Source organism: Pseudomonas sp. LAMO17WK12:I5, assembly GCF_900215165.1.
Taxonomy (GTDB): domain Bacteria; phylum Pseudomonadota; class Gammaproteobacteria; order Pseudomonadales; family Pseudomonadaceae; genus Aquipseudomonas; species Aquipseudomonas putida_A.
In genome coordinates this window covers 454,911-568,068 of record NZ_OBDS01000001.1, presented here as the reverse complement: position 1 = coordinate 568,068, position 113,158 = coordinate 454,911, and the positions used below count along the sequence as shown (strand labels likewise).

Annotated in this window: 109 protein-coding genes, 1 tRNA gene, 1 other RNA gene, 2 pseudogenes and 1 riboswitch (2 of these 114 only partly in view); of the genes and pseudogenes, 63 read left to right on the top strand and 50 right to left on the bottom strand. The window is 60.4% G+C overall.

The window, feature by feature from the left end; translation table 11 throughout:
• The 7 genes from pth to CRO59_RS02590 form a co-directional block, all read right to left on the bottom strand.
• A protein-coding gene (gene pth, locus CRO59_RS02620; protein ID WP_003228164.1) for an aminoacyl-tRNA hydrolase crosses the window boundary here: on the bottom strand, nt 1–313 show its 5' portion. The gene continues 272 nt to the left of window position 1, outside the view; the window shows 313 of its 585 coding nt (coding positions 1–313); it begins with the start codon at nt 311–313; its stop codon lies off the left edge, out of view.
• Between the two features lie 169 nt (nt 314–482).
• Nucleotides 483–1,085, bottom strand: coding sequence for a 50S ribosomal protein L25/general stress protein Ctc (locus CRO59_RS02615; RefSeq protein ID WP_007967646.1), 603 nt, complete (start codon nt 1,083–1,085; stop codon nt 483–485).
• Between the two features lie 141 nt (nt 1,086–1,226).
• Nucleotides 1,227–2,168 carry a ribose-phosphate pyrophosphokinase gene (locus CRO59_RS02610; protein ID WP_003171603.1) on the bottom strand — a complete coding sequence of 314 codons (942 nt, stop codon included), beginning with the start codon at nt 2,166–2,168 and terminating at the stop codon, nt 1,227–1,229.
• 45 nt (nt 2,169–2,213) lie between these two features.
• Nucleotides 2,214–2,288 (bottom strand) — tRNA-Gln (locus CRO59_RS02605).
• Between the two features lie 37 nt (nt 2,289–2,325).
• Nucleotides 2,326–3,177, bottom strand: a complete 852-nt coding sequence (ispE, locus tag CRO59_RS02600) for a 4-(cytidine 5'-diphospho)-2-C-methyl-D-erythritol kinase (protein ID WP_097086251.1) — start codon at nt 3,175–3,177, stop codon at nt 2,326–2,328.
• 3 nt (nt 3,178–3,180) lie between these two features.
• Nucleotides 3,181–3,798: a lipoprotein insertase outer membrane protein LolB gene (gene lolB, locus CRO59_RS02595; RefSeq protein ID WP_095136807.1), complete on the bottom strand. Its 618-nt coding sequence runs from the start codon at nt 3,796–3,798 to the stop codon at nt 3,181–3,183.
• A gap of 3 nt (nt 3,799–3,801) precedes the next feature.
• Nucleotides 3,802–5,526, bottom strand: a complete 1,725-nt coding sequence (locus CRO59_RS02590) for a tetratricopeptide repeat protein (RefSeq protein ID WP_096797286.1) — start codon at nt 5,524–5,526, stop codon at nt 3,802–3,804.
• A 182-nt stretch (nt 5,527–5,708) separates the two neighbouring features.
• On the opposite strand from CRO59_RS02590, the gene hemA reads away from it, so the two are divergent.
• The 6 genes from hemA to CRO59_RS02560 all read left to right on the top strand — a co-directional run bounded on the left by hemA (nt 5,709) and on the right by CRO59_RS02560 (nt 11,069).
• The gene (gene hemA / locus CRO59_RS02585) at nt 5,709–6,995 is read left to right on the top strand and encodes a glutamyl-tRNA reductase (RefSeq protein WP_097086249.1); all 1,287 of its coding nucleotides are present in this window, start codon (nt 5,709–5,711) and stop codon (nt 6,993–6,995) included.
• A complete protein-coding gene (gene prfA, locus CRO59_RS02580) occupies nt 6,992–8,074 on the top strand; it encodes a peptide chain release factor 1 (RefSeq protein ID WP_027612234.1) in 1,083 nt (360 codons plus the stop codon). The genes hemA and prfA overlap by 4 nt, the downstream gene beginning before the upstream one ends.
• Entirely contained in the window at nt 8,075–8,905 is an 831-nt protein-coding gene (prmC, locus tag CRO59_RS02575) for a peptide chain release factor N(5)-glutamine methyltransferase (protein ID WP_097086247.1), read from the top strand.
• Nucleotides 8,899–9,654: a molybdopterin-synthase adenylyltransferase MoeB gene (locus CRO59_RS02570; protein WP_097086246.1), complete on the top strand. Its 756-nt coding sequence runs from the start codon at nt 8,899–8,901 to the stop codon at nt 9,652–9,654. The genes prmC and CRO59_RS02570 overlap by 7 nt, the downstream gene beginning before the upstream one ends.
• Nucleotides 9,647–10,438: a glutamate racemase gene (murI, locus tag CRO59_RS02565; protein ID WP_097086244.1), complete on the top strand. Its 792-nt coding sequence runs from the start codon at nt 9,647–9,649 to the stop codon at nt 10,436–10,438. The genes CRO59_RS02570 and murI overlap by 8 nt, the downstream gene beginning before the upstream one ends.
• A gap of 112 nt (nt 10,439–10,550) precedes the next feature.
• Nucleotides 10,551–11,069, top strand: a complete 519-nt coding sequence (locus tag CRO59_RS02560; protein WP_027612230.1) for an acyloxyacyl hydrolase — start codon at nt 10,551–10,553, stop codon at nt 11,067–11,069.
• 131 nt (nt 11,070–11,200) lie between these two features.
• Here the strand turns inward: CRO59_RS02560 and CRO59_RS02555 are convergent, their stop codons facing one another.
• From CRO59_RS02555 to CRO59_RS02500, 12 genes are all read right to left on the bottom strand, one after another.
• The gene (locus CRO59_RS02555) at nt 11,201–11,506 is read right to left on the bottom strand and encodes a YkgJ family cysteine cluster protein (protein ID WP_007967664.1); all 306 of its coding nucleotides are present in this window, start codon (nt 11,504–11,506) and stop codon (nt 11,201–11,203) included.
• 53 nt (nt 11,507–11,559) lie between these two features.
• Nucleotides 11,560–12,051: a DUF2878 domain-containing protein gene (locus CRO59_RS02550; protein WP_097086243.1), complete on the bottom strand. Its 492-nt coding sequence runs from the start codon at nt 12,049–12,051 to the stop codon at nt 11,560–11,562.
• A complete protein-coding gene (locus CRO59_RS02545; protein WP_096797281.1) occupies nt 12,044–13,309 on the bottom strand; it encodes a cyclopropane-fatty-acyl-phospholipid synthase family protein in 1,266 nt (421 codons plus the stop codon). The genes CRO59_RS02550 and CRO59_RS02545 overlap by 8 nt, the downstream gene beginning before the upstream one ends.
• A complete protein-coding gene (locus CRO59_RS02540) occupies nt 13,296–14,111 on the bottom strand; it encodes a DUF1365 domain-containing protein (RefSeq protein ID WP_097086241.1) in 816 nt (271 codons plus the stop codon). Before CRO59_RS02540 ends, CRO59_RS02545 begins: the two co-directional genes overlap by 14 nt.
• The gene (locus CRO59_RS02535; protein WP_097086239.1) at nt 14,108–15,355 is read right to left on the bottom strand and encodes an NAD(P)/FAD-dependent oxidoreductase; all 1,248 of its coding nucleotides are present in this window, start codon (nt 15,353–15,355) and stop codon (nt 14,108–14,110) included. Before CRO59_RS02535 ends, CRO59_RS02540 begins: the two co-directional genes overlap by 4 nt.
• Entirely contained in the window at nt 15,352–16,134 is a 783-nt protein-coding gene (locus tag CRO59_RS02530; protein ID WP_027612225.1) for an SDR family oxidoreductase, read from the bottom strand. Before CRO59_RS02530 ends, CRO59_RS02535 begins: the two co-directional genes overlap by 4 nt.
• Nucleotides 16,131–16,553: a nuclear transport factor 2 family protein gene (locus CRO59_RS02525; protein WP_027612224.1), complete on the bottom strand. Its 423-nt coding sequence runs from the start codon at nt 16,551–16,553 to the stop codon at nt 16,131–16,133. Before CRO59_RS02525 ends, CRO59_RS02530 begins: the two co-directional genes overlap by 4 nt.
• The gene (gene phrB / locus CRO59_RS02520) at nt 16,546–17,991 is read right to left on the bottom strand and encodes a deoxyribodipyrimidine photo-lyase (RefSeq protein WP_097086293.1); all 1,446 of its coding nucleotides are present in this window, start codon (nt 17,989–17,991) and stop codon (nt 16,546–16,548) included. The genes CRO59_RS02525 and phrB overlap by 8 nt, the downstream gene beginning before the upstream one ends.
• Nucleotides 17,992–18,002: 11 nt before the next feature.
• Complete coding sequence (locus CRO59_RS02515; RefSeq protein ID WP_096797277.1) at nt 18,003–18,944, bottom strand: MerR family transcriptional regulator; 942 nt, start codon at nt 18,942–18,944, stop codon at nt 18,003–18,005.
• The gene (locus tag CRO59_RS02510) at nt 18,944–19,906 is read right to left on the bottom strand and encodes a DUF523 and DUF1722 domain-containing protein (protein WP_027612221.1); all 963 of its coding nucleotides are present in this window, start codon (nt 19,904–19,906) and stop codon (nt 18,944–18,946) included. Before CRO59_RS02510 ends, CRO59_RS02515 begins: the two co-directional genes overlap by 1 nt.
• 188 nt (nt 19,907–20,094) lie before the next feature.
• Complete coding sequence (locus tag CRO59_RS02505) at nt 20,095–20,310, bottom strand: TIGR02450 family Trp-rich protein (protein WP_027612220.1); 216 nt, start codon at nt 20,308–20,310, stop codon at nt 20,095–20,097.
• Nucleotides 20,307–21,293: an NAD(P)/FAD-dependent oxidoreductase gene (locus CRO59_RS02500; protein ID WP_007967686.1), complete on the bottom strand. Its 987-nt coding sequence runs from the start codon at nt 21,291–21,293 to the stop codon at nt 20,307–20,309. The genes CRO59_RS02505 and CRO59_RS02500 overlap by 4 nt, the downstream gene beginning before the upstream one ends.
• Nucleotides 21,294–21,490: 197 nt before the next feature.
• Here CRO59_RS02500 and CRO59_RS02495 point away from each other — a divergent pair, with 197 nt between their 5' ends.
• Both CRO59_RS02495 and hemH read left to right on the top strand, forming a co-directional pair.
• Nucleotides 21,491–22,393, top strand: a complete 903-nt coding sequence (locus CRO59_RS02495) for a TIGR01777 family oxidoreductase (RefSeq protein WP_097086238.1) — start codon at nt 21,491–21,493, stop codon at nt 22,391–22,393.
• A 13-nt stretch (nt 22,394–22,406) separates the two neighbouring features.
• Nucleotides 22,407–23,432 (top strand): ferrochelatase, encoded by a 1,026-nt coding sequence (gene hemH, locus CRO59_RS02490; RefSeq protein WP_097086236.1) that lies wholly within the window; start codon nt 22,407–22,409, stop codon nt 23,430–23,432.
• A gap of 111 nt (nt 23,433–23,543) precedes the next feature.
• Here the strand turns inward: hemH and CRO59_RS02485 are convergent, their stop codons facing one another.
• A complete protein-coding gene (locus tag CRO59_RS02485) occupies nt 23,544–24,818 on the bottom strand; it encodes a uracil-xanthine permease family protein (RefSeq protein WP_003228120.1) in 1,275 nt (424 codons plus the stop codon).
• 2 nt (nt 24,819–24,820) lie between these two features.
• Nucleotides 24,821–25,459, bottom strand: coding sequence for a uracil phosphoribosyltransferase (gene upp / locus CRO59_RS02480; RefSeq protein ID WP_003228118.1), 639 nt, complete (start codon nt 25,457–25,459; stop codon nt 24,821–24,823).
• A 161-nt stretch (nt 25,460–25,620) separates the two neighbouring features.
• Between upp and CRO59_RS02475 the strand changes: the two genes are divergently transcribed.
• From CRO59_RS02475 to CRO59_RS02465, 3 genes are all read left to right on the top strand, one after another.
• Entirely contained in the window at nt 25,621–26,178 is a 558-nt protein-coding gene (locus tag CRO59_RS02475) for a hypoxanthine-guanine phosphoribosyltransferase (RefSeq protein WP_008086142.1), read from the top strand.
• Nucleotides 26,179–26,355: 177 nt separating this feature from the next.
• The gene (locus tag CRO59_RS02470; RefSeq protein WP_027612216.1) at nt 26,356–26,841 is read left to right on the top strand and encodes a hypothetical protein; all 486 of its coding nucleotides are present in this window, start codon (nt 26,356–26,358) and stop codon (nt 26,839–26,841) included.
• A 63-nt stretch (nt 26,842–26,904) separates the two neighbouring features.
• The gene (locus tag CRO59_RS02465; RefSeq protein ID WP_097086235.1) at nt 26,905–27,192 is read left to right on the top strand and encodes a PA4642 family protein; all 288 of its coding nucleotides are present in this window, start codon (nt 26,905–26,907) and stop codon (nt 27,190–27,192) included.
• A gap of 182 nt (nt 27,193–27,374) precedes the next feature.
• On the opposite strand, the gene mqo is transcribed toward CRO59_RS02465, so the two are convergent.
• Together mqo and CRO59_RS02455 are read right to left on the bottom strand one after the other, a co-directional pair.
• Nucleotides 27,375–28,883 carry a malate dehydrogenase (quinone) gene (gene mqo / locus CRO59_RS02460; protein ID WP_027612214.1) on the bottom strand — a complete coding sequence of 503 codons (1,509 nt, stop codon included), beginning with the start codon at nt 28,881–28,883 and terminating at the stop codon, nt 27,375–27,377.
• A gap of 709 nt (nt 28,884–29,592) precedes the next feature.
• Entirely contained in the window at nt 29,593–29,826 is a 234-nt protein-coding gene (locus tag CRO59_RS02455; RefSeq protein WP_007912834.1) for a hypothetical protein, read from the bottom strand.
• Nucleotides 29,827–30,031: 205 nt separating this feature from the next.
• On the opposite strand from CRO59_RS02455, the gene CRO59_RS02450 reads away from it, so the two are divergent.
• Entirely contained in the window at nt 30,032–30,616 is a 585-nt protein-coding gene (locus CRO59_RS02450; protein ID WP_096797161.1) for a YajG family lipoprotein, read from the top strand.
• Nucleotides 30,617–30,726: 110 nt separating this feature from the next.
• On the opposite strand, the gene CRO59_RS02445 is transcribed toward CRO59_RS02450, so the two are convergent.
• On the bottom strand, nt 30,727–30,933 hold the full coding sequence (locus CRO59_RS02445; RefSeq protein ID WP_027612213.1) for a hypothetical protein: 207 nt from the start codon (nt 30,931–30,933) through the stop codon (nt 30,727–30,729).
• Between the two features lie 194 nt (nt 30,934–31,127).
• On the opposite strand from CRO59_RS02445, the gene CRO59_RS02440 reads away from it, so the two are divergent.
• The gene (locus tag CRO59_RS02440) at nt 31,128–31,406 is read left to right on the top strand and encodes a hypothetical protein (protein ID WP_007967709.1); all 279 of its coding nucleotides are present in this window, start codon (nt 31,128–31,130) and stop codon (nt 31,404–31,406) included.
• A 143-nt stretch (nt 31,407–31,549) separates the two neighbouring features.
• Here the strand turns inward: CRO59_RS02440 and CRO59_RS02435 are convergent, their stop codons facing one another.
• Nucleotides 31,550–32,713 (bottom strand): 1-acyl-sn-glycerol-3-phosphate acyltransferase, encoded by a 1,164-nt coding sequence (locus CRO59_RS02435; protein WP_027612212.1) that lies wholly within the window; start codon nt 32,711–32,713, stop codon nt 31,550–31,552.
• A 142-nt stretch (nt 32,714–32,855) separates the two neighbouring features.
• Here CRO59_RS02435 and CRO59_RS02430 point away from each other — a divergent pair, with 142 nt between their 5' ends.
• The 3 genes from CRO59_RS02430 to CRO59_RS02420 are packed head-to-tail and all read left to right on the top strand — an operon-like array spanning nt 32,856 to nt 33,968.
• Entirely contained in the window at nt 32,856–33,038 is a 183-nt protein-coding gene (locus CRO59_RS02430; protein WP_096797159.1) for a CPXCG motif-containing cysteine-rich protein, read from the top strand.
• Nucleotides 33,039–33,047: 9 nt separating this feature from the next.
• Nucleotides 33,048–33,308 carry a putative signal transducing protein gene (locus CRO59_RS02425; protein ID WP_003228093.1) on the top strand — a complete coding sequence of 87 codons (261 nt, stop codon included), beginning with the start codon at nt 33,048–33,050 and terminating at the stop codon, nt 33,306–33,308.
• Between the two features lie 36 nt (nt 33,309–33,344).
• Nucleotides 33,345–33,968: an SOS response-associated peptidase gene (locus CRO59_RS02420; protein WP_045122631.1), complete on the top strand. Its 624-nt coding sequence runs from the start codon at nt 33,345–33,347 to the stop codon at nt 33,966–33,968.
• 105 nt (nt 33,969–34,073) lie between these two features.
• On the opposite strand, the gene CRO59_RS29175 is transcribed toward CRO59_RS02420, so the two are convergent.
• Both CRO59_RS29175 and CRO59_RS29170 read right to left on the bottom strand, forming a co-directional pair.
• The gene (locus CRO59_RS29175) at nt 34,074–34,817 is read right to left on the bottom strand and encodes a methyl-accepting chemotaxis protein (RefSeq protein ID WP_371917797.1); all 744 of its coding nucleotides are present in this window, start codon (nt 34,815–34,817) and stop codon (nt 34,074–34,076) included.
• A 111-nt stretch (nt 34,818–34,928) separates the two neighbouring features.
• Nucleotides 34,929–35,126 (bottom strand): annotated as a pseudogene (locus CRO59_RS29170) (HAMP domain-containing protein); the annotation flags it as partial.
• Between the two features lie 1,352 nt (nt 35,127–36,478).
• Here CRO59_RS29170 and CRO59_RS02410 point away from each other — a divergent pair.
• The gene (locus tag CRO59_RS02410) at nt 36,479–37,297 is read left to right on the top strand and encodes a M48 family metallopeptidase (RefSeq protein WP_027612207.1); all 819 of its coding nucleotides are present in this window, start codon (nt 36,479–36,481) and stop codon (nt 37,295–37,297) included.
• 207 nt (nt 37,298–37,504) lie between these two features.
• On the opposite strand, the gene CRO59_RS02405 is transcribed toward CRO59_RS02410, so the two are convergent.
• From CRO59_RS02405 to CRO59_RS02395, 3 genes are all read right to left on the bottom strand, one after another.
• Nucleotides 37,505–38,089, bottom strand: coding sequence for a TMEM165/GDT1 family protein (locus tag CRO59_RS02405; RefSeq protein ID WP_085745368.1), 585 nt, complete (start codon nt 38,087–38,089; stop codon nt 37,505–37,507).
• 89 nt (nt 38,090–38,178) lie between these two features.
• Nucleotides 38,179–38,301, bottom strand: a riboswitch (yybP-ykoY riboswitch).
• Between the two features lie 40 nt (nt 38,302–38,341).
• Nucleotides 38,342–39,340 (bottom strand): class I SAM-dependent methyltransferase, encoded by a 999-nt coding sequence (locus tag CRO59_RS02400; RefSeq protein WP_027612205.1) that lies wholly within the window; start codon nt 39,338–39,340, stop codon nt 38,342–38,344.
• Nucleotides 39,341–39,372: 32 nt separating this feature from the next.
• A complete protein-coding gene (locus CRO59_RS02395) occupies nt 39,373–40,338 on the bottom strand; it encodes a 2-hydroxyacid dehydrogenase (protein WP_097086232.1) in 966 nt (321 codons plus the stop codon).
• A 243-nt stretch (nt 40,339–40,581) separates the two neighbouring features.
• On the opposite strand from CRO59_RS02395, the gene CRO59_RS02390 reads away from it, so the two are divergent.
• Nucleotides 40,582–41,211 carry a LysE family translocator gene (locus tag CRO59_RS02390; protein WP_097086230.1) on the top strand — a complete coding sequence of 210 codons (630 nt, stop codon included), beginning with the start codon at nt 40,582–40,584 and terminating at the stop codon, nt 41,209–41,211.
• A gap of 117 nt (nt 41,212–41,328) precedes the next feature.
• On the opposite strand, the gene CRO59_RS02385 is transcribed toward CRO59_RS02390, so the two are convergent.
• Nucleotides 41,329–42,093 carry a helix-turn-helix domain-containing protein gene (locus CRO59_RS02385; RefSeq protein WP_097086291.1) on the bottom strand — a complete coding sequence of 255 codons (765 nt, stop codon included), beginning with the start codon at nt 42,091–42,093 and terminating at the stop codon, nt 41,329–41,331.
• 100 nt (nt 42,094–42,193) lie between these two features.
• On the opposite strand from CRO59_RS02385, the gene CRO59_RS02380 reads away from it, so the two are divergent.
• The 7 genes from CRO59_RS02380 to CRO59_RS02350 all read left to right on the top strand — a co-directional run bounded on the left by CRO59_RS02380 (nt 42,194) and on the right by CRO59_RS02350 (nt 53,322).
• On the top strand, nt 42,194–43,378 hold the full coding sequence (locus CRO59_RS02380) for an MFS transporter (protein WP_097086228.1): 1,185 nt from the start codon (nt 42,194–42,196) through the stop codon (nt 43,376–43,378).
• Nucleotides 43,379–43,525: 147 nt separating this feature from the next.
• Nucleotides 43,526–45,208 carry a fatty acid--CoA ligase gene (locus CRO59_RS02375; protein ID WP_097086226.1) on the top strand — a complete coding sequence of 561 codons (1,683 nt, stop codon included), beginning with the start codon at nt 43,526–43,528 and terminating at the stop codon, nt 45,206–45,208.
• 337 nt (nt 45,209–45,545) lie between these two features.
• Nucleotides 45,546–47,435 (top strand): DUF1302 domain-containing protein, encoded by a 1,890-nt coding sequence (locus CRO59_RS02370; protein WP_096797153.1) that lies wholly within the window; start codon nt 45,546–45,548, stop codon nt 47,433–47,435.
• 28 nt (nt 47,436–47,463) lie between these two features.
• Complete coding sequence (locus tag CRO59_RS02365; protein ID WP_096797152.1) at nt 47,464–48,828, top strand: DUF1329 domain-containing protein; 1,365 nt, start codon at nt 47,464–47,466, stop codon at nt 48,826–48,828.
• Nucleotides 48,829–49,029: 201 nt separating this feature from the next.
• Nucleotides 49,030–51,762, top strand: coding sequence for a LuxR C-terminal-related transcriptional regulator (locus tag CRO59_RS02360; protein WP_027612197.1), 2,733 nt, complete (start codon nt 49,030–49,032; stop codon nt 51,760–51,762).
• Nucleotides 51,763–51,825: 63 nt separating this feature from the next.
• A complete protein-coding gene (locus tag CRO59_RS02355) occupies nt 51,826–52,470 on the top strand; it encodes an MBL fold metallo-hydrolase (protein WP_027612196.1) in 645 nt (214 codons plus the stop codon).
• Between the two features lie 117 nt (nt 52,471–52,587).
• Nucleotides 52,588–53,322: an OmpA family protein gene (locus CRO59_RS02350; RefSeq protein WP_007961595.1), complete on the top strand. Its 735-nt coding sequence runs from the start codon at nt 52,588–52,590 to the stop codon at nt 53,320–53,322.
• 256 nt (nt 53,323–53,578) lie between these two features.
• Here CRO59_RS02350 and CRO59_RS02345 read toward each other — a convergent pair whose 3' ends face one another.
• On the bottom strand, nt 53,579–54,013 hold the full coding sequence (locus CRO59_RS02345) for a YhcB family protein (protein WP_007961596.1): 435 nt from the start codon (nt 54,011–54,013) through the stop codon (nt 53,579–53,581).
• Nucleotides 54,014–54,157: 144 nt separating this feature from the next.
• On the opposite strand from CRO59_RS02345, the gene CRO59_RS02340 reads away from it, so the two are divergent.
• The 3 genes from CRO59_RS02340 to zapE all read left to right on the top strand — a co-directional run bounded on the left by CRO59_RS02340 (nt 54,158) and on the right by zapE (nt 57,352).
• Complete coding sequence (locus CRO59_RS02340) at nt 54,158–54,787, top strand: alpha/beta hydrolase (RefSeq protein WP_097086289.1); 630 nt, start codon at nt 54,158–54,160, stop codon at nt 54,785–54,787.
• 24 nt (nt 54,788–54,811) lie between these two features.
• Complete coding sequence (locus tag CRO59_RS02335) at nt 54,812–56,167, top strand: tryptophan--tRNA ligase (protein WP_097086224.1); 1,356 nt, start codon at nt 54,812–54,814, stop codon at nt 56,165–56,167.
• A gap of 90 nt (nt 56,168–56,257) precedes the next feature.
• Complete coding sequence (zapE, locus tag CRO59_RS02330; protein WP_007961607.1) at nt 56,258–57,352, top strand: cell division protein ZapE; 1,095 nt, start codon at nt 56,258–56,260, stop codon at nt 57,350–57,352.
• 191 nt (nt 57,353–57,543) lie between these two features.
• Here zapE and CRO59_RS02320 read toward each other — a convergent pair whose 3' ends face one another.
• Nucleotides 57,544–58,440, bottom strand: a complete 897-nt coding sequence (locus CRO59_RS02320; protein ID WP_171061848.1) for a GlxA family transcriptional regulator — start codon at nt 58,438–58,440, stop codon at nt 57,544–57,546.
• A 250-nt stretch (nt 58,441–58,690) separates the two neighbouring features.
• On the opposite strand from CRO59_RS02320, the gene CRO59_RS02315 reads away from it, so the two are divergent.
• Entirely contained in the window at nt 58,691–59,827 is a 1,137-nt protein-coding gene (locus CRO59_RS02315) for an acyl-CoA dehydrogenase family protein (protein WP_003228064.1), read from the top strand.
• Between the two features lie 100 nt (nt 59,828–59,927).
• On the opposite strand, the gene CRO59_RS02310 is transcribed toward CRO59_RS02315, so the two are convergent.
• Nucleotides 59,928–60,968, bottom strand: coding sequence for an NADP(H)-dependent aldo-keto reductase (locus CRO59_RS02310; protein ID WP_097086220.1), 1,041 nt, complete (start codon nt 60,966–60,968; stop codon nt 59,928–59,930).
• Nucleotides 60,969–61,212: 244 nt separating this feature from the next.
• Here CRO59_RS02310 and rplM point away from each other — a divergent pair, with 244 nt between their 5' ends.
• From rplM to CRO59_RS02275, 7 genes are all read left to right on the top strand, one after another.
• Nucleotides 61,213–61,641 (top strand): 50S ribosomal protein L13, encoded by a 429-nt coding sequence (gene rplM / locus CRO59_RS02305; protein WP_003228062.1) that lies wholly within the window; start codon nt 61,213–61,215, stop codon nt 61,639–61,641.
• Nucleotides 61,642–61,655: 14 nt separating this feature from the next.
• Nucleotides 61,656–62,048: a 30S ribosomal protein S9 gene (rpsI, locus tag CRO59_RS02300; RefSeq protein WP_007961615.1), complete on the top strand. Its 393-nt coding sequence runs from the start codon at nt 61,656–61,658 to the stop codon at nt 62,046–62,048.
• 270 nt (nt 62,049–62,318) lie between these two features.
• Complete coding sequence (gene petA / locus CRO59_RS02295) at nt 62,319–62,912, top strand: ubiquinol-cytochrome c reductase iron-sulfur subunit (RefSeq protein WP_003228055.1); 594 nt, start codon at nt 62,319–62,321, stop codon at nt 62,910–62,912.
• Nucleotides 62,912–64,123 carry a cytochrome bc complex cytochrome b subunit gene (locus tag CRO59_RS02290; protein ID WP_027612190.1) on the top strand — a complete coding sequence of 404 codons (1,212 nt, stop codon included), beginning with the start codon at nt 62,912–62,914 and terminating at the stop codon, nt 64,121–64,123. The genes petA and CRO59_RS02290 overlap by 1 nt, the downstream gene beginning before the upstream one ends.
• Nucleotides 64,123–64,905 carry a cytochrome c1 gene (locus CRO59_RS02285; RefSeq protein WP_007917027.1) on the top strand — a complete coding sequence of 261 codons (783 nt, stop codon included), beginning with the start codon at nt 64,123–64,125 and terminating at the stop codon, nt 64,903–64,905. The genes CRO59_RS02290 and CRO59_RS02285 overlap by 1 nt, the downstream gene beginning before the upstream one ends.
• Before the next feature lie 146 nt (nt 64,906–65,051).
• Complete coding sequence (locus CRO59_RS02280) at nt 65,052–65,669, top strand: glutathione S-transferase N-terminal domain-containing protein (RefSeq protein WP_007961620.1); 618 nt, start codon at nt 65,052–65,054, stop codon at nt 65,667–65,669.
• A 16-nt stretch (nt 65,670–65,685) separates the two neighbouring features.
• Entirely contained in the window at nt 65,686–66,099 is a 414-nt protein-coding gene (locus CRO59_RS02275) for a ClpXP protease specificity-enhancing factor (RefSeq protein ID WP_027612189.1), read from the top strand.
• A 51-nt stretch (nt 66,100–66,150) separates the two neighbouring features.
• Here the strand turns inward: CRO59_RS02275 and CRO59_RS02270 are convergent, their stop codons facing one another.
• The 4 genes from CRO59_RS02270 to CRO59_RS02255 all read right to left on the bottom strand — a co-directional run bounded on the left by CRO59_RS02270 (nt 66,151) and on the right by CRO59_RS02255 (nt 69,597).
• Entirely contained in the window at nt 66,151–66,729 is a 579-nt protein-coding gene (locus CRO59_RS02270; RefSeq protein WP_007961621.1) for a BON domain-containing protein, read from the bottom strand.
• A complete protein-coding gene (locus CRO59_RS02265) occupies nt 66,726–67,319 on the bottom strand; it encodes a phosphoheptose isomerase (RefSeq protein WP_007961622.1) in 594 nt (197 codons plus the stop codon). Before CRO59_RS02265 ends, CRO59_RS02270 begins: the two co-directional genes overlap by 4 nt.
• Nucleotides 67,320–67,423: 104 nt before the next feature.
• Complete coding sequence (locus CRO59_RS02260) at nt 67,424–67,786, bottom strand: YraN family protein (protein WP_027612188.1); 363 nt, start codon at nt 67,784–67,786, stop codon at nt 67,424–67,426.
• Nucleotides 67,786–69,597 (bottom strand): penicillin-binding protein activator, encoded by a 1,812-nt coding sequence (locus CRO59_RS02255; protein ID WP_097086219.1) that lies wholly within the window; start codon nt 69,595–69,597, stop codon nt 67,786–67,788. Before CRO59_RS02255 ends, CRO59_RS02260 begins: the two co-directional genes overlap by 1 nt.
• Before the next feature lie 177 nt (nt 69,598–69,774).
• Between CRO59_RS02255 and rsmI the strand changes: the two genes are divergently transcribed.
• The 18 genes from rsmI to lpxC all read left to right on the top strand — a co-directional run bounded on the left by rsmI (nt 69,775) and on the right by lpxC (nt 89,327).
• Nucleotides 69,775–70,680 (top strand): 16S rRNA (cytidine(1402)-2'-O)-methyltransferase, encoded by a 906-nt coding sequence (gene rsmI, locus CRO59_RS02250; protein WP_097086217.1) that lies wholly within the window; start codon nt 69,775–69,777, stop codon nt 70,678–70,680.
• Nucleotides 70,681–70,753: 73 nt separating this feature from the next.
• Nucleotides 70,754–71,107, top strand: an RNA gene (gene rnpB, locus CRO59_RS02245) — RNase P RNA component class A.
• A gap of 401 nt (nt 71,108–71,508) precedes the next feature.
• Nucleotides 71,509–71,964: a division/cell wall cluster transcriptional repressor MraZ gene (mraZ, locus tag CRO59_RS02240; protein ID WP_003228026.1), complete on the top strand. Its 456-nt coding sequence runs from the start codon at nt 71,509–71,511 to the stop codon at nt 71,962–71,964.
• On the top strand, nt 71,961–72,908 hold the full coding sequence (gene rsmH, locus CRO59_RS02235; protein ID WP_027612185.1) for a 16S rRNA (cytosine(1402)-N(4))-methyltransferase RsmH: 948 nt from the start codon (nt 71,961–71,963) through the stop codon (nt 72,906–72,908). The genes mraZ and rsmH overlap by 4 nt, the downstream gene beginning before the upstream one ends.
• Nucleotides 72,905–73,198 (top strand): cell division protein FtsL, encoded by a 294-nt coding sequence (gene ftsL, locus CRO59_RS02230; RefSeq protein ID WP_007961627.1) that lies wholly within the window; start codon nt 72,905–72,907, stop codon nt 73,196–73,198. Before rsmH ends, ftsL begins: the two co-directional genes overlap by 4 nt.
• Nucleotides 73,198–74,937, top strand: a complete 1,740-nt coding sequence (locus tag CRO59_RS02225; protein ID WP_171061849.1) for a penicillin-binding protein 2 — start codon at nt 73,198–73,200, stop codon at nt 74,935–74,937. Before ftsL ends, CRO59_RS02225 begins: the two co-directional genes overlap by 1 nt.
• The gene (locus CRO59_RS02220; protein ID WP_097086212.1) at nt 74,937–76,400 is read left to right on the top strand and encodes a UDP-N-acetylmuramoyl-L-alanyl-D-glutamate--2,6-diaminopimelate ligase; all 1,464 of its coding nucleotides are present in this window, start codon (nt 74,937–74,939) and stop codon (nt 76,398–76,400) included. The genes CRO59_RS02225 and CRO59_RS02220 overlap by 1 nt, the downstream gene beginning before the upstream one ends.
• On the top strand, nt 76,393–77,760 hold the full coding sequence (gene murF / locus CRO59_RS02215) for a UDP-N-acetylmuramoyl-tripeptide--D-alanyl-D-alanine ligase (RefSeq protein WP_097086210.1): 1,368 nt from the start codon (nt 76,393–76,395) through the stop codon (nt 77,758–77,760). The genes CRO59_RS02220 and murF overlap by 8 nt, the downstream gene beginning before the upstream one ends.
• The gene (gene mraY, locus CRO59_RS02210) at nt 77,760–78,842 is read left to right on the top strand and encodes a phospho-N-acetylmuramoyl-pentapeptide-transferase (protein ID WP_025109289.1); all 1,083 of its coding nucleotides are present in this window, start codon (nt 77,760–77,762) and stop codon (nt 78,840–78,842) included. Before murF ends, mraY begins: the two co-directional genes overlap by 1 nt.
• A 5-nt stretch (nt 78,843–78,847) precedes the next feature.
• Complete coding sequence (gene murD / locus CRO59_RS02205) at nt 78,848–80,194, top strand: UDP-N-acetylmuramoyl-L-alanine--D-glutamate ligase (RefSeq protein ID WP_097086208.1); 1,347 nt, start codon at nt 78,848–78,850, stop codon at nt 80,192–80,194.
• Nucleotides 80,191–81,408, top strand: coding sequence for a putative lipid II flippase FtsW (gene ftsW / locus CRO59_RS02200; RefSeq protein WP_003228018.1), 1,218 nt, complete (start codon nt 80,191–80,193; stop codon nt 81,406–81,408). The genes murD and ftsW overlap by 4 nt, the downstream gene beginning before the upstream one ends.
• Complete coding sequence (gene murG, locus CRO59_RS02195) at nt 81,398–82,468, top strand: undecaprenyldiphospho-muramoylpentapeptide beta-N-acetylglucosaminyltransferase (protein WP_027612180.1); 1,071 nt, start codon at nt 81,398–81,400, stop codon at nt 82,466–82,468. Before ftsW ends, murG begins: the two co-directional genes overlap by 11 nt.
• A complete protein-coding gene (murC, locus tag CRO59_RS02190) occupies nt 82,461–83,921 on the top strand; it encodes a UDP-N-acetylmuramate--L-alanine ligase (protein WP_007961634.1) in 1,461 nt (486 codons plus the stop codon). Before murG ends, murC begins: the two co-directional genes overlap by 8 nt.
• On the top strand, nt 83,918–84,892 hold the full coding sequence (locus CRO59_RS02185) for a D-alanine--D-alanine ligase (protein WP_097086206.1): 975 nt from the start codon (nt 83,918–83,920) through the stop codon (nt 84,890–84,892). The genes murC and CRO59_RS02185 overlap by 4 nt, the downstream gene beginning before the upstream one ends.
• Nucleotides 84,893–84,896: 4 nt before the next feature.
• The gene (locus CRO59_RS02180) at nt 84,897–85,763 is read left to right on the top strand and encodes a cell division protein FtsQ/DivIB (RefSeq protein ID WP_007961636.1); all 867 of its coding nucleotides are present in this window, start codon (nt 84,897–84,899) and stop codon (nt 85,761–85,763) included.
• Nucleotides 85,764–85,778: 15 nt separating this feature from the next.
• Nucleotides 85,779–87,038, top strand: a complete 1,260-nt coding sequence (gene ftsA / locus CRO59_RS02175; protein WP_003228014.1) for a cell division protein FtsA — start codon at nt 85,779–85,781, stop codon at nt 87,036–87,038.
• Between the two features lie 68 nt (nt 87,039–87,106).
• The gene (gene ftsZ, locus CRO59_RS02170; protein WP_007961637.1) at nt 87,107–88,303 is read left to right on the top strand and encodes a cell division protein FtsZ; all 1,197 of its coding nucleotides are present in this window, start codon (nt 87,107–87,109) and stop codon (nt 88,301–88,303) included.
• Nucleotides 88,304–88,415: 112 nt separating this feature from the next.
• Entirely contained in the window at nt 88,416–89,327 is a 912-nt protein-coding gene (gene lpxC / locus CRO59_RS02165) for a UDP-3-O-acyl-N-acetylglucosamine deacetylase (protein ID WP_007961638.1), read from the top strand.
• Nucleotides 89,328–89,503: 176 nt separating this feature from the next.
• Here lpxC and CRO59_RS02160 read toward each other — a convergent pair whose 3' ends face one another.
• The 7 genes from CRO59_RS02160 to CRO59_RS02130 all read right to left on the bottom strand — a co-directional run bounded on the left by CRO59_RS02160 (nt 89,504) and on the right by CRO59_RS02130 (nt 99,547).
• Nucleotides 89,504–91,012 (bottom strand): sensor domain-containing diguanylate cyclase, encoded by a 1,509-nt coding sequence (locus CRO59_RS02160; RefSeq protein WP_097086204.1) that lies wholly within the window; start codon nt 91,010–91,012, stop codon nt 89,504–89,506.
• Between the two features lie 210 nt (nt 91,013–91,222).
• Nucleotides 91,223–92,539 carry an OprD family porin gene (locus CRO59_RS02155; RefSeq protein ID WP_097086202.1) on the bottom strand — a complete coding sequence of 439 codons (1,317 nt, stop codon included), beginning with the start codon at nt 92,537–92,539 and terminating at the stop codon, nt 91,223–91,225.
• Nucleotides 92,540–92,736: 197 nt separating this feature from the next.
• Nucleotides 92,737–92,958, bottom strand: a complete 222-nt coding sequence (locus tag CRO59_RS02150) for a hypothetical protein (RefSeq protein ID WP_027612176.1) — start codon at nt 92,956–92,958, stop codon at nt 92,737–92,739.
• Between the two features lie 289 nt (nt 92,959–93,247).
• A complete protein-coding gene (locus tag CRO59_RS02145; RefSeq protein WP_097086200.1) occupies nt 93,248–94,612 on the bottom strand; it encodes a heavy metal sensor histidine kinase in 1,365 nt (454 codons plus the stop codon).
• Entirely contained in the window at nt 94,602–95,279 is a 678-nt protein-coding gene (locus CRO59_RS02140; RefSeq protein ID WP_007916978.1) for a heavy metal response regulator transcription factor, read from the bottom strand. Before CRO59_RS02140 ends, CRO59_RS02145 begins: the two co-directional genes overlap by 11 nt.
• 9 nt (nt 95,280–95,288) lie before the next feature.
• Complete coding sequence (locus tag CRO59_RS02135; protein ID WP_097086198.1) at nt 95,289–98,390, bottom strand: multidrug efflux RND transporter permease subunit; 3,102 nt, start codon at nt 98,388–98,390, stop codon at nt 95,289–95,291.
• Nucleotides 98,387–99,547 (bottom strand): efflux RND transporter periplasmic adaptor subunit, encoded by a 1,161-nt coding sequence (locus CRO59_RS02130; protein ID WP_097086197.1) that lies wholly within the window; start codon nt 99,545–99,547, stop codon nt 98,387–98,389. Before CRO59_RS02130 ends, CRO59_RS02135 begins: the two co-directional genes overlap by 4 nt.
• Nucleotides 99,548–100,529: 982 nt before the next feature.
• Between CRO59_RS02130 and CRO59_RS02125 the strand changes: the two genes are divergently transcribed.
• The 4 genes and pseudogenes from CRO59_RS02125 to CRO59_RS02115 all read left to right on the top strand — a co-directional run bounded on the left by CRO59_RS02125 (nt 100,530) and on the right by CRO59_RS02115 (nt 103,181).
• Nucleotides 100,530–100,892, top strand: coding sequence for a DUF6124 family protein (locus CRO59_RS02125; RefSeq protein ID WP_097086196.1), 363 nt, complete (start codon nt 100,530–100,532; stop codon nt 100,890–100,892).
• 313 nt (nt 100,893–101,205) lie between these two features.
• Nucleotides 101,206–101,445: a hypothetical protein gene (locus tag CRO59_RS02120; RefSeq protein ID WP_041071739.1), complete on the top strand. Its 240-nt coding sequence runs from the start codon at nt 101,206–101,208 to the stop codon at nt 101,443–101,445.
• Nucleotides 101,446–101,594: 149 nt separating this feature from the next.
• A pseudogene (locus tag CRO59_RS29165) lies at nt 101,595–101,876 on the top strand (PAS domain-containing protein); the annotation flags it as partial.
• Nucleotides 101,877–102,080: 204 nt separating this feature from the next.
• Complete coding sequence (locus tag CRO59_RS02115; RefSeq protein WP_371917796.1) at nt 102,081–103,181, top strand: methyl-accepting chemotaxis protein; 1,101 nt, start codon at nt 102,081–102,083, stop codon at nt 103,179–103,181.
• A gap of 114 nt (nt 103,182–103,295) precedes the next feature.
• Here the strand turns inward: CRO59_RS02115 and CRO59_RS02110 are convergent, their stop codons facing one another.
• The 5 genes from CRO59_RS02110 to norR all read right to left on the bottom strand — a co-directional run bounded on the left by CRO59_RS02110 (nt 103,296) and on the right by norR (nt 107,788).
• Entirely contained in the window at nt 103,296–104,045 is a 750-nt protein-coding gene (locus CRO59_RS02110) for a YkgJ family cysteine cluster protein (RefSeq protein WP_097086194.1), read from the bottom strand.
• A gap of 86 nt (nt 104,046–104,131) precedes the next feature.
• Nucleotides 104,132–104,455 (bottom strand): hypothetical protein, encoded by a 324-nt coding sequence (locus CRO59_RS02105; RefSeq protein ID WP_097086192.1) that lies wholly within the window; start codon nt 104,453–104,455, stop codon nt 104,132–104,134.
• 147 nt (nt 104,456–104,602) lie between these two features.
• Nucleotides 104,603–105,061, bottom strand: a complete 459-nt coding sequence (locus tag CRO59_RS02100; protein WP_097086191.1) for a GNAT family N-acetyltransferase — start codon at nt 105,059–105,061, stop codon at nt 104,603–104,605.
• Between the two features lie 27 nt (nt 105,062–105,088).
• Complete coding sequence (locus tag CRO59_RS02095; RefSeq protein ID WP_027612166.1) at nt 105,089–105,991, bottom strand: chemotaxis protein CheV; 903 nt, start codon at nt 105,989–105,991, stop codon at nt 105,089–105,091.
• A gap of 243 nt (nt 105,992–106,234) precedes the next feature.
• Nucleotides 106,235–107,788, bottom strand: a complete 1,554-nt coding sequence (gene norR / locus CRO59_RS02090) for a nitric oxide reductase transcriptional regulator NorR (protein ID WP_097086189.1) — start codon at nt 107,786–107,788, stop codon at nt 106,235–106,237.
• 162 nt (nt 107,789–107,950) lie between these two features.
• On the opposite strand from norR, the gene hmpA reads away from it, so the two are divergent.
• The 5 genes from hmpA to cyoB form a co-directional block, all read left to right on the top strand.
• The gene (gene hmpA / locus CRO59_RS02085) at nt 107,951–109,132 is read left to right on the top strand and encodes an NO-inducible flavohemoprotein (RefSeq protein ID WP_097086187.1); all 1,182 of its coding nucleotides are present in this window, start codon (nt 107,951–107,953) and stop codon (nt 109,130–109,132) included.
• A gap of 237 nt (nt 109,133–109,369) precedes the next feature.
• The gene (locus CRO59_RS02080; protein ID WP_097086185.1) at nt 109,370–109,930 is read left to right on the top strand and encodes an ester cyclase; all 561 of its coding nucleotides are present in this window, start codon (nt 109,370–109,372) and stop codon (nt 109,928–109,930) included.
• 25 nt (nt 109,931–109,955) lie between these two features.
• Complete coding sequence (locus CRO59_RS02075) at nt 109,956–110,465, top strand: disulfide bond formation protein B (protein WP_025109264.1); 510 nt, start codon at nt 109,956–109,958, stop codon at nt 110,463–110,465.
• Nucleotides 110,466–111,290: 825 nt separating this feature from the next.
• On the top strand, nt 111,291–112,232 hold the full coding sequence (cyoA, locus tag CRO59_RS02065; RefSeq protein WP_027612162.1) for a ubiquinol oxidase subunit II: 942 nt from the start codon (nt 111,291–111,293) through the stop codon (nt 112,230–112,232).
• Nucleotides 112,233–112,235: 3 nt separating this feature from the next.
• Nucleotides 112,236–113,158: the 5' end (the start) of a cytochrome o ubiquinol oxidase subunit I gene (gene cyoB / locus CRO59_RS02060; RefSeq protein WP_007968380.1), read on the top strand. The gene runs 1,105 nt beyond the window's last position; only the first 923 of its 2,028 coding nucleotides appear in the window; the start codon lies at nt 112,236–112,238; the stop codon falls past the right edge of the window.

Sequence of the window (113,158 nt, the reverse complement as noted above, 5' to 3'; positions counted from 1 at the left end):
TGGCGACGCCCGGAGGCAGGTCGAGTTCGTCGTGCGCCACCAGGATTTCTTCAGGCTTGATGCGGAAGAAACCGGCGAGTGCCGCCACGGCCTGGCCGCTGCGGTTCATGTAGGTGGTGGGAATCAGCAGACGAACATCCTGACCCTGATGCGAGTAGCGCCCGGTCAGGCCGAAATATTTGCGATCGGCCACAAGGTTCACACCTTGCGCGGCGGCGATACGCTCAACAAAAAGGGCCCCTGCGTTATGCCGGGTCTGTTCGTATTCAGCGCCTGGATTACCCAGGCCAACGATCAGTTTGATGGCAGTCACGATAGGGGCCCTTCCTTGGAGTGGTGGTTAACATCGCCGCGATCAGTGAAGGCGGCGAAAGTGGACGAAAATTGCTCATTTACCATGAATGTAAACTCCGCGTTCTCGCCCGCTTTCTCGCTACGTTCCAGTCCGCGATGTTTCACTCACTCCGACGAACAGAGTGAAATTACTCTGCTGCGCCTTCTTCGGTAGCTTCTGGAGCAACACGTGGAGCGTGGACGTTGGCTACTGCCTTGTCATCGCCGTGTGCCAGAGCAACGAACTCGACACCTTTAGGAGCTTTGAGGTCCGACAGGTGAACGATGGTGCCGATTTCAGCGTTAGCCAGGTCGACTTCGATGAACTCAGGCAGGTCTTTTGGCAGGCAGGAAACTTCGATCTCGGCAACAACGTGCGAGATTTCGCCGCCTTTCTTCACTGGAGCAGCTTCGTTGATGAAGTGCACAGGAACGATAGCGGTCAGTTTCTGGCCAGCTACAACGCGTACGAAGTCAGCGTGCATCACGTGGCCTTTGGCCGGGTGACGTTGCAGGGCTTTGATGACGACGTTTTGTTTCTTGCCACCAACGTTCAGCTCGATGATGTGGCTGTAAGCCGCTTCGTTTTCGAGCAGTTTGGCAACTTCTTTGGCCAGCATGCTGATGGATTCAGGGGCTTTGTCGCCACCGTAAACAACAGCTGGAACCAGAGCGGCGAGACGACGCAGGCGGCGGCTCGCACCTTTCCCCAGGTCGGAACGCACTTCAGCATTCAGAGTAAAATCGTTCATTTTGTATCTCCAAAATAGCCATGACCGAGTGGCGTTTGCGACCAGCGCCAAACACGGTATGGGCAAAAAAGCCCCGCCCCGACAGGAATGCCGGGGCGGGGCGCTTTTCGTCAACGAGACATTTCGAGAAGGGCAGGGCCCTTAACGGAACATCGCGCTGATCGATTCTTCATTGCTGATGCGGCGAACCGCTTCGGCAACAACCGGTGCGATATCCAGTTGACGGATACGTGCACAGGCTTGTGCTGCAGCGGACAGCGGGATGGTGTTAGTCACCACCAGCTCGTCCAGCACGGAATTTTCGATATTCTCGATGGCCCGACCCGACAGCACAGGGTGTGTGCAGTAGGCAAAGACCTTGGCTGCGCCATGCTCTTTCAGGGCCTTGGCCGCGTGGCACAGAGTGCCGGCGGTATCGACCATGTCATCGACCAGAATGCAGGTACGCCCTTCGACATCACCGATGATATGCATCACTTCAGAGTGATTGGCTTTCTCACGGCGTTTGTCGATGATCCCGAGATCCACGCCCAGGGATTTGGCAACAGCCCGTGCACGCACGACGCCACCAATGTCCGGGGACACGATCATCAGGTTTTCGAAGCGCTGATCTTCAATGTCATCCACCAGAACCGGGGAGCCGTAGATGTTATCTACCGGAATATCGAAGAAACCCTGAATCTGGTCAGCATGCAGATCAACCGTGAGAACACGGTCGATGCCGACTACGGTAAGCATGTCAGCAACGACTTTCGCGCTGATAGCCACACGTGCGGAACGCGGACGGCGATCCTGACGGGCATAACCAAAATAAGGAATAACAGCAGTAATACGAGTAGCCGAGGAGCGGCGGAAGGCATCAGCCATCACTACCAGTTCCATCAGGTTATCGTTGGTCGGAGCGCAAGTCGGCTGAATAATGAAAACGTCTTTACCGCGAACGTTTTCATTGATCTCGGCAGTAATTTCGCCGTCGGAGAATTTACCGACAGAGATGTCACCGAGAGGGATATGCAGCTGACGTACAACACGCCGAGCCAGATCGGGGTTAGCGTTCCCCGTAAAGACCATCATCTTGGACACGCGCAGTACCTAGAGGCTGAGGGTAACCTGGATGAGTATAGAAAATGGCAGGGGCGGCTGGATTCGAACCAACGCATGGCAGGATCAAAACCTGCTGCCTTACCGCTTGGCGACGCCCCTGTATCTGTTGCTTCAAGTGCCTGGCACTTGATTCCTTTTAGAGCAGACTTTGCAGCTTGCGATGCAACATCGAAACGTTGCTTCCTTTCGCTACAAACCCTGTAAGGGTCTCTGTCAGAAGGGCCGAGACTTTATCAGCTTCAGCTTTGCTTGGGAAGCCCCCAAACACACAACTTCCAGTTCCGGTGAGTTTTGCTTCGGTAAATTTACCTAACAAATCCAATGCGTTACGTACTTCTGGATAACGCCTTGCAACCACCGGCAAGCAGTCATTTCGACTGTTTCCCTCGGGAACGGGGCGCACTTTAATGGGCGGCGTGTTACGTGTCAACAAAGGATCGGAAAAAATTTCTGCCGTACTTACAGAGACTTGCGGCACAAGCACCAGATACCACGGTTCTTCGGGGTCGACCGGGGTCAGTTTCTCGCCCACGCCTTCGGCAAATGCCGCGTGACCACGGACGAAAACCGGCACGTCGGCGCCGAGCGACAGGCCCAATGCCGCGAGGCGATCTTCATCCCAGCCCAATTGCCACAAGTGATTGAGGCCGAGCAGGGTGGTCGCGGCATTCGAGCTGCCGCCACCGATTCCGCCGCCCATGGGCAGCACCTTGTCGATCCAGATGTCGATGCCGAGTGTGCAGCCGGACTGTTGCTGCAGCATTTTCGCCGCGCGCACGATCAGGTTGCTGTCGTGGGGCACGCCAGCGAATTCGGTGTGCAGATGAATCAAACCGTCATCGCGCACGGCGAAGGTGATTTCGTCGCCGTAATCGACAAACTGAAACAGCGTCTGCAATTCGTGGTAGCCGTCCGCGCGGCGCCCGAGAATGTGCAGCATCAGGTTGAGCTTGGCCGGCGACGGCAGCGTCAGGCGTGGAGCGGTCATGCTTTATTGCCCCAATTTACGCGGTTGCCAGGTCTTGATCACCAGCGTCACGTCCAGATCGGTGCCATGCAGCTTGATCCGCTCGGGCAGCCAGTAACCGTTTTGCTCGGCGTAGCTGAGGTACTCGACCTTCCAGCCGTCCTGTTCCAGATTGGCCAGGCGACTGTCGTTATCGAGGGTCAGACGGCTTTTGCTGCTGGGGGCCGGCAGGCCACGGACCCACCAGGCCAGATTGGAGACCGGCAGCTTCCAGCCGAGTTGCTCTTCGAGCAGCGCTTCCGGCGACTCGGAGTCATAGCGGCCCTGATTGGCGACTTCCAGCGAAACCTTGCCCGGGCGCCCGGTCAGACGTGCCGCGCCACGACCCAGCGGGCCGGACAGGCGAATGTCGTAGTAGTCCTGGCGTTGCAGCCAGAACAGCGTGCCGCTGCCGGAATCTTTCGGTGCGCGAATGCCGATCTTGCCGTCGATCTGCCAGCCGTCGAGGCCGGTCAGCTGTTGTTTGTTCGCGGCCCACTGAGCCGGACTGCCGTGGCCCTCGACCGATTCGCGAGCGCCGAAGCCCGCGCAACCGGCGAGCAGGGCGATGAAGCTGAAAACAATAACGTGGCGCAAAAACATGAGTTAAAGAGTCTCGGATCCGGTCAGGCGCTTGATGGTGCTGCGCAGGATGGTGCTGTCGGGCTGATCTTTGAGGTACTTGCCCCAGACTTGCTTGGCCTCGCGCTGATTGCCCTTGACCCACAGAACTTCGCCCAGGTGCGCGGCGACTTCGTGGTCCGGGAAACGCTCGAGCGCCTGACGCAGATATTTCTCGGCGTCGTCCAGATTGCCCATGCGGAAATTCACCCAGCCGAGGCTGTCGAGTACCGCCGGGTCTTCCGGATTGATCTGGTGCGCCTGTTCGATCAGGGCCTTGGCTTCAGCGTAGCGGGTGGTGCGATCGGACAGGGTGTAGCCCAGCGCATTGAGCGCCATGGCGTTGTCCGGGTCGCGCTTGATGATCAGGCGCAGGTCTTTTTCCATCTGTGCCAGATCATTGCGTTTTTCCGCGAGCATGGCCCGGGTGTAGAGCAGATTCAGATCGTCCGGGTATTGCTGCAAGGCTTTATCCAGCGTTTTCCAGGCCTTGTCGTCCTGTTTGTTGGCCGACAGGGTTTCGGATTCGATCAGATACAGCTGGATCGCGTAATCCGGCTGGGCATCACGCTCAGCGGCCAGTTTGCTCTGGGCTTCAGCGGTCTTGCCGTTGTTCATCAGAATATCGGCCTGACGCAGTTGCGCCGGCAGATAGTCGTTGCCCGGGCCGACCTGCGCGTATTCGATCAGCGCGCCTTGCGGGTCATTGCGTTCTTCAGCGATGCGACCGAGGTTCAGGTGCGCCGAATCGACATGGCTTTCACGAGCGATCAGGTCTTCCAGATAACCCTTGGCCTCGTCCCAGGCCTTGGCTTCCAGGCACACCAGCGCCAGCGAGTAACGCAGTTCATCGTCTTCGGGGTATTGCTGAACCAGGGTGGAGAACTCGACCTTGGCGTCATCCATCCGGTCCTGTTCAACCAGCGTGCGCGCATAAGTCAGGCGCAGGCGTTTGTCGTCCGGGTATTTCTTGATGCTTTTCCGCAACAGCGGCAGGGCTTCGTCGCCACGATTCATGGTTTGCAGCAGACGCGCGCGCAGCAGGATCGGCGCAATCTCGCCTTCTTCCGGCGGGTTGTCTTCGAGCAGTGTCAGGGCGGCTTTATTGTCGCCGTCCTGTTGCAGCAGCAGGGCCTTGCCGAAAATCAGCTGGCTGTTCTTCGGGTGGCGCTGTAGCAGACGGTCGAAACTTTTCATCAGGCCGTTGCGGGTTTCCTGATCGGTATCGGCGGCCGACAGCGCGAGGAAGTCGAAATGGGTGTCGCCCTTGCCCTGCAGGACTTTCTCCATATAGACCATGGAGTCGTCATAACGCCCGGCGCGGGCCAGCTGTACAGCGGCGGCACGTTGCGCTTCGAGGTCGTCCGGGGCGTTTTTTGCCCAGATCAGTGCGGTGTCCAGCGCAGGCTGGTCGGCACCGAGATATTCGGCGATGCGGAACGCGCGCTCGGAAACCCCCGGGTCCTGAGTATTGATCGCCTGGGTTACGTAGTTGTCCAGGGCAATGTCGAACCGATTGCGCTGGCCGGCGAGTTCGGCGCTCAGCAGGCTGAAAACGGTTTCCTCGCTGAACGAGCTGTAAACCTTGGGTTTTTCAGGCGTGGACGCGGTGTCTTCGACCGGCGGGGTACCGTCCGGCGAAACGGGTGCCATGGCCTGGCAGCCGCTGAGGAAGACAAAAGCAAGGAGCAACGCGGAAGATCTATTCATATAGGAAGAGGACGACTAACCTGCGGTCGGATCATCATGACACAAGCCTTCGGCCAAACATAACCGAGTCTCGAATGTGGCCTTTATAGTGGCCGACAATTGGGACAATAGTCAGCGGTAGTTGTTCTGAATCTGACGAAGTAGGACAATTGCCGGCTTCACGTCACCATCAGCGACCTTGAATGGCCTTCCTTGCACTCGGTATTAACCACAAGACTGCTTCAGTAGACGTCCGCGAGCGCGTGGCCTTTACCCCTGAGCAGCTGGTGGAGGCCTTGCAGCAGCTCTGCCGACTCACCGACAGCCGCGAAGCTGCGATCCTCTCCACCTGCAATCGCAGTGAGCTGTATATAGAACAGGATCAGGTTTCGGCTGATCTGGTTCTGCGCTGGCTGGCCGATTATCACCATTTAAGCCTCGATGAGCTGCGCGCGAGTGCTTATGTGCATGAAGATGATGCGGCAGTTCGTCACATGATGCGCGTCGCCTCCGGGCTCGACTCGCTGGTGCTGGGCGAACCGCAGATTCTCGGCCAGATGAAATCGGCCTACGCCGTGGCGCGTGAGGCCGGGACCATCGGCCCGCTGCTGGGGCGGCTATTTCAAGCGACATTCAATGCCGCCAAGCAAGTGCGTACCGACACCGCCATCGGCGAAAACCCGGTGTCCGTGGCGTTTGCCGCGGTCAGCCTGGCCAAGCAGATTTTCAGCGACGTGCAACGCAGCCAGGCCCTGCTGATCGGTGCCGGCGAGACCATCACGCTGGTCGCCCGCCATTTGCATGAGCTGGGGGTCAAGCGCATCGTGGTCGCCAACCGTACGCTGGAGCGCGCCAGCCTTCTGGCCGAGCAGTTCGGCGCGCACGCGGTGCTGCTCTCGGACATTCCGGCGGAGCTGGTGCGTAGCGATATCGTGATCAGTTCGACCGCCAGCCAATTGCCCATCCTCGGCAAGGGCGCGGTGGAAAGCGCGCTGAAGCAGCGCAAGCACAAACCGATCTTCATGGTCGACATCGCCGTACCCCGCGACATCGAGCCGGAAGTCGGCGAACTCGACGACGTTTACCTGTACAGCGTCGATGATCTGCACGAAGTGGTCGCCGAGAACCTCAAAAGTCGTCAGGGTGCAGCCCAGGCGGCGGAAGAGATGGTCTCGGTCGGTGCCGACGATTTCATGGTGCGCCTGCGCGAGCTGGCGGCCGTCGATGTGCTCAAGGCCTATCGGCAACAGAGTGAACGTCTGCGCGACGAGGAGCTGCAAAAAGCCCTGCGCCTGCTGGCCAACGGCGGCAACGCCGAAGATGTGCTCGGGCAACTGGCCCGCGGCCTGACCAATAAACTGTTGCATGCGCCCAGCGTGCAATTGAAAAAGCTTTCTGCCGAAGGCCGCCTCGATGCGCTGGCCATGGCCCAGGAACTCTTTGCCCTCGAGGGCTCACCGGATAGTTTTTCGGATAAAAAACCGCAATGAAAGCGTCACTGCTCAACAAGCTGGACACCCTCCAGGACCGTTTCGAGGAACTGACCGCGCTGCTCGGCGACGGCGAAGTCATTGCCGATCAGGCCAAATTCCGCGCCTATTCCAAGGAATACGCCGAACTCGAGCCGGTGGTACAAGGCTACAAAAAGCTGCTCGGCGTACAAAGTGATCTTGAAGGCGCCCAGGCGCTGCTCAAGGACAGCGACCCGGACATGCGTGAAATGGCCGTGGAAGAAGTCCGCGAAGCCAAGGAATTGCTGATCAGGCTGGAAGATGATCTGCAGCGCATGTTGCTGCCCAAGGATCCCAATGACGGGCGTAACGTCTTTCTCGAAATTCGCGCCGGTACCGGTGGCGACGAGGCGGCGATCTTCTCCGGCGATCTGTTTCGCATGTACTCGCGTTACGCCGAACGACGTGGCTGGCGCGTGGAGATTCTTTCGGAAAACGAAGGCGAGCACGGTGGCTATAAAGAAGTCATCGCTCGCATTGAAGGCGACAACGTTTACGGCAAGCTGAAATTCGAGTCCGGCGCGCACCGCGTACAGCGTGTACCTGCCACCGAATCCCAGGGCCGTATCCACACCTCGGCCTGCACCGTGGCGGTGTTGCCCGAGCCGGACGAACGGGAAGCCATCGAGATCAACCCGGCGGATCTGCGTGTCGACACTTACCGCTCCTCCGGGGCCGGTGGTCAGCACGTCAACACCACCGACTCGGCGATCCGCATCACGCACATACCGACCGGCACCGTCGTCGAGTGTCAGGAAGAACGTTCCCAGCACAAGAACCGTGCCCGGGCGATGGCCTGGCTGTCGGCCAAGCTCAACGATCAGCAAACCGCAGCGGCGGCGAATGCGATTGCCAGCGAGCGTAAGTTGCTGGTGGGTTCCGGTGACCGTTCCGAGCGCATTCGCACGTACAACTTTGCCCAGGGCCGGGTCACTGACCATCGCGTCAACCTGACCCTGTACTCCCTCGATGAAATTCTCGCCGGTGGCGTTGAAGCGGTGATCGAGCCTTTACTGGCCGAATACCAGGCCGACCAACTTGCAGCGATAGGTGAATAAATGACCATCATTGCCAGTCTGTTGCGCGCTGCCGAATTGCCGGACTCGCCCACCGCGCGCCTGGATGCCGAATTGCTCCTAGCAGCGGCACTGGGCAAATCGCGAAGCTTCCTGCACACCTGGCCCGAGCGCATCGTACCCAGCGAAGCGGTGCTGATTTTTACCGAGTACCTGCAACGGCGTCGAAGTGGCGAGCCGGTGGCCTACATCCTTGGTCAGCAGGGGTTCTGGAAGCTCGATCTGGAAGTGGCGCCGCACACTCTGATCCCGCGCCCAGACACCGAGTTGCTGGTCGAGGCCGCACTGGAACTGCTGGCGGCAACGCCGGCGAAAGTCCTCGATCTGGGCACCGGCAGCGGCGCGATTGCCCTGGCCCTGGCCAGCGAACGCCCGGCGTGGAACGTCACGGCGGTGGATCGCGTGCTGGAAGCCGTGGCCCTTGCCGAACGCAACCGTCAGCGCTTGATCCTGAACAACGCCACGGTGCTGAGCAGCCACTGGTTCAGCGCCCTCGAAGGCCAGCGCTTCAATCTGATCATCAGCAACCCGCCGTACATCGCGGCTGCCGACCCGCATCTGGTCGAGGGCGACGTGCGCTTCGAACCGGCCAGCGCGCTGGTGGCCGGTGTCGACGGGCTCGACGATCTGCGCCTGATCGTCGCCCAGGCCCCGGATCATCTGGAAGCCGGCGGCTGGCTGATGCTCGAACACGGCTATGATCAAGCCGAAGCTGTGCGTGATCTGTTGCTCACTCGCGGTTTTGAACAAGTCCACAGCCGCACCGATCTGGGCGGCCATCAACGGATCAGCCTGGGGCGCCTGCCGTGCTGAATGATCAGGAATTGCTGCGCTACAGCCGGCAGATTCTGCTGCAACACATCGATATCGATGGGCAACTGAAGCTGAAAGACAGCCGTGTGCTGATTGTCGGCCTTGGCGGTCTCGGCGCCCCGGTCGCGCTGTATCTGGCGGCGGCAGGTGTCGGTGAGTTGCATCTGGCGGATTTCGACACGGTCGACCTGACCAACCTGCAACGCCAGATCATTCATGACACCGACAGCGTCGGCATGAGCAAGGTCGACTCGGCGCTCAAGCGCCTGAGCGCGATCAATCCCGAGATTAAACAGGTGCCTCATCGTCAGGCGCTGGACGAGGATTCCCTGGCCGCCGCCGTGTCGGCGGTGGATCTGGTGCTCGACTGCTCCGATAACTTCTCCACCCGCGAGGCGGTCAACGCCGCGTGTGTGGCAGCGCGCAAACCGCTGGTCAGCGGCGCGGCGATTCGTCTGGAAGGGCAGTTGTCGGTGTTCGACCCGCGTCGCCCGGAAAGTCCGTGCTACCACTGCCTGTACGGGCATGGCAGCGAAGCCGAATTGACCTGCAGCGAGGCCGGTGTGGTCGGGCCCCTGGTGGGGCTGGTCGGCAGCCTGCAGGCGCTTGAAGCGTTGAAAGTGCTGGTCGGTTTTGGTGAACCGTTGGTGGGGCGTTTGCTGTTGATCGATGCACTGGGTTCGCGCTTTCGTGAACTGCGGGTCAAGCGCGATCCGGGGTGCAGCGTCTGTGGTTCGCAGCATGCGTGAGGCGCCGATCGCGGTGTTCGATTCCGGTGTCGGCGGCTTGTCGGTACTGGCGGAAATCCAGCGTTTGCTGCCCCATGAATCCCTGCTGTATTTCGCCGATTGCGGGCATATTCCCTACGGCGAGAAAACCCCGGAGTTCATCCGCCAGCGCTGCAATGTGATGGCCGGATTTTTCCGTGAGCAGGGCGCCAAGGCCCTGGTGATCGCCTGCAACACGGCGACGGTGGCCGCGGTTGCTGATCTGCGCCGGGATTTCCCCGAATGGCCGATTGTCGGCATGGAGCCAGCGGTCAAACCCGCTGCTGCCGCCACCCGCAGTGGTGTGGTTGGCGTACTCGCCACCACCGGCACGTTGCAGAGTGCCAAGTTCGCCGCGTTGCTCGACCGCTTCGCCGCTGACGTTCGCGTCATCACCCAGCCGTGCCCCGGTCTGGTGGAACTGATTGAAAGCGGTGATCTGCACAGCGCCGAGTTGCGCACGTTGCTGCAGCATTACGTCGATCCGCTGCTGGCCAACGGTTGCGACACGATCATACTCGGTTGCACTCACTATCCGTTTCTCAAGCCGATGCTCAAGACGATGATCTCCGACAGCATCAGCCTGATCGATACCGGCGCGGCGGTAGCGCGGCAACTGCAACGGTTGCTGGCCGAACGTGATCTGCTGGCCGAAGGGCCGAACCGCCCGGTCAGATTCTGGACCAGCGCCGACCCCGAGTTCTTCCGCAAGACCCTGCCCCTGTTGGGTCAGGTTGCCGGCGACGTCGAAAAATTCAGCTTGTAAAAAAAATGTGAAATAACTAAAAAAAGAGCTGAACTTCTAATCAAGCGCTAGCTTCTATAGCGATGAGTTATCTAGAAAACCAAACGATCGTTCCGGAAAAGGAAGTTTCAACGTGAAGCGACTATTCTGCTTGGCCGCGATTGCGGCCGCACTGATGGGGCAAAGTATTACCGCACAAGCCGCAGGCGTTGAGTTTGCAGTGGGTGCGACCAGCGATTCGACCATGACCTATCGCCTGGGCATGAATTTCGATTGGGACAAAAGCTGGCTGCAAAGTGACGTCGGTCGCCTGACCGGTTACTGGAGCGGCGCTTACACTTACTGGGAGGGTGACAAGACTTCCAGCAACAACAGCCTGTCGTTCTCGCCGGTATTCGTTTACGAGTTTGCCGGTCAGTCGGTCAAACCGTATGTTGAGGCGGGCATTGGTGTCGCAGCGTTCTCGAACACCAAGTATGAAAGCAACAACATCGGCGGCTCTTTCCAGTTCGAAGACCGTATCGGTTTTGGCCTGCGCTTCAACGGTGGGCATGAAGTGGGGATTCGTGCGACGCACTACTCCAACGCCGGCCTGGCCAGCAGCAACGACGGTGTAGAAAGCTACGCGCTGCATTACACGATGCCGCTGTAAGCGCTACACATAACCTCTGTAGGAGTGAGCCTGCTCGCGATTGCGGAGTGTCAGCCAACATTTGTTTGACTGGTACTCCGCAATCGCGAGCAGGCTCACTCCTACATTTGTTTCAGTAGTGTTTTTCGGAATCAGCGGTAAGCAGTGGCAATGCCTTTGCGTTCTTCAATGCACTCCGGTGCACCCATCTCGAATTCGCGACAGATCAGCGGACGTTTCTCATAGATCGTGCACATCATGCTGTCGCGATCCAGCGCCGCGCACCAGCCGTCGTCCAGACGCAGCATCACTTCTCCACCCCACTCATCAGTATCGATAAAGCGCTCAGGCACGCCGGTGTCGGTGATCAGCATCACTTCGAGCTGGCAACAGCACGCTGCGCAGGTCGAACAGGTGACCGCTGGCTCGGTGATTTGCTGGTGGGGAATGGTTTTCATGCTGCGCAGTGTAAGGCAGCCACCGGTTGCTGTGTGAAAGGCCTGACAGACGCTCAGTGGGCCAGCCGCCGTGCCATGGCATGCAGCAGCGGAAACAGCAGCGCCCATAGCAGGCCGATGCCGATCAGGGTCGGCACTTCACCGTAAGGAAATTGCACGCCGGCCAAACGTCCACCGCCGTAATAGGACACCGCACCACCCACCGCGCCGAGCACACTGGCCAGCCACCACGGGCGGGCGCTCCATTGCAGGCAGTGCCGCAACGTGGTGGCGAGCAAGGCCCAGAGCAGCATCAGCCACAGCGGAATCAGCGGCGACAGATCCTGGAATTCGAACACCCCGGCAGCGCGCAACAGACTGTCTACGGCTGTACCGACAAGCACCACGCTGAGGATCAAACGGCCTTCCGCCGCCCAACTGCTGATCCAGCCAAAATGGACCACCAACACCGCCAGCGCCAGCAGCAGCCACAGACTGTCGCCGCCGATCACGCAGGCCAGCCAGCCGACCTGGAACAGCACGGCATTGATCAGCCGCTCAAGCATCGAAGCGTCCGAGTAACGGCGCCGGCATCGCGGCCGGTTTGGCCAGCAGCAGTTGCGCGGTGCCGATGGTGCGCTCCAGAAACCCGCCCTCGCAGTAGCACAGGTAAAACTCCCACAGTCGCAGGAAGTAATCGTCGTAACCCAACTCGCTCAAACGGCCATGGGCGCGGCGAAAGTTTTCGTGCCACAGGCGCAGGGTGCGGGCGTAGTGCAGGCCGAAATCTTCCATGTGCAGCAGGTTCATATCGGTCTCGCGGCTGACCACTTCGAGCATCTTCTGCACGCAGGGCAGGGCGCCGCCGGGGAAGATGTAGCGCTGGATGAAGTCGACGCCGCGCTTGGCCTGCTCGTAGCGCTGCTCGCGGATGGTGATCGCCTGCAACAGCATCAGGCCGTTGCTCTTGAGCAGGTGCGCGCATTGCTTGAAATAGGTGGGCAGGAAGCGGTGACCGACCGCTTCGATCATCTCGATCGACACCAGTTTGTCGTATTCGCCGGTGAGGTCGCGGTAGTCGGTGAGCAGCAGCGTCACCCGATCCTGCAACCCCAGTGCTTCAATGCGCCTGGCGGTAAACGCGTACTGCTCTTTCGACAGCGTCGTGGTGGTGACACGGCAGCCGTAGTGCTGCGCGGCGTAGAGCGCCATGCTGCCCCAACCGGTGCCGATCTCCAGCAGATGATCTTCGGGCTTGAGTGCGAGCTTCTGGCAGATCCGTTCCAGCTTGTTCAACTGAGCCTGTTCCAGGCTGTCGTCGGGGCTGAGGAACTGCGCCGCCGAATACATCATGGTCGGGTCGAGAAACTGTTCGAACAGATCGTTGCCGAGGTCATAGTGCGCCGCGATGTTTTTCTGCGAACCCTTGCGCGTGTTGCGGTTGAGCCAGTGCAGGCCTTGCACCAGCGGCCGGCTGAGGCGGGCCAGGCCGCGCTCCATGGCGTCGAGTACGTCGAGGTTGCTGACGAACACTCGCACCACGGCGGTCAGATCCGGCGAACTCCAGTAACCGTGGATAAACGCTTCGCCGGCACCGATCGATCCGTTGCCGGCGACCATGCCCCACACCGCCGCGTCCTGCACATGGATTTCGCCGAGCAGGTGGCTGCCCGGCGTGCCGAACATCAGGCGTTCGCCATCCTCGACCACCAGCAATTGCCCGTGTTTGAGCTGACTGAGTTGCCGCAAAACGCCGCGACGCAGCAGCGAACCGGTCAAACCGTTGGTGCTGAAGCGACTGACCGACAGGCTAGAGGATTTCATGGCGGTGCTCCTTGGGAGGCACAGTGGCGATCTGAAAGCTGCCGTCGGCAGCCTGATGAGCAAAAATCGGGGCACGCTTGAGCAACAGGCGCACGGCTTGCCAATAAATCGCCAGGCAGGTTTTCGCGGTCATCCACGGAAAACGTCGCAAGTAGCGGTGCAGGCTGTGGCGGTCGAGGGGTTCGCGCTGCAGATTGAGCGTGGCGTCGAACAGCTTGTGCTCACCCTGCCAGTCGGCCATGTGCACGCCGAGGTTTTGCGCAGCCGGGCTGAAGCTCATGCGGTACTCGAGATCGCGCGGCAAAAACGGCGAGACATGAAAGGCCTTGGCCACGGCGAAGTGCTGGTGAAAGTCTTGCAGGTCGGTCGGTGTGCGGGCCGGCAGCACGTAGTGATAACGCTCGCGCCACGGCGTGTTGGTGACTTCGCAGAGAATCGCCGCCAGTTGCCCGTCGGCCTCGTGGCAATAAAAGAAACTCACCGGATTGAACGCCAGACCCCAACTGCGCGGTTGGGTCAGCAGGCAGATCGAACCCTGCGGTTGATGGCCGATGGCGACGCCGACTTGCTGGCGCACCGCGTCGATCAGGCGCATGCCGCTGCCGGTGAAGGTTTTCAGGTAGTCGGTTTCGCGAAACGAAAACGGTGCAAAGCGGCTGCGACTGGCAAACGGTGACAGGCCGAACACGGCGTCCTGTTCCGCCAGATCGAGGTACAACAGACCGATCCGGTAACGGAATTCGTGGCGTCTGGGCGAAAAGCGTCGATGGCCGATCCAGCCGCTGTACAGGGCGCTGTTCATAAGCTTTCCCCGAACGCGGCGGCCACGCGCAACGCGCTGATCACGCCGTCCTCATGAAAGCCGTTGGCCCAGTAGGCGCCGCAATAATGGGTGTGCTGCTGACCGTCGATTTCTGCCCAGCGGTTCTGCGCCGCCACGGCCGCGAGGCTGAATTGCGGGTGGGCGTAGATGTATTTGGCGAGCACCTTGAACGGGCTGATCCCGGCGCTCTGATTGAGGCTGACGCAGAACGTGGTGTCACTCTGAATACCCTGCAGGATGTTCATGTCGTAAGTGACGGCCGCGTGGGTATGGCCGGCGCCGCTCAAGCGATAGTTCCAGCTGGCCCACGCCAGTTTGCGGGTCGGCAGCAGACGGGTATCGGTATGCAACACGACTTCGTTATCGGCATAGGGCAGGGCGCCGAGGATCGAGCGTTCCGCCTGGCTTGGCGTGCCAAGCAAGTGCAGGGCCTGGTCGCTGTGGCAGGCAAGCACGACTTTGTCGAAACGCTCGATGCCGGCCGGGCTGTGGATAACCACGCCGTGTTCATCGCGATCGATGCGCGTCACCGGGCAACTGAGGCGGATCTTGTCCTGGAACGCTGCGGTCAGTGGCGCGACATAGGCACTGGAGCCGCCCTCGATCACCTGCCATTGCGGGCGATCACTGACTGACAGCAGGCCATGATTCTTGAAGAAGCGCACAAAGAATTGCAGCGGGAAATTGAGCATCTCGGCCATCGGCATCGACCAGATCGCCGAGCCCATCGGCACGATGTAATGCAGGATGAAACGTTCGCCATAACCGCCAGCCTTGAGGTAATCGTCGAGCGTGGTATCGGCGGCAATGCGTTGTTCGGCGAGGTCGCGCTGGGCTTCTTTATTGAAGCGCAGAATGTCGCGCAACATGCCCCAAAACCCCGGGGACAGCAGGTTGCTGCGCTGGGCGAACAGGCTGTTGAGGTTGTTGCCGTTGTATTCCAGACCGGTGTCCGGGTCGGTGACCGAGAAGCTCATTTCCGTCGGTTTGAACGACACGCCGATCTGGCCGAGCAATCGAATGAAGTTCGGATAGGTCCAGTCGTTGAACACGATGAACCCAGTGTCCACCGCATATTCGCGGCCATCGACGGTCACCTGCACGGTGTGCGTGTGACCGCCGACCCAGTCGCTGGCCTCGAACACCGTGATGTCGTGTCGGCGATTGAGCAGGTGAGCGCAGGTCAGGCCGGCGATTCCGCTGCCGACAATGGCAATCTTCATATCGGGTCTCGCAGCGGTGGGTTGCTGCGCACCATGCGCTTGCCGATCGCCAGTTGCAGGCGCGCGGGCAGCTTCGACAGTGGCCACAGCGCCGCCATGAACAGTGCCGGAAAGGCGATCTCCAGTGGACGATCCTTGAGCTTGGCGAAGATGTGCCGCGCCGCTTTATCCACAGGCCAGCTCAACGGCATCGGGAAGTCGTTCTTGGCGGTCAGCGGGGTTTCGACAAAACCCGGGCTGATGATGGTGACATCGATGCCCTCGACGGCCAGGTCGATCCGCAGCGATTCGAACAGATAGCGCAGCCCGGCTTTCGACGCGCCGTAGGCTTCGGCTCGGGGCAGCGGCAGGTAGGTCACGGAGCTGGCCATGCCGATCAGATGCGGCGCGGTGCCTTTGCGCAGCAACGGCAGGGCCGCTTCGATGCAGTAACTGCTGGCGAGCAGGTTGGTGCGCACCACGTGTTCGATGATCGAGGCATCGAACTGGCGGGCGTCGACGTACTCGCAGGTGCCGGCATTGAGAATTACGCTGTCCAGTGAGCCCCAGGCCTGTTCGATCTGCTGGCCGATTTCGCGCACGGTCTGACTGTTGGTCAGATCGCCGGCCACCACCAGCACTTGCCCCGGATAACGTTGCGACAGCACTTTGAGCGGTGCCACCTGACGCGAGCTCACAGCCAGATGCGCGCCGCTTTTCAGAATCTCTTCAGCCAGTGCTGCGCCGATGCCACTGCTGGCACCGGTCAGCCAATAACGCCGTGGAGGTGTACGACTCATCCCATTCTCCTTTTCAACCAGGCGATCACCCGGCCCAATACGGGTAAATGTTCATACAGCATGGCCCCGGCATCGAAATAATCCCGGTGGCGATAAACCTTGTCCCGCCACAGCAGGTGCGAACACCCGGCGACGCGAATCAATTGACCACCGGCCAGACGCGGGTGGCGGTAACTCATGACCCAGCGCAGGTAACCTTCACCGTCAGCGATCTGGTCGAAGCCGTGGAAATCGAAGCGCAGTTCGCTGACGTTGGCGTACAGCTCGCTGAAGTAATGTCGCAGTTGCACCAGCCCCTGCACTTCATGCAGCGGGTCGGTGAAGTGAATGTCATCGCTGTACAGCTCGCCCAGACGTTGCAAGTTGTCTTTGTTCAACTCGGCGAACTGGCGGGCGAAGCGGCGCAGGAATTCACTCATGAACTTCTTCCATAGACGAGCGCGACGGCAGGTTCTTGAACGCCGCCAGCGCGCGTTCGCGCGAAGCCCCGAGATTGACGATCGGCGCCGGATAATCCGCCACGCCGAACAGTCCGCCGGCGCTGGCCGGGTTGTGTACTTCCTTCTTGTTCAGGCCGGCCAGTTCAGGCAGCCAGCGCTTGATGAACAGGCCTTCGCTGTCGAATTTTTCCGATTGGCTCAGCGGATTGAAGATGCGGAAGTACGGCGCCGAATCGGTGCCGGTCGAAGAACTCCATTGCCAGCCACCGTTGTTCGCCGCCAGATCGCCGTCGATCAGGTGGCGCATGAAAAAGCGCTCGCCTTCACGCCAGTCGATCAGCAGATTCTTGGTCAGGAACATCGCCACAATCATCCGCAGACGGTTGTGCATCCAGCCGGTTTCCAGCAGTTGGCGCATGGCCGCATCGATGATTGGCAAACCGGTGCGCGCCTCTTGCCAGGCCGCCAGATCGTCCGGCGCATCACGCCAGGCCAGGGCTTCGGTTTCCGGGCGAAATGCGCGGTGGCGCGAAACCCGTGGGTAGCCGACCAGAATGTGTTTGTAGAACTCGCGCCACAGCAGCTCGTTGATCCAGGTCACCGCGCCGACCTTGCCGCTGTCGAACTCGCCCTGATTGCTTTGCAGGGCCGCATGCAGGCATTGGCGCGGCGAGATCACCCCGGCGGCGAGGTACGCGGAAAGTTGACTGGTGCCGGGTTTGGCCGGGAAGTCGCGTTCGCTCTGGTAGTAGTCGATCTGCGCGTCGGCGAAGGTGTCGAGACGGCGCCGGGCTTCCTGTTCGCCGGCCGGCCACAGTGTGCGCAAAGACTCGCTCGGCGTTGCAAAACCGGCTACGGATGCCGGCACCGGATCGCTGTCGATGTTCAGCTTTGCCTGTTTGCCGGGCGTCTTGACCAGCGCCGGCATCGAGCGGTGCAGGCGTTCATAGCAGACCTTGCGGAACTGGCTGAACACCTGAAAGTAGGTTTCGGTTTTGGTCAGTACCGTGCCGGGCTTGAACAGCAGTTGGTCAAGGTAGCTGTGGAAAGCGATGCCTTTGGTCTTCAGGGCCACCGCCACCGCGGCGTCGCGCTGGCTTTCGTGGATGCCATATTCTTCGTTGACGTGCACAGCTTGAATATTCAATTGCACACAAAGTTCGAGCAGCACCGCCGGGGCCTGATCCCAATGATTGGCGGTGCGCAGCAGCAACGGGATGTTCAGCTCGCCGAGGCGACTGCTCAGCTCACGCAGGTTGCGCAGCCAGAAGTCGACCTTGCACGCGGCGTCGTCATGTTCCAGCCATTGCTGCGGGCTCAACAGATACACGGCAACCGTCGGGCCGCGCGCTGCGGCGGCCGCGAGGGCGGTGTTGTCATGTAGGCGCAGGTCGCTGCGCAGCCAGATCAATTGCATCGCGGTTTCCATCAAATCAGCCCACGCTGAACCAGTTCCTGATGTGCCGAGAGCGGGTCTTCGGCCAGGATCAGATCAGCGATCTCAGGGGTTCTTACGGACAACTCGGTCTGGTGGATGCATACCGTTGGTCCGACGAGCATTTTTGCAGTGCCGATGCCATTCAGCAGTTTTGGCAGCTGCGCCAGATTCATCGCCTTGCTGGAATACAGCAGCACTCCCCGCGCTTGCAGATGATCGACCGCCAGCGCCAGTTCTCCGGCCGGTAGCGGCCAGTCGAACACTTGCACCGGGCAGTCGGCGCTGCTGATCAGCCACGCGCATAGCCACAGGTGAGGTTCCAGTGCCAGGTCCGAGTGATTGATCAGCAGCAACGGCGCAGCGTGTAATTGCCGATTGTTATGGTAGATGCGCGCGCCGAATTTGCTGCGTAACCAGGAATAAAAGAACACCCGTTCCATCTGTGCGCCGAACTGGCCTTGCCAGCGCTGCTCGAGTTCGGCCAGCAGCGGCAGGAGCAATTGCTCGCACAGGGTGCGTGGCGGGTACAGGGCCATGGCCTGGTTGATGCTGTCGTCGAGGTTGCGCTCATTGAGCTGGATGACGGCGCCGAGCAAGGACTGGCGCTGCCGTTGCCAGTCGTTTTCCACCGTCTCGGTAAAGGCTTGCGGAGCATCAAGCAACGGTTTGACCTGACTGACAGCCACGCCTCGATTAAGCCAGGTCAGGATGGTCAGGATTCGTTGCACATGTTCGCTGGAATACAGGCGATGGCCCTTGGGCGTGCGCTGCGGCACGATCAACCCGTAACGGCGCTCCCAGGCGCGCAGGGTGATGGCGTTGACCCCGGTCTGCCGCGCCACTTCGCGGATCGGCAGCCAGCCCTCGTCGAGGGCTTTCTTGAAGTCGGCGCCGAGGTCTTCCTGGGCGCTGGTGTCGAGTTTGTCGTTCATCAAATGGCGTTTCGCAGGCTGAGGTTTTCCGGATGCGGCTGCAAGTAAACCTGCCGCGCAATGTACGGATCCGGGTGTTGGCGAAAGTGGTGTTTGAGCAGAGTCAATGGCACCACCAGCGGCACGATGCCGTGGCGGTACTGGCCGATGACATGCTGCATTTCCTGTTTGTCTTCCGGGCTGATCGCCTGTTTCAGGTAGCCGCTGATGTGTTGCAGCACGTTGCTGTGGGTGCGGCGGGTAGCGCATTTCTTCAACGCGCTCATCAACTCGCTGAAATAGCGCGGGCCGAGTTCGACCGGATCGGTCTTGGCCATGTTGCCCAGCAGTTTGCCCAAGGCTTTGTATTGCTCAGGGTTGTGTGCCATCAGCAGGTATTTGTAGCGTGAGTGGAATTCGGTCAGTGCGCGGCGGCTCAAGCCTTGTTCGAGCACCTGCTGCCAGGCGCTGTAGGCGAGCACGCGGGTGATGAAGTTTTCCCGCAACACCGGATCGTTCAGACGTCCGGCTTCTTCCACCGGCAGGTCAGGGTGCTGCGCACAGAACGCCTGAGCGTAGATGCCACGGCCACCGCCGTTCACCGGCGCGCCATTGGCGTGATAGACCTTGACCCGCTCCAGACCGCACGAAGGCGACTGCTGCATGAAGATATAGCCGCAGATGTCATTGAGCTCGCCGGCCATTTTCTGCCCGTAGGCTGCCAGTGGTTCGGTGACATTGATTTGCGGATTGACCGTACCGATAGCTTCAGGAGCATCGGGATCGCCAACCAGGCGGATCGGTTCGCGCGGGATGCCCAGGCCAATCGCGACTTCCGGACATACCGGCACGAATTCGAAATACTCGGCAAGGGTGCGGCTGCACAACCGCGATTCCTTGTGCCCGCCGTTGTAGCGCACTTCGGCGCCCATCAGGCAGGCGCTGATGGCGATTTTTGGCCGGGAAGCAGAAAGATCGGACATGCACACCTCGAATCTATTCCTGTACAGATATTTATCTCTGTACAACTTTTCCTCAGCATAGATTCATGCGTGTACAAGTCAACTCATTTGTATAAGTTTTTCCAGGTTTACCACGATCGACTATGGGAGGCAGCATTGATGTTGAATGATGCGACGCCATCGCGAGCAGGCTCACTCCTACAGGATCTTTATTGCCAGCCCAGTAACCAGTGATCGTTGTTCTTCAACGTCTGCCAATCGAGGCGTTCGGCGCGCTTGGTCAGCACCGCCTGCAACTCGATCTCCAGCACCGTGCCTTCCTCATCCCGGAACAGTTCGGTGACCAGAAAATGTTTTTCGCGGTTTTGCGGGTGGGCTGCTGTCCACTTCGACAGCAGCAATTTTTGCGGATTGATGCGATTCATTGCAGGTGTTCGTGCAAACGGCGTGCAGCTTCCTGGCCACTGAGCCAGGCCCCTTCGACACGCCCCGACAGGCACCAGTCGCCGCAGGCGTACAAGCCCAGATCGGCGTCGGCCAGCGTGCCCCATTCGTGGCCGGTCGCAGGGCGTGCGTAGAGCCAGCGGTGGGCGAGGCTGAAAGTCGGAGCGGGCATCGCGCTGTGCAGCAGTTCGGCGAATGCACCGTGCAGTTGCTCGATGACCGCTTCCTTGGACAGGTCGATGTGTTGCCGACTCCAGGCGCTGCTGGCGTGCAGCACCCAAGTGTCGCAGGTGGTATCGCGCCCCGGTTTACTGCGGTTGCGTGCCAGCCAGTCGATGGGGCTGTCCTGCACGAAGCAGCCTTCGATCGGTGTATCCAGTGGCGTATCGAAGGCGAGGGCAACGGCCCAGGTCGGGTCCATTTTCACCCCGGCGGCGGCGCCAGCGAGTTTTGGTGCGGCAGCCAGCAACGCCGTGGCTTGCGGCGCTGGCGTTGCAATCACCACGTGACTGAAAGGACCGTGGGTGAAGCCTTCGGCGTCCTGCAGGTGCCAGTGTTCTTCACCGCGAAACACCTCGGTGATACGGCAGGCGAAGTGCACTTCCAGACCGTCGAGCAAACCCCGGGTGATCGCGCTCATGCGTGGCGTGCCGACCCAGCGCGTCTGTTCGTCCGGCGACAGATTCAGTTGCCCGCCCTGAAAGGTGTAGAGCTGCGGCGTCCACTCGGCGACCCAGCCCAAGCTCTGCCAGCGTTGCACCTCGGTGACGAAACGCCGGTCGCGGGCGGTGAAGTATTGCGCGCCCATGTCCAGCGAACCGGCGTCGCTGCGTTTGCTCGACATGCGTCCGCCACTGCCGCGGCTTTTGTCGAAGAGCTGGACGGTGTGTCCGGCCTCTGTCAGCGCCTGCGCGGCGGAGAGTCCGGCGATGCCGGTGCCGATGATTGCGATAGGTACAGTCATAGGGGCCTCGTTTACCTTTCTGTACAGACTACGCCGTCAATGAAACCTGTACAATTTTGTTTTTTGGTATAACTTCTAGCGTTCTCGTTCTGACAGCTTGGCCTATGGTTAAACAATAGAGCCTGCCCGATAGAAAAGATCCCTGCTTATAAAAATAGACTAGTGATCCGGGTAAAACGCCACGCGAGGAAGAAGTCATGCGCATATTGCTGACCGGCGGTACTGGTTTGATAGGCCGTCAGCTCTGCCGACACTGGTCGGGGCAGGGCCATCAATTGACGGTGTGGAGTCGACGCCCGGAAAAGGTCGCGAAAATCTGTGGCGCGCAGGTGCGCGCGATTGCGCGCCTCGAAGACTTCGGCAACGAGCCGTTGGACGCGGTGGTCAACCTGGCCGGTGCGCCGATCGCTGATTGGCCATGGACCCATCGGCGCAAGGCGTTGTTGTGGAGCAGCCGCATCACGCTCACCGAAACCCTGCTGGCCTGGCTGGAAACACGGCAGCAGAAACCGCCGTTGTTGATCTCCGGTTCTGCTGTCGGCTGGTACGGCGACGGCGGTGAACGCGAGCTGACCGAAGAGTCGCCGCCAGTGATCGACGATTTTGCCAGTCAGTTGTGCATTGCCTGGGAGGAAACCGCCCAGCGTGCCGAAAGCCAGGGCATCCGCGTGGTGCTGGTGCGAACCGGGCTGGTGCTGTCGGCCGAGGGCGGCTTTTTGTCGCGGCTGTTGCTGCCGTTCAAACTCGGGCTCGGCGGGCCGCTGGGCAATGGTCGACAGTGGATGCCGTGGATTCACATCGATGATCAAATCGCCCTGATTGATTTTCTTCTGCACCGCGATCAGGCGAGCGGTCCTTATAATGCCTGCGCACCGAAACCGGTGCGCAATCGCGAGTTTGCCAAGACGCTGGGCAGCGTACTGCACCGCCCGGCGTTCATGCCGATGCCGGCCCTGGCGCTGAAGGTCGGGCTTGGCGAAATGTCATTGCTGTTGCTGGGTGGCCAACGGGCCGTGCCGGCACGCTTGCTGGAAGCGGGTTTCACTTTCCAGTTCACGGATTTGCGCGCGGCTTTGGATGATCTCTCCGGCCGCCTTTGAAATAGGACGATGCATGACCGATCACGCCTTGCTTCTGGTCAACCTGGGTTCCCCGGCCTCCACCTCGGTGGCCGATGTACGCAGCTACCTCAATCAATTTCTGATGGACCCGTATGTGATCGACCTGCCGTGGCCGGTGCGGCGGCTGTTGGTGTCGCTGATCCTGATCAAGCGCCCCGAGCAATCGGCCCATGCCTACGCTTCGATCTGGTGGGAGGAGGGCTCGCCGCTGGTGGTGCTCAGCCGTCGTCTGCAGCAGCAGATGACCACCCAGTGGACCCACGGCCCGGTGGAACTGGCCATGCGTTATGGCGAACCGTCGATTGAAACCAAATTGCTGCAACTGGTGGCTGCGGGGCACAAGCGCATCACGCTGGCGCCGCTGTATCCACAGTTCGCCGACAGCACCACGACCACGGTGATCGAAGAAGCCAAGCGGGTGATTCGCGAGAACAAACTCGATGTGCAGCTTTCAGTGTTGCAACCGTTTTACGATCAGCCGGAATACATCGACGCGCTGGTCGCCAGCGCTACCCCGCATTTGCAGCAGGACTACGATCACTTGCTGCTGAGCTTCCATGGCTTGCCGGAGCGGCACCTGACCAAGCTCGATCCGACTGGCAATCACTGCTTGAAAAACGCGGATTGCTGCAAGAACGCTTCGCCGGCAGTCCTGGCCACCTGTTACCGCGCCCAGTGCATACGCACCGCCGCCGAGTTCGCCAAGCGCGCGGGCATTGCCGATGGCAAATGGTCGGTGTCGTTTCAGTCGCGTCTGGGGCGAGCCAAGTGGATCGAACCCTACACCGAAGCGCGGCTGGACGAGCTGGCGCAAAGCGGCGTGAAGAAGATTCTGGTGATGTGCCCGGCGTTTGTCGCCGATTGCATCGAGACGCTGGAAGAGATCGGTGATCGCGGCAAGGAACAGTTCCGCGAAGCGGGGGGCGAGGAGCTGGTGCTGGTGCCGTGCCTGAATGACGACCCGCAATGGGCGAAGGCGTTGGCGACCCTGTGCGAGAGAGCGCCGTTCGCCCTCTGAAAGCATCGCGAGCAGGCTCGTTCCCACAGGGGATCTTCAGCGCACCGAAGATCAATGTGGGAGCGAGCCTGCTCGCGAAAGCTATCTGTCAGACAATAAAGATCTAAAGCCTTAGATCAGCGGCTCATCCGCCTTCTTGTTCTTCCAGCCATCATTGCCCGGCAGAATCAGGTTCAGCGCAATCGCCACCACCGCGCACAGCGCGATGCCTTTGAGGCCGAAGTCGTCCGGGCCAGTGCCGGTGCCGACCAGCACACCGCCTATACCGAACACCAGGGTCACCGACACGATCACCAGATTGCGTGCCTCACCGAGGTCGATCTTGTGACGGATCAAAGTGTTCATCCCCACTGCCGCGATCGAGCCGAACAGCAGGCAAAGAATCCCGCCCATCACCGGCACCGGAATGCTTTGCAGCAGCGCGCCGAACTTGCCAATGAACGCCAGGGTGATGGCGAAGATCGCCGCCCAGGTCATGATTTTCGGGTTGTAGTTTTTGGTCAGCATCACCGCGCCGGTCACTTCGGCATAGGTGGTGTTCGGCGGGCCACCAAACAGACCGGCCGCCGTGGTAGCGATGCCGTCACCGAGCAGGGTGCGATGCAGGCCCGGCTTCTTCAGGTAGTCACGACCGGTCACGCTACCCACCGCGATCACGCCGCCGATGTGCTCGATGGCCGGAGCCAGCGCCACCGGAACGATGAACAGGATCGCCTGCCAGTTGAATTCTGGCGCAGTGAAGTGCGGCAGGGCGAACCATGGCGCCGCCGCAATCTTCGCGGTATCGACCACACCAAAATAGAACGACATGGCAAAACCGACCAGCACCCCGGAAATGATCGGCACCAGACGGAAGATGCCTTTACCGAACACCGCCACGATCAACGTGGTCAGCAGCGCCGGCATCGAGATCATCATCGCGGTCTGGTAGTGGATCAGCTCGGAACCGTCACCCGCCTTGCCCATCGCCATGTTCGCGGCAATCGGCGCCATGGCCAGACCGATGGAGATGATCACCGGGCCAATCACCACTGGCGGCAGCAGACGGTCAATGAAACCGGTGCCTTTGATTTTCACGGCGAGGCCGAGGAAGGTGTAGACGAAACCGGCTGCCATCACGCCGCCCATGGTCGCGGCGAGGCCGAACTGGCCCTTGGCGAGAATGATCGGGGTGATGAAGGCAAAGCTCGACGCGAGGAACACCGGCACCTGACGCCCGGTGACGATCTGGAACAGGATCGTCCCCAGACCCGCGGTAAACAGTGCCACGTTCGGGTCAAGACCCGTGATCAGCGGCATCAGCACCAGGGCGCCGAAAGCCACGAACAGCATCTGGGCGCCGGACAGCACCGTGCGCCAGAGCGGATCGTTGAACTCTTGCTGCATGCTCACGCGTCCTTCTGCTTGGTACCGAAGATCTTGTCACCGGCATCGCCAAGCCCTGGGATGATGTAACCGTGTTCGTTCAGACGCTCATCGATGGAAGCGGTGTAGATGGTCACGTCCGGGTGAGCCTGTTCCACAGCGGCAATGCCTTCCGGCGCGGCCACCAGCACCATTGCGCGGATGTCCTTGCAACCGGCTTTCTTCAGCAGATCGATGGTCGCGACCATGGAGCTGCCGGTGGCGAGCATCGGGTCGATGATCATCGCCAGCCGTTCGTCGATTTCCGGAACCAGTTTTTCCAGATAAGTGTGCGCTTGCAGGGTTTCTTCATTGCGGGCAACGCCCACAGCGGAAACCTTGGCACCCGGGATCAGGCTCAGCACGCCTTCGAGCATGCCGATGCCGGCGCGCAGGATCGGCACGACGGTGATCTTCTTGCCGGCGATTTTTTCCACCGACACAGTGCCGCACCAACCGGCGATATCGTAGGATTCGAGCGGCAGATCTTTTGTAGCTTCATAGGTCAACAGGGCGCCGACTTCCTGAGCAAGCTCACGGAAATTCTTGGTGCTGATATCGGCGCGGCGCATCAGGCCGAGTTTATGGCGGATCAGCGGGTGGCGGATCTCGAGGATGGGCATGGAAAAACTCCGGCGGCGGGCAAAAAAACCGGCCTAGATTAATCTATCCGAGGGTGATGTCCTATAGGACATTGAGTACGTTAGTCCATTAAGGCTTGATTCGACCTCACGGGATGCGTACCTTTGCCCGCTTTTCCGAAAACATCCCCCTGGAGAGCGCCATGTCCGCTGATCTCGAGCATATCCGTCAAATCATGCGAGAGGCTGACTGCCTGTACACCGAAGCTGAAGTCGAGGCCGCCATCGCCCGCGTCGGTGCACAAATCAACGAACAACTGGCCGACAGCAACCCGGTGGTGTTCTGCGTGATGAACGGCGGCCTGATCTTCTCCGGCAAACTGCTGACTCACCTGCAATTCCCGCTGGAAGCGTCCTACCTGCACGCGACCCGTTATCGCAACGAAACCAGCGGCGGCGACCTGTTCTGGAAAGCCAAGCCGGAAGTCTCGTTCATCGACCGCGACGTGCTGATCATCGACGACATCCTCGACGAAGGTCACACCCTGGGCGCGATCATCGACTTCTGCAAACACGCCGGCGCACGCAAAGTGCACACCGCCGTGCTGATCGACAAGGATCACGACCGCAAGGCGCGTCCTGATCTGAAAGCAGACTTCGTCGGCCTGCCGTGCATTGACCGTTACATCTTCGGTTACGGCATGGACTACAAAGGCTACTGGCGCAACGCCAACGGGATCTTTGCCGTTAAAGGCATGTAAGACCCCGCGCTATCCCTTGTGGGAGCGAGCCTGCTCGCGAAAGCGGTCTGTCAGCAATGTTGATGTTGACTGATACGACGCTATCGCGAGCAGGCTCACTCCCACAGTTGTTTTGTGTGTGCTGATCCATCTGCTACACCCATGCTAGAGTGCTCGGCCCCGCCCCCGGAGCCTGTCATGAGCCTCTTGATCCGCAGCCTTGCCGCCCTGTTGCTGACCCTCAGCCTGCCTCTGGCCGCCGCCCCGGCACCGATGCACAGTCAATTCCTGCCGCCGGACGACCTGACCCTGCGCGATGCCGAACCCGAGCAGCAACAACTGCTGCAGGTCACCGATTATTCGGTGGTGGTCGGTGCGCAACGCCAGTCCAATCAGCAGCCGATTCCGGTCACTTCACCGCTGATGATTCGCCTCAAGGGTAAGTCGCTGAACAAGGGCGCAACCATCGCCCAGGTGCTGGTCAATTTCGATGGCGAAAGCAAAAGCCTGAAAAAACCGGCTTATGACGACAAGAGCAAAACCCTGACCCTGTTTTACCCGCTGGCCCAGTACCGGGTTGTGATCGATTTGCTGCGCAACGACACGGTGTATGTACAGTTCCTCAGTTACGCCAACGGCCACATCTGGGCCGATCTGCACACCGGGGCCGTTCGTGCGCGTTGAGCCTGGTGGCTGGGCAGGGGTAAACTGCCCGCCCCGTGTAATGTCTGCGAGCTGGAGTCGGCAATGCGTAAAGATAAGAAACAGGTGATTGGTGACGAGATCGGCGATGAGCAGATCAAGCTGTTCCTCGATTTTGAACCGGTCGACGCCACTTCGCCGTCGCTGCACAAACTGATCAAGGCCTACCGTGGTCTGCGTATCGACGATTTCGAGCGCTTTCTGACGTTCTTCGTCGCGGCCGGTTACGACGTGGATGGCAAGGATGAGTACGGCAAGACCTTCGTTGATCTGATCGCCGATCAGCGCAACGCTCCGGACTACATCGAACTGATCGAAAAAGCCCGCGCCTAACACCATCCCTGTGGCGAGGGAGCTTGCTCCCGCCGGGCTGCGCAGCGGCCCCAAACTCTTGTGAGCGCTGCGCACTCAAGCGGGAGCAAGCTCCCTCGCCACAGAGGTCAGTGTTTCAAATACTGGCCATAAAAAAACGCCCCGCACTCACCGAGTACGGGGCGTTTTTTTATGGCGCAAGATCAAGCGAAGCTTGGGGTCTCGCTGCTTTCTTCAACCAGTTCCAGGGCGATGTTGTTCTGCGTGTTGATCTTGCGATACAGCGCAGCATCGGTTTCCAGAACCTTCTCGCGGGCCGGGAAGATTTCCGCCAGTTTGGCCGCCCACTCACCCTTGGCCTTGGCCGGGAAGCATTTCTCGATCAGCTCGAGCATGATCGAAACGGTTACCGAAGCACCTGGCGAAGCGCCGAGCAGGGCGGCGAGGGAGCCGTCTTTCGCCGCAACCAGTTCGGTACCGAATTGCAGGATGCCGCCTTTTTTCGGGTCTTTCTTGATGATCTGTACCCGTTGGCCGGCCACTTCCAGGCGCCAGTCCTCGGCTTTCGCCTCCGGGTAGAAGCGGCGCAGGGATTCCAGACGCTGCTCCATCGATTGCATCACTTCGCTGACCAGATATTTGGTCAGGTCCATGTTGTTTTTCGCCACCGCCAGCATCGGTCCGATGTTGCCGGCGCGAACCGACAGCGGCAGGTCCATGAAGGAGCCGTGCTTGAGGAACTTGGTGGTGAAACCGGCGTATGGCCCGAACAGCAGGGATTTCTTGCCATCGACCACACGGGTGTCCAGGTGCGGCACCGACATTGGTGGCGAACCGACTGCAGCCTGGCTGTAGACCTTGGCCTGGTGGTGCTTGACCACTTCCGGGTTGTCGCAACGCAGCCACTGGCCGCTGATCGGGAAGCCGCCGAAGCCTTTGCTTTCTTCGATGCCCGAAGCCTGCAGCAATGGCAGAGCCGCGCCGCCAGCGCCGAGGAAGACGAACTTGGCGTCGACTTCACGGCTGGCGCCGCTGTTGACGTCCTTGATGCTGACGGTCCAGCCGGCGCCGTTACGCTTGAGGCCGGTGACGCGCTTGCAGTATTTGACCTGGGTGTCCGGTGCGCTGGTCAGGTGCTTGAGCAACTGATTGGTCAGGGCGCCGAAGTTGACGTCGGTGCCGTTCATCACGCGGGTGGCGGCCAGGACTTCATCCGGCGAGCGGCCCGGCATCATCAGCGGCATCCACTCGGCCATCTTGGCCTTGTCTTCGGTGTATTCCATGTCGGAGAAGGCGTGGTGCTTGTGCAGCACGTTGAAGCGTTCCTTGAGGAACGACACGCCTTTGTCACCCTGAACGAAGCTCAGGTGCGGCACCGGGCTGATGAAGGATTTGCACGAGCCGAAGGTGCCTTTCTTGGTCAAGTACGACCAGAACTGTTTGGACACTTCGAACTGGGTGTTGATGTGCACGGCTTTTTTGATATCGACGCTGCCGTCGGCTGCCTGCGGCGTGTAGTTCAGCTCGCACAGGCCGGCGTGGCCGGTACCGGCGTTGTTCCACGGGTTGGAACTCTCCGCAGCACCGGAATCCATCAACTCGACGACTTCCAGCTTGATCGCCGGGTCGAGCTCTTTGAGCAGTACTGCCAGGGTGGCACTCATGATGCCCGCCCCAACCAGAACTACGTCGACTGCTTCGTTATGCGCCATTTAACGCGTCTCCAAAATCTGCAGCACCAAATTGTCGGCATGGCTGCCAGGGAGTGACGGGGCAGGTCAGTTGCGCCCCGGATACCCATGGTCAGGTTCGTCATGTCCGAATCTTCGCAATTTTTCGCAACTTCGACGGATGCATGCGGCCTGGCTTCAAGAGCTCCATGAACTCATTTCAGCACGCGGCTGGCAATTCGACTTATGGTCGAGACATCCGTTTTTGTGCAACCAAATCCGTAGCGGACAGGCTTCAGGCTCCGATGTTCGAGGTATACCCGGTCCTGTGTCGTTGGGCTGTTTCAGACGCTAATGGTGCATGTTCAGACGCAAAACTTTTCATTTGCTCGCCACACTCTTGTGAAGTTGTGAAAACCCGTTTTTTTCACGCTCTTTTGAAGACGTGAACCTCAAAAAAGGGCTGTCCAGGCCTGGCACCCTGCCCGCAAGGGCAAAACAACGCGGTGGCCGAGCGTCATGACAGCTCTGCAGATTCGCGAAAAGCGGGGTTTTTGCCGGAAGAACAGGCAAGCGCGCCAACTTCACTCGATCTGTGTGGGCGGCTCTCTGTGGGCGATTTGGGTGTCGATGCATGCGCATTGACGGTGTTGCGGGGCCCGATCAGGAGACGTCCTTATAATCGGGGGGAGATTGTATCGAAGAAATGCGGGCAGTTGCTCGTGTTTAATGACTTTTATTAGGCATCCGGTCAGATGCTCAACATTGCCTGCACGCGTGCGCGGGGCTGCGACGCTATGACGCGGGCGCTGGCGGGCAGTGGCTGGTGCAACCAGTTGAGGCGGATTTCTTCGATTTCCACCCAGCCATCGCCCATCGGTTGCAAGCTGCACTGCTTGAATGCCTGACAATGACCGTTGCGGTCGAGCAGGGCAAAGCTGCGGTGCAGTGGGCGTGGGGCGAACAATGAGATCAGATAACGCATGGCCGAGTACCTTGTTGGAGGACTGGTTTGAAGCTTGCCGGGCGGCCGTGACGCCAACGTGTATGGGCGGTGAATAATCTGTGACAGGAACCGCATTCCCACTGCTGGGTCAGACATTTGAGTATTCACTGTCGGGTGCTGGTGACCCACAGTGGCCCACCGCTATACTGCCGGCCTGTTTGTGCCTGATTCTGGAGAAAAGAGCATGTTGCAACGCCTGTTGTTCGGTTTGATCACTGTGACCAGTTTGACCCTGGTTGGCTGCGCCCACAGCCCGCAACAACTGAGCCCGGAACCGAAGCTGACCACGCAGTTGGCCCCGGTCGGCCATGGCCAGCAAGTGGTGGTGCGTGTGGTTGACGGTCGTCCGTCGCCAACCCTCGGCACCCGCGGCGGCCTGTACCCGGAAACCAGCGCGATCACCGTGCAGCGCGAGCAGATCCTGCCCAAGTTGCAGGCGCAGGCTGAAGCCGCCGTACGTCTGCTCGGCTTCACCCCGACCAGCAACGGGATGAACGCTCCGCAACTGACCGTGACCCTGACCGAGCTGAAGTACCAGTCGCCGAAAGAAGGCATGTACGTGACCGAAGCCACCATCGGCGCGACCTTCCGCTCCGACGTGCAGAGCGGCAACCGTCGTTACAGCGGCCGCTACGGCGCTTCGCTGGACCAGCGTTTCGGCATGGCGCCGAACCAGGAAACCAACACCAAGCTGGTCAGCGACGTGTTGAGCGATGCGTTGACTCGCCTGTTCAAGGACCCGACCGTGGGTCAGGTGCTCGCTGAGTAAGCTGTGCGGTTGATGTGAAAAAGCCCGGCGCCAGTGATGGCTCCGGGCTTTTTTGTGGCCACACAATTTATCTGAATACTCATACAACTGTGGGAGGGGGCAGGCGTGTGTCAGGCAGCCTGGGAGTAGAAGTCGAGGACACTCACGCCGGTCAGCAGGTCAGTCTCCGGCAGATCCGCATGCTGATGCCCGCCGAGGGCGCAATACACCAGCCAGTGGCGATCCTGAACATTGAAGGCAAGGCTGCCGACGAGGCTTTGTTGTTCGTCGGTCGGGGTGATGAGGTACAGGCGATCCTGGTTTTCGGCGTGCAGCATGTCGCGTTCCATGTGTGTTTCGAGGCGCGCATGGTGGCCGATGTAAATGACGATGCCGTGACACAGGACAGCCATCGGTCGATTGTCAGGTTATTTGTCGCAAAGGGTAGGGTGGTGGCGGAGTGTTTCGGTAGAATCCGCGCCGCAGTCGTCGAACGGGCGCCTGCCACACCGATTCAGTTCCGAGGTCTGTGATGTCGCTGCACTTGATGACGCTGTTTACCGCCCATCCCGCCAAATTGATCAACCTGCTGGCGCTGGCCCTGGCCTTCCCGGGCAGTTGGCTGCTGCACGCGACCCGCCGCCGTGAACAGCGCGCGATGGCCAGCATCGCTGCGCAGCGTCAGGCCCAACCGAACGCCGAACCGATTCTGGATTGGGCGACGCTGCGCATGAACCGCTTTTTCTATCGCTTCGGTTTTGCCTGCCTTGGCCTGGCACTGATCGTCTCATGGATCAGCACCCGCTTCTGAAGCGAATGCAAAACCTTGTGGCGAGGGGATTTATCCCCGATGGCCTGCGCAGCAGGCCCATGATTATTCAGGCAGAATCCTGGGGCCGCTTCGCGACCCATCGGGGATAAATCCCCTCGCCACAGGGGCTCCGCTATGCCTGTTTACAACGGCAATCCAGCCTTCACCCGGTACTGATTGCGCACCGGCGTCGCATATTGCAGCACCAGATACGGACGGTGCTCTTCAGGGCAGGCGTCCAGTCGGCGCTGCCATTCTTCCTGCGCCTTGGCCAATTCATCCGCCGGGAACACTTTGGCAGCCTTCGGCACGTTCAGTTGCGGATCGGCATCGGCCCACTGCGCGTACGCCAGGTAATGCACCGGGAACAGGCGATATCCGCCGAGAATCTGCTTGTCCATCTCGACCGCCAATTGCTTGGTGTCTTCGAACAGCTCGGTGATCGGCGCGGCAAAGTTCACGTGCACCCGGCCCTTATAACCGGTGATGCCCTTGGCAATGCTCACGTCATCCTCGCCCGGCGCCTTGGCGTAGGTGCCGGTGGTGGCGCGGATGTACAACTCGCGGGCCTTGGCCTGATCGCACGGGTCGTATTCGTAGCTGATCGACACCGGGGTCAGGTTCAGCGACTGGATGACCTCGCCGAACGGCTCGTCCTTGCGGCTCATGTGGAACATCTTGAGGATCGCCGACTCGGTACGGTCGTCGCCGTCCTTTGCCCGGCCTTCAGCCTGCGCGATCCAGATCGAGGCGCAATCGTTGCGGATCGAGTGGTTGATATACGCCGACAGCAATTGATACGCCGCCATCTTCTCGCGGCGCCCGGTGATCGAGCGATGCACGATAAAACTCTTGTTCAGGCGCATCAGGTCGCTGACGAAGGGTTTCTGCAGCAGGTTGTCGCCGATCGCGATGCGCGGGGTCGGCAGGCCCGCGTGGTACACCGCGTAGTTGACGAAGGCCGGGTCCATCACGATGTCGCGGTGGTTGGCGATGAACAGATAAGCGCTGCCGGACTTGAATTGCTCGACACCGGTGTAGGTCACGCCATCAGTGGCGCGCTCGATGGTGTGGTCGACGTAGAACTCGACTTTGTCCTGCAAAGTGGCCACGGAGGTCACGTCGGCAAACTCACGACGCAGCCGATGGGCTATAAGTGGTTTGAGCATCCAGCCGAAGGCACCGGCAAAACGCGGGAAGCGGAAGTGGGTGAGGATATCTAGAAACGCCTTGTCGCCGAGCAGTCTTGCCAGTACCGCAGGTACTTCGCTGTCGTCGTAAGGTCGGATGGCATCGAATTCGCCCATCATGCTCTCTTGTTGGAAACGGCTAGGGTAAGTAAAGGTTTTGATCGAAAACCAACGGGGCACGGTCTGAAAAGGTAGCCAGACAAAAATAGCCCTGCAAATAGACCGGCGATTATACGCACAAGTCACCTGGGAGACCGCGATGCTGGAAAGCGCACTGTATGAATGTCCGTATTGTGGTGAAGAGGTCGAGACGACGGTGGACCTGTCCGCAGGCGATCAGACCTACATCGAGGACTGTCAGGTGTGTTGTCGACCGATTACGTTTGTCTTGCAGGTGCATGGCGAGGATTGGTTTCTGGAAGTCTTCAGCGAAAACGAATGAGGGGCGCCCATGCAGCGAATCTACGAGCCGGAAAACCTGATGGAAGGCGAGATGCTCAAGGGCATGCTCGCCAGTGAAGGCATCGAGGCGCACCTGGTGGGCCGCGATCTGCTCGGTGGTACCGGTGAATTGCCGATTTTCGGCCTGCTGGGCCTGTCGGTCGAAAACGATCAGGCCGAATACGCCCGCGAACTGATCACCGCGTACAATGCCGCGCTGCCGCTGCCCGGCGATGAACCGGAGAGCTTCCCCGGGACGCTGGTCTGTTAGGCTGGCGTTCGTTTTACTTTTGAGTCGTGTTGCCCCATGTGTGGACGTTATGCCCTGTTTCGCTGGAACCGCGATTTCGCGGCCCTGCCCGGATTTCCCGCCGATCAGCAGGCGCAGTGGAACATTTCCCCCAATGATTCGGTGTTGATGCTGCGTGCCGAGGCCGACGGCCAACGCACCCTGGCCCGCGCCCGTTGGGGGCTGACGCCACCGTGGCTGACCGATCTGTCGCGTACCCCGGCGCATGCCCGGGCCGAAACCGTCGCCGAGCAACCGATGTTCCGCGAGGCGCTGCGCCTGCGTCGTTGTCTGTTGCCGGCCAACGGTTTCTACGAATGGCGCGGCAATCTGCGCAAGCGCCCGTACTGGCTGACGCCGGGGGAGGGTTCTTCGCTGTTTTTCGCGGCGATCTGGGAGGCCTATCCGGTGCAGGAGCAGGTGTGGCTGAGCACCGCCGTCATCACGCAGCCGGCGGCCAGTCAGCGCCGACCGTTGATTCTCGATGAGGCGGGGCAGGCGGCCTGGCTCGATCCCGCGACGCCGTTGCATGTGCTGCAGGGCTTGCTCGCCAGTGAGCCGGCGGCATTGCGCGAGCGGGTGTTGGCGAACCTGATCAATGATCCGAAGCTCAATGGGCCGGAGTGTCTGACTCCGGGTTGAGTTGATGCTGTGCCGCCCTCTTCGCGAGCAAGCTTGCTCCCACAGGTTTTGTGAACGCCGCAAAATTACTGTGGGAGCGGGCTTGCTCGCGAAGGGGCCTTTGGATCAGACCTTGAACTGATTGATCAGCCGCCGCTGCTGTTCCGCCAATTTAGTCAGGCCGGCACTGGCCGAGCTCGACTCATCCGCACCGCCCGCCACTTCATTCGCCACCTGACCGATATTGATCACGTTACGGTTGATGTCATCGGCCACTGCGCTCTGTTCTTCCGCCGCACTGGCAATCTGCGTATTCATGTCATTGATCACCGACACCGCCTGAGTAATTGTCTCCAGCGCTTCAGCCGCTTTCGCCGCGTGCTGCACGCTTTCGTCGGTGCGGTTCTGGCTGTCCTCCATGACCCGCACCACATCGCGGGTGCCCTGTTGCAGCTGCTGGATCATGCTCTGGATTTCTTCGGTGGCCTTCTGGGTCTTCTGCGCCAGATTGCGCACCTCGTCCGCCACCACCGCAAAGCCGCGCCCTTGTTCGCCGGCCCGCGCCGCTTCGATTGCTGCGTTCAGCGCCAGCAGGTTGGTCTGCTCGGCGATCCCGCGAATCGCGATGAGGATCGCGTTGATGTTTTCGCTGTCCTTGGCCAGCGTCTGCACCACCTCCACCGCTTTGCCGATTTCCACCGCCAGTACGCCAATCGAGTTCGACGTATCACGGACGATCTGCATGCCTTGGCCGGCAGCCTGATCCGCGTGGCTGGCGGCTTGCGCGGCCTGAGTGGCGTTGCGCGCCACGTCTTGCGCGGTGGCGGTCATCTCCTGCACCGCGGTGGCGACCTGATCGATCTCGGCCATCTGTTTCTGAATGCCGATGTTGGTGCGAATCGCGATGTCGGCAGTGTGCTCCGAGGAATCGCTGACGCTCTGCACCGACGTCACCACCTGCGTGATCATCGCCTGCAACTTGGCGAGGAAGGTGTTGAAGCCCTTGGCGATCGAGCCGAGTTCATCGCTGCGATCACTGCTCAAGCGACGGGTCAGGTCGCCTTCACCTTTGGCAATGTCATCGAGCATGGCGACCATCTGTTTCAGCGGTCGGGCGATGCCGTGGCCCACCAGCCAGATCACCAACAGACCGATGGCGGCAATGATCAGGCCGACCATGGCCATGCCGAAGGTGTCGGATTTGCGTTGCGCATCAAGGTCGGCCTGGAGTTTTTGCAGATCCGCCATCACCGCGTTCAATGGCAGTTGCAGCATCAGGGTCCAGCGTGCGTCGGTCTGGCCGATGCCGAACGGCAGGTACAGTTCGATGCGGCCCTTGTCTTTGTTCACCGAGTAGGTGACTTCGCCGCGCTTGAGATTGGCCATGTTGGCGATCTGCTCGGCGTCAAGAATGTCGCTGACCTTTTCACCGAATTTGCTGGTGTCCTTGGTGTAGGCGACGATCCGGCCGTTGCCGCCGATCAGAGCCATTTGCCCGGCGCCGCTGTACAACTTCTGGTTGGCGCCGAGGAGCATGTCCTGGATGAAGTTCACCGACAGGTCGGCGCCGACGATGCCCTGGAATGCGCCGTTGAGCATGATCGGTTCAATGAACGAGGCGAGCATGACGACCTTGTCGCCGACCTTGTACGGCGCCGGATCGATCACGCAGGGCTTTTTCGTTTCCTTGGAGCAGAGGTAGTACTCACTGGCGCGTACCCCGGTGGACAGGGTTTTCTGATCGTCGACATCGGCCAGTTTGTCCACGCCCAGACTGCCGTCGGTATTGCGGAACCACCACGGCAGGAAGCGTCCGTTGGCGGGATCGATACCGGTCACGGCGCTGCCGACGTAGGCCGCGTCATTGTGGTCCAGTGCGTTTTTTTCCCAGCCGATGTAGGTGCCGAGAATCTTCGGATTTTTTTCAACGTTCTCCTTGATCAAGCTGATCAACTGCTCGCGGCTGACGCTCAGGCGCGGCTGGCCGTCGGCGCCCGGTGTGCCGAGCAGCGCGTTGACCCGCACCAGTCCGCCGGCAATCAGCAGCGGCGCTTCGAGTTCGCGCTGGATCTGGCTGACCTGGGTCTGCGCCAGTGAGGTCAGGCGTTGTTCGATGACTTGTTCGAACTGCGCCTGAGTGCGCTGTTGCACCATGTCTTGAGTGCGGGCACCGGAAAACAGCGCGTACAGCACCAGCGCGGCAACCACGCTGAGGACGATGGCGCCGGCCAGGGCGGCGACGGAAAACTGGATCGACTTGAACTTCATGGGAGCTCCGCACGCAAGAGGACGTCTGCGCTGTTGTATCGGCAGCAGGCATGGCGCCATGAGCGTTGAGCGGAACAAAGGGCGGAGGATGTCGCAAATGGATCGGTGCGCGACGCAGCGGCAGCAGACTTGCCGGTTGCTGTGAATTTTTTACGACAACAGCGGTGGGAAACTTCCGAAAGACGCTGCAACACGTCTGTTGTATCTGGCGCCGATACAATTCACCCCCTACGATACGCGGCAGGTTTTCAGGGAGCTTTTGAATGAACAAGACATTGGTTGTAAGTGCACTGAGCGCAGCGCTGTTGCTGGCCGGTTGTCAGTCGGTCAACACCACCAGCGGCGGAGCCGTCGGTGTGGAGCGCAAGCAGTACATGTTCAGCATGCTCTCCTCGCAAGAGGTCGACCAGATGTATGCCCAGTCCTACCAGAAGACCGTCGGCGAGGCGTCGAGCAAAGGCGTGCTGGACAAGACCAGCCCGGAGGCCAAGCGGGTTCAGGCGATTGCCAACCGGCTGATCGCCCAGGCACCGAACTTCCGCCCGGATGCGGCGCAGTGGCAGTGGGAAGTCAATCTGATCAAGAGCGACGAGCTCAACGCCAACTGTGGCCCTGGTGGCAAGATCATTTTCTACACCGGGCTGATCGACAGCCTGAAGCTGACCGACGATGAAATTGCGGCGGTCATGGGCCATGAAATCGCCCACGCCCTGCGCGAGCACGGTCGTGAAGCGATGTCCAAAGCCTATGGCATTGAAATGGCCAAACAGGGTGCCGGTGCGTTGCTCGGTCTGGGTCAGGACAGCCTGGCGCTGGCCGACACCGTGGCCAATTACGGCATGACCTTGCCCAACAGCCGCGCCAACGAAAACGAAGCCGACCTGATCGGCCTCGAACTGGCCGCCCGTGCCGGGTACAACCCGAATGCGGCGATCACCTTGTGGAACAAGATGAGCAAGGCTTCGGAAGGCGCACCGCCGGAGTTCATGAGCACCCACCCGGCCTCGTCCAGCCGGATCGCCTCGCTGCAGGCAGCGATTCCGAAGGTGATGCCGTTGTACGAGAAAGCCCCGAAGTCCTGAGTCCGTCGGGGGCTTGAAGGGAACCGGCTTTATTGTGGTGAGGGGATTTATCCCCGATGGGCTGCGAAGCAGCCCCAAAACCTATGACTGCGGTGTACTGGGTGCACCGAGGTGGTCAGCTTGGGGGCGCTTCGCGCCCCATCGGGGCGGTGCGACGTTTCGCTAAACCCCCTCACCACAGGTTTTGGGTAGTTCAGTAGACGGGGGTTAAATCCAGCCACTGCTCTGCATTGCCTTGTACACCGCCACGATCGCCAGAATCAGGAACGCCGAAGCCGCCAGGCGACGGATCAAGGTCAGCGGCAGTTTCTCCGCAGCAAAGTTACCCGCCAATACCACCGGCACGTTGGCAATCAGCATGCCCGCCGTGGTGCCGATGATCACCAGCCACAGCTCCGGATATTGCGCCGCCAGCATCACGGTGGCGATCTGCGTCTTGTCGCCGATTTCCGCGAGGAAGAACGCGATCAGCGTGGTCAGGAACGGGCCGAACTTGCGTGCGGTGCTCGCTTCATCGTCGTCCATCTTGTCCGGGACCAGCGTCCACAGCGCCGTGGCAGCGAAGCTTGCGGCAAGAATCCAGTGCAACACCGAATCGGAGAAAAAGCTGCCGAACCAGGCGCCTACCGCACCGGCTGCTGCGTGGTTGGCCAGGGTCGCAGCGACGATACCGGCAATGATCGGCCAGGGTTTGCGAAAGCGAGCGGCGAGAATCAGCGCGAGCAGTTGCGTCTTGTCGCCGATTTCGGCCAAGGCAACGATTGCGGTGGGAACGAGTAACGAGTCCAGCATCAGGATTTTCCTAAGGGGCGGGTCGACACGGCTATGACACGTACAGCCTTCCCGCCCCGGGTAAGGTGTGCGTGTCATAGGTCTTGTCAAACCCTGCGATCCGTCTGGTGCGGACGCTTGGGTCGCATACGCCATGATCTGAGGATCAAGTATGTTGACGTATGCCGGACGAGCTTGGCGCTCGTGGGAGACTACTCCCCTAGGACGGAGCGGATTCTGCCTTCGCAAAACCGATAGAGCAAGAACAAATTTTCAGCCGCGCTTGGCCCGGTAAATCCGGAAACCATTGCCTTCGGCCTTGATCGCACACACGCCCAGATGCTCTTCGATCAGTGGCTGATACTTCAGGAAGCTGTTCGCAACCAGGCGCAGTTCGCCGCCGTTTTTCAGATGTTTGGCCGCTTTTCGCAGCAAGTTCTCGGTGGCGAAATAATCGGTGTGCACGCCGACATGGAACGGCGGGTTGCTCAGAATCGCGTTCAAACCCATCGGTGCAGCGTCGATACCGTCACCGGTCAGCACTTCGGCGTCCAGACCGTTGGCCGCCAACGTCAGGCGACTGCTGGCGGCGGCGAAGGCATCGACGTCGAGCAAAGTCACCTGATTGTGCGGATAACGCCGTTTGACCGCCGCGCCCAACACCCCGGCGCCACAACCGAAATCCAGCAGATGACCGCTCGGCAGTTTGTCCAGATGCTCAAGCAGCAGGGCGCTGCCGCGGTCCAGTCGACCATGGCTGAACACGCCCGGCAGGCTGATGACTTTAAGCGGGCCTTCGGCCAGCGGCAGCTCATAAGTCTGCGCCAGGCTTTCCAGCGATTTTGCTTCAGGCGCGTTGGCCACGGTGACCTGCCAGAGTTGGCAGTGACGGGCGCTGTCGAGTTTGCGCGGCTTGCCGAACGGGTTGAGTTGCTTGGACGCACCCTCGATGCCGCTGCGTTTTTCCCCGACCAGAAACACCTCGCGCCCGGGCAGACGTGCGGCCACGGCATTGAGGATGTAATCGGTCAGATCCTTGGACTTGGGCAAAAACACCACGGCACTGTCGAACTCGCGCTCCGGCACGTTTACGCCGAAATGGCTGCGACCTTCGAAGCGCGCATCGAGAGCGGCCTGATCGCCGGCATGCCAGCACCAGCCGAACGCATTGGGCAGGCGCCCGAGCAGATCGTCGGCAGGCAAACCGGCCAACAACAGCGAACCCTGGAATAACTCGGCCTGACGAAGCAGTACTTCACTGCGCGGATCCATAACTGCTCCTTGGAAAAAAGTGCCGCAGTTTATCAACTGACGACCCGCAGCGCTTTACCGCTGAAGAATGCCTGGGCGTTTTCGGTCAATTGGCCGACGATGCGTTGCCGCGCTTCGCGACTGCCCCAGGCGTTGTGCGGAGTGACGATCAGCCGTGGAATGTCGGCGGCCAGCAGCGGATTGCCGTTGACCGGCGGTTCGACGCTGAGCACGTCGGTGGCGGCGCCGCCAAGGTGACCGTTGCGCAACGCGTCGGCCAAGGCTTGCTCGTCGATCAAACCACCGCGAGCGGTGTTGACCACAAAAGCGCCGGGTTTCATCGCCGCCAGCTCGCGGGCGCCGATGAAGTGCCGGGTGTGTTCGTTGAGCGGACAGTGCAGGGTCAGGGCGTCGATCTGCGGCAGCAATTCGTTCAGTGGCAGACGATCCGGGCGCGCCGGGCGGCCGGGAATCTGCCCGAGCAACACACGCATGCCAAACGCTTCGGCCAGTCGCGCGACCGCACCGCCGAGTTCGCCATGACCGAGCAGGCCGAGGGTTTTGCCCTCCAGTTCGACAATCGGGTAGTCGAGCAGGCAGAACTGTCTGGCCTGCTGCCAGCGACCTTCGCCGACGGCTTTTTGATAATCCGCGAGGCGGGTGGCGAGGTTGAGCAGCAGCATGATCGTGTGCTGCGCCACCGACGGCGTGCCGTAACCCTGACAGTTGCACACGGTGATGCCGTGGGCGCGAGCCGCGTCCAGATCGACGTTGTTGGTGCCGGTGGCGGTGATCAGTATCAGTTGCAGAACCGGGTTGGCGGCCATCGTGGCGGCATCGATGCGGATCTTGTTGGTGATCGCCACGCTGGCCCCGTGCAGGCGTTCGGCGACTTGATCAGGCGCAGTCTGGGCGAACAGTTGCAGGTCGCTGAAGCAGGCGCGCAACGGGCTGAGGTCGAGATCGCCGAGATCCAGTGACGGGTGATCGAGGAATACGGCGCGGCGCGGGTTCGTCATCAACTGTACCTTTTGTGCTTGGAACGGAAGGCGTAATCTGCCGAGCCTACCAGATGAAACAAAACGTTACGCAGTGCCCGAGGTGCTCACAAAACCTGTGGGAGCGGGCTTGCTCGCGAAGAGGGCGTGTCAGACCCATAAAGGTTGCCTGACACAACGCCATTCGCGAGCAAGCCCGCTCCCACAGGGGAAAAGCATTCAGGCGATGTGTTCAAGCTGATGATCACCCCCAGAGGAGCCCCCATGTACTGGACCGAGTTCTTGACCGTTGCACTGATCCACCTGCTGGCCGTGGCCAGCCCCGGCCCGGACTTTGCCGTGGTGGTGCGCGAGAGCGTGACCCATGGTCGTCGCGCCGGCACCTGGACCGCGCTGGGTGTGGGCACGGCGATTTTCCTGCATGTGGGTTATTCGCTGCTGGGCATCGGCCTGATCGTGTCGCAGTCGATCGTGCTGTTCAACGCCTTGAAATGGGCCGCCGCCGCTTACTTGCTGTACATCGGCTTCAAGGCGCTGCGCGCGCAGCCGGCGAAAGTCGTGGCCGATGATTTGCACAAAGAGGCCGGCGTGCGCACCGCGCGCGGCGCGTTCACCTCGGGTTTCGTGACCAATGGTCTGAACCCGAAAGCCACGCTGTTCTTCCTGTCGCTGTTCACCGTGGTGATCAACCCGCACACGCCACTGTCGGTGCAGGCCGGTTATGGGGTTTACCTGGCCGTTGCGACCGCTTTCTGGTTCTGCCTGGTGGCGATGCTGTTCAGTCAGCAACGTGTACGTGCCGGTTTTGCCCGCATGGGCCATTGGTTCGACCGCACCATGGGCGCGGTGCTGATCGCTCTCGGCGTGAAAATCGCGTTTACCGAGATGCATTGATCTCAGAACCGCGACTTAAAACTGTGGGAGCGAGCCTGCTCGCGAATGCGTTGGATCAGTCGACATTACTGGTGGCTGAAAGACCGCTTTCGCGAGCAGGCTCGCTCCCACAGGGCCTTACACAAGCTCGCTGAGTTTGCTCAGATTATTCAGGTACTCCCGGGGATTGTCCCCGAGCAAACGGCGAAACATCGCGCTGAACGCCCGCGCGCTGCCGTAACCCAGATCCCGCGCCACGCGCTGCACGCTGTCCCCGGCGAGCAGGCGCGGTAGCGCTTCCATCAGGCGCAGTTGCTGGCGCCAGGCGTTGAAGCTCATCTTCAGTTGTCGCTGGAACAGCCGCGCCAGAGTGCGTGAGCTGGCGCCGACCTGCTGCGCCCAGTCTTCCAGGGTGTTGGGGTGATCCGGTGTGTGCAGCAACGCCAGACAGATGTTCTGCAGGCGTCGGTCGGTGGGCATTGGAATGTGCAGCGGCAGGTTTTCCAGGCTGGCGAGCTCTTCCAGCATCAACTGCTGGATCAGCGGATTATCCGCGTGCGGCGGGCCTTGAACGGCGCGCAGGATCAACTCGCGCAACAGCGGCGTCACCGCCAGCACGCAGCACTGTTGCAGGCTGGCCGGTGACAGCTCGGGGGCAATGAACAGCGAGCGCATCTGCACATCGCCGGACATGAAAATCTCGTGCGCGACTTGCGGCGGAATCCACACTGCGCGGCTTGGCGGAATCACCCAGGCACCGAGGTCGGTGACCACCCGCATGATCCCTCGGACCGCATACAGCAACTGCGCCTCGCGATGCAGGTGCAGCGACTGGTGCGCGCCGTCCAGATAATCCCGGGGATAGGCACTCACCGGGCCGTGTTCGAAATGGCTGATCAACATGTCGGGTTTGATGACCTGGTTGGCAGGTATGCGCTTTTTCGCCAACTTAGCATAAAGCCGCTGACAACAATCCGCCCATAACAAACACAAGCGTGCCGCCATGAATCAATCTCGAAACGTCATTCGCTACGTCCACGCCGCCCATGTGATCGATCACATGTTCATGCTGATTTTTCCCGCCGCCGTGCTCGGCATGACCCAGGCCTTCGGCCTCGACTACGCCGCGCTGATCGGCCTTTCGCTGGGTGGGTTCATTGCCTTTGGCGCCTGTTCGTTACCGGCCGGCTGGCTGGGCGATCACTGGAGCCGGCGGCAGATGATGCTGGTGTTCTTCTTCGGCATCGGCGCTTCGGCAATCTTCACCGGGCTGAGCACCAGCCCGACGATGCTGGTGATCGGGTTGACCCTGATCGGAATTTTCGCCGCGATCTACCACCCGGTGGGCACCGCGATGCTGGTGGCCTACGCGCAGAATCGCGGGCGGGAGATCGGCATCAATGGCATGTGGGGCAACCTCGGCGTGGCGTTCTCGGCGCTGATCACCGGGTTGCTGGTGGCGCAGTTCGGCTGGCGGTCGGCCTTTGTGTTACCGGGGGTGGTGGCGATCATGCTGGGAATCGGCTTTGCCGTGCAGGTGCGTGAAGAGCCGATCCCGCAGCGTCCACACACCGCACTGAAGGGCGCTGCCGGGCAGCGGATTTCGATGCTCATGGTGTTCGGTGTGCTGGCACTGGCGACGGCCACCGGTGGCGTGGTGTTCAACGCCACCACCATGACCTACCCGAAGCTGTTTCAGGAACGTCTGCATGATTTGTTCGCCTCACCGCAAACCCTCGGCGTGGTGGTCAGCCTGGCGTATGCCTTTGGTGCAGTGGCGCAGTTGAGCATTGGCCAGGTGCTGCACCGAGTCAGCTTGAAATGGCCGTTTATTGTGTTGACGCTGTTTCAGGCGCCGCTGTTGTACGCCATGGCGTATGTCGATGGTTGGGCAGTGATCGTGCTCGGTGCGGCGTTCATGTTCGTGGTGTTCGGTCAGGTGACGGTGAACGACTCGATGGTCGCCAATTTCGTCGCGCCGCAGTGGCAATCGCGGGTTTTCGCCCTGCGTTACTGCCTGTCGTTCGGCGCCAGTGCGACAGCGATTCCGCTGATTGCCTACATCGAACCGCGCCATGGTTTTGTCGGGCTTTACTTGATTCTGGCGGGTTTCGGCGCATTGACCTTCCTTGCTGCGCTGGTTTTCCCACGGACGCCTTCAGAAGCGGCTGTAGGGCAAACGGCCTGAACGGCGCTGAAATACCGACAAATGCTGGCGCAAAGCTAGCATTTGTACGGCTGTGCAAATCATTCCTTCGGCTGATTTGACTGGGGTATAACGGCTCTAGAGTAACGCTCTCTACGCCAACACCGTGCAGCCAGAAAAGGGATTCATATGTTGCAGACTCGCGTCATTCCCCCGGCCGATGGGGCCTACCAGTATCCATTGCTGATCAAACGGCTGCTGATGTCCGGCGCCCGTTACGAGAAAACCCGCGAGATCATCTACCGAGACCAGTTGCGCTACAGCTATCCGACCCTGATCGAGCGGGTGGCGCGGCTGGCCAACGTATTGACGGCGGCCGGGGTGAAGGCGGGTGACACCGTGGCGGTGATGGACTGGGACAGCCATCGCTACCTCGAATGCATGTTTGCCATTCCGATGATCGGCGCGGTGATCCACACCATCAACGTGCGTCTGTCGCCGGAGCAGATCCTCTACACCATGAACCACGCCGAGGACCGCTTCGTGCTGGTCAACAGCGAGTTCGTCGGGCTGTACCAGGCCATCGCGCCGCACCTGACCACCGTCGAGAAAACCCTGCTGCTGACCGATCTGCCGGAAAAGACCGCCGAGCTGCCGAATCTGGTCGGCGAGTACGAGCAACTGCTGGCCGCCGCGAGTGCGCAATACGACTTTGAGGATTTCGACGAGAACTCGGTCGCCACTACCTTCTACACCACGGGCACCACCGGTAACCCGAAAGGTGTGTACTTCACCCATCGGCAACTGGTGCTGCACACCATGGGCGTGTCGACGATCATGGGCGCGATCGACAGCGTGCGCCTGCTCGGCACCAACGACGTGTACATGCCGATTACCCCGATGTTCCATGTGCATGCCTGGGGTTTGCCGTACGTGGCAACCATGCTCGGGCTCAAGCAGGTTTATCCGGGGCGTTACGACCCGGAATTCCTCGTCGAGCTGTGGCGCAAGGAGAAGGTCACGTTCTCCCACTGCGTGCCGACCATCCTGCAGATGCTGCTCAACGCCAAAGGCGCGCAGGGCACCGACTTTGGCGGCTGGAAGATCGTCATCGGTGGCAGTGCGCTGAACCGCACGCTGTATGAAACCGCCAAGGCCCGGGGCATTCAGTTGACGGCGGCGTACGGCATGTCGGAGACCGGGCCACTGGTTTCCTGTGCGCATTTGAACGACGAGTTGATGGCCGGCACCGAAGACGAACGCACCACTTACCGGATCAAGGCCGGTGTGCCGGGGCCGTTGGTGGAAGCGGCGATCGTCGACGCCGAGGGCAACTTCCTCCCCGCCGACGGCGAAACCCAGGGCGAACTGGTGCTGCGCGCGCCGTGGCTCACCGAAGGCTATTTCAACGAACCGCAGAAGGGCGCCGAGCTCTGGGCCGGTGGGTGGCTGCACACCGGCGATGTGGCAACGCTCGACAGCATGGGCGTGATCGACATCCGCGACCGCATCAAGGATGTGATCAAGACTGGCGGCGAATGGATTTCCTCGCTGGACCTCGAAGACCTGATCAGCCGTCATGTGGCGGTACGTGAAGTAGCAGTGGTGGGCATCGCCGATCCGCAATGGGGCGAGCGGCCGTTTGCACTGCTGGTGATCCGCGAAGGGCACGAGATCGGGGCGCGCGAGCTCAAGGAACACCTCAAGCCGTTCGTGGAACTGGGGCACTTGAGCAAGTGGGCGATTCCAAGCCAGATCGCCCTTGTTACGGAAATTCCCAAGACCAGTGTCGGCAAGCTCGACAAGAAGCGCATCCGCCTCGACATCACCGAATGGCAGGCCAACAACAGCACCTTCCTTTCGACACTTTGAGTGTCTGCTGGCGCGCCGAAACCGGCGCGCCAGACTCACCAAGCAAGCGCTTGGCTTGTTAAATCGAAAAATTCAGCCATCCTTGCCGTGCCGACATCTGTCGGACTGGCGAAAGGACTGTTCCAGAGTGGCCGGCAGCTGCAAATCACACTTTAGAGGGATCAAGCAGTACCCCCTGCTGGCTATAGTCCGCTCAAGGATTTTTAAGAACGGGGCACACGCACGAACAGGGGCGATGCAACTTTGGAGTGACGTCGGGTGGCTACTGGCTCCCGGTCTTCCAGGCGTTTTTAAAAGTACTCACTGCCATAACAATAATGCACATGGAGTAGCGTCGATGACATCAGTAAACCAGTTCTGGCGCCGGGCTAAACTGCCTCTGGCCGTCAGTCTTGCCTCTACGCTCGCCGGGCCCGCATTCGGCGTCAGTTTCAACGTCGGTGAAATCGAAGGTCAGTTCGACTCCTCGCTCTCCCTGGGCATGAGTATCTCGACCCAGCAGCCGAACAAGGACCTTATTGGTGTCAACAACGGCGGCAAGGGCCTGTCCCAGACCTCCGACAACGGCCACCTGAACTTCAAGAGCGGGCAAGCCTTCTCGAAGATCTTCAAGGGCATCCATGATCTGGAACTGAAATACGGCGACACCGGGGTCTTCGTCCGGGGCAAATACTGGTACGACTTCGCGCTGCAGAATCAGGACCTGGAATACAAGGACGTCAGCAACCACAACCGCGACGTCGCGGCGCGTTCTTCCGGCGGGCAGATCCTCGACGCCTTCGTCTACCACAACTACTCGATTGCCGATGAGCCAGGTTCGGTGCGTCTGGGCAAGCAGGTGGTGAACTGGGGCGAAAGTACCTTCATCGGTGGCGGCATCAACTCGATCAACCCGATCGACGTGTCCGCGTTCCGCCGTCCGGGTGCCGAGATCAAGGAAGGCCTGATCCCGGTCAACATGTTCTACGTGTCCCAGAGCATTACCGAAAACCTCTCGGCCGAAGGTTTCTACCAGATCGACTGGCAGAAGACCGTGACCGACAACTGCGGCACCTTTTTCTCGCAGCCGGACATCGTCACCACCGGTTGCGACGACAACCTGCGGGTACTGAACAAGCGTTCGACCATTCCGGGTATTGCGCTCGGGCCGTTGGCCAACGCTGGTGTCGACGTCAACGAAGAGGGCGTGCTGGTGCGCCGTTCGCCCAACCGCAACGCGCGTGACAGCGGGCAGTGGGGCGTTTCCGCCAAGTACATGTTCGACCCGCTGGCCACCGAGTTCGGCGCCTACTTCATGAACTACCACAGCCGTGCGCCGATCTTCAGCGCCACCGGCGCGCCACAGTCGATCTATAACGGCGTGGCGGCATTGCCGGGGCCGTTCCAGGCGCTGGGGCCACTGGTAGTCGCAGGCAACTCGAACTACTTCATCGAATACCCTGAGGACATTCGCCTCTACGGTCTGAGCTTCTCCACTACCCTGCCTACCGGTACGGCGTGGAGCGGTGAAGTCAGCTACCGGCCGAATGCGCCGGTTCAGTTGAACTCCACCGACATTCTGTTCGCCGGCGTACGTCCGCTGGGTGGCGCCTTGACCAATGCGTCGGTCCTCAACGGCGTGCCGGGCCAGGATCTGCACGGTTACAACCGTAAAGAAATCACCCAGCTGCAAACCACCCTGACGCACTTCTTCGATCAGGTGATGGGCGCCAACCGGCTGACCCTGGTGGGTGAAGTCGGCGTGACCCACGTCGGTGGTCTGGAAAGCAAATCCGAAGCCCGTTACGGCCGCGATCCGGTGTTCGGCCCGGGCGAACTGCCTGCCACGGGAGGTCTCAACACCTGCTCGCAGATCCTCAACACCTCCACCATCAACGGTGCCGGGCCGGGGGCTTCGCGCGACAACGTTTCCAGCAACTGCAACAACGACGGTTTCACCACGGCCACTTCGTGGGGCTATCGCGCTCGTGCCATTTGGGATTACAGCGACGTGTTTGCCGGTGTGAACCTCAAGCCGAACGTGGCTTGGTCGCACGACGTGAAAGGTTACTCGCCAGGCCCTGGCGGCAACTTCGAGGAAGGTCGCAAGGCCATCAGCCTCGGTCTCGATGCCGAATACCAGAACACCTACACGGCGAGCCTGGCCTACACCAACTTCTTTGGCGGCGACTACACGACCGTGGACGATCGTGACTTCGTGGCCTTGAGCGTCGGCGTGAACTTCTAAGCACAGTTTTTTCAGGACGAACACACATATGAAAATAACAAAGAGTCTGTTCCACGCGGGTGTTCTGGGTTTGTCGCTGCTGGCGACCAGTGTCATGGCGGCCGTTCCCGCCGCCGAAGCCGACAAGCTGGGCAAGAGCCTGACCCCGATGGGCGCCGAAATGGCCGGCAACGCCGACGGTTCGATCCCTGCCTGGAAACCGTTGGCGAAAAATGCCGGCACGGTCGACAGCAAGGGCTTCCTGTCCGATCCGTTCGGCAGTGAAAAACCGCTGTTCACCATCACCGCGCAGAACGTCGAGCAGTACAAGGACAAGCTTGCTCCGGGCCAGTACGCGATGTTCAAGCGCTACCCGGACACCTTCAAGATTCCGGTTTATCCGTCCCATCGCGGCTCGACCGTGCCGGATGACGTGTTCGCCGCGATCAAGAAAAACGCCACCACCACCAATCTGGTGGCTGGCGGCAACGGTCTGGAAAACTTTGACACTGCCGTGCCGTTCCCGATTCCGAAAAGCGGTCTGGAAGTGATCTGGAACCACATCACCCGCTATCGCGGTGGCAGCGTGACCCGTCTGGTGACCCAGGCGACTCCGCAAACCAACGGCTCGTTCAGCCTGGTGTACTTCCAGGACCAGTTCGTGTTCCGCGACAAGATGAAGGATTACGATCCGGCCAACCCAGGCAACATCCTGTTCTACTTCAAGCAGAAAGTGACCGCGCCGGCACGTCTGGCCGGTACCGTACTGCTGGTGCACGAAACCCTCGACCAGGTGAAGGAGCCGCGCAAGGCGTGGGTCTACGCCACTGGTCAGCGTCGTGTGCGTCAGGCACCGCAAGTGTCCTATGACGGCCCGGGCACTGCGGCGGACGGTCTGCGTACCTCCGACAACCTCGACATGTACAACGGTGCGCCGGATCGCTACGACTGGAAGCTCGAAGGCAAGAAAGAGATGTACATTGCCTCCAACAGCTACAAGATCGACTCGCCGACTCTCAAGTACGCCGACATCATCAAGGCCGGCCATATCAACCAGGACCTGACCCGTTACGAGTTGCGTCGTGTCTGGCACGTGGTCGCCACCCTGAAACCGGGTCAGCGCCATATCTATGCCAAACGTGACTTCTACATCGACGAAGACACCTGGCAGGCAGCGGTCATCGACCACTACGACGGTCGCGGTCAGCTGTGGCGTGTCGCCGAAGCGCATGCCGAGGATTACTACGACAAGCAAGTGCCGTGGTACGCGCTGGAAGCCCTGTACGACCTGCAATCGGGTCGCTACCTGGCGCTGGGCATGAAGAACGAAGAAAAATCAGCGTATGACTTCGGTTTCTCTGCCACCAAGAGTGAATTCCAGCCGGGCAACCTGGGCCAGGACGGTATCCGCTAAGCTTTGACCCGAGGCCGCATCCTCGAAAAAACGCCCCGACTGGTTCGGGGCGTTTTTTTTGGCGTTGATTTTGTAGGAGCTGCCGGCTCTCGACAGTCTTTTTGTAGCCATTTGTAGCAGCAACCTTCATAACCGCTACGTTTAAGGCTAGGCTGCGGACATCTGCTACGCCGCCAACAGCCATTCGAACAAGAGCCGGCCATGACTGATCTGTCCCCACTTCCGGGTCCCGCAAGCGTTGCCGTCGCGGCACTGGACGGACGTTTTTTCCGTCCTCCGCTGCCGGACGGATACGTCTTGCGGCCACGTCTCTGCGAGCGCCTGCAAACCGGGCTCGGTGGACGTCTGTTACTGGTGTGCGCTCCGGCCGGGTTCGGCAAGAGTTCGCTGGCGGTGGAGTTCTGTCAGAGCCTGCCGGGGCACTGGCAAAGTCTCTGGCTGGGATTGAGCCCACGGGATAACGATCCGGGGCGGTTTCTCGAGCGATTGCTGGAGGGACTGCAGGACTACTTTCCGGATCTGGGCAGTCGTGCACTCGGCCTGTTGAAGATGCGCCAGCGCCATCAGCCGTTCGCCTTCGAAGAATGGCTCGATGGTTTGCTCGATGAACTGGCCCTGCAACTGCAACCGACGGCGCCGCTGTTGCTGGTGCTCGACGACTACCATCTCGCCCAAGGCCCGGTACTCGACCGTTGCCTGCAGTTTTTCCTCAATCATCTTCCCGATGGCTTGCTGGTCATGGTCACCAGTCGGCAGCGCCCGGACTGGCATCTGGCGCGTCTGCGCCTGTCGCGCCAGTTGCTCGAACTGCATGAGCAGGACTTGCGCCTGACCCACGATGAGGCCCTGACGCTGCTTGATCGACACAGCAGTTCATTGCGCGGCGAAGCGCTGGAAAACCTGATCCAGCGCAGCGAAGGCTGGGTGGCCGGACTGCGTTTCTGGTTGCTTGCGGTCTCCGAGGCTGGCAGCGGGGCTCCGTTGCCACCCGCGCTGAACGGCGGGGAAGGGCTGATCCGCGATTACCTGCTGGAAGAAGTGATCGATTGCCTGCCGGCCGAGGTGCAGGCGTTTCTCTACGACACCGCCCCTCAAGAGCGCTTTTGCAGCGAGCTGTGCGACGCGGTGCGCGAAGCCCACGACAGCGCCGAAATCCTGCGGTTTCTGTTGGCGCATCAGGTATTTCTGGTGCCGCTGGACGAACACGGTCACTGGTATCGCTATCACCATTTGTTTTCCGATCTGCTGCGCAGCCGTCCCGTGACCCAGACGCTGGTGCCGGCGGCGACCCTGCACCTGCGCGCCTGTCGCTGGTTCAATGCTCAAGGGCTGCTCGACGAAGCGGTGGAGCAGGCCTTGCGCGCCGGCCATCTGGATGTCGCAGCGAATCTGGTGCAGAACCTGTCCGAGGAACAACTGCTCGCCGAGCAGAACGTGGGCATGCTGCTGCGCTGGAAAATGGACTTGCCCGACAGCCTGCTGATCAGCACGCCACGCTTGATCGTGCTCTATAGCTGGGCGCTCGGGCTGGCCTGTCAGCTGGATGCCGCTGAAGAGCTGGCCAGTCATTTAAGTCGTTTCCTGCCTGCGCCTTCGGCTTCGGCGCAGAAGTCGATGCTCGCGCAATGGCTGGCGCTCAGCGGCATCATCGCCCGCGGGCGAGGGCATCGTGAGCTGACCCAGCGCTATTGCAGCGAAGCGCTGGAAAGCCTGCCGGTGAAACGTTACGGGCAACGCCTGATGTGCCTGTCGACCTTGTCCAATCTGGCGATTGCCGACGGTGACCTGTGGCGTGCGCGGGGCTTGAATCGAGAATCCCTCGAGCTGGCGCAGCGGGTCGGCAATCCGTTGTTCGAAGCCTTGGCGCATTACGACCGGGCGCGGGTCCTGCAATCGCGCGGGGAAATTCTGCGCGCCCTGGATGAGGTGCATCAGGGTCTTGATCGTCTGCGCGGGTTGTCGGCGCAACGTCTGTACGCGGTGCGTGCACGGCTGACGCTGTATGAAGGTTTTCTGCTGTCGATGCGCTTGCAACCGCAGCAGGCCCGGGCCCGATTGCTGAGCGGTCTGGCCGAAGCGCGGGCCTGCCGGGATATCAGCGTATTGATCGGTCACTGCGTGATCGCCCGTCTCGACGGCAGCGTCGGCGAGTTCGCCAAGGCCTTCGCCGAACTCGCTGAAGCCGAGCGTCTGATGCATATCTGGGATGTGCCGCCGATCTACTATCTGGCGATGATCACCCTGGTCAAATGCGAACTGTGGTTGGCGCAAGGCCGCACTGATCTGGCCGAAGCCTGGCTGGCGCGACTGGGCCAGACCTACACCGGCGAACGTGCAGCCGCACCACCGGAATTTCATCCACAGCTGCCGCTGCATGTGGAATTGCAACAAGCGTTGCTCGACGTGATCAAGGGCCAGCCGATGCTCGCCGAAGGGCGGTTGAATGTGTTGCTGGAAAACGGTCAGCAAACCGGGCGCCAGTTACTGTGTGTGATGGCGCTGGCGCAGAAAGTGAATTTGCTGCTGAGCAGTGGTCGCGAATCCGAGGCACGCAAAGCATTGAACCAGGCGCTGGAAGCGGCGGCGGGCGGCGTGATACAGCCATTTGACGCCTTGATCAAAGCGCATCCGGACTGGCTGCGCAGCCAGCTGCAAAACTCGCCAGCACTGGCAGGACAGCAGTTGCTGACGCATTTTCCGCTGGTGGTTGCCCGTCCTGTCATTGAATCTGGATCTGCCGAACAACTCAGCAGTCGCGAGCTGGCGGTGCTGCGTTTGATTGCCCAGGGCTGTTCCAATCAGGAAATCAGCGAGCAACTGTTCATCTCGCTGCATACGGTGAAAACCCATGCCAGCCATATCAACAGCAAGTTGGGGGTTGAGCGGCGTACCCAGGCGGTGGCCCGCGCCAAGGCGCTGGGGTTAATGATCTAGTCCCGCTAAAATCTTCGGCATCAGCGGTTTTCGCCGCCGTCGAATATTGATCAGGATTGCCCCATGACTGTTCCAGCGCCTGCGCTCATCCGCGAAACCTTCCCCGTCGGCCCGCTGCAGTGCAACTGCACGATCATCGGCGACCCGATCACTAAAAAAGCCATCGTCGTCGATCCGGGCGGCAACCCCGATCTGATCATGGCGCGCCTCGATGCCCACGGTTTGAAAGTGGTCAGCATCATCCACACCCACGCGCATCTCGATCATTTCCTCGCCTCCGGGCAGATGAAGGAAAAGACTGGCGCAACCCTGCATCTGCACAAGGAAGACCAGTTCCTGTGGGACAACCTCGAAATGCAATGCCAGATGTTCGGTGTGCCCTACACCCCGGTACCGTCGCCGGATCGCTGGTTGAGCGACGATGAAGAACTGGCCTGCGGCTGCGGCGTGGCGCTGCATACGCCGGGACATACGCCCGGTTCCATGAGCTTTTGGTTTTCCGAGGCTAAGCTGTTGATTGCCGGCGACACGCTGTTTCGTCGCGGGGTAGGGCGCACGGATTTGTGGGGCGGCGATCAGGCGACCATCGTGCGATCGATCAAGCAGCGGCTGTACACCCTCGACGAAGACGCAATCGTGGTTGCCGGGCATGGTCCGGACACGCGTCTCGGGGATGAAATGCGGGAAAACCCGTTCGTGCGCGCCTAAACATTTTGTCATGAGTGTGCGGCGGAATTTTTCGGCATTGTCATGATCCAACGCCCGCACAGGTCTATTGCCTAGGGCCGCTGCCACACAGAATGCGAAAAAAACCAGGAGCTCTTCATGTTCACCACGCCTCGTTTGATTATTGTTGCTACCGCTGTGGCCATGTTGGCCGGCTGCGCCTCGCCCAACCCGTATGACAATCAGGGGCAGGCCGACGGTGGCTCGCAAGGCATGAGCAAAACCGCCAAGTACGGCGGTCTCGGTGCGCTGGCCGGCGCCTTGGCAGGTGCCGCCATCGACCACAACAACCGTGGCAAGGGTGCCTTGATCGGCGCGGCGGTCGTTGGTGCCTCGGCGGCCGGTTACGGTTACTACGCCGACCAGCAAGAGAAAAAGCTGCGCGCCAGCATGGCCAACACCGGGGTTGAAGTGCAGCGCCAGGGCGATCAGATCAAGCTGATCATGCCAGGCAACATCACCTTCGCCACCGATTCGGCGAACATCGCGCCAAGCTTCTATCAGCCGCTGAACAATCTGGCGAACTCGCTGAAAGAGTTCAACCAGAACCAGATCGAAATCGTCGGCTACACCGACAGCACCGGCAGCCGCCAGCACAACATGGACCTGTCTCAGCGTCGTGCGCAGAGCGTGGCCACCTACCTGACCTCGCAAGGTGTCAGCGGTGCCAACCTCTCGGCCCGTGGCGCCGGCCCGGATAACCCGATTGCCAGCAACGGTGACGTCAATGGCCGCGCGCAGAACCGCCGCGTCGAGGTCAACCTGAAAGCGATTCCAGGTCAGCAGTATGGTGGTCAGCAGCAACAGCCGGGGACGGTTCAGCAGTATCCGTAAGTGAATGCTTGAGTGAAGAAATGCCCGGTCTTGTGACCGGGCATTTTTTTGGGGTTGCCCGTGCTGGCCCTTTCGCGAGCAAGCCCGCTCCCACAGGGATGGGTGTTGTTCACAGAATCTGCGTTCACCACATGACCCTGTGGGAGCGGGCTTGCTCGCGAAGGGGCCGGACCAATCACCCTCAAATCATCAGATACAAAAAAAGCCCCCGGACAACCGAATTGTCCGGGGGCTATTTGCTTGCAGCGAAGACTGATTACTTCTTCAAACCATAATGCTCATCGAGCATGCCAGGCGAGTTCGGGGCTTTCGGTGCGTAGTCGCGTGGCGGCTCCTGGTCGCGCGGCGGCGTCAGGCGTTCGCGCGGTGCCTGCGCGGCATCGGCGTGCAAAGCGGCGATCAGGCGTTGACGGGTCTGCTCGTCCAGGGCCAGGCGGTTGGCACCCTCGGCGAGATGATCCTGCACTTCCTGATAGCTCTGGGTCAGCTTCTTGACCAGCATCGCGGTGCTGTTGAAGTGGGTGACCACCTCGTTTTGATAGCTGTCGAAACGCTCCTGGATATCATCCAGTTGACGCTGCGTGCGGCTCGGCGCGGCATTCGGTGCGACGCGAGCGATCAGGAATCCAATGGCGACACCCACAACCAGGGCAAGAGTCGGTAACAACCAAACTAAGAGCGAGTGTTCCACGAGTCCTTCCTCTATAAACGGCTTTGCTTTACGTTAACGGCTCGAACCTGCGCTGTATACCGCGATTCACTCGCAATAGATTGGCACAGACAATTTGCTAGACGAGTCGACCCGATTCGAGGTCACGGAGTTCCTTCCTTGCTGATGCGTGAAACCCCTGTAGTGATTGCCGGCCCAGTCGGCCAAATCGAAGCGCTGTACCTCGATAACGAGCAGCCAGTCGGCATCGCGCTGATCTGCCATCCAAACCCGGTGCAGGGCGGCACCATGCTCAACAAAGTCGTCTCGACCCTGCAGCGCACTGCGCGCGACGCAGGTTTGATCACCTTGCGCTTCAACTATCGCGGCGTCGGTGCCAGCGAAGGCTCCCACGACATGGGCAGCGGTGAAGTCGACGACGCTCAGGCTGCCGCAGCATGGCTACTGGAAAAGCATCCGGAGCTGCCGCTGACCCTGTTCGGTTTCTCCTTCGGTGGATTTGTTGCAGCAAGTCTCGGCGGTCGTCTCGAAGCCCAAGGCGTGCAGCTCAAGCAGCTGTTCATGGTCGCGCCGGCGGTGATGCGCCTGGGCGATCAGGATCAACTGCCACAGCACGGCGAGCTGACCGTGATCCAGCCGGAAACCGACGAAGTGATCGATCCGCAGTTGGTCTACGACTGGTCGGAAAAACTCCAGCGCCCCCATGAGCTGCTGAAAGTGGCAGAATGCGGACACTTTTTTCATGGCAAGCTGACCGATCTCAAGGATCTGATCCTGCCGCGTCTCTCGAATTGATTGCAGTCTGACAAGCGATTACCCATGACGAACCGTACCCGTATCCTCACCGGCATCACCACCACCGGCACGCCGCACCTGGGCAACTACGCCGGCGCCATCCGCCCGGCGATCCTCGCCAGCCGCGACAGCAATGCCGATTCGTTCTACTTCCTGGCCGACTACCACGCCCTGATCAAATGCGATGACCCGCTGCGCATCCAGCGCTCGCGTCTGGAAATCGCCGCGACCTGGCTGGCCGGTGGCCTGGATGTCGACCGTGTGACCTTCTATCGCCAGTCCGACATCCCGGAAATCCCCGAGCTGACCTGGCTGCTGACCTGCGTCGCCGCCAAAGGCTTGCTCAACCGGGCGCACGCCTACAAGGCCTCGGTGGACAAGAACGTCGAAACCGGCGAGGACCCGGATTCTGGGATCACCATGGGCCTCTACAGCTACCCGGTGCTGATGGCGGCGGACATTCTGATGTTCAACGCGCACAAGGTGCCGGTCGGTCGCGACCAGATCCAGCACGTGGAAATGGCCCGCGACATCGGCCAGCGCTTCAACCACCTGTTCGGCCAGGGCAAGGAGTTCTTCACCATGCCCGAAGCGCTGATCGAGGAAAGCGTGGCGACCTTGCCCGGCCTCGACGGGCGCAAGATGTCGAAGAGTTACGACAACACCATCCCGCTGTTCTCCAGCGCCAAAGAGATGAAGGACGCGATCTCGCGGATCGTCACCGACTCCAAAGCGCCGGGCGAAGCCAAAGATCCGGACAACTCGCACCTGTTCACTCTGTTTCAGGCGTTCGCCACACCGGCGCAGGCGGACGAATTCCGCAGCGAACTGCTCGGCGGTCTGGGTTGGGGCGAGGCGAAGAATCGTCTGTTCCAGTTGCTCGACAATGAACTGGGCGAGTCCCGCGAGCGCTATCACCAGTTGATCGAGCGCCCGGCGGATCTGGAAGACATCCTGCAACACGGCGCGAAAAAGGCTCGTGCGGTGGCGACGCCGTTCCTCAACGAACTGCGTGAAGCGGTCGGCCTGCGTTCGTTCGTCAATCAGGTGCAAGTCGCGGCGACCAGCAAAAAGAAAGCCGTGAAAGCTGCACGTTTCGTCAGCTTCCGTGAAGACGACGGCAGCTTCCGCTTCCGTCTGCTGGCGGCTGATGGCGAGCAACTATTGCTGTCGCGCAACTTCGCCGACGGCAAAACTGCAGGCCAAGTGACCAAACAACTGCAAGCCGGTCAGGCGCTGGACATTCGCAATCAAGACCTGAGCTTCAGCGTGTGGCTGGAAGGCGAGTGCGTTGGCGACAGCCCGGCGTTCGCCGATACTGCTGCGCGAGACGCGGCCATCGAGGCTCTGCGCGTTGCGCTGACCCCGGTTCAGGACTAATCCGCGGCGCGGCCCGACCAAGGGCTGATTGCCATTCCTACGGGCCGTCGCTACAGTGACGGCCCGTTTTTGTTGCCTTGCTAACGAATTATGACGCCCCTAGAACGATACCAAGCTGATCTGAAACGCCCGGACTTCTTCCATGACGCCGCGCAGGAAACTGCCGTGCGTCATCTGCAGCGCCTGTACGACGATCTGATCGCGGCCGAGCAGAACAAGCCGGGTTTGCTGGGCAAGCTGTTTGGCAAGAAGGATCAGACGCCGGTCAAGGGCCTGTACTTCTGGGGCGGTGTGGGTCGCGGCAAGACTTATCTGGTCGACACCTTCTTTGAAGCGCTGCCGTTCAAGGAAAAGACCCGCACCCACTTCCACCGCTTCATGAAGCGTGTGCACGAAGAGATGAAAACCCTCGGCGGCGAGAAAAACCCGCTGACCATCATCGCCAAGCGCTTTGCGGCCGAGTCGCGAGTGATCTGCTTCGATGAATTCTTCGTTTCGGACATCACCGACGCGATGATCCTCGGCACGCTGATGGAAGAGCTGTTCAAGAACGGCGTGACCCTGGTCGCGACCTCGAACATCGTTCCGGACGGCCTGTACAAGGACGGTCTGCAGCGCGCGCGCTTCCTGCCGGCCATCGCGCTGATCAAGCAGAACACCGAAATCGTCAACGTCGACAGCGGTGTCGACTACCGTCTGCGCCACCTCGAACAAGCGGAGCTGTTCCACTATCCGCTGGACGAAGCCGCCCATGAAAGCCTGCGCAAGAGCTTCAAGGCCCTGACGCCGGAATGCACGGCAGCGGTGGAAAACGATGTGCTGATCATCGAGAACCGCGAAATTCGCGCCCTGCGCACCTGCGACGACGTGGCCTGGTTCGACTTCCGCGAACTGTGCGACGGCCCGCGCAGCCAGAACGATTACATCGAACTGGGCAAGATCTTCCACGCGGTGCTGCTCAGCGGCGTCGAGCAGATGAGCGTCACCACCGACGACATCGCCCGGCGTTTCATCAACATGGTCGACGAGTTCTACGACCGTAACGTCAAGCTGATCATTTCTGCCGAAGTCGAGTTGAAAGACCTGTACACCGGCGGACGCCTGACGTTCGAATTCCAGCGTACGCTCAGCCGTCTGCTGGAGATGCAATCGCACGAATTCCTGTCGCGGGCGCACAAGCCTTAAACAGATTCGGCAAAGAAAAAGGGCCTGCAATTGCAGGCCCTTTTTATGCGCTGAAAAAATCTCTAATGCACTGCAATCCCTGTGGGAGCTGGCTTGCCAGCGATAGCGGTTTGTCAGAGAAATAGATATCACCTGACATGACGCCATCGCTGGCGAGCCAGCTCCCACAGATTTTGTGTTTGTTCAGGGGGCTACGCAGCCTGCTGAAACTGCTGCCGATACTGGTTCGGCGACAGCTCGGTGTGCTGGCGGAACAGCCGCGCAAAGAAGCTCGCATCGTCGTAACCGACCTCATAACTGATGGTCTTGATGCTCTTGCGGCTGCCGGACAGCAAGCCCTTGGCGGTCTCTATACGCAACCGTTGCAGGTAGTGCAGCGGTTTGTCGCCGGTGGCGGTCTGGAAGCGGCGCATGAAGTTGCGGATGCTCATGCCGTGCTCGCGGGCCACGTCTTCGAAGCGGAACTTGTCGGCGAAATGCTCTTCGAGCCAGTGCTGGATCTGCAGGATGATCACGTCCTGGTGCAACTTCTGCCCACCGAAACCGATACGTCCCGGCGAATAGCTGCGCTGCACTTCATACAGAATGTCGCGGGCCACGGCTTGCGCCACGTTGGCGCCGCAGAAGCGTTCGATCAGGTAGATATAGAGGTCGCAGGCCGAAGTGGTGCCGCCGGCGCAATACAGGTTGTCAGCGTCGGTCAGGTGCTTGTCCTGATTGAGGTACACCTTGGGGAAGCGCTCGGCGAAGGCATTGAAGAAACGCCAGTAGGTGGTCGCTTCCTTGCCATTGAGCAGTCCGGCCTCGGCCAGCCAGAATACCCCGGTGGCTTCGCCGCAGAGCACTGCGCCGCGGGCATGCTGCTCGCGCAGCCACGGCAGGATTTGTGGATAACGGCCGCACAGGGTTTCAAAGTCGTCCCAGAACGCCGGGAGGATGATGACGTCGGCGTTTTCCAGGCCGCCGTCCACCGGCATCATCACGTCACTGAAGCTGTTCACCGGTTTGCCGTCGGGGCTGACCAGGCGGGTTTCAAACGCCGGTGTCAGGCCGTGGCCCAGTTGTTTGCCGTAACGCAGGCTGGCCAGATGGAAGAAATCCTTGGCCTGCATGAGAGTGGATGCGAAAACCCGGTCGATTGCCAGGATGCTGACGCGCCGCAAGGGCGTGGAGACTTGCTTGGACATAATTCAACTTTTGTTTTGTTTTTATAAGGGAAAGTGGTCACCAGACGGCTGGATCGTCTTATTTTTTGTCGGATGTGTCCAGTGTCCTGTGTCGGAGGTGAGGCTTAGTCTCTGAAGGTCATATTCCTCCAACAAGAATGAAAGGTGCCGCATGATCCCCAGAACCTTGTTCAGCTCCGAGCACGAATTGTTCCGCGACAGCGTACGAACCTTCCTCGAAAAAGAGGCTGTGCCGTTCCATGCGCAATGGGAGAAACAAGGCCACATCGACCGCAAGCTGTGGAACAAGGCCGGGGAGGCGGGGATGCTCTGCTCACACCTGCCGGAAGAATACGGCGGCCTGGGCGCGGACTTTCTGTACAGCGCGGTGGTGATCGAAGAGGTCGGTCGCTTGGGTCTGACCGGTATCGGCTTTTCGCTGCATTCGGACATCGTCGCACCGTACATCCTGCATTACGGCAGCGAAGCGCTTAAGCACAAATACCTGCCGAAACTGGTCTCTGGCGAGATGGTCAGTGCGATTGCCATGACCGAACCGGGTGCCGGTTCCGACCTGCAAGGGGTCAAGACCACGGCGGTGCTGGATGGCGACGAGTACGTGATCAACGGCTCCAAGACTTTCATCACCAACGGCTTCCTCGCTGATTTGGTGATCGTCGTCGCCAAGACTGATCCGAAGGCCGGCGCCAAGGGCACCAGCCTGTTTGTGGTGGAAGCGAATACGCCGGGCTTCGAGAAGGGCAAACGCCTGGAGAAGGTCGGAATGAAGGCTCAGGACACGTCGGAATTGTTCTTCCAGGACGTGCGTGTTCCCAAGGAAAACCTGTTGGGGCAGGCCGGGGCAGGGTTTGCCTACCTGATGCAGGAATTGCCGCAGGAACGTCTCACGGTGGCGATCGGTGGTTTGGCCTCAGCCGAAGCTGCGCTGAAGTGGACGCTGGATTACACCCGTGATCGCAAAGCGTTCGGCAAGGCGATTGCCGACTTCCAGAACACCCGCTTCAAACTGGCGGAAATGGCTACCGAGATTCAGATCGGCCGAGTATTTGTCGACAAGTGCCTGGAGCTGCATCTGCAGGGCAAGCTCGACGTTCCGACAGCGGCGATGGCCAAATACTGGGGCACCGACCTGCAATGCAAGGTGCTCGACGAGTGCGTGCAGTTGCATGGCGGCTACGGCTTCATGTGGGAATACCCGGTGGCCCGGGCGTGGGCGGATGCGCGCGTGCAGCGCATCTATGCCGGCACCAATGAAATCATGAAGGAGATCATTGCGCGGTCGCTTTGATCTTCGCTGCATTGACGGGCCTCTTCGCGAGCAGGCTCGCTCCCACAGGGATCACCGTACCTGTGGGAGCGGGCTTGCTCGCGAAGCTTTTAGGGATTGATCAAGGCGCCGGGTTCGGGTGATCCTTGTGAATCGCCTCGATTCCCGCCAGCACTTCATCGGAAAGTTTCAGATCAAAACTGGCAATGTTGCTGTCCAGTTGCGCAAGCGTCGTCGCACCAATGATGTTGCTGGTGACGAACGGTTGCTGGGTGACGAACGCCAGTGCCATTTGCGCCGGATCCAGACCGTGTTCACGGGCCAATGCCACATAGCGGCTGCAGGCAGCTTCCGATTGCGCGTTGAAATAGCGGCTGAAGCGGCTGTAGAGGCTCAGGCGACCTTTCGGTGGACGAGCGCCACCTTCGTACTTGCCGGACAGGAAACCGAACGCCAGCGGCGAGTAGGCGAGCAGGCCGCACTGTTCACGGATGGCGATTTCCGCCAGACCGATTTCGAAGCTGCGGTTGAGCAGGTTGTACGGGTTCTGGATCGACACCGCACGCGGCCAGCCACGGGCTTCGGCCAGGGCAAGAAAACGCATGGTGCCCCACGGGGTTTCGTTGGACAGGCCGATATGGCGGATCTTGCCGGCCTTGACCTGTTCGTCGAGCGCTTCGAGCGTGTCTTCGAGCGGCGTCAGGTTGGCCTCGATCTTGTGCTTGTAGCCCAGCTGTCCGAAAAAGTTGGTGCTGCGCTCTGGCCAGTGCAATTGATACAGGTCGATGTAATCGGTCTGCAGGCGCTCGAGGCTGGCATCCACCGCGGCGGTGATGTGCTGGCGATTGTGGCGCAGGTTCTTGTCGCGGATGTAGTCGATGGTGTTGCCGGGGCCGGCGATCTTGCTGGCTAGGATCCAGTCGGCGCGGTCGCCGCGACGCTTGAAGTAATTGCCGATGTAGCGCTCGGTGGTGGCGTAGGTGTCGGCTTTCGGCGGCACCGGGTACATCTCGGCGGTGTCGATGAAATTGATCCCGGCTTCCTTGGCCCGTTCGATCTGGGCGAAGGCTTCAGTTTCAGTGTTTTGCTCGCCCCAGGTCATGGTGCCGAGGCAGATTGCACTCACGTTCAGGTCGGTACGGCCTAGCTGGCGATAGTCCATCGGGTGCTCCTTGGGCAAAACAATCATAAAAGCAGGTTGAAAATTTTTTCGCAATCTGCATAATTGCCGACCTCTTTCTGCAGTGGAAGTGATGCGCCGCCGCCGAAGAATCTTGCCGTTGAACGGACGCGCCGACCCGAGCCCCCGAAAGCGTCTGTATCCGGCTGCCTTTGACTTGTCAAAGTACGCACTATTCAGTAAGATCCGCCGTCTTATTTACAGGCGGCCCCTGAGGCTATAAAGAATGAAAACTTTTACTGCTAAACCGGAAACAGTAAAGCGCGACTGGTTTGTCGTCGACGCTGCTGGTCAGACCCTGGGTCGTCTGGCCACCGAAATCGCGAGCCGTCTGCGTGGCAAGCACAAGCCTGAGTACACTCCTCACGTTGATACCGGCGACTACATCGTCGTAATCAACGCCGAGCAGATCCGTGTAACCGGCGCTAAAACCACTGACAAAATGTACTACTCCCACTCCGGTTTCCCGGGCGGCATCAAGTCGATCAACTTTGAAAAGCTGATCGCCAAAGCCCCTGAGCGCGTGATCGAGACCGCGGTTAAAGGCATGCTGCCTAAGAACCCGCTGGGTCGTGACATGTACCGTAAGCTGAAAGTCTATGCGGGCGCTGCACACCCTCATACTGCTCAGCAGCCCCAAGAACTGAAGATTTAACGGAATAGTTCATTATGTCGGCGACTCAAAATTACGGCACTGGCCGTCGCAAGACCGCAACCGCACGCGTTTTCCTGCGTCCGGGTACTGGTAACATCTCCATCAACAACCGCTCCCTGGACTCGTTCTTCGGCCGCGAAACTGCCCGCATGGTAGTTCGTCAGCCGCTGGAACTGACCGAGACTGTCGAGAAGTTCGACATCTACGTCACTGTCATCGGTGGTGGTGTAAGTGGTCAGGCTGGCGCAATCCGCCACGGCATCACTCGCGCTCTGATGGACTACGACGAAACCCTGCGTAGCGCTCTGCGCAAAGCTGGCTTCGTTACTCGCGACGCCCGTGAAGTTGAACGTAAGAAAGTTGGTCTGCGTAAAGCGCGTAAGCGTCCGCAGTACTCGAAGCGTTAATTCGTTTCCACGTTCAAAAAAGAACGCCCGATTCCTCACGGAACCGGGCGTTTTTTTATGCCTGCGATTTATCAAAAGAATTGCGCTGTGACAACTTGCCACATTCGTAGACCCCCTATACTGCAAGGCTTGAGGGTATGAGCTCCGGGTAATTCCCTTGTCAGAATTGGGGCTTTTCATTACCATCTCGGCAAAATTTTTATAAGTAACATTGATTTATTTAGTAGATGCCTGATTTAACAGGCCACAAAGCTGATGGGAGAGGACTGAATGAGCAATGACGGCGTGAATGCAGGCCGGCGTCGCTTCTTGGTAGCAGCCACATCCGTGGTGGGTGCTGCAGGAGCGGTGGGGGCTGCGGTCCCGTTCGTGGGGTCATGGTTTCCCAGTGCCAAGGCGAAAGCCGCCGGTGCACCGGTGAAAGTGAATGTCAGCAAGATCGAGCCAGGACAGCAGATGATTGCCGAGTGGCGCGGCCAGCCGGTGTTCATTGTCCGCCGTACTGCGGAAATCCTGGGGAATCTCAAGAAGATCGAGGGCCAGCTCTCCGATCCGACTTCCAAAAACTCCACGCAACCCACCTATGTCGACCCTGAAGTGCGTTCGATCAAGCCGGAAATTCTCCTGCTGATCGGGATCTGCACGCACCTGGGTTGCTCACCAACCTTCCGTCCCGAAGTGGCGCCTGCAGATCTGGGTAAAGACTGGGTCGGTGGCTATTTCTGCCCTTGCCACGGCTCCCACTACGATCTGGCTGGCCGCGTCTACAAGTCGCAACCCGCGCCTTTGAACCTGCCAGTTCCCCCGCATTCCTATGAGACCGATGACCTGATTGTCATTGGCGTCGATACGGAGAAAGCGTGATGAGCAAGTTCATGGATTGGGTTGATGCGCGCTTCCCAGCGACCAAAATGTGGGAAGACCATCTCAGCAAGTATTACGCGCCAAAAAACTTCAACTTCTTCTATTTCTTCGGCTCGCTGGCGCTGCTGGTGCTGGTCAATCAGATCGTCACCGGTGTCTGGCTGACGATGAGCTACACGCCGTCGGCAGAAGAGGCGTTCGCTTCCGTCGAATACATCATGCGCGATGTCGAGTACGGCTCGATCCTGCGTCTGCTGCACTCCACCGGCGCCTCGGCGTTCTTCATCGTGGTCTATCTGCACATGTTCCGTGGCCTGCTCTACGGTTCGTACCAGAAACCACGTGAACTGGTCTGGGTATTCGGCATGCTGATCTACCTGGCGCTGATGGCCGAGGCCTTCATGGGTTATCTGCTGCCTTGGGGTCAGATGTCCTACTGGGGTGCCCAGGTGATCATCTCGCTGTTCGGTGCGATTCCGGTGATCGGTAACGACCTGACCCAGTGGATTCGGGGTGACTACCTGATCTCCGGGATTACCCTGAACCGCTTCTTCGCCCTGCACGTCGTGGCGCTGCCGATCGTGATCCTTGGTCTGGTGGTGCTGCACATTCTGGCGCTGCACGAAGTCGGCTCGAACAACCCTGATGGCGTCGACATCAAGAAGCACAAAGACGAAAACGGTGTCCCACTGGATGGCATTGCCTTCCATCCGTACTACACCGTGAAAGACATCGTCGGCGTAGTGGTGTTCCTGTTCATCTTCTGCTTTATCGTGTTCTTCTTCCCGGAAATGGGCGGCTACTTCCTCGAAAAACCAAACTTCGAGCAAGCCAACCCGTTCAAGACGCCTGAGCACATTGCCCCGGTCTGGTACTTCACGCCGTTCTACGCGATCTTGCGTGCGATCCCGGACAAACTCATGGGCGTGATCGCCATGGGCGCCTCGATTGCCATGTTGTTCGTGCTGCCGTGGCTGGATCGCAGCCCGGTCAAATCGATGCGCTACAAGGGCTGGATGAGCAAAGCATGGCTGGTGGTGTTCTGCATTTCCTTCGTGATCCTCGGCATTCTGGGCGTACTCGCTCCGACGCCGGAGCGCACGCTGGTGTCGCAGATCTGCACCTTCCTGTACTTCGCCTACTTCATTCTGATGCCGTTCTACACCAGGCTCGAGAAGACCAAACCGGTTCCGGAAAGGGTGACTGGCTGATGAAAAAGTTATTTTTTGCTCTGATTTTTGCTGCTCTGCCCGTGCTGTCTTTCGCCGCCGAACACGGTGGTCCGGAGCTGGAAAAAGTCGACATCGATGTATCCGACAAGGCTGCCCTGCAAGATGGCGCGCGAACCTTCGCCAACTATTGCATGGGTTGCCACAGTGCCAAGTTCCAGCGTTACGAGCGGGTGGCCGATGACCTCGGCATTCCCCACGAAATGATGCTCGAGAAGCTGGTGTTCACTGGCGCCAAGATCGGCGACCACATGAACATCGGCATGCAGCCGGCGGACGCCAAGACCTGGTTCGGTGCTGCGCCGCCGGACCTGACTTTGGTGGCTCGCGTGCGTGGCACTGACTGGCTCTACGGTTACCTGCGCTCGTTCTACGAAGATCCGGCACGTCCTTGGGGCGTGAACAACAAGGTCTTCCCGAACGTCGGCATGCCTAACGTGCTGGTCGGCCTGCAAGGTCGCCAGGTGGTTGGCTGCAAGCAAGTGCAGATCGTCGAGGACGGCAAGAAGCAATACGATCCGCTGACCGGTACGCCGCTGACCCATGAAGCGTGCGATCAGTTGACCATCGTGCCGAAATCCGGTGCTCTGAACGAAGAGCAGTTCGATGAGAAGGTCAAGAATCTGGTAACCTTCCTGGCTTACTCGGCTAACCCGGTTAAGCTGCAACATCAGCGCATCGGTACTTACGTCTTGCTGTACCTGGCGTTCTTCTTTGTGTTCGCCTACCTGCTCAAGCGTGAATACTGGAAAGACGTGCACTGATACGCTTCAAGCATTGCTGTTAATCGCGCGCGCCCAAGGGTTCCTCCGATAACGCAAGGTCTGGTTCGCCAGACATTGCGGGAGGCGCCCTCTGGGCGCGCGCGTTTTTCCGGTTCCGATAATTTCAACAAGCGAGGAGGATCGCCATGGGCGTGACCAATCGGTTGGCCTGTTACTCCGACCCCGCCGACCACTATTCCCACCGAGTGCGCATCGTGCTTGCAGAGAAGGGTGTCAGCGCCGAAATCATTTACGTGGAAGCTGGTCGCCAGCCGCCTAAACTGATTGAGGTGAACCCTTACGGCAGTCTCCCGACGCTGGTCGATCGCGACCTGGCGTTGTGGGAGTCGACCGTGGTGATGGAATATCTGGATGAGCGTTACCCGCATCCGCCACTGATGCCGGTTTATCCGGTGGCGCGTGCCAACAGTCGTCTGCTGATTCACCGTATTCAGCGCGACTGGTGTGGTCTGGTGGATCTGATTCTTGATCCCAAGTCCAAGGAGGCCGCGCGTGTCGTGGCGCGTAAGGAATTGCGTGAAAGCCTGACGGGCGTGTCGCCGCTGTTTGCCGACAAGCCGTTTTTCCTCAGTGAGGAACAAAGTCTGGTGGATTGCTGCCTATTGCCAATACTCTGGCGTTTGCCGATTCTGGGTATTGAACTGCCGCGGCCGGCCAAGCCGCTGCTTGATTATATGGAGCGCCAGTTTGCGCGTGAGGCTTTCCAGGCGAGTCTGTCTGGCGTCGAACGCGATATGCGCTAAGGCTTAAGGAGCCGCTATGAACTCCAGTCGACCTTATCTGGTCCGCGCGCTCTACGAGTGGATTGTGGATAACGATTGCACCCCGCACATGCTGGTCAATTCCGAATACCCGGCAGTGCAGGTGCCGCAGGGCTTCGCCAGTGACGGGCAAATTGTCCTGAACATTTCGCCCAGCGCCGTGCGGCACTTGCACATGGACAACGACGTGGTGACCTTCGAGGGTCGCTTCGGTGGCGTTCCGCACAGTCTGTATGTGCCAATCAGCGCGATTCTGGGCATCTACGCCCGGGAGAACGGGCAGGGCATGGTGTTCGATCTCGAGTCGCCGATGGATGACGAAGACGATATCGAGCCGGATGACGACTTGCCGCCACCGGGCAGCGAGCCGCCGCGACCAAGCGGCCGGCCAAGCTTGAAAGTGGTGAAGTAATAAAAAAGGCGATCCGGATGGATCGCCTTTTTTGTATCTGCTCGTCGCGTATCAGTCGATGTATTCGAACAGCTTCACGATTTTCTGCACACCGGAAACGCTCTGCACCAGGTTGGTCGCCTGTTGGGCTTCCTGCTTGGTCAGCAGGCCCAGCAGATAGACGATACCGTTCTCGGTCACGACCTTGATGCGCGAGCCGGGAATGCTGGCATCGGTCAGCATCTGGGTCTTGATCTTGGTGGTCAGCCAGGCGTCGTTCTGGCGGGCGAGGAAGCTCGACGGCGCAATCACTTGCAGCTCGTTGTGCACCTTCTTCACGCGCTGGACGTTGGCGGCGGCCTGTTCAGCCTTGGCCTTGAGGTCTTCGCGCGGCGTCTGGCCGGCGAGCAGCACCACGCCGTTGAAGCTGGTGACGACGATATGCGAGTCCTTGTCCAGGCCTGGGTCGGCCTTGGCCACGTTGACGCCGACTTTGGTCTCGATCAGCGAGTCGTCGATTTTGCTGCCGAAGGTTCGGGTGCCGCGGTCGTCTTCAATCGGCGCTTCACGGCTGGCATTCACCACCGAGGTGCAGCCGCTGATGCCGAGGCACAGGGTCAAGGCCAGAAGGCCAAGGCGATTAGGGGTCATTCTTCACTCCCGAACAGTTGGCTGTCGATCAGATCGCAGAGGCAATGGATCGCCAGCAGATGGACTTCCTGAATACGTGCAGTGACATGGGCCGGTACGCGAATCTCGACATCTTCAGGCAGCAGCAGCGAAGCCATGCCGCCGCCATCGCGGCCAGTCAATGCTACGACAATCATTTCACGATCATGTGCGGCCTGGATCGCTTGAATAATGTTGGCCGAGTTACCGCTGGTCGAAATCGCCAGCAATACGTCGCCTGGTTGACCCAGTGCGCGGATCTGCTTGGAGAACACTTCGTTGTAGCTGTAGTCGTTGGCGATCGAGGTGATCGTCGAGCTGTCGGTGGTCAGGGCGATGGCTGGCAGGCTCGGGCGTTCGCGCTCGAAGCGGTTGAGCAGCTCCGAGGAGAAGTGCTGGGCGTCGCCGGCAGAGCCACCGTTGCCGCACGAAAGCATTTTGCCTTCGTTGAGCAGGGCGTTGACCATGATCTGGCTGGCTTGCTCGATGTGCGGTGCAAGTACGTCCATCGCCTGTTGCTTGGTGTCGATACTGGCCTGGAAAAGCTGGCGAATTCGGGATTGCATGTCCATCTGTGTGACCTTAAGTAGCGCGGCTGTTCGGCACGTGAATGTGCAGCCCGCAAAGCAAAGAGCAAAAATTGTCGGTGAAAGTGTCCGGGGTGGTGTGCAGAGAATCAACCATCGAACGCATTCTGCAACCAGTTCAACTGATCCGGGTGCCTGTCGATGGCCACCACGTCGAAGCGGCAAGGGGAATCGGCCCAGCGTGACTCACGCTGAAGAAAATACTGTGCGGCGAAAATCAGTTTCTGCCGTTTGCGCTCATCGATGCTAGCGAGCGCGCCACCCCATTGAGTGTTTTTTCTGTAGCGGACTTCGACGAATACTACTGTATCGCCATCAAGCATGACCAGATCAAGCTCGCCCCGTTTGCATGACCAGTTCTGCGCCAGCAGGCGCAGACCGTGGTGTTGCAGATGCTCGAGCGCCTGGCGTTCGGCATCCTTGCCGCTTTGCAGGTGGGAGCCGTCGGGCATCAGCGCGGGGTGTCCGGCAGGCGTTGAACCTGACCGTTGACGAACTGCGCCCATGGCAACTGACGCACCACGCGTTGGGTCTGGGTCATGCCCAGGCTGCCCGACTGACCTTCGATGCGGCTGTCCGGCAGCGCCTTCAACTGACCCAGGCGCGGTGCCAGACGGTAGGCATCGACGCCCATGGCGTACAGGCGGCCGAGGCTGCCGGCCGCTTGTGGCCATTGCGCGGTGACTTGCTGGCGTAGCGGGTCATTGGCTTCCAGCAACCACGGGGTTTCGCAGAAGCGCACACCGTTCATGTCGTTGTACTGGTTCACATCGCCGCTGGCGCTGTAGACGTGGGACGTTGCGTACACCGGAACATCGCCCGCGTACTGGAAGTTCAGGGTCGGCTTGATCTGCTGCGCCTGTTGCGGGGTGGCTGCGAGGAAGATGAACTCGATGTCCTGACGACGCGACGGCTGCGCGGCTACGTTGGTGCCAGCGGCGTTCTGCAGGCTCTTGGCGCGGGCTTCGCTCTGACGCAGCTGGAACATGTCGGCGATCTGCTGGGCCAGTTGCACCGGCTGATCGACACGTTCGGTGGCGACGATGCTGCCGCCATTGGCCTGCCAGTCCTGGCTGAACGCACGCAGTACGCGGTCGCCCCATTCGCCTTTCGGCACCATGATCGCCGCGCGATGCAGGCCGTCGGCGCGGGCACGACGCGAAACTTCGCGGGCTTCGTCTTCAGCCGCCAGGCCGAACTGGAACAGTTGCGCCGGACCTTGATCACCTTCGCTGTAGTTCAATGCGAGGGTGGTGATCGGCAGTTGCGGACGGGTGCTCAGTTGTTTGACCAGCGGTTTTTCCAGCGGGCCGACCACCAGTTGCACGCCGTCAGCCTGAGCCTTGCGGTAGAACTCGTCCATCGAAGTCAGCTTGGAGCTGTCGTAGAGCTCGATGGCGGGCGGCTTCTGGCCGGCCTGTTGCGCTTGATAGTGCGCCGCCATGAAACCTTCACGCAGGGCCTTGCCGACCGAGGCCAGTGGGCCGTCTTGCGGCAGCAGCAGGGCGATCTTGCTCAGGGGCTGGCTGGCCAGTTCCTTGAGTTTGGTCAGGGGCAGCGGCAGGTTGATCGCAGCCGGGTGTTTTGGATTCTGCGCGCGCCAGGCATCGATCGCCGCTTGCTGCTGTTCCAGAGTGCCGGCGGTTTTCACGGCCAGGGCCAGACCCATCCAGCCGCCGAGATCGTCGGAGGTATTGGGTTGCAGTTGATCGGTTGGCAGCGAGGCGATCAGGGTCCAGATCGCTTCGTGGTTCTTGCTCGCGGCTTCGCCTTTGAGCATTGGTGCGATGAAGATGCGCTCGCGAGCGGCCGCCAGGGTCTGACCGTCGGCTTCCAGTGCACGGGCATGCACGGTGCCGGTGCGCACTTGCTGGTCTTCCGGCATTTCGCTCAGATGCTGCAGGCTCGGATGGCTCAGGGCCGTCAGCGCGGCTTTCGGCTGATTGCGAGTCATCGCCAGCTCAGCGGACAGGGTGCTGGCGAAGATCTGCTGGCCTGGCTTCAACTGCTCCATCGGCACTTGTTGCAGGATCTGCGCGGACTGGCCGGCGTTGCCCTGGCGATATGCCAGGTCTGCCGCGCTCAAGCGCAACAGCGCGGCTTTTTCCGGCGTCTTGGCCTGGGTAGCCTGTTCGAGCAGTTGCTCGATGCTGGCATCCGGAGTCCGTGGGAGTTCGCCAAGGCTGGAGGAAGGGGAGCTGGCGCAGGCCGCCAGCAAGGCAGCGAGGCAGAGGGCAGTGAACAGCCGCAGGCAAGCGATCATGTAAGTGTTCCTGATACTCGATCAAATTAGCGTGGAATTGTACCCAAGCACTGGCCGGGGCGCGATGTTACTGGCGTGAAACCGTCAATTTAGCTGAAGCAAATGTTGCGGCATCGCACAAAGACGCGCAAAACCGGCGTCGGCCGGAACGCATCGCAAGCCTCGTGACGCGTTACAATGCCGGTTTTTACCGAACACGAGGTGTGCGCTTTGACTGCTCCAGGTCCTTTGAATTCCGCTGCTGGCTCGCTTTATGTGGTGGCGACGCCCATCGGCAACCTGGACGACATCAGCGCCCGGGCCCTGAAAATCCTCCGCGAAGTGGCGCTGATCGCCGCTGAAGACACGCGGCACTCGGCGCGGCTGATGCAGCACTTCGGCATTGCCACGCCGTTGGCCGCCTGCCATGAACACAATGAGCGTGATGAAGGTAGCCGCTTTATTACCCGTTTGCTGGCGGGCGATAACGTCGCGCTGATTTCCGATGCCGGGACGCCACTGATTTCCGATCCGGGTTACCACCTGGTGCGTCAGGCGCGGGCGGCGGGGATCAATGTGGTGCCGGTGCCGGGCGCCTGTGCTTTGATCGCGGCGCTGTCGGCGGCGGGCCTGCCCTCCGACCGGTTCATCTTCGAAGGCTTCCTGCCGGCCAAGTCGGTAGGGCGCAAGGCGCGCCTGGAAGCAGTCAAAGAAGAGCCGCGCACGCTGATTTTCTACGAGGCCCCGCATCGCATTCTCGAATGCCTGCAGGACATGGAAGCGGTGTTCGGTGGAGAGCGTCAGGCATTGCTGGCCCGGGAAATCACCAAGACTTTCGAGACGCTTAAGGGGTTGCCGCTGGCTGAGCTGCGTGCGTTTGTCGAGTCCGACAGCAACCAGCAGCGCGGCGAGTGTGTGGTGCTGGTCGCCGGCTGGTCTGCGCCGGAGTCCGAAGACGCCGTCAGCAGCGAAGCGATGCGCGTGCTCAATCTGTTGCTCGAAGAGATGCCGCTCAAGCGTGCCGCCGCTCTGGCCGCGCAAATCACCGGCGAGCGCAAAAACGTGCTGTATCAGGTCGCACTGGAACAGCAGAAGGGCGGGTAACCCGTCGCGCAGACGGGTTTCACGGCTATTAGCGCTTGTTCTTCGGGCGCTCTGCCGTTAACCTGCGCGGCGGAGAGTCGATCGGACAGTCGCTGCCCTCTATGAAAATTAGGGGGGGGAGGAAAGTCCGGGCTCCATAGGGCGAAGTGCCAGGTAATGCCTGGGAGGCGTGAGCCTACGGAAAGTGCCACAGAAAATAACCGCCTAAGCGCTTCGGCGCCGGTAAGGGTGAAAAGGTGCGGTAAGAGCGCACCGCACGTCTGGCAACAGTTCGTGGCTAGGTAAACCCCACTTGGAGCAAGACCAAATAGGGTCCCAAGGCGTGGCCCGCGCTGGGACCGGGTAGGTTGCTAAAGATGTCCAGTGATGGCCATCGTAGACGAATGACTGTTCAAGACAGAACCCGGCTTACAGATCGACTCTCCACCTTTTTCTTTCCCTGCTTGAATCAATGGCATCAGGGCTGGTTATTATCGGCAGGCCTGCGCTAAAGTCCGGCAGCGGCAAATGCAGTAATAGCCATTTCCCACCTTGCTTCAATCAACAGCAGAAGCGCTTTTGTAATACCGAAAAAATCTTACTCTTAACAAATTACTTTAACTTCCGAGCGCAGCTTTCAGTGCTGCATCAAGTTATTGGTCAAAAGTGTCCGCCAAATTGTCGTTACCCCCCCTTTTAAGCTCCTAAATCTCCGTTCTGTAAGGGTTTTCCTTTGATCCGCGCCTTGACGGTGTGGTGGGCGCATTCCTATAGTGTGCGCAAGTGGCGGAAAGTGGCATGAAGTGGGTTTTTTGAGCTCAAAACGATAAAAATTGGAGAAACGCTGACGTGTTTCGCGGAGCTAACGCTATCAGTCTCGATGCAAAGGGCCGTCTCGCCATGCCGAGCCGGTACCGTGACGAGCTCGTTTCGCGTAGTTCCGGACAATTGATCGTGACCATTGATGCCGTTGATCCGTGCCTGTGTGTCTACCCGCTCGACGAGTGGGAAATCATTGAAACCAAGTTGCGCGCACTCCCTTCGCTTCGCGAAGAGAACCGTCGCCTGCAGCGTTTATTGATTGGTAATGCCGTCGACCTCGAACTCGACGGCAGTGGTCGTTTTCTGGTTCCACCGCGTCTGCGCGAATACGCCAAGCTTGATAAGAAAGCGATGCTGGTGGGCCAACTGAACAAGTTCCAATTGTGGGACGAGGATGCATGGAACGCGGTGTCTGCCGCTGACCTTGCTGCTATTCAACAACCGGGCGCCATGCCTGATGAACTGCGTGATTTGATCCTGTGACTATTGATAGCGGCTTTAACCACATCACCGTACTGCTTGACGAAGCCGTCGAGGCTCTCGCCGTACGTCCTGATGGCTGCTATCTGGACGGTACGTTCGGGCGCGGCGGGCACAGTCGGCTGATCCTCAGCCAGCTCGGGACGGACGGTCGGCTCATCGGGTTCGACAAAGATCCACAAGCGATTGCCACCGGGCAAACGCTAGCGGCCGAAGACGGCCGCTTTGTCGTTGTGCAGCGCAGCTTTGCCGAGCTGGGTTCGGTGGTTGCCGAGCGAGGTCTGAGCGGCAAGGTCAGCGGTATCCTGCTCGATCTCGGCGTGTCTTCGCCGCAGCTGGATGACGCCGAGCGCGGCTTCAGTTTCCTTAACGACGGCCCGCTGGACATGCGCATGGATCCGTCCCGTGGCATCAGCGCCGCCGAGTTCGTCAACACCGCGCCGGTGGAAGAAATCGCCCGGGTGTTCAAGGAATACGGCGAAGAACGTTTCTCCGGGCGCATGGCCCGTGCCGTGGCCGAGCGCCGCGACATCAAGCCGTTCGAGCGCACCGCTGATCTGGCCGAAGTCTTGAAAGTCGCCAACCCGGCGTGGGAGAAGGGCAAGAACCCGGCGACCCGTGCATTCCAGGGTTTGCGCATTCACGTCAACAACGAACTGGGAGATCTGGAAGCCGGCCTCGAAGCCGCCCTGGATGCTCTGGAGATCGGTGGCCGTCTGGTGGTCATCAGCTTCCACTCGCTGGAAGACCGCATCGTCAAACTGTTCATGCGCAAGCTGGTGAAAGGCGAAGCTGACAACCTGCCACGCAACCTGCCCGTGCGCCACGTTGCGTTCGAACCGAAAATCAAAATCCACGGCAAAGCGCAGACGGCCTCCGACGCCGAACTCAAAGCCAACCCACGTTCCCGTAGCGCTGTCATGCGTGTCGCGGAGAAGTTGCGGTGAGCAAGCTTTTCGCCAAGCCCCTGCCGGGCGGCAGCTTTATCATGCTGCTGCTGTTTATCGGCGTGCTCGTGTCGGCCATCGGCGTGTCTTACAGCGCGCACTGGAACCGGCAGTTGCTCAACAATCTTTATAACGAACTCAGCGTGCGCGACAAGGCGCAGGCCGAGTGGGGGCGCCTGATTCTCGAGCAAAGCACCTGGACTGCGCACAGCCGCATCGAAGTGCTGGCCACCGAACAACTGAAGATGCACATCCCTGGCGCGGCTGACGTGAAGATGGTGGCGCCATGATGAAACTCGAAGGGGCACTCTTCCCGTGGCGCTTCCGCCTGATGGTGGCACTGCTGGGCGTGATGGTTGCGGCGATCTGCTGGCGCATCATCGACCTGCAAGTGGTTGACCGTGACTTCCTCAAAGGTCAGGGCGACGCGCGCAGTCTGCGTCATATTCCGATTCCTGCTCACCGTGGTCTGATCACCGACCGTAACGGCGAGCCGTTGGCCGTGAGCACCCCGGTGACGACCCTGTGGGCCAACGCCAAGGAAATGCAGACCGCCAAAGAGAAGTGGCCGGCGCTGGCCGCTGCGCTGGGGCAGGATCCGAAAGCCCTGGCCGAACGTCTCGAAGCCCAGGCCAACAAAGAATTCATTTATCTGGTGCGCGGGCTGACCCCCGAGCAGGGCCAGGCTGTGCTCGATCTGAAAGTGCCGGGCGTTTACGGCATCGAAGAATTCCGCCGCTTCTATCCGGCCGGTGAAGTTACCGCACATATGGTCGGCTTTACCGACATTGACGATCACGGGCGTGAAGGCGTCGAGCTGGCCTACGACGAGTGGCTGGCCGGTGTCCCGGGCAAGCGGCAGGTCATCAAGGATCGGCGCGGTCGGCTGATCAAGGATGTCCAGGTCACCAAAAACGCCAAGGCCGGCAAGCCCTTGGCGTTGTCGATTGACCTGCGTCTGCAATACCTGGCCAACCGCGAGCTGCGCAACGCGATCATCGAGAACGGCGCCAAGGCCGGCAGCCTGGTGATCATGGACGTGAAGACCGGCGAGATTCTCGCCATGGTCAACCAGCCGACCTACAACCCGAACAACCGTCGCAATCTGCAGCCGGCGATGATGCGTAACCGCGCGATGATCGACGTGTTCGAACCGGGTTCGACCATGAAAGCGATCTCGATGAGTGCCGCGATCGAAACCGGCCGCTGGAAACCGAGCGACACCGTCGAGGTGTACCCGGGCTCCCTGCAGATCGGCAAGTACACCATCAAGGACGTGTCGAAGACCGAAGGTCCGGTACTCGACTTGACCGGCATCCTGATCAACTCCAGTAACGTCGGCATGAGTAAGGTCGCGTTCGATATTGGTGGTGAAACCATTTTCCGCCTCGCGCAGAAAGTCGGCCTCGGCCAGGACACCGGCCTCGGCTTCCCGGGCGAGCGCGTCGGCAACCTGCCGAATTACCGTGAATGGCGCAAGGCTGAAACCGCGACGCTGTCTTACGGCTACGGTATTTCCGTGACCGCGATCCAGTTGGTGCACGCGTTCTCGGCGCTAGCCAACAACGGTCGTCTCGCACCGCTGACCCTGATCAAAACCGACAAGCCGCCGCAGACCACCCAGGTACTGCCGGAAGCGGTCGCGAAAACCATGCAAGGCATGCTGCAGCAAGTGATCGAAGCACCGCGCGGCGTGTTCCGTGCGCAGGTGCCGGCGTATCACGTGGCCGGCAAGTCGGGTACTGCACGTAAAACGTCGGTGGGCACCAAGGGCTACGCCGAAAACTCGTACCGTTCGCTGTTTGCCGGTTTCGGCCCGATGAGCGATCCGCGTTACGCCATCGTGGTGGTGATCGATGAACCGTCCAAGGCCGGTTACTTCGGTGGTCTGGTGTCGGCGCCGGTGTTCAGCCGTGTGATGTCCGGCACCCTGCGTCTGATGAACGTGACCCCGGACAACCTGCCGACCACCCAACAGGCCAACGCTACCCCGGTCGTTCCGCTGAAAGCCAATGGAGGGCGCGGCTGATGTCTCTGAGTCTGAACAAGATATTCCCCCACGCCGGCCACGATCTGCTGATCCGTGAATTGGCGCTGGACAGCCGCAACGTACGCGCGGGTGATCTGTTCCTCGCCGTACCGGGCGGCAAGTTCGATGGCCGTGCGCACATCGCCGATGCCTTGCAGCGTGGCGCGGCGGCAGTTGCCTATGAAGTGGAAGGCGCCACCGTGCTGCCGATCACCGAAGTGCCATTGATTCCGGTCAAAGGCCTGGCGGCGCAGCTGTCCGACATCGCCGGGCGCTTTTATGGCGAACCGAGCCATCACTTGAACCTGATCGGCGTCACCGGCACCAACGGCAAGACCAGCGTGACCCAACTGGTCGCGCAGGCACTGGATCTGCTCGGTCAGCATTGCGGCATCGTCGGTACGCTGGGTTCCGGGTTCTATGGCGCGCTGGAAAGCGGCCTGCACACCACGCCGAATCCGATTGCCGTGCAAGCAACCTTGGGCGACCTGAAAAAGGCCGGGGCCAAAGCCGTGGCCATGGAAGTCTCGTCACACGGTCTGGACCAGGGCCGCGTTACCGCATTAGCGTTCGACGTCGCGGTAATGACCAACTTGTCCCGCGATCACCTGGATTACCACGGCACCATGGAGGCGTATGCCGAGGCCAAGGCCAAGCTGTTCGCCTGGAATGACCTGAAGTGCCGCGTGGTCAACCTCGACGACGATTTCGGCCGGCAACTGGCCGCCGATAAACGCGATTCGCGCCTGATCACTTACAGCCTGCTCGACAGCAGCGCCTACCTGTTCTGCCGAGAAGCGCAGTTCGATGACCACGGCGTGCGCGCCACGCTGGTCACGCCGCAGGGCGAGCATCATCTGCGCAGCACGCTGCTCGGTCGTTTCAACCTGAGCAACGTACTGGCGGCAGTCGGCGCCTTGCTCGGTCTGGATTACGCCCTAGACGAAATTCTCAAGGTGCTGCCGAAACTCGAAGGCCCGGCCGGACGCATGCAGCGTCTGGGTGGCGGCACTCAGCCGCTGGTGGTGGTCGACTACGCCCACACCCCGGATGCGCTGGAAAAAGTTCTGACTGCATTGCGCCCACACGTCAAAGGCCAGTTGCTGTGCCTGTTCGGCTGTGGCGGTGATCGTGATCGCGGCAAGCGTCCGCTGATGGCCGAAGTGGTCGAGCGTCTGGCTGATCGCGTACTGGTCACCGATGACAACCCGCGCACGGAAGACCCGGCGCAGATTTTTGACGACATCCGCGCCGGTTTCAGCGCTGTGGATAACGTCACCTTCGTCGCCGGCCGTGGTCAGGCGATCGCCCAGCTGATCGCCGGTGCTTCGGCGGATGACGTGATCGTGCTGGCCGGTAAAGGTCACGAGGACTATCAGGAAATCAACGGCGAGCGGCACGCTTTCTCCGATCTGGTCGAGGCCGATCATGCCCTCACCGCGTGGGAGGTGGCCCATGCTTAAGGCCCTGACATTGAGCGAACTGACCAACGTGCTCGACGCCCGTCTGATCAGCAGCGACGCCAGTTTTGATGGCGTCAGCATCGACAGCCGTGCGATCACCGCTGGCCAACTGTTTATTGCCCTGACCGGTCCGCGCTTCGATGGTCACGACTATCTGAACGACGTCGCCGGCAAGGGCGCGGTGGCGGCACTGGTCGAGCGCGAAGTCGTCGACAGCACCTTGCCGCAACTGCTGGTCAAGGACACCCGCCAGGCCCTCGGCCAGTTGGGTGCGTTGAACCGTGCCGCATTCACCCAGCCAGTCGCGGCCATCACTGGCTCCAGCGGCAAGACCACGGTCAAGGAAATGCTCGCGAGCATCTTGCGTACCCGCGGTCCGGTGCTGGCGACGCGCGGCAATCTGAACAATGATCTGGGCGCACCGCTGACCCTGCTCGAACTGGCCCCGGAACACACCGCCGCCGTAATCGAACTGGGCGCTTCGCGTCTGGGTGAAATCGCCTACACCGTCGGGCTGACCAAGCCACACGTGGCGATCCTCAACAACGCTGGCACCGCCCACGTTGGCGAGTTCGGCGGGCCGGAAAAAATCGTCGAAGCCAAAGGCGAGATCATCGACGGGCTGGCGGCGGATGGCGTCGCTGTGCTCAACCTCGATGACAAGGCCTTTGGTATCTGGAAGCTCCGCGCCGGCGCACGCAAAGTGCTGACCTTCTCCCTGAGCAATCCTCAGGCAGATTTCCACGCCAGCGACCTGAGCACCGATGCCCGGGGTTGCCCGGCCTTCAACCTGCATACACCTGAAGGTGTGGAGCACGTTCAACTGAACCTGCTCGGCACCCATAACGTCGCCAACGCCATGGCTGCCGCCGCTGCCGCTCACGCCTTGGGCGTGTCGCTGTTCGGCATTGCCACCGGGCTTGGCGCAGTACAACCGGTCAAGGGTCGCACCGTCGCGCAACTGGCGAAGAACGGCATGCGCGTGATCGATGACACTTACAACGCAAACCCCACCTCCATGTGCGCGGCCGTTGATATACTCGCCGGCTTTTCCGGCCGCACCGTCCTGGTGCTCGGAGATATCGGCGAGTTGGGCGACTGGGCGGAGCAGGGGCACCGCGACGTGGGCGAATACGCCCGGGGCAAGGTTTCCGCGCTTTACGCGGTCGGGCCGAACATGGTCCACGCCGTGAACGCATTCGGTAAAGAGGCGCATCACTTCGGCACGCAAGCCGAACTGATCCAGGCCCTCGACGCCGAGCAGGACACAAACACCACCATTTTGATCAAGGGTTCGCGCAGTGCAGCGATGGAAAACATCGTTGCGGCTCTGTGCGGGTCCAGTCTGGAGAAACATTAATGCTGCTGCTGCTAGCGGAGTATCTGCAACAGTTCTACAAAGGCTTCGCGGTCTTCCAGTACCTGACCCTGCGCGGGATCCTCGGTGTGCTGACCGCGCTGGTTTTGTCGCTGTGCTATGGCCCGTGGATGATCCGCACCCTGCAGAACCGTCAGATCGGCCAGTCCGTTCGCAATGACGGCCCGCAATCGCACCTGTCCAAGTCGGGTACGCCGACCATGGGTGGCGCACTGATTCTGTCTTCCATCGGTGTCAGCACCCTGCTGTGGGCTGACCTGAGCAACCGCTACGTCTGGGTCGTGCTGCTGGTGACGCTGCTGTTCGGTGCCATCGGCTGGGTCGACGACTACCGCAAAGTGATCGAGAAGAACTCCCGTGGCTTGCCAAGCCGCTGGAAGTATTTCTGGCAGTCGGTGTTCGGTCTGGGCGCGGCGATCTTCCTTTATATGACCGCCACCACGCCGGTGGAAACCACGCTGATCCTGCCGATGCTCAAGGACTACAGCATTCCGCTGGGCGCCGGGTTCATCGTGCTGACCTACTTCGTGATCGTCGGCTCAAGCAACGCGGTCAACCTGACTGACGGTCTCGACGGTCTGGCGATCATGCCAACCGTGATGGTCGGCGGCGGTCTGGGGATCTTCTGCTACCTGTCGGGTAACGTGAAATTCGCTGAATACCTGCTGATCCCTTACGTGCCGGGTGCGGGCGAACTGATCGTGTTCTGCGGCGCACTGATCGGTGCCGGCCTCGGATTCCTCTGGTTCAACACCTATCCGGCGCAAGTGTTCATGGGCGACGTCGGTGCTCTGGCACTGGGCGCGGCACTGGGCACCATCGCAGTGATCGTCCGTCAGGAAATCGTCCTGTTCATCATGGGCGGCGTGTTCGTGATGGAAACCCTGTCGGTGGTTATCCAGGTTGCCTCTTTCAAGCTGACCGGGCGCCGTGTGTTCCGCATGGCACCGATTCACCACCACTTTGAACTCAAGGGCTGGCCCGAGCCACGCGTGATCGTCCGTTTCTGGATCATCACCGTGATTCTCGTGCTGATCGGCCTTGCCACCCTGAAGCTGAGGTAGAACGAGTGTCTCTGATCGCTTCTGACCACTTCCGCATCGTTGTCGGCCTCGGCAAGAGCGGCATGTCCCTGGTTCGCTTCCTGGCGAACCGGGGCGTGTCGTTTGCCGTCGCCGATACGCGGGACAATCCACCGGAACTGGCCACGCTCAAGCGTGACTATCCGCACGTGGAAGTGCGTTGTGGCGAGCTGGACGTCGAATTCCTGTGCCGTGCCGACGAGCTCTACGTGAGCCCTGGCCTGGCGCTGGCGACCCCGGCCCTGCAAGCCGCTGCCGCCCGTGGCGTGAAAATGGCCGGCGACATCGAGCTGTTCGCGCGTAACGCGCGGGCGCCGATCGTGGCCATCACCGGTTCCAACGCGAAAAGCACCGTCACCACTTTGGTCGGCGAGATGGCGGCTGCGGCCGGCAAACGCGTCGCGGTGGGCGGCAACCTCGGTACGCCAGCACTGGAACTGCTCAGCGATGACGTCGAGCTGTACGTGATGGAGCTGTCGAGCTTCCAGCTGGAAACCACCGACCAGCTCAACGCTGAAGTGGCCACCGTGCTGAACATTAGCGAAGACCATATGGACCGCTACAGCGGCCTGCCGGCGTACCACCTGGCCAAGCACCGGATCTTCCGTGGCGCGAAGCAGTTCGTGGTCAATCGTCAGGATGCACTCAGTCGTCCGCTGATCGGCGAAGGCCAGCCTTGCTGGACCTTCGGCCTGAACAAACCGGATTTCAAGGCCTTCGGCCTGCGCGAAGAAGACGGCGAGAAATACCTGGCCTTCGAATTCCAGAACCTGATGCCAGTGCGCGAACTGAAAGTGCGCGGCGCGCATAACCAGGCCAACGCCCTCGCGGCGCTGGCGCTGGGGCATGCGGTCGGCCTGCCATTCGACGCCATGCTGTCGGCCCTGCGCAATTTCGCCGGTCTCGAACACCGCTGCCAGTGGCTGCGTGATCTCGATGGCGTCGGTTACTACAACGATTCCAAGGCCACCAACGTCGGCGCCGCACTGGCCGCCATCGAAGGCCTGGGTGCGGATATCGACGGCAAGGTCGTGCTGATCGCCGGTGGCGACGGCAAAGGCGCCGAGTTCAACGACCTGCGCGATCCGGTGGCGGCCAACTGCCGCGCCGTGATCCTGATGGGCCGAGACTCCGACAAGATCGGCGAGGCCATCGGTGACGCCGTGCCACTGATTCGCGCGACCTCGCTGGTCGACGCCGTTGCGCAGTGCCGCGCGGTCGCCCAGCCGGGTGACGTAGTGCTGCTGTCGCCGGCCTGCGCCAGTTTCGACATGTTCAAGAATTACGAAGACCGTGGTCACCAGTTCGTCCGCGCCGTGGAGGATCTGGCATGAGCCTGCGCAATATCATCAAGCCGTACCCGTCGCCGATCATCACCGGCCGTGGCATCGACCTCGACTTCCCGATGCTCGCCGGTTGCCTGGCGCTCCTGGGCCTTGGCCTGATCATGATCGCCTCGGCCTCCACCGAAGTGGCGGCGGCGCAGTCGGGCAGCGCGCTGTACTACATGATTCGCCACCTGATCTATGTGGCGCTGGGCCTGGGTGCCTGCATCATCACCATGATGATTCCGATCGCCACTTGGCAGCGTCTGGGCTGGATGATGCTGATCGGTGCATTCGGTCTGCTGGTGATGGTGATCGTCCCCGGGATCGGCCGTGAAGTGAACGGTTCGATGCGCTGGATCGGTTTCAGCTTCTTCAACGTACAGCCGTCGGAGATCGCCAAAGTCTTCGTAGTGATTTACCTCGCCGGTTATCTGGTGCGTCGGCAGAAAGAAGTGCGCGAGAGCTGGATGGGCTTTTTCAAGCCGTTCATCGTGCTGCTGCCCATGGCGGGTCTGTTGCTGATGGAGCCGGACTTCGGTGCCACCGTGGTAATGATGGGGGCTGCGGCGGCGATGCTGTTCCTTGGCGGGGTCGGGCTGTTCCGCTTCTCGCTGATGGTGGTACTGGCAGTCGGGGCCGTGGTCTTGCTGATTCAGATGCAGCCCTACCGGATGGCGCGTCTGACTAACTTCGCCGACCCGTGGGCCGACCAGTTCGGCGCCGGTTATCAGTTGTCGCAGGCGTTGATTGCCTTCGGTCGCGGTGAGTGGCTGGGCGTTGGCCTGGGCAACAGCGTGCAGAAACAGTTCTACCTGCCTGAAGCGCACACCGACTTCGTGTTCTCGGTGCTGGCCGAAGAGCTCGGCGCCGTCGGTTCGCTGTGCACCGTCGCGCTGTTCGTCTTCGTGTGTATTCGCGGCATGTACATCGGTCTGTGGGCCGAAAAAGCCAAGCAGTTCTTCGCCGCTTATGTGGCTTACGGTCTGTCGTTCCTGTGGATCGGTCAGTTCCTGATCAACATCGGGGTGAACGTCGGTCTGCTGCCGACCAAGGGCCTGACCCTGCCGTTCCTCAGTTATGGCGGCAGTTCCCTGGTGATCTGCTGCGCCTGCCTCGGCTTGTTGCTGAGGATCGAGTGGGAGAGTCGGACCCACTTGGGCAGTGAAGAGATGGAGTTCCATGAGAGCGACTTCGCCGAGGAGCCGAACCATGGGCGCTAACGTATTGATCATGGCCGGCGGCACCGGCGGCCACGTGTTCCCGGCGCTGTCCTGTGCCCGCGAATTCCAGGCGCGCGGCTACACCGTGCACTGGCTCGGCACGCCACGCGGAATCGAAAACGAACTGGTGCCGGCTGCAGGTCTGGAACTGCACCGCATCAATGCCACCGGGTTGCGTGGCAAGGGCAAGCTGTCGCTGCTCAAGGCACCGTTCATGTTGCTCAAGTCGGTGTGGCAGGCGCGGGCGGTGATTCGCAAGTTGCGTCCAGTCTGCGTGGTCGGCTTCGGTGGTTATGTGACCGGGCCTGGCGGGATTGCCGCGAAACTGGCCGGTGTGCCGGTGATCGTTCACGAGCAGAACGCCGTGGCCGGCACCGCCAATCGGTTGCTGGTGCCGTTCGCCGCCCGAGTGTGTGAAGCGTTCCCCGACACCTTTACTCTGTCGGACACCCGCCGTACCACCGGAAACCCGGTGCGCAGCGAGCTGTTCCTCGAAACATCGCGACCGGCCCTGGCCGGGCGCAAAGCGCGTTTGCTGATCCTCGGCGGAAGCCTGGGCGCAGAACCGTTGAACAAGTTGCTGCCTGAAGCCCTGGCGCAAGTCCCTGCCGATTTGCGTCCGGAAGTGTTTCATCAGGCCGGCAAAAACCACGATGAAGTGACTGCAGAGCGCTACCGCGCCGCCGGCGTGGATGCGCAGGTGCAGCCCTTTATCAAAGACATGGCCCAGGCCTATGGCTGGGCTGACCTGGTGGTGTGCCGCGCTGGCGCGCTGACCATCAGTGAGCTGGCTGCCGTTGGTCTGCCCTCGATGCTGGTGCCTTTGCCCCACGCGATCGACGATCACCAGACCCGCAACGCCGATTATTTGGCCCGTGAAGGCGCTGCCTTCGTGATGCCGCAAAGAACGACTGGTGCCGCGGACCTTGCCGCGCGCCTGACAGAGGTCTTGATGCAACCGCAACGACTCGAAGAAATGGCCCAAGCGGCCCGCCGTCTGGCCAAACCCGATGCCACCCGTAGCGTGGTCGATACCTGCCTGGAGGTGGCCCATGGTTGAGAATCAGAAAGCCATGCCACAACCGGAAATGCGCCGCATCCGTCGTATCCACTTCGTCGGTATCGGCGGCGTGGGCATGTGCGGGATTGCCGAAGTGTTGCTGAACCTGGGCTACGAAGTGTCCGGTTCCGACCTGAAGGCTTCGCCGGTGACCGAGCGTCTGGAATCGTTCGGTGCGCACATCTATATCGGCCACCGTGCCGAGAACGCTGCGACCGCCGATGTGCTGGTGGTTTCCAGCGCTGTGAACACCTCCAACCCGGAAGTGGCGACCGCCCTTGAGCGTCGTATCCCGGTGGTACCGCGTGCCGAGATGCTCGCCGAGCTGATGCGCTATCGCCACGGCATCGCCGTCGCCGGTACTCATGGCAAAACCACCACCACCAGCCTGATCGCTTCGGTGTTCGCCGCTGGTGGCCTGGACCCGACCTTCGTCATCGGTGGCCGTCTGAATGCGGCGGGCACCAATGCCCAGCTCGGCACCAGCCGCTACCTGATCGCCGAAGCCGACGAAAGCGACGCGAGCTTCCTGCACCTGCAACCGCTGGTGGCCGTGGTCACCAACATCGACGCCGATCACATGGCGACCTACGACGGTGACTTCAACAAGCTGAAGAAAACCTTCGTCGAGTTCCTGCATAACCTGCCGTTCTACGGTTTGGCGGTGATGTGCCTGGACGATCCGGTGGTGCGCGAAATCCTGCCGCTGGTCAAGCGTCCGACCGTGACCTACGGCTTCAGCGAAGACGCCGACGTGCGCGCGATCAATGTGCGCCAGCAAGGCATGCAGACTTTCTTCACCGTGCTGCGCCCGGATCGCGAGCCACTGGATGTGTCCGTGAACATGCCGGGCAACCACAACGTGCTCAACTCGCTGGCGACCATCTGCATCGCCACCGACGAAGGCGTCAGCGACGAAGCCATCGTCCAGGGCCTGTCCGGGTTCCAGGGCGTTGGCCGACGCTTCCAGGTCTACGGCGAATTGCCGGTGGACGGCGGTAACGTGATGCTGGTCGACGACTACGGTCACCACCCGACCGAAGTCGCCGCCGTGATCAAAGCCGTGCGCGGTGGCTGGCCGGAGCGCCGTCTGGTGATGGTCTACCAGCCGCACCGTTACAGCCGCACCCGTGACCTGTACGACGATTTTGTCAATGTACTGGCCGATGCCAACGTGCTGCTGCTGATGGAAGTCTATCCGGCGGGCGAAGAGCCGATCCCGGGCGCGGACAGCCGCAAGCTGTGCAACAGCATCCGTCAGCGTGGTCAGCTCGACCCGATCTACATCGAGCGCGGTGTCGACCTCGCGCCGCTGGTCAAGCCGCTGCTGCGTGCCGGCGACATCCTGCTGTGCCAGGGCGCCGGGGATATCGGCGGTCTCGCGCCGAAGCTGTTGAAAAGTGAATTGTTCGCCGGCGCCGTGGCTGCGTCGGTCGAGGGGAAGTTGAAATGACTGCTGCCTACGCCAACCTGTTCTCCACCATCGCGCCGAAAGATTTCGGCCGTGTCGCCGTGCTGTTCGGTGGCATGAGTGCCGAGCGTGAGGTTTCGCTGAAATCCGGTAACGCCGTGCTCGACGCGCTGCAAAGCGCGGGCGTGGACGCGTTCGGGATCGACGTCGGCGAGGATTTTCTGCAGCGTCTGCTGAATGAAAAGATCGACCGCGCGTTCATCATTCTCCACGGTCGTGGCGGTGAAGACGGCTCGATGCAGGGCCTGCTCGAATGCGCCGGCATTCCCTACACCGGCAGCGGCATCCTCGCTTCGGCACTGGCGATGGACAAACTGCGCACCAAGCAGGTCTGGCACAGCCTCGGGATTCCGACGCCGCGTCACGCCGTGCTGTGCAGCGAAGCCGATTGTATTTGCGCGGCGACGGAACTGGGCTTCCCTTTGATCGTCAAACCGGCGCATGAAGGTTCAAGTATCGGGATGGCCAAAGTGAGTTCTGCGTCCGAGTTGATCGACGCATGGAAAGCGGCCAGTACCTACGATTCGCAAGTCTTGGTTGAACAATGGATTCAAGGTCCGGAGTTCACCATCGCCACCCTGCGTGACCAGGTGTTGCCTCCTATCGCCCTGGGTACACCGCACACGTTCTACGACTACGACGCCAAGTACATCGCCAACGATACCCAGTACCGCATTCCGTGCGGGCTGGATGCCGCCAAAGAGCAAGAACTCATGGATCTCACGGCCAAGGCCTGTGAGGCGCTGGGTATTGCCGGTTGGGGCAGGGCGGACGTGATGCAGGACGCCGACGGACAGTTCTGGTTCCTGGAAGTGAACACCGCACCGGGCATGACCGATCACAGTCTGGTGCCGATGGCGGCCCGTGCTGCCGGTCTGGACTTCCAGCAACTGGTTCTGGCCATTCTGGCCGCCAGTGTTGAAGGCTCCGGTAACACAGAGGCGCGAGGTTAAGACCATGCAAGGCGCTCATCTCAGACATCAGCCACCCGCACCCGGCCGCAAGCCGGTGCCGCGGGGTGCCAGCCGAATGGTGGCCAAAGAGCCGATGTCCGCGCGCCTGCCGAAAGCCAATTTCGGCTTTCTGAAAAGCCTGTTCTGGCCGGTGCTGCTGGTGGCGCTCGGGTTCGGTACCTACGAAGGCGCACAGCGTTTGCTGCCGTACGCCGATCGGCCGATCACCAAGATCGCCGTGCAGGGCGACCTGAGCTACATCAGTCAGCAAGCGGTGCAGCAGCGAATCGCCCCGTACGTGGCGTCGAGCTTCTTCACCATTGATCTGGCCAGCATGCGGACCGAGCTTGAGCAGATGCCATGGATCGCCCACGCCGAAGTACGCCGGGTGTGGCCGGATCAGGTGGTGATCCGCCTCGAAGAGCAACTGCCGGTGGCCCGTTGGGGCGACGAGTCGCTGCTCAACAACCAGGGTCAGGCCTTCACGCCAAAGGAGTTGGCGAACTACGAACACCTGCCACAGCTGTTCGGCCCACAACGGGCGCAGCAGCAAGTGATGCAGCAGTATCAGGTGCTGAGCCAGATGCTCCGGCCGCTGGGCTTCTCGATCGCGCGCCTGGAACTGCGTGAACGTGGCAGCTGGTTCCTGACCACCGGTGCCGGCAGCTCCGGCCCCGGCATCGAGTTGCTGCTGGGACGCGGCAACCTGGTGGAAAAGATGCGCCGCTTCATTGCCATCTATGACAAGACGCTTAAAGACCAGATTACGAACATTGCGCGCATCGATCTGCGCTACGCCAACGGCCTCGCTGTTGGCTGGCGGGAACCAGTAGCGCCGACGACAGCCCAACCCGCTGTCGCAAAGAATTAAGAAGAGGCAGGACCCATGGCAAACGTGCAAAGCGGCAAAATGATCGTCGGTCTGGATATCGGCACCTCCAAGGTGGTGGCGCTGGTAGGCGAGGTCGCGGACGACGGCACGCTGGAAATCGTCGGTATCGGTACTCACCCGTCCCGCGGCCTGAAGAAGGGCGTGGTGGTGAACATCGAATCCACCGTGCAATCGATCCAGCGCGCGATCGAAGAAGCCCAACTGATGGCGGGCTGCCGCATTCACTCGGCGTTCGTCGGCGTGGCCGGCAATCACATCCGCAGCCTGAACTCCCACGGCATCGTGGCGATTCGTGATCGCGAAGTGAGCTCGGCTGACCTGGAGCGCGTACTCGACGCCGCCCAGGCCGTGGCGATCCCGGCTGACCAGCGCGTGCTGCACACCCTGCCGCAGGATTACGTGATCGATAACCAGGAAGGCGTCCGCGAGCCTCTGGGCATGTCCGGCGTCCGTCTGGAAGCCAAGGTTCACGTGGTCACCTGCGCCGTCAATGCTGCCCAGAACATTGAAAAATGCGTGCGTCGCTGCGGTCTGGAAATCGACGACATCATTCTCGAGCAACTGGCCTCGGCTTACTCGGTACTGACCGACGACGAAAAAGAGCTGGGCGTGTGCCTGGTCGACATCGGCGGCGGCACCACCGACATCGCGATCTTCACCGAAGGCGCGATCCGCCACACCGCGGTGATCCCGATTGCCGGTGATCAGGTGACCAACGACATCGCCATGGCGTTGCGCACCCCGACCCAGTACGCCGAAGAGATCAAGATCCGCTACGCCTGCGCCCTGGCCAAACTGGCCGGTGCCGGCGAAACCATCAAGGTGCCGAGCGTTGGCGACCGTCCACCGCGCGAACTGTCGCGTCAGGCCCTGGCCGAAGTGGTCGAGCCGCGTTACGACGAACTGTTCACCCTGATCCAGGCCGAGCTGCGTCGCAGCGGCTACGAAGACCTGATCCCGGCGGGCATCGTCCTGACCGGCGGTACGTCGAAGATGGAAGGTGCCACCGAACTGGCTGAAGAAATCTTCCACATGCCGGTGCGCCTGGGCGTGCCGCATGGCGTGAAGGGCCTGGATGACGTGGTGCGCAACCCGATTTATTCCACTGGCGTGGGCTTGTTGATGTACGGCCTGCAGAAGCAGTCCGACGGGATCTCGTTCTCGGGCATCGGCAGCCGCGACAGCTACAGCAACGATGAGCCACAGGCGCCGTTGCTGGACCGATTGAAGAAGTGGGTTCAAGGCAACTTCTAAAGCTTTACCGCAACACCGCTACAAAAATGCAGTAGGCGAAAAAACTAGAGAATGTAAGGAGAGGGAAAATGTTCGAACTCGTAGACAACATCCCCGCAAGCCCGGTAATCAAAGTTATCGGTGTTGGCGGTGGCGGCGGCAACGCTGTCAACCACATGGTCAAGAGCAACATCGAAGGCGTCGAATTCATCTGCGCCAACACTGATGCTCAAGCGCTGAAAAACATCGGCGCGCGCACCATCCTGCAACTGGGCACCGGCGTGACCAAAGGTCTGGGCGCTGGCGCCAACCCTGAAGTAGGTCGTCAGGCCGCTCTCGAAGACCGTGAGCGCATTGCCGAAGTCCTGCAGGGCACCAACATGGTGTTCATCACCACTGGCATGGGCGGCGGTACCGGTACCGGTGCTGCACCGATCATCGCCGAAGTGGCCAAGGAAATGGGCATCCTGACCGTTGCGGTCGTGACCCGTCCGTTCCCGTTCGAAGGCCGCAAGCGTATGCAGATCGCCGACGAAGGCATCCGCATGCTCTCCGAAAGCGTCGACTCGTTGATCACCATCCCTAACGAGAAGCTGCTGACCATCCTCGGTAAAGACGCAAGCCTGCTGTCGGCTTTCGCCAAGGCTGACGACGTACTGGCCGGTGCCGTTCGCGGTATCTCCGACATCATCAAGCGTCCGGGCATGATCAACGTCGACTTCGCCGACGTGCGTACCGTGATGAGCGAAATGGGCATGGCGATGATGGGCACTGGCTGCGCCAGCGGTCCGAACCGTGCGCGTGAAGCGACCGAAGCGGCCATCCGCAACCCGCTGCTGGAAGACGTGAACCTGCAAGGTGCACGCGGCATCCTGGTGAACATCACCGCCGGTCCTGACCTGTCCCTGGGTGAGTACTCCGACGTGGGTAGCATCATCGAAGCCTTCGCTTCCGAGCACGCAATGGTCAAGGTCGGTACCGTTATCGATCCGGACATGCGCGACGAACTGCACGTCACCGTGGTTGCCACCGGTCTGGGCGCGAAAATCGAGAAGCCTGTGAAGGTCATCGACAATACCGTTCACACCTCCATGGCTGCCGCTCAGGTTCAACAACCGGCTCCTGCGCGTCAGGAAGCTCCGGCGGTGAACTACCGTGACCTGGACCGTCCGACCGTCATGCGCAACCAGGCTCAGGCCGGTGCTGCGACTGCCGCGAAGATGAACCCGCAGGACGATCTGGATTACCTGGACATCCCGGCATTCCTGCGTCGTCAGGCCGATTGATGGAATGTATCAGGGCTATGACGGTGATTGGTGTTCAGCAAAGGCTCGGTCTGCTATTATCGCCAGCCTTTGTTGATACCAGTTCGCAATTTGCGCTGAAGCGGCCCAAGCCATGATTAAACAACGCACACTGAAAAATATTATCCGTGCCACAGGTGTAGGCCTGCACTCCGGGGAGAAGGTCTACCTGACCCTCAAGCCTGCGCCTGTCGACACTGGCATTGTGTTTTGTCGCGCTGACCTCGACCCTGTGGTGCAGATTCCTGCCCGCGCGGAAAACGTCGGTGAAACCACTATGTCGACGACGCTGATCAACGGCGACGTCAAAGTGGACACGGTAGAGCACTTGCTCTCGGCCATGGCTGGCCTGGGCATCGATAACGCCTACGTCGAGCTCTCCGCGTCCGAAGTCCCGATCATGGATGGCAGCGCTGGACCGTTCGTATTCCTGATTCAATCGGCTGGCCTGGAAGAGCAGGACGCCGCCAAGAAATTCATCCGCATCCTGCGTGAAGTGACAGTGGAAGACGGCGACAAGCGCGCCACTTTCGTCCCTTTCGAAGGGTTCAAGGTGAGCTTCGAGATCGACTTCGATCACCCGGTTTTCCGGGACCGCACCCAAAGTGCAAGCGTGGATTTTTCCAGCACTTCGTTCGTAAAAGAAGTCAGCCGCGCCCGTACTTTCGGTTTCATGAGTGACATCGAGTACCTGCGCAAGCACAACCTCGCACTCGGCGGCAGCGTTGAAAACGCGATCGTGGTGGATTCCGATGGTGTACTGAACGAAGACGGCCTTCGCTACGAAGACGAATTCGTGAAGCACAAGATCCTCGATGCGATTGGCGACCTGTACCTGCTGGGTAACAGCCTGATTGGTGAGTTCAAAGGCTTCAAGTCCGGTCATGCACTGAACAACCAGCTGCTGCGCAAGTTGATTGAGCAGACAGATGCGTGGGAAGTCGTGACGTTCGAAGACGCCAGCACCGCACCAATCTCTTACATGCGCCCGGTTGCGGCGGTGTAAGTAAAAAACCTCTCTAGTTTTTTGAAGGCCATCCTCGGATGGCCTTTTTTTATGCCTTGAATTTGATGTTGCCTGTTCAGGCCTCTTCGCGAGCAAGCCCGCTCCCACATTTTGGAATGCATTCCCCTGTGGGAGCGGGCTTGCTCGCGAAGAGGCCAGTTCAATCGCCGCAAAAATCAGCCAGCCACTACTATCCGGTTACGCCCACCTTCCTTGGCCTGATACAGCGCCTTGTCCGCTGCAAACAACAACTGCTCCAGCGTCATCTCGCTCGCCGCCGTCCACGTCGCGATGCCAATACTCACCGTCATCGGCCGTTCGGCCCCGTCGACCCTCGGCATCTGCTCGACCGCCTGGCGGATATGTTCGGCAATCTGTCGCGCGCCGCTGCTGTCGGTTTCAGCGAGGATCACCGAGAACTCTTCGCCACCGTAACGGGCGACCAGATCACCCGGTCGTCGCACGTTCGCGGTGATTACCCTGGCCAGTTCGCGCAGCGCCTGATCACCGGCCTGGTGCCCATGCCGGTCGTTGAAGGCCTTGAAGTGGTCGGCATCGATCATCATCACCGACAGCGGCTTGCCCGAACGCTGGGCGCGGAACCATTCGTGGCGCAGCGCCTGATCGAGCATCCGCCGGTTGGCCACGCCGGTCAGCGCATCGGTGGCGGCCATTTGCGCCAGTTCACGTTCGGCGCGCTGGCGCAGGCGCAGCTCACGGGCAAGCAGCCAGGTCAGCCACAGCAGCCCGGCGCACAGCACGCCGGTGGCGCCGCTGATCAACAGTGCGGTGCGGCGCCAGGTGCCAAACACCTCATCACTGGACAGCGCGACCATAACGGTCAACGGCAGATTGCCGACCCGCGAGTAAGTGTAGAGCCGTTGCTGATGATCCATGCTTGAGGTGCTGGTGAAACTGCCACTGCCATCCTTGTCGCCGAGAATCCGCACCACGTTGGGCCGGTTGCCGAAACTCTTGCCGATGGAGTCGCTTTGCAGATAAGGCTTCTGCGCCAGCAGCACGCCGTCGCTGTTGATGATGTTCAGCGTGCTGTCCTTGCCGATGTCGAGGCTGTTGAACAGTTGATCGAAGTAGTCGAGTTTCATCGACGCCACCGCCACGCCGGCGAATTCTCCAGTGTCCGAAGAAATCCGCCGACTGAAGCTGATGCGCCACTGATTGGCTTCGTCGCAATCGCAGCGGGTCTTGAACGGGCGGCTGATGAACATGCCGGTATCGCGGTTGAAGGCGTGGGCGAGGAAATAATCGCGGTCGGCGAAGTTGCCCGGTTTGGGTTCGATGCGTGATGAGTCGGCGACCACATCGCCGTGCTTGTCGAGCAGCAGGATGTCGCCCTTGAAGCGCGCGGTGGTGGAGCGGTCGAACAGTGCCAGATGGCGGATCTGCGGGGTGACGTCGCGCAGGTCGTCGCGTTGAGCAGCGGCAATCAGGCCTTGCAGGGTCAGGTCGTACAGCTCGACCGTGCGCAGGACGTCGGCGTCGATCAACTGGGCGATGGTGGTGGCGCTGCGGGTGGCCGCTTCCTGAGCGTTGGCGTGCTCACGAATCAGCAGAAAAGTGACGATGCACAGAATCGCGATCACGGTCAGCGAACTGCCGCAGATCAGCAGCAATTCGGGGCGTCCGGTCTTGCCCGCCAGAGGTGGGGTACGGCTCGCGATCATGATGGGGGCTGTCGGTTGGGGTAAGACTTATAAGAGTAGTTGCACAAACACTGCTGCTGAAGCCAGAAACCATTCCCAATGTGGGAGCGAGCCTGCTCGCGAAAGCGCTGTGTCATTCAACCTGGATGTCGAATGGTAGACCGCTTTCGCGAGCAAGCCCGCTCCCACAGGGTACATCTCTAAATTCAAGACCGTGGTGCAGGGGGGATCTTAGAAGACGTTGATCGGGTAGTCGACAATCACCCGGTATTCATCGGTATCCGTATCAATCGCGCCGTAACCGTTGCCACCCCGGTTGGTCGCCCATTGCAGGCGTACCGCGAGGTCTTTCGCCTGACCGCTCTGCACCACGTATTTCAAATCGAGGTCGCGTTCCCAGTGCTTGGCGTTGCGACCGTCAGCGCTGTACCACGAGGCATAGCCTTTGCTGCCCGGATCGACCTTGGTCAGGTCCACGGTGCCGCGCGAATAGGAAACTGCCGAAGTCAGGCCTGGCACACCGAGACCGGCGAAGTCATAGGCGTACTTGAGCTTCCACGAGCGCTCGTTCGGGCCGTTGAAGTCCGAGTACTGCTGCGAGTTATCGAGGTAAACGCTGTCGCCCTGGCTGATGTAGTCGAACGGCGTGTTGCCGTTCACGCGCTGGTACGCAGCGGTGACGCTGTGGTTGCCGATGCCGACGGTGAAATGCAGGCTGTAGGTGTTGTTGTCGATGTTACCCAGCAGCGCGTCGCCGGTGTCCTGCGTGTGATAGAAGTGCAGGCCCGGGTTGAGGCTGACCAGATCGTTCAACTGCCAGGTGTAATCCAGGTCGTAGTAGTACTGGTTCCAGATGTCCTTCAGCTCGGCGGCGTACAGATTGCTGGTCAGGCCTTCGACGCCGCTCCAGGACACGCCGGCCCAGTTCAGGTGACGGCTTTCGTCGCCCTCGGCGAGTTTGCCGTAGGACGTGCCGATGCGCTGGCGACCGCTCTGATTGTACGGCTTGGTAAAACTGGCCTGGCCACCTTCGAACATCCAGCCGTCGAAGCTGTGGTTGGTCAGGCTCACGCCACGAAAGGTCTGCGGCAGCATGCGCGAATCACCGCCGGCAATCACCGGGTTGGTGAGGAACAGGTCACCGGCCTTCAGCTCGGTATCGAACGCGCGCATCTTCAACGTGCCGCCCGCAGTCGAGAACGAGCCCGGCGCTTTGCCGTTGCCATCGCTGATCGGCAGGATGCTCGAACCATCGGTACCGCCACCGCCGTCGAGCTTCAGCCCGAGCATGGCGTGGGCATCGATGCCGAAGCCGACCGTGCCTTCGGTGTAACCCGACTGGAAAATCCCGAGAAAACCCTGGCCCCACTCGATGTTGTCGTCCGTCTGCTGCAGACGGTTGCGATTCATGTAGTAGTTGCGGGCGTTGAGGTTGAGGCTCGAGCCTTCGATGAAGCCTTGTTTGGCGGCTTCGTCGGCATGAGCGGCGGGGGCAATCGTTGCGGCAATTGCAATGAACAGTGGGGTAAAACTGACTGGGTAACGCACTTGCGACGGAGCTCCTTGGGTCAACTGACACTTCAATGTCTTGAGGTGCGGGATGTTTCTTGTTTTTTACAGACGAACCAAACGGCTTTCAGACCACAACGAAAAAAGGCCGCTGAAAGGCAGCGGCCTGGAAGGACGACGGTTGAACGGGAAGAGCCAAACAACCGCGTCGAGGGAAATGTTTCGCGGTGCGCGACTCAGCTGTCTTTCTCGGCCGCTTGAGCCTGGGAAGTGGCGGCTTGAGGGGCTTGCGAGGCGTCCTGCGACTTGGCCATCACTTCTGCCTGAGATTGTTCGAAGGCGTGAGCGCGAGCGGCATTCTGCGCTACGAACGCTTGCGATTCTTCAGCCATCGCCATCGGCGACAGGATCAATGAGGACAAAACGAAAGCGCTGGCAATACCCATACTGTTGGACATCTTGAAAACCTTCTTGCTTGGCAAGTGCTGTTTGGTGCGGGCAAAGATAAGGTTGCCGGGCGCCGAGAAACAGCGTGATTTTCATAAATGACTGTTACAGCACAAGCAAAGATCAACCGCGGGTTGACTCCATTCCCTGTGGCGAGGGGATTCATCCCCGATGGGCTGCGAAGCAGCCCTCAATCCTTTGTACTGGTTGTGTCAGGAAGATCGCGATCGCTGGATTTTGGGGTCGCTTCGCAACCCATCGGGGATGAATCCCCTCGCCACAGGGGACTTTAATCAGCGATTAAACGGGGAGGTGGATGCCGAAGGTATTCATCCCCCGATCACTGCGCACAAACACATCACCACCGTGCATCAGCGCAATCGCCTTGACGATCGCCAGCCCCAATCCATGGTTGTTGCCGCTGTTGCTGCGCGAGGCATCGACCCGGTAGAAGCGTTCGAACAGACGCGGCAAGTGCTCGCTGGCAATCGGCGATCCGGGGTTGGCCACACCAATGCTGACCTGATGGTCTTCAACTTCGATGCACACCTCGATCACCTTGCCCGGCTCGGTGTGCTGCACGGCGTTGCTCAGCAGATTGATCAGTGCCCGGCGCAGATGCGCGATCTCGATCCGCACCTGCGCATCGCCACTGACGTGCACCTGCACTTGCGCATCTTCGAGGATGAAATCCAGGTACTCCAGAGTGGTCGCGACTTCATCAGCCAGCGAAGTTTCGGTGAGCTTGGTCGCCTTGCTGCCCTGGTCGGCGCTGGCCAGAAACAGCATGTCGTTGATGATCGAACGCAGGCGTTCCAGCTCTTCGAGGTTCGATTGCAGCACTTCGAAGTAATGCTCGGCGGAGCGCCCGCGGGTCAGCGCGACCTGGGTCTGGCCGATCAGGTTGGTCAGTGGCGAGCGCAGTTCATGGGCGACGTCGGCGTTGAACGATTCCAGGCGCGAATAGGCCTGTTCGACCCGCTCCAGGGTTGAGTTGAACGAGTCGACAAACTGCTCCAGCTCCGGCGGCAAGGGCGACATGCGCAGGCGTCCGGCCCGTAGTGGCGGTGCCAGGCGCTGGGCTTCGTGAGACAGTTTGATCAGCGGCTTGAGACCGATCCGCGCCACCCAGTAACCCAGCGCCGAGGCCAGCAGCACGCCGACAATGGCCAGGCTGACCAAGGCGATCAGCAGGCTGTGCTGAGTCTCGTGGAAAGTCTCGGTATCGATGCCGATCATGAAGCGCAGCGGCGGGCGTTGATCCTTGGCCGGCAGTTCGGTCAGCAGCACTTTCAGCGGATAGGGATGGTCGGGCAACTGCAGGTCATGCATGCCCGTCGGGCCTTTGGCGAAGGCGCGGATCCGCGCGTCCGGCGCGCCGTACTCGTAACCGGGATCACCGCTGACCACCCAGAAACGAATGCGCTTGTCTTCCTCGCCGAGCAGCTTGAGCTTGGCGTTGATCTTCACCCAATGCTCAGGCGTGCCATAACGATTGAGCGCCGACTCCAGCACGCTGTAGCGCGCATCCAGCTCGGCTTCCGGCAGCAGACCCAGGCCTTTGTCGACCTGCTGATACAGCGCGCCGCCGATCAACAGAAACACCAGCAGCGCCACCAGCGTAAACATCCCGCTCAAGCGCAGGGCGATGGAATTACTGGACACCACGGCTCTCCAGCACATAACCCATGCCACGAATGGTGTGCAGCAATTTCTCGTCGAACGGCCCGTCGAGCTTGGCGCGCAGACGCTTGATTGCGACTTCGACGACATTCGCGTCGCTGTCGAAATTGATGTCCCAGACCATCTCGGCAATCGCGGTTTTCGAGAGGATTTCACCTTGCCGGCGCGCCAGAACACTGAGCAGCGAGAACTCTTTCGCGGTCAGATCCAGCCGGGTGCCGGCGCGGGTGGCCTTGCGGCTGATCAGATCGATCCACAGGTCGGCGATGCTCACTTGCACCGGTTCATGGCCACCGCTGCGCCGGGTCAGCGCCTGCAGGCGGGCCACCAGTTCCAGAAAGGAAAACGGTTTGCCGAGGTAATCGTCGGCGCCGTCACGCAGGCCCTTGATGCGGTCTTCGACGCGCTCGCGGGCGGTGAGCATGATCACCGGGGTCTGCTTGCGTGCACGCAATGCGCGCAGCACGCCGAAGCCATCCAGGCCCGGCAGCATGACGTCGAGGACGATTACCGCGTAGTCGCTTTCCAGCGCCAGGTGCAGGCCTTCGACGCCGTCGCGGGCCAGATCCACGGTGTAACCCTGTTCCGTCAGACCGCGGTGCAGATAGTCCGCGGTTTTTTCCTCGTCTTCGATAATCAGAACGCGCATGACCCTGCCTCAGTCTGTGGTCGCCAGTGCCGTCGTGGGCATTGGTTTGGGCCTGTGGAAAAGCCGCTCAAGCCACAAGTATATGACCGGCGTGGTAAACAGCGTCAGCATCTGGCTGACCAGCAAGCCGCCCACCACCGCGATCCCCAGCGGCTGGCGCAGTTCCGCGCCGGTGCCGTAACCGAGCATCAGCGGCAACGCGCCGAGCAGGGCGGCGAGGGTGGTCATGATGATCGGCCGGAACCGCGTCAGGCACGCTTCGAAAATCGCATCCTGCGGTGCCAGTCCGCGATGACGCTGGGCTTCCAGGGCAAAGTCGATCATCAGGATGCCGTTCTTCTTGACGATACCGATCAGCAACACCAGCCCGATCAACGCCATGATCGAAAAATCCTGACCGCAGATCCACAGCATGATCACCGCCCCGAGACCGGCCGCCGGCAGCGTCGAGATGATTGTCAGCGGATGTACGAAGCTCTCATAGAGCACGCCGAGAATGATGTACACCGCCACCAGCGCCGCGAGAATCAGCCACGGCTGACTGGCCAGCGAACTCTGGAAAGCCTGCGCCGCGCCCTGGAAATTGCCGCTGATCGCGGTCGGCATGCCGATCTCGGCCTTGGCCTGATTGAGCAGGATCACCGCGTCGCCCAACGCCACGCCGGGCGCCAGGTTGAACGACAGGTTGGCGGCGGGGAACATGCCGTCATGGGCAATCGACAGCGGGCCGATGGTCGGCGCATCGAATTTGGCCAGCGCCGACAGCGGCACCATCTCGCCACTCAGCGGCGAGCGCAGGTAGAAATAGTTGAGGCTTTCGGCTTTGCCGCGTTGCTTGGTGTCCAGCTCGAGAATCACGTTGTACTGGTTGACCTGGGTCTGGAACTCGTTGATCTGGCGCTGCCCGAAGGCGTCGTACAGCGCTTCGTCGACATCGCTGGCGGTCAGGCCGAAACGCGCGGCGGCGCTGCGGTCGATGCTGATGTGGGTGATGCTGCCGCCCAGTTGCAGATCGTTGGAAATGTCGCGGAACGCCGGGATGCTGCGCAGCTTTTCGGTCAGGCGCTGGGTCCAGGTGGCGAGGGTCGCGCCGTCGTTGCTCTTGAGTACGTATTGGTACTGCGCGCGGCTCGGGCCGGAACTGAGGTTGATGTCCTGGCCGGCGCGCAAGTACAGGACGATGCCCGGGACTTTCATCAATTGCGGACGAATCCGGTCGATGAACTGGCTGGCCGAGACATCGCGGTCACCGCGTTTTTTCAGGGCAATCCAGAAGCGCCCATTGGCGATGGTCTGGTTGCTGCCGGACACACCGACCGAGTGCGAGAACGCCTGAACGGCCGGATCGGCGGCGACGATTTCGGCCATGGCCAAGTGTTTTTTCACCATGTCGCCGTAGGAAATATCCGCAGCGGCTTCGGTGGTGCCGAGGACGAAACCGGTGTCCTGCACCGGGAAAAAACCCTTGGGGATAAAGATGTAACCGGCAATCGCCAGTCCCAGCGACAGGCCGAATACGCCAATCATCAACTTCTGGTGGGCGAGGGCGCGACGCAGACCTTTTTCGTACCAGGCCAGCAAGCGCTCGCTGAAGCCCGGTTTGTCGTGGGCGTGGTGCACCGGTTTGCGCATGAACAGCGCTGCCAGCGTCGGCGCGAGGGTCAGCGACACCACCACCGAAATCAAGATGGTCGAGGTCGCGGTCAGGGCGAATTCCTTGAACAGCCGCCCGACCACACCGCCCATGAACAGCAGAGGAATGAACGCCGCCACCAGCGAGAAACTGATCGAAACCACGGTGAAGCCGATCTCGCCGGCACCTTTGACCGCCGCTTCGCGCATGCTGTCGCCGGCCTCCAGATGCCGGTGGATGTTCTCCACCACCACAATCGCATCGTCCACGACAAACCCGACCGCGACGACGATCGCCACCAGCGTCAGGTTGTTCAGGCTGAATCCCAGCAGGTACATCAGGGCGAAACTGGCGGTCAGCGATACACCGAGCACCGCCGACACAATCATCGTCGCCGACAACTGCCGCAGGAACAGCGCCATCACCGCCACCACCAGCAGGATCGCGATCAACAGGGTGATCTCGACTTCATGCAGCGAGGCGCGGATGGTCTGGGTGCGGTCGATCAGGGTTTTCACCTGCACCGAGGCCGGGAGCATGGCTTCGAGGCCGGGCAGGGCGGCTTGAATGCGGTCGACGGTTTCGACGATGTTCGCGCCGGGCTGGCGCGAGATCACCAGGTTCACCCCGGGTTGATCACCGGCCCAGGCTTGCACGTAGGCATCTTCCGAACCGTTGACGACTTTGGCGACATCGCGCAGGTGAACCGGGGCGCCGTCCTTGTAGGAAACGATGAGTTGGCTGTAGTCCTCGGGATGGAACAACTGGTCGTTGGTCGACAGCGTCGAGATGCTCGATTCGCCGTATAACGCACCTTTGGCGAGGTTGAGGCTGGTCTGCTGGATCGCCAGACGAATATCGGCCAGGGTCAGGCCGATCGCCGCCAGTTTGTCGGCCGAGGCTTGCACGCGAATCGCCGGACGTTGCTGACCGGTGATGTTGATCTGGCCTACACCGTCGATCTGACTGATCTGACGCGAGAGCAGGGTTTCCACCAGGTCGCTGAGTTCGGTGCCGGGCATTTGCGTCGAGCTGACGCTGAGGATCAGCACCGGGCTGTCGGCCGGGTTGACCTTCTTCCAGGTCGGCAGGGTCGGCATGTCCTTGGGCAGTTTGCCGGCAGCGGTGTTGATCGCCGCCTGGACTTCCTGGGCGGCGGTGTCGATGCTCTTGTCGAGGGTAAATTGCAGGGTCAGCAGGCTGGAGCCGAGCGCACTGCTGGAAGTCATCTGGGTCATGCCGGGGATGGCGCTGAATTGCACCTCCAGCGGCGTGGCCACGGACGAGGCCATGGTGTCGGGGCTGGCGCCGGGCAACTGCGCCGAGACCTGAATTGTCGGAAATTCCGCTTCCGGCAGTGGGGCAATCGGCAGGCGCGGGAAGGCAATTACGCCGACCAGCACCAAAGCGATGGTCAACAGAATCGTCGCGACCGGGTGATCGATGCACCAGGTGGAGACGCCTTTGTGCGCCTTCATGGTTTCGGCTCCGCTTGCACTACCTGTGGCGGTTCACTCATGACCTGCACGGTCGAGCCGGGTTTGAGCCGCGACTGGCCGTCCGTCACCAGCACGTCACCGGCCTTCACGCCTTTGATGATGTCCTGCCCGCTGCCCTGATAAACCATCTGCACTTGTACGGCTTCGACCTTGTCGCCATTCACGCGATAGACGAAGTGTTGATCGAGACCGCGCTGTACGACGGTGGGCGGCACCACCAGCGCATTCTTATCCAGTGCCGTCTGAATTTTTACCGTCACCAGCAGGCCCGGCCAGAGCTTCTGGCTGGCGTTGTCGAATTCAGCCTTGGCGCGGATGGTGCCGGTGTTGGCGTTGATCTGGTTGTCGATCAGGGTCAGGTGACCTTCGCCGAGCAGGTTGCCGGTTTCGCCGTCGGTATCAGCGCCGATGTAGGCCTTGACCTGTGCGTGCTGCGGATCGTTGATCAGGCCTTGCAGGGTCGGCAGCATTTGTTGCGGCAGGGAGAATTCCACGGCGATCGGGTCGATCTGGGTCACGGTGAACAGGCCGGCGGTGTCGGTCATGCGCAGGAAGTTGCCTTCGTCGACGGTGCGAATACCGACGCGGCCGGTGACCGGGGAGCGGATCTGCGTGTAGGAAAGTTGTACTTGCGCCGCGTCGATTGCGGCCTGGTTGCCTTGGGCGGTGGCCTTCAACTGGTTGACCAGTGCTTGTTGCTGGTCGTAGGTCTGTTTGGAGACGCCGTCGTCGACGCTGAGCAGTTTGTAGCGTTTGAGGTTGACCAGGGCGACTTGCAGTTGCGCCTGGCTTTCGCCCAGTTGTGCGCGGGCCTGGTCGAGGCTGGCGCGGATCGAGCGGTCGTCGATGGTGGCGAGCAGGTCGCCTGCTTTGACGAGTTGGCCTTCCTTGACGAGGATTTTGGTGAGGATGCCGTCGACTTGTGGGCGTACTACGACGCTGTGTAATGAGAGTACGGAGCCGATGCCGGTGGTGTAGCGGGGGACGTCTTTTTCGCTGACCGCGATCACTCGCACGGGGATGGCGGTGGGGGTGGCGAGTTTGGTCGGGGCGGGTTTCAGGGTGTACCACAGACCTGCGCCTGCGAGGACGATCAACAGGATGGCGAGCAGGGCTTTGTTCTTTTGGATTCGCATGCGGGGTGGGCGCCGGACGGAGTTTGGGCAGGGTTGTTGTCTTTATAAACCTGTCTGCAGGTCAGTAGGGTGACGGCTAGCTGTCAGCGCTGTCAGTTTCGCCGGGGTGTATATCCGTTTCTGCGGGTGTGGCTGATTACGGTTTCGCCCTTACGGCGAGTCACTTTTTCCAGACGCCGAAAAAGTAACCAAAAAGGCTTGCTCCTGCGTTCGGCCCGCTCGCTGGGGCTCGGGGTCCCTTCGCTGCGGGATTGATCCGGGGGCAGCGCCTCCGGTTTGCTTCGCTGCACCTCCTCTCGCTGTGTTTGGCTGCGCCAAACGGTCGCTGCGCTCCCACCCCCGGATCAATCCCTCCACTCAGCCTTCCGACGTCGCCCGTGGATCAAGATCAAGAGCGGCAGCCGAGCTTGCGCTCATCCTGGAGTGGGGCGGCATGCGCCGCGTGCGGGTTGTACTTATCTTCCCTGTAGGAGCTGCCGGAGGCTGCGATCTTTTGATCTTGCTTTTGCTTTTGCTTTTGCTCTTTTGTGGGAGCTGGCTTGCCAGCGATGGCGGCCTGACAGCCGACCAATCTCTGGCAGGTGTACTCGGTTCAACGGTGGGAGCGGGCTTGCTCGCGAAGAGGTCTGTCCAGTCAGCCGATTACGTTGAACTGTTTAATTCTGTGCCAAATAACCAGAACCTTCCCACAAGGTTTTCAGGTTGTCCGTCGGAAGTGCGGTCTCTAGGCTTTGGTTGTCACCGGCAAATCGGTGATCGGGTGTGAGAACCCGCTGAGAGGTTTTAATCAAGCGCCAGCCGCACCATAATCGCCGTCAGCTTATTTGCTGCCGACGATTTTCTATGGCGGCTGTGTGCGGGCGGACTTCGGTTCGGCCGGGTTGATCTCTTACCGGTTTCTCACTCCGCACATAGCTGCCACCTCTTCGTCGCGTGAGAAACGACAGAGATGGCTTTAATCAGATGATTAGAGATCAATTCAATGTCGAAACCGGTACCCGATCCTCCCTTAGAAACCACAACCCCGCTCGCCGAAGCCATCCGCGCAGAAGACCTCGCCCAAAACCGCGAAGCCATCAAACGTGCGCTCGATTTCTACCTCAGTCCGCAACCCGTCCAGCCGCGACAGCCAAGCACCATGTTTCTGGTCAACCCAGGCATCGACACCGAAACCCTGCTCGCCCACGCTTACGAATCGTTGGCTTCTGCCAGTGCCATGGCCAGTAACTTCGCCAATGAACTCGGCGGCCCGCAACGCAGCACGGCGCTGGCGATCCAGCAGATCGTCATGCTCGCCGAACTGGCGGTGAACCGGGCGCTGGATAGGGTTGATCCACGCACTTGATCCGTCCGAGCACCGCGTCATCGTTCATCGCGAGCAGGCCCACTCCTACAGGTTAAAAGACAGTCCACCTGTGGGAGCGAGCCTGCTCGCGAAGACGTCTGTGCGGGCGATGCACCTCTGCCGGCTATTGTTGTTAGCCGGTCTCAAAAAGGGACCGATCATTCCCAATTTAGGAAACATTGCACCATCACCTACCTCTAAACCGTTCGGCGTGCGCTGCAAATCTTCAGGTGCTGTCGCAAGGCGCGCAGGTATACTGCGCGCCTTCGCGGCTCACTGTTCGGGCCCGACTTTTTTGCTTTGCGGAGCTTTTATGACTTCCCCGACCCAACCGCCGGTTGACGACGCCGTAAGCGATGTCCCGGCCGAGCTGACTGACGCCAGCGAAACCAAACCCGAGATTCCGGCTTTCAAGTTCCCGTTCAAACCGGGTGAACTGGCGGCGGCCAAGGGTTCGAATCAGCCGTGGTACAAGAACGGCGCCAAGAACGGCCACACCAAGACCCCGGGCATGGCGCCGCCGGGCACCCGTCGCTCGATGGGCAAGCGCTGAGTTTTATCCCGCCTTCAGCCATCGACTGCGATTTTCGGTCGCAGTGATGGCTAAGTGCTCAGATCCTGAGCCAGATCAATATTTGACCAATTGGTGCGCTTAGAGTCAGCAGCCCTGCCGACTCTTCCCATAAAACGAGCGCGCTTTCCATGAAGATCAATCTCCCGGTAACCGGCCGTAACGTCGATGTGGCGCCGGACGCGAACATTCTTTCGACCACTGATCTGACCAGCGCGATCACTTACGCCAACGACGATTTCATCAGGATCAGCGGCTACAGTCGCGACGAATTGCTCGGCAAGCCACACAACCTGTTGCGCCATCCGGACATGCCGGCGCTGGCGTTTGCGCATATGTGGCAGACGCTGAAGGGCGGGCGCTCGTGGATGGGGCTGGTGAAGAATCGTTGCAAGAATGGCGATCATTATTGGGTCAGCGCCTATGTCACGCCGGTTACGCAGAACGGCGTAGCGGTGGAGTATCAGTCGGTACGCACCCGGCCGGATGCACGGCAGGTGGCGGCGGCGGAGCGGGTGTACGCGCAGTTGCGTGGAGAGTTGAAGGGACGGCGGCCGCTGCCCACTTTAGGTCTGCGTGGCAGGATCACGGTGTTGGCCAGTGCGTTGCTGGGGCTGGTGTTGGGGATCGAGGCCTGGTTGCGTCCGGAGTCGGCATGGATCGATGGGCTGGCATTTGTTGTCGGCAGCAGTCTCTGCGCGTTGGGCGTGCGCTGGATCCTGCGGCCGCTGGAGCGGCTGAGCGAACGGGTGCGGCAGGTCGCGGACAATCCGTTGAGTCAGAGCATTTACACCGGGCGCCGCGATGAAATCGGCCAGATTGAATTCGCCCTGCAGATGCTCGAAGCGCAGGTCGGCGCTGTGGTCGGGCGCATCGGTGATGCATCGCAGCAGTTGGCCGGGCATGCGGCGCAACTGGTTGATCATTTGCAAAGCAGCCACAGCAGTTCGTTGGCGCAGCAAGCGGAAACCGATCAGGTGGCGGCGGCGATTCATCAGATGGCCGCCAGCGTCGCGCAAGTTGCCAGCCATGCGCAGCAGGCCTCGGTGGCGGCGGACATGGCCGGCACGGAAACCCGCGAAGGGCATTTGCTGGTCGGCGAGAGTCGCAGTGCGGTGTTGCGTCTGGCCGAGGAGTTGCGGCGGGCGACCGAGGTGATTCATCAGCTCGAAGGTCACAGCAGCGAGATTTCCGGAGTGATGGAGGTGATCCGCAGCATTGCCGAGCAGACCAATCTGCTGGCGCTCAACGCGGCGATCGAAGCGGCGCGCGCTGGTGATGCCGGGCGCGGTTTTGCAGTGGTGGCCGATGAGGTGCGCGGGTTGGCGCAACGCACGCAGCAATCGACCAACGAGATTCAGCGGATGATCAGCACCCTGCAAAACGGTGCGCGCGATGCAGTGCTGGTGATGCAGCAGAGCAGCGAGCATGTGGATAACAGCGTCGAACAGGCACAGCGCGCGGCGCGGGCGCTGGACGGGATCAGTGAGCGGGTCGAGCAGATCACCGAGATGAGCCTGCAGATTGCCGCGGCGGTGGAGCAGCAGAGTGCGGTGAGCGAGGACATCAACCGCAATATCGTCAGCATTCGCACGGCGTCGGAATTGACGGTGGATGAGGGGCGGCAGAGTCAGCGTAACTCTGAGGACGTGGCGGGGCTGGCGGGGGATTTGCGGTTGCTGGCGCGGGAGTTCTGGGGACGGCGGGTTAGGGATTGAGGTTGCCTGGGCCGGCCTCTTCGCGAGCAGGCTCGCTCCCACATTTGAAATGCTATCCATTGTGGGAGCGAGCCTGCTCGCGAAGGGGCCATTCGCCCCGACAAAAATTCCGGATCAAGCCGCTCGCAGTGAAATAAACGCATACGTCTGCGCCGGCTCAGTCACCACCTGCGCCCCGGCGGCAAGCAACTGCCCGGCCACATCATCACCGGACAAATGAAACAGCCATTCACTGGACGTTCCACTCAGCGGCTGTGCTGAAACCTGATCGATCACGGCCGCAAAAGCGTCCATCTGCGGCAAATATGCGGTAAATCCGTCGCCCTTGAGCGCCGTAGTGCGAATCCCCAGCGCCGCGCAGATTGCATCCTTGATGCGGATGTCATCGCGATCGGCCTGACGCGAACGCTGGATCAGCTCCAGCAGTTCCTGATCGACCAGCTCCCCGCCGACAATCAGCAGCGGCCCCTGTTGCCACGACTCTGGCGGGCAATCCTTGGCCGCCGGGTTGAGCGGAATGTGCGGATTGATTTCTGCCGGATAAATCCTGCACACCAACGGTCGGCGTTCGTAAATGCGGCACAGGTTTTCTTCGTCAAGATTCCGGCAGCGACCGACGTTGTACGCGGCAAAGGTGATGGCCACGTGGGCCTCGGTCGTGCCGCTGCGTACCACCAGCGAACGCCGTTCGGCGTGTTCACGCTGCTGCGCCGGCAGGCCCAGGCCGTTGCCGAGAAAGGCCTCCACCAGCACGATCACCTGACCGCCATCCGCCGCCCACATGCGGGCTTCGGCGAGGGTCAGGGGCACATGGTGGTCGGTGCAGCATTTGCCGCAACCGACGCAGGAAAATGTCGTATTCATTGCACGATCAATCTTCAATCAGAGTGTGATACGGCGACGTAAAGTCGCCAGGCTGAGGCTGATCGAAGCAAGTTGTGCGCCAGCCCTCAAGGCTTGGCGGTCGGCCGGATCGAGTCCCATTCGGTGACGAACGCGGTTTTCGACTTTTTGCTGTACAGGCACAGCTCAGTGCCTTGCTGGCCTTTCATGTGTTTTTGCGGGTATTGGCCTTGCAGCAACACGGCGGTGTAGCCGACGCGGTCATCGAATTGCGCGGGTGTGCCGACGGGTTTGGCGTCTTTCAGGCCGCTGGCCTTGGTGCAGCTGGCGAGCACGGTTTTATCGTAAGCGGCCCAGGCATCGGGGCTGGAGGCGTGGGCCTGTGAGGCCAGGGCGGTGAGGCAGAGCAGGCTTAGGGTGAGGGTTTTCATCGTGGGCGTCCTTGGTCGTGGGTGGCCAAGGTTGGAGTCTGCCCGGGAAGGGAAGTTGCCTGTGCTGGCCTCTTCGCGAGCAGGCTCGCTCCCACAATTTGAAATGCATTCCAGGGTGGGAGCGAGCCTGCTCGCGAAGACGGTCGATCAGTCCGGTACAAGTTCCCGGCGAACCACCATCATCCCGGCACTCTCATACAACCGCTGCGCCCGCAGATTGTCTTCCAGCACCTTCAGATCGACAAATCCTTCGCGCCTTTGCTGAAACACCTTGAATGCATTCAGCAGCAATGCCCGACCCAAACCTCGGCCCTGAGCACGTGGGTGCACCACCAGATTCTTGATGTACGAACTGGTCCAGCATTGCGCCACGCCGATCACGCCTTCGTTATCGCGGGCGATGAAGCACAATTCAGGATCGTATTCGGCATCGCTTTCAAACCGCAGCTGCCACTCCTCCAGTGCCGGCACCCGACCGCCGCCCTCACGGTAGCCGAGTTGCATCAACTGATGCACCGCCGCCGCCAGTTCCGGGCGATAAGTGCTCAACTCAATGCCTTCCGGCCAGTGGATCGGCGGCACGCCTTGGCGAAGGTCGCGCCTCATCAAAAAGCAGTATGTCTGGCCCAAGACTCAGTGACCGTTGGCGGCGACGTGTTTGGCCGCTTCGATCAGGCGCTGGGTCAGTTCCGGCGAGGAGAACTTGGTCAGCACCGCGTTGGCCCCGGCCAGACGCGCTTTCTCGCTGTTCATCGCGCTGTCGAGCGAGGTGTGCAGCAGCACGTAGAGGTGGGCGAAGTCCGGCGTCTCGCGCAGGGTGCGGGTGAAGGCGTAGCCGTCCATCTCGGACATTTCGATGTCGGAGACGATCAGGTTGATCTGTTGCGCGGTGCCTTGCAGATCCAGCAGGCAGTCGATGGCTTCCTTGGCACTGCGCGCGGTGTGGCATTGCAGGCCGAGGTTGCGCAGGGTGTGCACCGATTGCTGCAACGCCACCTGGCTGTCGTCGACCACCAGAATCCGTGCGTTGCCCAGTACCTCGGCGTCTTCCATGCTCAGGTCGGTCGGGGCCATCTCGATCTGCGCCGGGGCGATGCTGTGAATGACTTTCTCGATGTCGAGCACTTGTACCAGTGTGCCGTCGACTGAGGTCACGCCGGTGATGTAGGCGCGCGAGCCGCCGGAGCCGAACGGCGGCGGCTTGATGTCGGTGGTCAGGCAATGGACGATTTTGCTCACCGCCTGAACGTGCAGGCCCTGCTTGGAGCGGCTGACGTCGGTGACGATCAGGCAGCCGCCGTTCGGGTCTTCCAGCGGTCGCTCGCCGATGGCGCGGCTGAGGTCGATCACCGACAGCGACGCGCCGCGCAGGGTGGCGATGCCTTTGATGTGCGGATGCGACTCGGGCATTTTGGTCAGTGGCGGGCAGGGGATGATTTCACTGACTTTCAGCAGGTTGATCGCCATCAGCTTGCCGCTGCGCAAGGTAAACAGCAGAAGCGAAAGTGAATCTGCGCGGGCTTTGTTGGAAGACATAAAAACCTTCTGTGGAAAAAGGTGATGGGCGAGGGTGCAAATCGCCAGAAACTATTGATGCCGGGTTATCGGCGTTAATGGGGTGGGCTTTAGGTCGGTTATCGGGTAGGGCAAGAATCACCTGTGGCGAGGGGATTTATCCCCGATGGACTGCCCGGCAGTCCCATTTCCTGGTGCCGCTGCGCAGCACATCGGGGATAAATCCCCTCGCCACAAGGAATTCACTCAAACTGGATGAAGTGATTATTTCATGCCTAATCGCTTGGCCATCCGCCCAAGATTCGCCCGATCCAAGCCCAACTCCCGCGCCGCACTCGCCCAGTTATCCTGATGACGCTCAAGCGCAGCACTGATCAACTGCCGCTGATATTGCTCGGTGGCGCTGCGCAGATCGCCGTTGATCAACGGCATCGCGGGCACCTCGGCAACCGGTTCAGCCGAGTTATCCACAACCTCACGCGGCAGATCCAGATCCGCCGCACTCAAACTGAGTATCTTCGGCCTTACCTTGCAATTACCCAGTGCCTTCAGCGCGCTACGCCCGATCAAATGTTCCAACTCGCGCACGTTGCCCGGCCAAGTGTAGGCGAGCAACGCCTCCTGGGCATCGCTACTCAAACGCAGGCTGTTGAGGCCCATGCGCGAACGGTTCTGTTCCAGAAAGAAGCCGCTGAGCAGCAACACATCGCGGCCGCGATCGCGCAGCGCCGGCACTCGCAGCGGGTACACGCTCAGGCGGTGATAGAAGTCGGCGCGGTAGCGGCCGCTGCGCACTTCTTCGGCCAGATCGCGGTTGGTCGCGGCGATCAGGCGCACATCGACCTGATGTTCCTTGTCCGAGCCGAGCCGCTGCAACTGGCCGCTTTGCAGCACGCGCAGCAACTTGGCCTGTACGGTCAGCGACAGTTCGCCGACTTCATCGAGAAACAGCGTGCCGCCATTGGCCAGTTCGAACTTGCCGCGGCGGTCGCTGGTGGCGCCGGTAAAGGCGCCGCGCACGTGGCCGAACAGTTCGCTTTCGACCAACGTATCGGGCAGAGCGGCGCAGTTGAGGCTGATGATCGGTTTGTCGGCGCGCGGCGAGGCGGCGTGAATCGCTTGCGCCACCAGCTCCTTGCCGACCCCGGTTTCGCCGGTGATCAGCACGGTCAGGTCGCTGCCGCCGACCAGATTGATTTCCTCCACCAGCCGTTTGTGCGCTTTGCTTTGGCCGATCATTTCGCGTTGCTGCTGGCCGCTGGCCTGGCGGTAGACCTCGGCGCGTTGGTGTTCGTCTTCGGCACGCAGCGCTAGGCGCTCAATGCGTTCGGCGGCATTGACCGTGGCCGAGGCGAGACTGGCGAAGGCTTGCAAGGCGTCGAGTTCGATCGGTTCGAAACGCTCCGGATCGAGCGCATCAAGGGTGATCAGGCCCCAGAGTTTTTCATCGACGAACAGCGGACAGCCGAGACAGTCATGTACCTCAAGGTGATCGCCCAGACCATCGACCAAGCCGTCGTAAGGATCGGGCAAGTCGCTGTCGGCGGCGAACCGCGTTGGCCCGGCGCCGTCCAGCAGGATCTCGAATCGGGGATGTTCGCTGACCTTGAAGCGCCGGCCGAGGGTGTCGGTGCTCAAACCATCCACCGCCAGCGGCACCAGCCATTCGCCGTCCAGGCGCAGCAACGCGGCGGCATCGCACGGCAGCAGGGCGCGCATGGCTTCGAGCAGGCGCCGATAGCGCTCGCCCTCGGGCAGTTCGCGGGACAGGTCGGAGACCAGTGGCAGTAGAGCGGTGAGCAGGGATTTGGCGGTCATGGTCTTGTAGTCAAAGAGACTCGATGTAGTCGCGATGACTATAAAACGCTTTGAGTCTAAATGACTACGTAAAAAATAAACCATTGATTTATAAAGATAAATTATCTGGCACGAAAACTGATAAGCCTAAGGTAATTCTCAAAAAGCTCAGGAGTCATTCTTATGCTTAGCGTCCAGGATCGTGCCATCGTCAAATCCACTGTGCCTCTGTTGGAAAGCGGCGGAGAAGCGCTGATCACCCACTTCTACCGCATGATGCTCTCCGAATACCCTGAGGTGCGCCCACTGTTCAACCAGGCGCATCAGGCCAGTGGCGATCAGCCGCGCGCGTTGGCCAATGGTGTGTTGATGTACGCCCGGCACATCGATCAGCTCGACCAGTTGGGCGATCTGGTGGCGAAGATCATCAACAAGCACGTCGCCCTGCAAATCCTCCCGGAGCACTACCCGATTGTTGGCACCTGCCTGCTGCGGGCCATTTCCGAAGTGCTCGGCGACGAGATCGCTACGCCTGAAGTCATGAGCGCGTGGGCCGCGGCGTACGGGCAATTGGCCGAGATTCTGATCGGTGCTGAAGCCGCGATCTACGACCAGAAAGAACAGGCAGTCGGCGGCTGGCGTGGGGCGCGGGATTTCATCGTGGTGGACAAGGTCGAGGAGAGCGCGGAAATCATTTCGTTCTACTTCGAGCCGGCGGACAAAGGCCCGATCCTGGCCGCAGAGCCGGGTCAGTACATTGGCATGAAGCTGATCCTCGACGGCGAAGAAATCCGCCGTAATTACTCGCTGTCGGCACTGGCCAATAAAGGTCAGTACCGCATCAGCGTCAAGCGCGAACCGGGCGGTCGTGCGTCCAACCACTTGCATGACCAATTGCACGTCGGCGCGAGCATTCAGCTGTTCCCGCCATCGGGCGAGTTCACCCTGACTGCCAGCGACAAACCGCTGGTGCTGATCAGTGGCGGGGTCGGCATCACTCCGACCCTGGCGATGCTCGAAGCAGCGCTGCAAACCGAGCGCCCGGTGCACTTTATCCACTGCGCGCGCAACGGCAGCGTGCATGCGTTCCGCGACTGGATCGATGGGTTGGCGGCGCGTCATCCGCAGCTCAAGCGCTTCTATTGCTACGCCGAAGACGACGGCGTGAGCCCGGCGGCGGACAAGGTCGGGATCCTCAGTCAGGAGCAGTTGGGCGAGTGGCTGCCTACACAACGTGACGTCGACGCTTACTTCTTGGGGCCGAAGGGCTTCATGGGCGCGATCAAGCGGCATCTGAAAGCGTTGGGCGTGCCGGAGCAGCAGAGCCGATATGAGTTCTTCGGGCCGGCTGCTGCTTTGGAATAATCCTTAGGACTGAGTCGCCTTCATCGCGAGCAGGCTCACTCCTACAGGGGCGGTGGCGTACATGAAAATGGTGTACGAAGCAGATCTCTTGTAGGAGTGAGCCTGCTCGCGATGGCCGTTACGCAATTTTGATTCTTAAAAAGTGTTTAAAGGTTAATCGTTTCTTAACCGGTTTATCGTTTATTCCCCGATGCTGATGATAGGCGCTCGTTCGTTTAACTGATCAGGATCGCCCCCATGTCGCACATCATCTTCTCCTCTCGTCTGAACCTGGCAATGCTTGGCCTGTCGGCTGCTTTGCTGGCCAGTCCGTTTGCTTCGGCCGAATCGGCGTTGATCGCACCACAGACCCTGGTCGTCGATCAGAGCCTGCCCAAGGCTCAGCGCGATGCAATGGAGTTGGCGGCGCGGCGTTACGGCAGTTTCTGGAACAGTGGAGAAGAGGCCCTGGCCACGGCAGCCTTGTCGCCGCAGTTTGTCGACAAGACCCCGCCTGAAGGTCGGGTGCAGGGGCCGACCGGGCCGTTGCTGGCATCGAAGTTCTTTCGTACGGCGGTGCCGGACCTGAGCTGCGAGATCGAGCAAATGATCATTGCCGGTGACCGCGTGGTGGTGCATCTGCACTTTCGCGGACACTTCAGTGGGACGTTCAAGGCTCTCAAAGGGCAGGGCCAGCGTGTAGACTTCCGGGCAACCGATATCTATCAGATCGACAACGGTCGCATCGCGGCCAATTGGCATATCGAAGACAACATCAGTCTGATGGCGCAACTGCAAGCGCAGCCGCCAGCCAGCTGAACCATGGACATACAAGGGAAACGCGATGAGCGAGGAAACGATTCGACTGGGACGTGAGCGGCGCTTTCTGGTGCTGCTGGGCATCATCTGTCTGGCACTGATCGGCGGCGCGCTTTACATGCAGATCGTGCTGGGTGAGGCACCATGCCCGCTGTGCATCCTGCAGCGTTATGCATTGCTGCTGATTGCGCTGTTCGCGTTTATCGGCGCGGCCATGCGCACCCGCCGCAGCATCACGGTGTTCGAAGTGCTGGTGGTGATCTGCGCGATCGCCGGCGCCGGTGTTGCCGGGCATCACGTGTACACCCAGTTCTATCCGGCGGTGAGCTGCGGCATCGATGTGTTGCAGCCGATTGTCGATGACCTGCCGCTGGCGAAGATCTTCCCGCTGGGCTTCCAGGTCGATGGTTTCTGCTCGACGCCGTACCCGCCGATCCTCGGTCTGTCGCTGGCGCAATGGGCGCTGGTGGCGTTCGTGCTGGTGGTGATTCTGGTGCCGCTGCTGACCTCGCGTAACCGAAAAGCACTGCGCTGAATCAACTCTTCGGCAGATTGGCCGATACAGAAAACGCCCCGATTTGCGTATCAGCCGATCGGGGCGTTTTGCATTTCAGAGTGTTTGTGAAATCACCGTGACGAACGGCAATGGAGAGTGCGGCAGATGTGCGACATGTTGTCACACGCGCCCTGTCGCAGGGCGTTTCGGCGACCCGGATTGGCGTAATGTTACAAAAAAGGATTGGTCTGTTTCGGCATTTTTCTGGTTTTGCACGCAGGTGCCAGATCAGGCAGTTTTAACAGGCTCTGGCAGATGGCCAGAGGCCTTTGAATATCGGGCTTTGCGCCGATTCGCTGCCGGGAAAATCCCTTCGGAGCTGTCTGAACTGAGGTGTATAGGCCTACATTTTTTGGTGTTTTTGTTGAGAATCGATTTCGATAACATGCGGAACTTTTGCAAAAACGGTGATGGATTGTTGCTCTGAGCGATAAAAATTATTTCGGGATAAGACATGGTGTATAGGGCGCTACCTATCTACAATCGCCCGCACTGAATTCCCGGCGCTGTTCAGCCTTTATTAAGGAACTGGACAGGAAGTCGGGTGTCGAGCGGGCCGAAAGGCTTTTGCGACACCCAGGTGTCGGTGCCTTCCAACTTTCCGCACCAAATGGAATTGGTCTGTAACAAGGCCTTTGACCACGAATTCGAATAAGAACTGACCGCTGTCCATGGTTTTGTCGAGCGTCTGACGCGCGACGGGCGGCCCTTATTCAATCCAAAGAAAATGCCAACCCTTGGCAGGGTGAAGTGTTGGCGATCAAAACCCAACTGCATTGCGCAAGCTGCTTTAGAGGTCGTGAGATGAGTAAAAACAGGTACCCCAGATTACTAGGCCTAGTGCCGCTGCTCGGCACGTTGTTGCTGGGAGGCTGCAACATGACCCTGCTCAATCCAACGGGCCAGGTCGGCCTGGAACAGCGCAACCTGATCATCACCGCCACGCTGCTGATGCTGTTGGTCGTTGTGCCGGTTATCGTCATGACCTTCCTGTTCGCCTGGAAGTACCGCGCGTCCAACAAGGATGCCGTCTACACCCCGAAATGGTCGCACTCGACCAAAATCGAAGTGGCGGTCTGGACCATCCCGGTTCTGATCATCATCGCCCTGGGTTACATCACCTACATTTCGACCCACAAACTGGACCCGTACCGTCCGATTGAATCCGACGTCAAGCCGGTGACCATCGAAGTCGTTGCGCTGGACTGGAAGTGGCTGTTCATCTACCCGGAACAAGGCATTGCCACGGTCAACAAGATCGTGTTCCCGGCGCACACTCCGGTCAACTTCCGGATCACCTCCGACGCCGTGATGAACTCGTTCTTCATCCCGGGCCTGGGCGGCCAGATCTACGCGATGGCGGGCATGACCACCAAGCTGCACCTGATCGCTGACCGCAACGCTGAAATGGACGGTATCTCCGCCAACTACAGCGGCGCTGGTTTCACCGGTATGAAATTCAAAGCGATCGCAACTTCTCAGGAAGATTTCGACGCCTGGGTAAGTGAAGTCAAAAAGGCACCTAAACAGCTTGAACAAGCTGAATACGCAGCCCTTGCCAAGCCAAGCCAGAACAATCCAGTCGAGCTCTACTCCTCGGTCACGCCGAACCTGTTCCAGACCATCGTCGACAAGTACGAAGGCATGAAACCGGGCAAGCCGCTGAAGCACGAGAAGAAAGAGAAAGAAGTGGCGGCAACGGACATGGACTCGAATTCGCATTCAGCTGCCGGGGCAGAGGAGTAAACGATGTTTGGTAAATTAAGTTGGGAAGCGATCCCTTTCCACGAGCCGATCGTGATGGTCACCATCTCGATGATCGCGCTCGGTGGTCTGGCGTTGTTCGCTGCAATCACCTACTTCAAGAAGTGGACCTACTTGTGGACCGAGTGGCTGACGTCGGTCGACCACAAGAAAATCGGTGTGATGTACATCATCGTTGCCATGGTCATGCTGCTGCGTGGCTTCGCCGACGCCATCATGATGCGTACCCAGCTGGCCATGGCCACCGAGGGTTCGCCTGGCTACCTGCCACCTGAACACTATGACCAGATCTTCACCGCTCACGGTGTGATCATGATCATCTTCATGGCGATGCCATTCTTCACCGGCCTGATGAACCTTGCAGTGCCGCTGCAGATCGGCGCGCGTGACGTTGCCTTCCCGTTCCTGAACTCCCTGAGCTTCTGGCTGCTGGTGTCCGGCGTGGTGCTGATCAACCTGTCGCTGGGTGTCGGCGAATTCGCCAAGACTGGTTGGGTTGCCTATCCGCCGCTGTCGGGTCTGCAGTACAGCCCTGGCGTGGGGATGGACTACTACATCTGGGCGCTACAGCTATCCGGGTTAGGGACGACGCTGACGGGGGTCAACTTCCTCGCCACCGTGCTGAAAATGCGTACCCCTGGCATGAAACTGATGGACATGCCGATCTTCACCTGGACCTGCACCTGGGCTAACGTCCTGATCGTGGCTTCGTTCCCGATCCTGACCGCTACCCTGGCACTGCTGACCCTCGACCGTTACATGGATTTCCACATTTTCACCAATGAACTTGGTGGCAATCCAATGATGTACGTCAATCTGTTCTGGGCCTGGGGCCACCCTGAGGTTTACATCCTGATCCTGCCGGCATTCGGCATCTTCTCGGAAGTGATCTCGGCGTTCACCGGCAA

Coding starts and splice junctions, on each gene's coding strand:
- CRO59_RS02615 (WP_007967646.1), bottom strand. CDS start 1,085: ATGAACGATTTTACTCTGAATGCTGAAGTGCGTTCCGACCTGGGGAAA.
- ispE (WP_097086251.1), bottom strand. CDS start 3,177: ATGACCGCTCCACGCCTGACGCTGCCGTCGCCGGCCAAGCTCAACCTG.
- lolB (WP_095136807.1), bottom strand. CDS start 3,798: ATGTTTTTGCGCCACGTTATTGTTTTCAGCTTCATCGCCCTGCTCGCC.
- CRO59_RS02590 (WP_096797286.1), bottom strand. CDS start 5,526: ATGAATAGATCTTCCGCGTTGCTCCTTGCTTTTGTCTTCCTCAGCGGC.
- hemA (WP_097086249.1), top strand. CDS start 5,709: ATGGCCTTCCTTGCACTCGGTATTAACCACAAGACTGCTTCAGTAGAC.
- prfA (WP_027612234.1), top strand. CDS start 6,992: ATGAAAGCGTCACTGCTCAACAAGCTGGACACCCTCCAGGACCGTTTC.
- prmC (WP_097086247.1), top strand. CDS start 8,075: ATGACCATCATTGCCAGTCTGTTGCGCGCTGCCGAATTGCCGGACTCG.
- murI (WP_097086244.1), top strand. CDS start 9,647: ATGCGTGAGGCGCCGATCGCGGTGTTCGATTCCGGTGTCGGCGGCTTG.
- CRO59_RS02555 (WP_007967664.1), bottom strand. CDS start 11,506: ATGAAAACCATTCCCCACCAGCAAATCACCGAGCCAGCGGTCACCTGT.
- CRO59_RS02550 (WP_097086243.1), bottom strand. CDS start 12,051: ATGCTTGAGCGGCTGATCAATGCCGTGCTGTTCCAGGTCGGCTGGCTG.
- CRO59_RS02545 (WP_096797281.1), bottom strand. CDS start 13,309: ATGAAATCCTCTAGCCTGTCGGTCAGTCGCTTCAGCACCAACGGTTTG.
- CRO59_RS02540 (WP_097086241.1), bottom strand. CDS start 14,111: ATGAACAGCGCCCTGTACAGCGGCTGGATCGGCCATCGACGCTTTTCG.
- CRO59_RS02535 (WP_097086239.1), bottom strand. CDS start 15,355: ATGAAGATTGCCATTGTCGGCAGCGGAATCGCCGGCCTGACCTGCGCT.
- CRO59_RS02530 (WP_027612225.1), bottom strand. CDS start 16,134: ATGAGTCGTACACCTCCACGGCGTTATTGGCTGACCGGTGCCAGCAGT.
- CRO59_RS02525 (WP_027612224.1), bottom strand. CDS start 16,553: ATGAGTGAATTCCTGCGCCGCTTCGCCCGCCAGTTCGCCGAGTTGAAC.
- phrB (WP_097086293.1), bottom strand. CDS start 17,991: ATGCAATTGATCTGGCTGCGCAGCGACCTGCGCCTACATGACAACACC.
- CRO59_RS02515 (WP_096797277.1), bottom strand. CDS start 18,944: ATGAACGACAAACTCGACACCAGCGCCCAGGAAGACCTCGGCGCCGAC.
- CRO59_RS02510 (WP_027612221.1), bottom strand. CDS start 19,906: ATGTCCGATCTTTCTGCTTCCCGGCCAAAAATCGCCATCAGCGCCTGC.
- CRO59_RS02505 (WP_027612220.1), bottom strand. CDS start 20,310: ATGAATCGCATCAATCCGCAAAAATTGCTGCTGTCGAAGTGGACAGCA.
- CRO59_RS02500 (WP_007967686.1), bottom strand. CDS start 21,293: ATGACTGTACCTATCGCAATCATCGGCACCGGCATCGCCGGACTCTCC.
- CRO59_RS02495 (WP_097086238.1), top strand. CDS start 21,491: ATGCGCATATTGCTGACCGGCGGTACTGGTTTGATAGGCCGTCAGCTC.
- hemH (WP_097086236.1), top strand. CDS start 22,407: ATGACCGATCACGCCTTGCTTCTGGTCAACCTGGGTTCCCCGGCCTCC.
- CRO59_RS02485 (WP_003228120.1), bottom strand. CDS start 24,818: ATGCAGCAAGAGTTCAACGATCCGCTCTGGCGCACGGTGCTGTCCGGC.
- upp (WP_003228118.1), bottom strand. CDS start 25,459: ATGCCCATCCTCGAGATCCGCCACCCGCTGATCCGCCATAAACTCGGC.
- CRO59_RS02475 (WP_008086142.1), top strand. CDS start 25,621: ATGTCCGCTGATCTCGAGCATATCCGTCAAATCATGCGAGAGGCTGAC.
- CRO59_RS02470 (WP_027612216.1), top strand. CDS start 26,356: ATGAGCCTCTTGATCCGCAGCCTTGCCGCCCTGTTGCTGACCCTCAGC.
- CRO59_RS02465 (WP_097086235.1), top strand. CDS start 26,905: ATGCGTAAAGATAAGAAACAGGTGATTGGTGACGAGATCGGCGATGAG.
- mqo (WP_027612214.1), bottom strand. CDS start 28,883: ATGGCGCATAACGAAGCAGTCGACGTAGTTCTGGTTGGGGCGGGCATC.
- CRO59_RS02455 (WP_007912834.1), bottom strand. CDS start 29,826: ATGCGTTATCTGATCTCATTGTTCGCCCCACGCCCACTGCACCGCAGC.
- CRO59_RS02450 (WP_096797161.1), top strand. CDS start 30,032: ATGTTGCAACGCCTGTTGTTCGGTTTGATCACTGTGACCAGTTTGACC.
- CRO59_RS02445 (WP_027612213.1), bottom strand. CDS start 30,933: ATGCTGCACGCCGAAAACCAGGATCGCCTGTACCTCATCACCCCGACC.
- CRO59_RS02440 (WP_007967709.1), top strand. CDS start 31,128: ATGTCGCTGCACTTGATGACGCTGTTTACCGCCCATCCCGCCAAATTG.
- CRO59_RS02435 (WP_027612212.1), bottom strand. CDS start 32,713: ATGGGCGAATTCGATGCCATCCGACCTTACGACGACAGCGAAGTACCT.
- CRO59_RS02430 (WP_096797159.1), top strand. CDS start 32,856: ATGCTGGAAAGCGCACTGTATGAATGTCCGTATTGTGGTGAAGAGGTC.
- CRO59_RS02425 (WP_003228093.1), top strand. CDS start 33,048: ATGCAGCGAATCTACGAGCCGGAAAACCTGATGGAAGGCGAGATGCTC.
- CRO59_RS02420 (WP_045122631.1), top strand. CDS start 33,345: ATGTGTGGACGTTATGCCCTGTTTCGCTGGAACCGCGATTTCGCGGCC.
- CRO59_RS29175 (WP_371917797.1), bottom strand. CDS start 34,817: ATGGCCGAGATCGATCAGGTCGCCACCGCGGTGCAGGAGATGACCGCC.
- CRO59_RS02410 (WP_027612207.1), top strand. CDS start 36,479: ATGAACAAGACATTGGTTGTAAGTGCACTGAGCGCAGCGCTGTTGCTG.
- CRO59_RS02405 (WP_085745368.1), bottom strand. CDS start 38,089: ATGCTGGACTCGTTACTCGTTCCCACCGCAATCGTTGCCTTGGCCGAA.
- CRO59_RS02400 (WP_027612205.1), bottom strand. CDS start 39,340: ATGGATCCGCGCAGTGAAGTACTGCTTCGTCAGGCCGAGTTATTCCAG.
- CRO59_RS02395 (WP_097086232.1), bottom strand. CDS start 40,338: ATGACGAACCCGCGCCGCGCCGTATTCCTCGATCACCCGTCACTGGAT.
- CRO59_RS02390 (WP_097086230.1), top strand. CDS start 40,582: ATGTACTGGACCGAGTTCTTGACCGTTGCACTGATCCACCTGCTGGCC.
- CRO59_RS02385 (WP_097086291.1), bottom strand. CDS start 42,093: ATGTTGATCAGCCATTTCGAACACGGCCCGGTGAGTGCCTATCCCCGG.
- CRO59_RS02380 (WP_097086228.1), top strand. CDS start 42,194: ATGAATCAATCTCGAAACGTCATTCGCTACGTCCACGCCGCCCATGTG.
- CRO59_RS02375 (WP_097086226.1), top strand. CDS start 43,526: ATGTTGCAGACTCGCGTCATTCCCCCGGCCGATGGGGCCTACCAGTAT.
- CRO59_RS02370 (WP_096797153.1), top strand. CDS start 45,546: ATGACATCAGTAAACCAGTTCTGGCGCCGGGCTAAACTGCCTCTGGCC.
- CRO59_RS02365 (WP_096797152.1), top strand. CDS start 47,464: ATGAAAATAACAAAGAGTCTGTTCCACGCGGGTGTTCTGGGTTTGTCG.
- CRO59_RS02360 (WP_027612197.1), top strand. CDS start 49,030: ATGACTGATCTGTCCCCACTTCCGGGTCCCGCAAGCGTTGCCGTCGCG.
- CRO59_RS02355 (WP_027612196.1), top strand. CDS start 51,826: ATGACTGTTCCAGCGCCTGCGCTCATCCGCGAAACCTTCCCCGTCGGC.
- CRO59_RS02350 (WP_007961595.1), top strand. CDS start 52,588: ATGTTCACCACGCCTCGTTTGATTATTGTTGCTACCGCTGTGGCCATG.
- CRO59_RS02340 (WP_097086289.1), top strand. CDS start 54,158: ATGCGTGAAACCCCTGTAGTGATTGCCGGCCCAGTCGGCCAAATCGAA.
- CRO59_RS02335 (WP_097086224.1), top strand. CDS start 54,812: ATGACGAACCGTACCCGTATCCTCACCGGCATCACCACCACCGGCACG.
- zapE (WP_007961607.1), top strand. CDS start 56,258: ATGACGCCCCTAGAACGATACCAAGCTGATCTGAAACGCCCGGACTTC.
- CRO59_RS02315 (WP_003228064.1), top strand. CDS start 58,691: ATGATCCCCAGAACCTTGTTCAGCTCCGAGCACGAATTGTTCCGCGAC.
- CRO59_RS02310 (WP_097086220.1), bottom strand. CDS start 60,968: ATGGACTATCGCCAGCTAGGCCGTACCGACCTGAACGTGAGTGCAATC.
- rplM (WP_003228062.1), top strand. CDS start 61,213: ATGAAAACTTTTACTGCTAAACCGGAAACAGTAAAGCGCGACTGGTTT.
- rpsI (WP_007961615.1), top strand. CDS start 61,656: ATGTCGGCGACTCAAAATTACGGCACTGGCCGTCGCAAGACCGCAACC.
- petA (WP_003228055.1), top strand. CDS start 62,319: ATGAGCAATGACGGCGTGAATGCAGGCCGGCGTCGCTTCTTGGTAGCA.
- CRO59_RS02290 (WP_027612190.1), top strand. CDS start 62,912: ATGAGCAAGTTCATGGATTGGGTTGATGCGCGCTTCCCAGCGACCAAA.
- CRO59_RS02285 (WP_007917027.1), top strand. CDS start 64,123: ATGAAAAAGTTATTTTTTGCTCTGATTTTTGCTGCTCTGCCCGTGCTG.
- CRO59_RS02280 (WP_007961620.1), top strand. CDS start 65,052: ATGGGCGTGACCAATCGGTTGGCCTGTTACTCCGACCCCGCCGACCAC.
- CRO59_RS02275 (WP_027612189.1), top strand. CDS start 65,686: ATGAACTCCAGTCGACCTTATCTGGTCCGCGCGCTCTACGAGTGGATT.
- CRO59_RS02270 (WP_007961621.1), bottom strand. CDS start 66,729: ATGACCCCTAATCGCCTTGGCCTTCTGGCCTTGACCCTGTGCCTCGGC.
- CRO59_RS02265 (WP_007961622.1), bottom strand. CDS start 67,319: ATGGACATGCAATCCCGAATTCGCCAGCTTTTCCAGGCCAGTATCGAC.
- CRO59_RS02260 (WP_027612188.1), bottom strand. CDS start 67,786: ATGCCCGACGGCTCCCACCTGCAAAGCGGCAAGGATGCCGAACGCCAG.
- CRO59_RS02255 (WP_097086219.1), bottom strand. CDS start 69,597: ATGATCGCTTGCCTGCGGCTGTTCACTGCCCTCTGCCTCGCTGCCTTG.
- rsmI (WP_097086217.1), top strand. CDS start 69,775: ATGCCGGTTTTTACCGAACACGAGGTGTGCGCTTTGACTGCTCCAGGT.
- CRO59_RS02225 (WP_171061849.1), top strand. CDS start 73,198: ATGAAACTCGAAGGGGCACTCTTCCCGTGGCGCTTCCGCCTGATGGTG.
- CRO59_RS02220 (WP_097086212.1), top strand. CDS start 74,937: ATGTCTCTGAGTCTGAACAAGATATTCCCCCACGCCGGCCACGATCTG.
- murF (WP_097086210.1), top strand. CDS start 76,393: ATGCTTAAGGCCCTGACATTGAGCGAACTGACCAACGTGCTCGACGCC.
- mraY (WP_025109289.1), top strand. CDS start 77,760: ATGCTGCTGCTGCTAGCGGAGTATCTGCAACAGTTCTACAAAGGCTTC.
- ftsW (WP_003228018.1), top strand. CDS start 80,191: ATGAGCCTGCGCAATATCATCAAGCCGTACCCGTCGCCGATCATCACC.
- murG (WP_027612180.1), top strand. CDS start 81,398: ATGGGCGCTAACGTATTGATCATGGCCGGCGGCACCGGCGGCCACGTG.
- murC (WP_007961634.1), top strand. CDS start 82,461: ATGGTTGAGAATCAGAAAGCCATGCCACAACCGGAAATGCGCCGCATC.
- CRO59_RS02185 (WP_097086206.1), top strand. CDS start 83,918: ATGACTGCTGCCTACGCCAACCTGTTCTCCACCATCGCGCCGAAAGAT.
- CRO59_RS02180 (WP_007961636.1), top strand. CDS start 84,897: ATGCAAGGCGCTCATCTCAGACATCAGCCACCCGCACCCGGCCGCAAG.
- ftsA (WP_003228014.1), top strand. CDS start 85,779: ATGGCAAACGTGCAAAGCGGCAAAATGATCGTCGGTCTGGATATCGGC.
- ftsZ (WP_007961637.1), top strand. CDS start 87,107: ATGTTCGAACTCGTAGACAACATCCCCGCAAGCCCGGTAATCAAAGTT.
- lpxC (WP_007961638.1), top strand. CDS start 88,416: ATGATTAAACAACGCACACTGAAAAATATTATCCGTGCCACAGGTGTA.
- CRO59_RS02160 (WP_097086204.1), bottom strand. CDS start 91,012: ATGATCGCGAGCCGTACCCCACCTCTGGCGGGCAAGACCGGACGCCCC.
- CRO59_RS02150 (WP_027612176.1), bottom strand. CDS start 92,958: ATGTCCAACAGTATGGGTATTGCCAGCGCTTTCGTTTTGTCCTCATTG.
- CRO59_RS02140 (WP_007916978.1), bottom strand. CDS start 95,279: ATGCGCGTTCTGATTATCGAAGACGAGGAAAAAACCGCGGACTATCTG.
- CRO59_RS02135 (WP_097086198.1), bottom strand. CDS start 98,390: ATGAAGGCGCACAAAGGCGTCTCCACCTGGTGCATCGATCACCCGGTC.
- CRO59_RS02130 (WP_097086197.1), bottom strand. CDS start 99,547: ATGCGAATCCAAAAGAACAAAGCCCTGCTCGCCATCCTGTTGATCGTC.
- CRO59_RS02125 (WP_097086196.1), top strand. CDS start 100,530: ATGTCGAAACCGGTACCCGATCCTCCCTTAGAAACCACAACCCCGCTC.
- CRO59_RS02120 (WP_041071739.1), top strand. CDS start 101,206: ATGACTTCCCCGACCCAACCGCCGGTTGACGACGCCGTAAGCGATGTC.
- CRO59_RS02110 (WP_097086194.1), bottom strand. CDS start 104,045: ATGAATACGACATTTTCCTGCGTCGGTTGCGGCAAATGCTGCACCGAC.
- CRO59_RS02105 (WP_097086192.1), bottom strand. CDS start 104,455: ATGAAAACCCTCACCCTAAGCCTGCTCTGCCTCACCGCCCTGGCCTCA.
- CRO59_RS02100 (WP_097086191.1), bottom strand. CDS start 105,061: ATGAGGCGCGACCTTCGCCAAGGCGTGCCGCCGATCCACTGGCCGGAA.
- CRO59_RS02095 (WP_027612166.1), bottom strand. CDS start 105,991: ATGTCTTCCAACAAAGCCCGCGCAGATTCACTTTCGCTTCTGCTGTTT.
- norR (WP_097086189.1), bottom strand. CDS start 107,788: ATGACCGCCAAATCCCTGCTCACCGCTCTACTGCCACTGGTCTCCGAC.
- hmpA (WP_097086187.1), top strand. CDS start 107,951: ATGCTTAGCGTCCAGGATCGTGCCATCGTCAAATCCACTGTGCCTCTG.
- CRO59_RS02080 (WP_097086185.1), top strand. CDS start 109,370: ATGTCGCACATCATCTTCTCCTCTCGTCTGAACCTGGCAATGCTTGGC.
- CRO59_RS02075 (WP_025109264.1), top strand. CDS start 109,956: ATGAGCGAGGAAACGATTCGACTGGGACGTGAGCGGCGCTTTCTGGTG.
- cyoA (WP_027612162.1), top strand. CDS start 111,291: ATGAGTAAAAACAGGTACCCCAGATTACTAGGCCTAGTGCCGCTGCTC.